Source organism: Streptomyces durmitorensis, assembly GCF_023498005.1.
GTDB lineage: Bacteria > Actinomycetota > Actinomycetes > Streptomycetales > Streptomycetaceae > Streptomyces > Streptomyces durmitorensis.
This window is the reverse complement of sequence record NZ_CP097289.1, coordinates 9,277,462-9,390,710: the sequence shown is the minus strand read 5'-3', so window position 1 is coordinate 9,390,710 and position 113,249 is coordinate 9,277,462. Positions and strand designations below refer to the sequence as shown.

The 113,249-nt window shown below is 70.2% G+C and carries 106 protein-coding genes and 3 pseudogenes (2 of these 109 only partly in view); 43 read left to right on the top strand and 66 right to left on the bottom strand.

The genetic code is table 11. From position 1 onward, the window contains the following. Positions 1–51, top strand: the final stretch of a protein-coding gene (gene gdhA / locus M4V62_RS41560) for an NADP-specific glutamate dehydrogenase (protein WP_249592376.1). Its footprint begins 1,308 nt before the window's first position; 51 of the gene's 1,359 nt are visible here — the last part of the coding sequence; its start codon lies off the left edge, out of view; the stop codon is at positions 49–51. A gap of 181 nt (positions 52–232) precedes the next feature. Here gdhA and M4V62_RS41555 read toward each other — a convergent pair whose 3' ends face one another. Beyond that, entirely contained in the window at positions 233–979 is a 747-nt protein-coding gene (locus M4V62_RS41555) for a dienelactone hydrolase family protein (protein ID WP_249592375.1), read from the bottom strand. Between the two features lie 370 nt (positions 980–1,349). On the opposite strand from M4V62_RS41555, the gene M4V62_RS41550 reads away from it, so the two are divergent. Further along, complete coding sequence (locus tag M4V62_RS41550; RefSeq protein ID WP_249592374.1) at positions 1,350–2,237, top strand: 4Fe-4S domain-containing protein; 888 nt, start codon at positions 1,350–1,352, stop codon at positions 2,235–2,237. Positions 2,238–2,786: 549 nt separating this feature from the next. Further along, entirely contained in the window at positions 2,787–3,152 is a 366-nt protein-coding gene (locus M4V62_RS41545) for a hypothetical protein (protein WP_249592373.1), read from the top strand. Positions 3,153–3,345: 193 nt separating this feature from the next. On the opposite strand, the gene M4V62_RS41540 is transcribed toward M4V62_RS41545, so the two are convergent. Next, positions 3,346–4,041, bottom strand: coding sequence for a L,D-transpeptidase (locus M4V62_RS41540; protein WP_249593219.1), 696 nt, complete (start codon positions 4,039–4,041; stop codon positions 3,346–3,348). A gap of 395 nt (positions 4,042–4,436) precedes the next feature. Next, complete coding sequence (locus M4V62_RS41535) at positions 4,437–5,141, bottom strand: haloacid dehalogenase type II (RefSeq protein ID WP_249592372.1); 705 nt, start codon at positions 5,139–5,141, stop codon at positions 4,437–4,439. Between the two features lie 86 nt (positions 5,142–5,227). On the opposite strand from M4V62_RS41535, the gene M4V62_RS41530 reads away from it, so the two are divergent. Further along, positions 5,228–5,767, top strand: a complete 540-nt coding sequence (locus M4V62_RS41530) for a CGNR zinc finger domain-containing protein (RefSeq protein ID WP_249592371.1) — start codon at positions 5,228–5,230, stop codon at positions 5,765–5,767. A gap of 39 nt (positions 5,768–5,806) precedes the next feature. On the opposite strand, the gene M4V62_RS41525 is transcribed toward M4V62_RS41530, so the two are convergent. The 3 genes from M4V62_RS41525 to M4V62_RS41515 are packed head-to-tail and all read right to left on the bottom strand — an operon-like array spanning position 5,807 to position 8,846. Further along, positions 5,807–6,646, bottom strand: a complete 840-nt coding sequence (locus tag M4V62_RS41525; RefSeq protein WP_249592370.1) for a carbohydrate ABC transporter permease — start codon at positions 6,644–6,646, stop codon at positions 5,807–5,809. Next, positions 6,643–7,596 (bottom strand): carbohydrate ABC transporter permease, encoded by a 954-nt coding sequence (locus M4V62_RS41520; protein ID WP_249592369.1) that lies wholly within the window; start codon positions 7,594–7,596, stop codon positions 6,643–6,645. The genes M4V62_RS41525 and M4V62_RS41520 overlap by 4 nt, the downstream gene beginning before the upstream one ends. After that, entirely contained in the window at positions 7,593–8,846 is a 1,254-nt protein-coding gene (locus tag M4V62_RS41515; protein WP_249592368.1) for an ABC transporter substrate-binding protein, read from the bottom strand. The genes M4V62_RS41520 and M4V62_RS41515 overlap by 4 nt, the downstream gene beginning before the upstream one ends. A 127-nt stretch (positions 8,847–8,973) precedes the next feature. On the opposite strand from M4V62_RS41515, the gene M4V62_RS41510 reads away from it, so the two are divergent. Both M4V62_RS41510 and M4V62_RS41505 read left to right on the top strand, forming a co-directional pair. Continuing rightward, on the top strand, positions 8,974–9,528 hold the full coding sequence (locus tag M4V62_RS41510; protein ID WP_249592367.1) for a GNAT family N-acetyltransferase: 555 nt from the start codon (positions 8,974–8,976) through the stop codon (positions 9,526–9,528). A 74-nt stretch (positions 9,529–9,602) separates the two neighbouring features. Beyond that, positions 9,603–10,178 (top strand): TetR/AcrR family transcriptional regulator, encoded by a 576-nt coding sequence (locus M4V62_RS41505; protein ID WP_249593218.1) that lies wholly within the window; start codon positions 9,603–9,605, stop codon positions 10,176–10,178. Positions 10,179–10,181: 3 nt separating this feature from the next. Here the strand turns inward: M4V62_RS41505 and M4V62_RS41500 are convergent, their stop codons facing one another. Both M4V62_RS41500 and M4V62_RS41495 read right to left on the bottom strand, forming a co-directional pair. Continuing rightward, positions 10,182–11,228: an SMP-30/gluconolactonase/LRE family protein gene (locus M4V62_RS41500; protein ID WP_249592366.1), complete on the bottom strand. Its 1,047-nt coding sequence runs from the start codon at positions 11,226–11,228 to the stop codon at positions 10,182–10,184. Positions 11,229–11,294: 66 nt separating this feature from the next. Continuing rightward, positions 11,295–12,371 carry an SDR family NAD(P)-dependent oxidoreductase gene (locus tag M4V62_RS41495; RefSeq protein ID WP_249592365.1) on the bottom strand — a complete coding sequence of 359 codons (1,077 nt, stop codon included), beginning with the start codon at positions 12,369–12,371 and terminating at the stop codon, positions 11,295–11,297. Between the two features lie 197 nt (positions 12,372–12,568). Here M4V62_RS41495 and M4V62_RS41490 point away from each other — a divergent pair, with 197 nt between their 5' ends. Then, positions 12,569–14,383 carry a flavin-containing monooxygenase gene (locus M4V62_RS41490; protein WP_249592364.1) on the top strand — a complete coding sequence of 605 codons (1,815 nt, stop codon included), beginning with the start codon at positions 12,569–12,571 and terminating at the stop codon, positions 14,381–14,383. Between the two features lie 189 nt (positions 14,384–14,572). Next, entirely contained in the window at positions 14,573–16,117 is a 1,545-nt protein-coding gene (gene proP, locus M4V62_RS41485) for a glycine betaine/L-proline transporter ProP (RefSeq protein WP_249592363.1), read from the top strand. A 36-nt stretch (positions 16,118–16,153) separates the two neighbouring features. On the opposite strand, the gene M4V62_RS41480 is transcribed toward proP, so the two are convergent. After that, on the bottom strand, positions 16,154–16,327 hold the full coding sequence (locus M4V62_RS41480; RefSeq protein ID WP_249592362.1) for a hypothetical protein: 174 nt from the start codon (positions 16,325–16,327) through the stop codon (positions 16,154–16,156). A gap of 89 nt (positions 16,328–16,416) precedes the next feature. Further along, on the bottom strand, positions 16,417–17,940 hold the full coding sequence (locus M4V62_RS41475) for an SGNH/GDSL hydrolase family protein (RefSeq protein WP_249592361.1): 1,524 nt from the start codon (positions 17,938–17,940) through the stop codon (positions 16,417–16,419). Between the two features lie 313 nt (positions 17,941–18,253). Here M4V62_RS41475 and M4V62_RS41470 point away from each other — a divergent pair, with 313 nt between their 5' ends. The 3 genes from M4V62_RS41470 (at position 18,254) to thpR (ending at position 20,258) form a co-directional block, all read left to right on the top strand. Beyond that, a complete protein-coding gene (locus M4V62_RS41470) occupies positions 18,254–19,156 on the top strand; it encodes an RNA polymerase sigma-70 factor (RefSeq protein ID WP_249592360.1) in 903 nt (300 codons plus the stop codon). Further along, positions 19,144–19,608 (top strand): SRPBCC family protein, encoded by a 465-nt coding sequence (locus M4V62_RS41465; RefSeq protein ID WP_249592359.1) that lies wholly within the window; start codon positions 19,144–19,146, stop codon positions 19,606–19,608. Before M4V62_RS41470 ends, M4V62_RS41465 begins: the two co-directional genes overlap by 13 nt. A gap of 71 nt (positions 19,609–19,679) precedes the next feature. Beyond that, positions 19,680–20,258 carry an RNA 2',3'-cyclic phosphodiesterase gene (thpR, locus tag M4V62_RS41460; RefSeq protein ID WP_249592358.1) on the top strand — a complete coding sequence of 193 codons (579 nt, stop codon included), beginning with the start codon at positions 19,680–19,682 and terminating at the stop codon, positions 20,256–20,258. On the opposite strand, the gene M4V62_RS41455 is transcribed toward thpR, so the two are convergent. Then, entirely contained in the window at positions 20,255–20,869 is a 615-nt protein-coding gene (locus M4V62_RS41455; RefSeq protein ID WP_249592357.1) for a CGNR zinc finger domain-containing protein, read from the bottom strand. The genes thpR and M4V62_RS41455 overlap by 4 nt on opposite strands. 164 nt (positions 20,870–21,033) lie before the next feature. On the opposite strand from M4V62_RS41455, the gene M4V62_RS41450 reads away from it, so the two are divergent. Continuing rightward, positions 21,034–21,777, top strand: a complete 744-nt coding sequence (locus tag M4V62_RS41450; RefSeq protein WP_249592356.1) for a metallophosphoesterase — start codon at positions 21,034–21,036, stop codon at positions 21,775–21,777. 47 nt (positions 21,778–21,824) lie between these two features. Here M4V62_RS41450 and M4V62_RS41445 read toward each other — a convergent pair whose 3' ends face one another. After that, positions 21,825–23,321 carry a glycoside hydrolase family 30 protein gene (locus M4V62_RS41445; protein WP_425575133.1) on the bottom strand — a complete coding sequence of 499 codons (1,497 nt, stop codon included), beginning with the start codon at positions 23,319–23,321 and terminating at the stop codon, positions 21,825–21,827. Positions 23,322–23,618: 297 nt separating this feature from the next. On the opposite strand from M4V62_RS41445, the gene M4V62_RS41440 reads away from it, so the two are divergent. Then, positions 23,619–24,176, top strand: a complete 558-nt coding sequence (locus tag M4V62_RS41440; protein ID WP_425575172.1) for a TetR family transcriptional regulator C-terminal domain-containing protein — start codon at positions 23,619–23,621, stop codon at positions 24,174–24,176. 47 nt (positions 24,177–24,223) lie between these two features. On the opposite strand, the gene M4V62_RS41435 is transcribed toward M4V62_RS41440, so the two are convergent. Continuing rightward, on the bottom strand, positions 24,224–24,412 hold the full coding sequence (locus M4V62_RS41435; RefSeq protein WP_249592355.1) for an antitoxin: 189 nt from the start codon (positions 24,410–24,412) through the stop codon (positions 24,224–24,226). 161 nt (positions 24,413–24,573) lie between these two features. On the opposite strand from M4V62_RS41435, the gene M4V62_RS41430 reads away from it, so the two are divergent. Then, entirely contained in the window at positions 24,574–26,172 is a 1,599-nt protein-coding gene (locus M4V62_RS41430) for an oleate hydratase (RefSeq protein ID WP_283779178.1), read from the top strand. Positions 26,173–26,189: 17 nt separating this feature from the next. Here M4V62_RS41430 and M4V62_RS41425 read toward each other — a convergent pair whose 3' ends face one another. From M4V62_RS41425 to M4V62_RS41400, 6 genes are all read right to left on the bottom strand, one after another. Further along, the gene (locus M4V62_RS41425; protein ID WP_249592353.1) at positions 26,190–27,230 is read right to left on the bottom strand and encodes a LacI family DNA-binding transcriptional regulator; all 1,041 of its coding nucleotides are present in this window, start codon (positions 27,228–27,230) and stop codon (positions 26,190–26,192) included. A gap of 63 nt (positions 27,231–27,293) precedes the next feature. After that, a complete protein-coding gene (locus M4V62_RS41420; protein ID WP_249592352.1) occupies positions 27,294–29,756 on the bottom strand; it encodes a glycoside hydrolase family 3 C-terminal domain-containing protein in 2,463 nt (820 codons plus the stop codon). Between the two features lie 90 nt (positions 29,757–29,846). Then, a complete protein-coding gene (locus tag M4V62_RS41415) occupies positions 29,847–31,601 on the bottom strand; it encodes a discoidin domain-containing protein (RefSeq protein ID WP_249592351.1) in 1,755 nt (584 codons plus the stop codon). A 112-nt stretch (positions 31,602–31,713) separates the two neighbouring features. Continuing rightward, positions 31,714–32,802, bottom strand: coding sequence for a DUF1996 domain-containing protein (locus M4V62_RS41410; RefSeq protein WP_249592350.1), 1,089 nt, complete (start codon positions 32,800–32,802; stop codon positions 31,714–31,716). A 545-nt stretch (positions 32,803–33,347) separates the two neighbouring features. Next, the gene (locus tag M4V62_RS41405; protein WP_249592349.1) at positions 33,348–33,656 is read right to left on the bottom strand and encodes a hypothetical protein; all 309 of its coding nucleotides are present in this window, start codon (positions 33,654–33,656) and stop codon (positions 33,348–33,350) included. Between the two features lie 100 nt (positions 33,657–33,756). Beyond that, positions 33,757–33,987, bottom strand: a complete 231-nt coding sequence (locus tag M4V62_RS41400; RefSeq protein WP_249592348.1) for a hypothetical protein — start codon at positions 33,985–33,987, stop codon at positions 33,757–33,759. Between the two features lie 121 nt (positions 33,988–34,108). On the opposite strand from M4V62_RS41400, the gene M4V62_RS41395 reads away from it, so the two are divergent. Then, positions 34,109–35,128 (top strand): YdcF family protein, encoded by a 1,020-nt coding sequence (locus M4V62_RS41395; protein ID WP_249592347.1) that lies wholly within the window; start codon positions 34,109–34,111, stop codon positions 35,126–35,128. 42 nt (positions 35,129–35,170) lie between these two features. Here M4V62_RS41395 and M4V62_RS41390 read toward each other — a convergent pair whose 3' ends face one another. Further along, on the bottom strand, positions 35,171–36,007 hold the full coding sequence (locus tag M4V62_RS41390; protein ID WP_249592346.1) for a LysR family substrate-binding domain-containing protein: 837 nt from the start codon (positions 36,005–36,007) through the stop codon (positions 35,171–35,173). A gap of 58 nt (positions 36,008–36,065) precedes the next feature. On the opposite strand from M4V62_RS41390, the gene M4V62_RS41385 reads away from it, so the two are divergent. Both M4V62_RS41385 and M4V62_RS41380 read left to right on the top strand, forming a co-directional pair. Continuing rightward, complete coding sequence (locus M4V62_RS41385) at positions 36,066–36,470, top strand: DUF5997 family protein (protein ID WP_249592345.1); 405 nt, start codon at positions 36,066–36,068, stop codon at positions 36,468–36,470. A 142-nt stretch (positions 36,471–36,612) separates the two neighbouring features. After that, positions 36,613–37,377: a YqjF family protein gene (locus tag M4V62_RS41380; RefSeq protein ID WP_249592344.1), complete on the top strand. Its 765-nt coding sequence runs from the start codon at positions 36,613–36,615 to the stop codon at positions 37,375–37,377. A 45-nt stretch (positions 37,378–37,422) separates the two neighbouring features. Here the strand turns inward: M4V62_RS41380 and M4V62_RS41375 are convergent, their stop codons facing one another. Together M4V62_RS41375 and M4V62_RS41370 are read right to left on the bottom strand one after the other, a co-directional pair. Next, positions 37,423–38,811 (bottom strand): SLC13 family permease, encoded by a 1,389-nt coding sequence (locus M4V62_RS41375; RefSeq protein ID WP_249592343.1) that lies wholly within the window; start codon positions 38,809–38,811, stop codon positions 37,423–37,425. A gap of 272 nt (positions 38,812–39,083) precedes the next feature. After that, complete coding sequence (locus M4V62_RS41370; RefSeq protein ID WP_249592342.1) at positions 39,084–39,863, bottom strand: IclR family transcriptional regulator; 780 nt, start codon at positions 39,861–39,863, stop codon at positions 39,084–39,086. A gap of 97 nt (positions 39,864–39,960) precedes the next feature. Between M4V62_RS41370 and M4V62_RS41365 the strand changes: the two genes are divergently transcribed. Further along, on the top strand, positions 39,961–41,127 hold the full coding sequence (locus tag M4V62_RS41365) for a pyridoxal-phosphate-dependent aminotransferase family protein (protein ID WP_249592341.1): 1,167 nt from the start codon (positions 39,961–39,963) through the stop codon (positions 41,125–41,127). A gap of 52 nt (positions 41,128–41,179) precedes the next feature. Beyond that, complete coding sequence (locus tag M4V62_RS41360) at positions 41,180–44,140, top strand: FAD-binding and (Fe-S)-binding domain-containing protein (RefSeq protein WP_249592340.1); 2,961 nt, start codon at positions 41,180–41,182, stop codon at positions 44,138–44,140. Between the two features lie 54 nt (positions 44,141–44,194). Here M4V62_RS41360 and M4V62_RS41355 read toward each other — a convergent pair whose 3' ends face one another. The 4 genes from M4V62_RS41355 to M4V62_RS41340 are packed head-to-tail and all read right to left on the bottom strand — an operon-like array spanning position 44,195 to position 49,017. Continuing rightward, a complete protein-coding gene (locus tag M4V62_RS41355) occupies positions 44,195–45,346 on the bottom strand; it encodes an XdhC family protein (RefSeq protein WP_249592339.1) in 1,152 nt (383 codons plus the stop codon). Continuing rightward, entirely contained in the window at positions 45,339–47,474 is a 2,136-nt protein-coding gene (locus M4V62_RS41350; protein ID WP_249592338.1) for a xanthine dehydrogenase family protein molybdopterin-binding subunit, read from the bottom strand. Before M4V62_RS41350 ends, M4V62_RS41355 begins: the two co-directional genes overlap by 8 nt. Continuing rightward, positions 47,471–48,463, bottom strand: a complete 993-nt coding sequence (locus M4V62_RS41345; protein ID WP_249592337.1) for an FAD binding domain-containing protein — start codon at positions 48,461–48,463, stop codon at positions 47,471–47,473. Before M4V62_RS41345 ends, M4V62_RS41350 begins: the two co-directional genes overlap by 4 nt. Then, positions 48,460–49,017: a 2Fe-2S iron-sulfur cluster-binding protein gene (locus tag M4V62_RS41340; RefSeq protein WP_249592336.1), complete on the bottom strand. Its 558-nt coding sequence runs from the start codon at positions 49,015–49,017 to the stop codon at positions 48,460–48,462. Before M4V62_RS41340 ends, M4V62_RS41345 begins: the two co-directional genes overlap by 4 nt. Positions 49,018–49,319: 302 nt before the next feature. Between M4V62_RS41340 and M4V62_RS41335 the strand changes: the two genes are divergently transcribed. Further along, a complete protein-coding gene (locus M4V62_RS41335; RefSeq protein ID WP_249592335.1) occupies positions 49,320–49,895 on the top strand; it encodes a TetR/AcrR family transcriptional regulator in 576 nt (191 codons plus the stop codon). On the opposite strand, the gene M4V62_RS41330 is transcribed toward M4V62_RS41335, so the two are convergent. After that, entirely contained in the window at positions 49,861–51,372 is a 1,512-nt protein-coding gene (locus M4V62_RS41330) for an MFS transporter (RefSeq protein WP_249592334.1), read from the bottom strand. The two genes, M4V62_RS41335 and M4V62_RS41330, sit on opposite strands and share 35 nt — an antisense overlap. Before the next feature lie 142 nt (positions 51,373–51,514). Here M4V62_RS41330 and M4V62_RS41325 point away from each other — a divergent pair, with 142 nt between their 5' ends. Beyond that, entirely contained in the window at positions 51,515–53,794 is a 2,280-nt protein-coding gene (locus M4V62_RS41325) for an FUSC family protein (RefSeq protein WP_425575135.1), read from the top strand. On the opposite strand, the gene M4V62_RS41320 is transcribed toward M4V62_RS41325, so the two are convergent. Beyond that, positions 53,795–54,271: a hypothetical protein gene (locus M4V62_RS41320; RefSeq protein WP_249592333.1), complete on the bottom strand. Its 477-nt coding sequence runs from the start codon at positions 54,269–54,271 to the stop codon at positions 53,795–53,797. A gap of 208 nt (positions 54,272–54,479) precedes the next feature. Further along, positions 54,480–55,151 (bottom strand): annotated as a pseudogene (locus tag M4V62_RS41315) (TetR/AcrR family transcriptional regulator); the annotation flags it as partial. Positions 55,152–55,248: 97 nt separating this feature from the next. On the opposite strand from M4V62_RS41315, the gene M4V62_RS41310 reads away from it, so the two are divergent. Then, positions 55,249–56,244, top strand: a complete 996-nt coding sequence (locus tag M4V62_RS41310; protein ID WP_249592332.1) for an NAD(P)-dependent alcohol dehydrogenase — start codon at positions 55,249–55,251, stop codon at positions 56,242–56,244. Here the strand turns inward: M4V62_RS41310 and M4V62_RS41305 are convergent. The 11 genes from M4V62_RS41305 to M4V62_RS41255 all read right to left on the bottom strand — a co-directional run bounded on the left by M4V62_RS41305 (position 56,213) and on the right by M4V62_RS41255 (position 65,443). Continuing rightward, positions 56,213–57,127, bottom strand: a complete 915-nt coding sequence (locus tag M4V62_RS41305) for an NsdA family TPR-like regulatory protein (RefSeq protein ID WP_249592331.1) — start codon at positions 57,125–57,127, stop codon at positions 56,213–56,215. The genes M4V62_RS41310 and M4V62_RS41305 overlap by 32 nt on opposite strands. Before the next feature lie 36 nt (positions 57,128–57,163). Then, positions 57,164–57,880 carry a response regulator transcription factor gene (locus tag M4V62_RS41300; RefSeq protein ID WP_249592330.1) on the bottom strand — a complete coding sequence of 239 codons (717 nt, stop codon included), beginning with the start codon at positions 57,878–57,880 and terminating at the stop codon, positions 57,164–57,166. A 12-nt stretch (positions 57,881–57,892) separates the two neighbouring features. Then, positions 57,893–58,822: a phosphate ABC transporter ATP-binding protein PstB gene (pstB, locus tag M4V62_RS41295; protein WP_249592329.1), complete on the bottom strand. Its 930-nt coding sequence runs from the start codon at positions 58,820–58,822 to the stop codon at positions 57,893–57,895. Between the two features lie 5 nt (positions 58,823–58,827). Next, the gene (gene pstA / locus M4V62_RS41290; RefSeq protein WP_249592328.1) at positions 58,828–59,733 is read right to left on the bottom strand and encodes a phosphate ABC transporter permease PstA; all 906 of its coding nucleotides are present in this window, start codon (positions 59,731–59,733) and stop codon (positions 58,828–58,830) included. Beyond that, positions 59,730–60,680 (bottom strand): phosphate ABC transporter permease subunit PstC, encoded by a 951-nt coding sequence (pstC, locus tag M4V62_RS41285; RefSeq protein WP_249592327.1) that lies wholly within the window; start codon positions 60,678–60,680, stop codon positions 59,730–59,732. The genes pstA and pstC overlap by 4 nt, the downstream gene beginning before the upstream one ends. Then, the gene (locus tag M4V62_RS41280; RefSeq protein WP_249592326.1) at positions 60,677–61,654 is read right to left on the bottom strand and encodes a PstS family phosphate ABC transporter substrate-binding protein; all 978 of its coding nucleotides are present in this window, start codon (positions 61,652–61,654) and stop codon (positions 60,677–60,679) included. The genes pstC and M4V62_RS41280 overlap by 4 nt, the downstream gene beginning before the upstream one ends. Before the next feature lie 254 nt (positions 61,655–61,908). Then, positions 61,909–62,205, bottom strand: a complete 297-nt coding sequence (locus tag M4V62_RS41275; protein ID WP_249592325.1) for an ArsR/SmtB family transcription factor — start codon at positions 62,203–62,205, stop codon at positions 61,909–61,911. Then, complete coding sequence (locus M4V62_RS41270; protein ID WP_249592324.1) at positions 62,205–62,954, bottom strand: hypothetical protein; 750 nt, start codon at positions 62,952–62,954, stop codon at positions 62,205–62,207. The genes M4V62_RS41275 and M4V62_RS41270 overlap by 1 nt, the downstream gene beginning before the upstream one ends. 136 nt (positions 62,955–63,090) lie before the next feature. Continuing rightward, positions 63,091–63,756, bottom strand: a complete 666-nt coding sequence (locus M4V62_RS41265) for a thioredoxin-like domain-containing protein (protein ID WP_249592323.1) — start codon at positions 63,754–63,756, stop codon at positions 63,091–63,093. A 130-nt stretch (positions 63,757–63,886) separates the two neighbouring features. Continuing rightward, the gene (locus tag M4V62_RS41260) at positions 63,887–64,312 is read right to left on the bottom strand and encodes a hypothetical protein (RefSeq protein ID WP_249592322.1); all 426 of its coding nucleotides are present in this window, start codon (positions 64,310–64,312) and stop codon (positions 63,887–63,889) included. A 30-nt stretch (positions 64,313–64,342) separates the two neighbouring features. Continuing rightward, the gene (locus M4V62_RS41255) at positions 64,343–65,443 is read right to left on the bottom strand and encodes a cation diffusion facilitator family transporter (RefSeq protein ID WP_249592321.1); all 1,101 of its coding nucleotides are present in this window, start codon (positions 65,441–65,443) and stop codon (positions 64,343–64,345) included. Between the two features lie 79 nt (positions 65,444–65,522). On the opposite strand from M4V62_RS41255, the gene M4V62_RS41250 reads away from it, so the two are divergent. Continuing rightward, complete coding sequence (locus M4V62_RS41250; protein WP_249592320.1) at positions 65,523–65,870, top strand: ArsR/SmtB family transcription factor; 348 nt, start codon at positions 65,523–65,525, stop codon at positions 65,868–65,870. A gap of 21 nt (positions 65,871–65,891) precedes the next feature. On the opposite strand, the gene M4V62_RS41245 is transcribed toward M4V62_RS41250, so the two are convergent. Beyond that, entirely contained in the window at positions 65,892–67,301 is a 1,410-nt protein-coding gene (locus M4V62_RS41245; protein ID WP_249592319.1) for a PepSY-associated TM helix domain-containing protein, read from the bottom strand. 321 nt (positions 67,302–67,622) lie between these two features. Between M4V62_RS41245 and M4V62_RS41240 the strand changes: the two genes are divergently transcribed. Further along, entirely contained in the window at positions 67,623–68,030 is a 408-nt protein-coding gene (locus tag M4V62_RS41240; protein WP_249592318.1) for a four-helix bundle copper-binding protein, read from the top strand. A 16-nt stretch (positions 68,031–68,046) separates the two neighbouring features. Here the strand turns inward: M4V62_RS41240 and M4V62_RS41235 are convergent, their stop codons facing one another. Then, positions 68,047–68,565, bottom strand: a complete 519-nt coding sequence (locus M4V62_RS41235) for a TetR/AcrR family transcriptional regulator (RefSeq protein WP_283779177.1) — start codon at positions 68,563–68,565, stop codon at positions 68,047–68,049. A 31-nt stretch (positions 68,566–68,596) separates the two neighbouring features. Then, on the bottom strand, positions 68,597–69,892 hold the full coding sequence (locus M4V62_RS41230) for an MFS transporter (RefSeq protein ID WP_249592317.1): 1,296 nt from the start codon (positions 69,890–69,892) through the stop codon (positions 68,597–68,599). Between the two features lie 199 nt (positions 69,893–70,091). Here M4V62_RS41230 and M4V62_RS41225 point away from each other — a divergent pair, with 199 nt between their 5' ends. Beyond that, complete coding sequence (locus M4V62_RS41225; protein ID WP_249592316.1) at positions 70,092–70,382, top strand: hypothetical protein; 291 nt, start codon at positions 70,092–70,094, stop codon at positions 70,380–70,382. Positions 70,383–70,624: 242 nt separating this feature from the next. Continuing rightward, positions 70,625–71,518, top strand: coding sequence for an SAM-dependent methyltransferase (locus M4V62_RS41220; protein WP_249592315.1), 894 nt, complete (start codon positions 70,625–70,627; stop codon positions 71,516–71,518). A 40-nt stretch (positions 71,519–71,558) separates the two neighbouring features. Here the strand turns inward: M4V62_RS41220 and M4V62_RS41215 are convergent, their stop codons facing one another. The 6 genes and pseudogenes from M4V62_RS41215 to M4V62_RS41190 form a co-directional block, all read right to left on the bottom strand. Then, positions 71,559–71,978: a hypothetical protein gene (locus tag M4V62_RS41215; protein WP_249592314.1), complete on the bottom strand. Its 420-nt coding sequence runs from the start codon at positions 71,976–71,978 to the stop codon at positions 71,559–71,561. A gap of 156 nt (positions 71,979–72,134) precedes the next feature. Beyond that, the gene (locus tag M4V62_RS41210; RefSeq protein WP_249593214.1) at positions 72,135–72,548 is read right to left on the bottom strand and encodes a DUF6010 family protein; all 414 of its coding nucleotides are present in this window, start codon (positions 72,546–72,548) and stop codon (positions 72,135–72,137) included. A gap of 154 nt (positions 72,549–72,702) precedes the next feature. After that, positions 72,703–73,791, bottom strand: coding sequence for an NAD(P)/FAD-dependent oxidoreductase (locus tag M4V62_RS41205; RefSeq protein WP_249592313.1), 1,089 nt, complete (start codon positions 73,789–73,791; stop codon positions 72,703–72,705). 74 nt (positions 73,792–73,865) lie between these two features. Then, the gene (locus M4V62_RS41200) at positions 73,866–75,092 is read right to left on the bottom strand and encodes an SGNH/GDSL hydrolase family protein (protein ID WP_249592312.1); all 1,227 of its coding nucleotides are present in this window, start codon (positions 75,090–75,092) and stop codon (positions 73,866–73,868) included. Next, the gene (locus M4V62_RS41195; RefSeq protein ID WP_249592311.1) at positions 75,089–77,509 is read right to left on the bottom strand and encodes a glycosyl hydrolase family 95 catalytic domain-containing protein; all 2,421 of its coding nucleotides are present in this window, start codon (positions 77,507–77,509) and stop codon (positions 75,089–75,091) included. The genes M4V62_RS41200 and M4V62_RS41195 overlap by 4 nt, the downstream gene beginning before the upstream one ends. Positions 77,510–77,580: 71 nt before the next feature. Then, positions 77,581–79,370 (bottom strand): annotated as a pseudogene (locus M4V62_RS41190) (alpha-galactosidase D). Between M4V62_RS41190 and M4V62_RS41185 the strand changes: the two are divergent. Continuing rightward, the gene (locus M4V62_RS41185) at positions 79,303–79,470 is read left to right on the top strand and encodes a hypothetical protein (RefSeq protein ID WP_249593240.1); all 168 of its coding nucleotides are present in this window, start codon (positions 79,303–79,305) and stop codon (positions 79,468–79,470) included. The pseudogene M4V62_RS41190 and the gene M4V62_RS41185 sit on opposite strands and share 68 nt — an antisense overlap. A 49-nt stretch (positions 79,471–79,519) precedes the next feature. Here the strand turns inward: M4V62_RS41185 and M4V62_RS41180 are convergent, their stop codons facing one another. Genes M4V62_RS41180 through M4V62_RS41165 form a run of 4 tightly spaced genes read right to left on the bottom strand, consistent with a single transcriptional unit; the run spans position 79,520 to position 83,938 of the window. Further along, positions 79,520–80,446: a carbohydrate ABC transporter permease gene (locus M4V62_RS41180; protein ID WP_249592310.1), complete on the bottom strand. Its 927-nt coding sequence runs from the start codon at positions 80,444–80,446 to the stop codon at positions 79,520–79,522. Further along, the gene (locus M4V62_RS41175; protein WP_249592309.1) at positions 80,443–81,387 is read right to left on the bottom strand and encodes a carbohydrate ABC transporter permease; all 945 of its coding nucleotides are present in this window, start codon (positions 81,385–81,387) and stop codon (positions 80,443–80,445) included. Before M4V62_RS41175 ends, M4V62_RS41180 begins: the two co-directional genes overlap by 4 nt. Before the next feature lie 41 nt (positions 81,388–81,428). After that, positions 81,429–82,751, bottom strand: a complete 1,323-nt coding sequence (locus tag M4V62_RS41170; protein ID WP_249592308.1) for an ABC transporter substrate-binding protein — start codon at positions 82,749–82,751, stop codon at positions 81,429–81,431. An 8-nt stretch (positions 82,752–82,759) separates the two neighbouring features. Further along, positions 82,760–83,938 (bottom strand): ROK family transcriptional regulator, encoded by a 1,179-nt coding sequence (locus M4V62_RS41165; RefSeq protein WP_249592307.1) that lies wholly within the window; start codon positions 83,936–83,938, stop codon positions 82,760–82,762. A 179-nt stretch (positions 83,939–84,117) separates the two neighbouring features. Between M4V62_RS41165 and M4V62_RS41160 the strand changes: the two genes are divergently transcribed. Further along, complete coding sequence (locus M4V62_RS41160; protein WP_249592306.1) at positions 84,118–86,241, top strand: alpha-galactosidase; 2,124 nt, start codon at positions 84,118–84,120, stop codon at positions 86,239–86,241. 7 nt (positions 86,242–86,248) lie between these two features. Here the strand turns inward: M4V62_RS41160 and M4V62_RS41155 are convergent, their stop codons facing one another. Both M4V62_RS41155 and M4V62_RS41150 read right to left on the bottom strand, forming a co-directional pair. Next, positions 86,249–87,388: an FAD-dependent oxidoreductase gene (locus tag M4V62_RS41155; protein WP_249592305.1), complete on the bottom strand. Its 1,140-nt coding sequence runs from the start codon at positions 87,386–87,388 to the stop codon at positions 86,249–86,251. A gap of 104 nt (positions 87,389–87,492) precedes the next feature. After that, on the bottom strand, positions 87,493–88,080 hold the full coding sequence (locus M4V62_RS41150; RefSeq protein ID WP_249592304.1) for a TetR/AcrR family transcriptional regulator: 588 nt from the start codon (positions 88,078–88,080) through the stop codon (positions 87,493–87,495). A 102-nt stretch (positions 88,081–88,182) separates the two neighbouring features. Here M4V62_RS41150 and M4V62_RS41145 point away from each other — a divergent pair, with 102 nt between their 5' ends. The 4 genes from M4V62_RS41145 (at position 88,183) to M4V62_RS41130 (ending at position 91,183) form a co-directional block, all read left to right on the top strand. Beyond that, complete coding sequence (locus tag M4V62_RS41145; protein ID WP_249592303.1) at positions 88,183–89,229, top strand: NAD(P)-dependent alcohol dehydrogenase; 1,047 nt, start codon at positions 88,183–88,185, stop codon at positions 89,227–89,229. A 132-nt stretch (positions 89,230–89,361) separates the two neighbouring features. Further along, the gene (locus tag M4V62_RS41140; protein WP_249592302.1) at positions 89,362–89,664 is read left to right on the top strand and encodes an ArsR/SmtB family transcription factor; all 303 of its coding nucleotides are present in this window, start codon (positions 89,362–89,364) and stop codon (positions 89,662–89,664) included. Then, positions 89,661–90,053 carry a VOC family protein gene (locus tag M4V62_RS41135; protein ID WP_249592301.1) on the top strand — a complete coding sequence of 131 codons (393 nt, stop codon included), beginning with the start codon at positions 89,661–89,663 and terminating at the stop codon, positions 90,051–90,053. Before M4V62_RS41140 ends, M4V62_RS41135 begins: the two co-directional genes overlap by 4 nt. A gap of 83 nt (positions 90,054–90,136) precedes the next feature. Then, a complete protein-coding gene (locus M4V62_RS41130) occupies positions 90,137–91,183 on the top strand; it encodes a lytic polysaccharide monooxygenase auxiliary activity family 9 protein (protein ID WP_486388577.1) in 1,047 nt (348 codons plus the stop codon). On the opposite strand, the gene M4V62_RS41125 is transcribed toward M4V62_RS41130, so the two are convergent. Next, positions 91,177–91,572, bottom strand: a complete 396-nt coding sequence (locus tag M4V62_RS41125) for a hypothetical protein (protein WP_249592300.1) — start codon at positions 91,570–91,572, stop codon at positions 91,177–91,179. The genes M4V62_RS41130 and M4V62_RS41125 overlap by 7 nt on opposite strands. Positions 91,573–91,672: 100 nt before the next feature. Between M4V62_RS41125 and sigJ the strand changes: the two genes are divergently transcribed. Further along, on the top strand, positions 91,673–92,614 hold the full coding sequence (sigJ, locus tag M4V62_RS41120) for an RNA polymerase sigma factor SigJ (RefSeq protein WP_249592299.1): 942 nt from the start codon (positions 91,673–91,675) through the stop codon (positions 92,612–92,614). A 301-nt stretch (positions 92,615–92,915) separates the two neighbouring features. Beyond that, a complete protein-coding gene (locus tag M4V62_RS41115) occupies positions 92,916–93,836 on the top strand; it encodes a calcium-binding protein (protein ID WP_249592298.1) in 921 nt (306 codons plus the stop codon). 99 nt (positions 93,837–93,935) lie between these two features. Here the strand turns inward: M4V62_RS41115 and M4V62_RS44020 are convergent. Beyond that, a pseudogene (locus M4V62_RS44020) lies at positions 93,936–94,010 on the bottom strand (dihydrofolate reductase family protein); the annotation flags it as partial. Positions 94,011–94,216: 206 nt separating this feature from the next. Between M4V62_RS44020 and M4V62_RS41110 the strand changes: the two are divergent. Further along, positions 94,217–95,035, top strand: a complete 819-nt coding sequence (locus tag M4V62_RS41110; protein WP_249592297.1) for a methyltransferase domain-containing protein — start codon at positions 94,217–94,219, stop codon at positions 95,033–95,035. Positions 95,036–95,106: 71 nt separating this feature from the next. Here the strand turns inward: M4V62_RS41110 and M4V62_RS41105 are convergent, their stop codons facing one another. After that, on the bottom strand, positions 95,107–95,631 hold the full coding sequence (locus M4V62_RS41105; RefSeq protein ID WP_249592296.1) for a hypothetical protein: 525 nt from the start codon (positions 95,629–95,631) through the stop codon (positions 95,107–95,109). 160 nt (positions 95,632–95,791) lie between these two features. Continuing rightward, positions 95,792–96,754, bottom strand: coding sequence for an SDR family NAD(P)-dependent oxidoreductase (locus M4V62_RS41100; RefSeq protein ID WP_249592295.1), 963 nt, complete (start codon positions 96,752–96,754; stop codon positions 95,792–95,794). Positions 96,755–97,175: 421 nt separating this feature from the next. Here M4V62_RS41100 and M4V62_RS41095 point away from each other — a divergent pair, with 421 nt between their 5' ends. After that, positions 97,176–98,360: an alanine--tRNA ligase-related protein gene (locus M4V62_RS41095; RefSeq protein WP_425575137.1), complete on the top strand. Its 1,185-nt coding sequence runs from the start codon at positions 97,176–97,178 to the stop codon at positions 98,358–98,360. 33 nt (positions 98,361–98,393) lie between these two features. Here M4V62_RS41095 and M4V62_RS41090 read toward each other — a convergent pair whose 3' ends face one another. The 5 genes from M4V62_RS41090 to M4V62_RS41070 form a co-directional block, all read right to left on the bottom strand. Next, positions 98,394–99,452: an FAD-binding oxidoreductase gene (locus M4V62_RS41090; RefSeq protein ID WP_249592294.1), complete on the bottom strand. Its 1,059-nt coding sequence runs from the start codon at positions 99,450–99,452 to the stop codon at positions 98,394–98,396. Continuing rightward, complete coding sequence (locus M4V62_RS41085; RefSeq protein WP_249592293.1) at positions 99,449–100,732, bottom strand: aromatic ring-hydroxylating oxygenase subunit alpha; 1,284 nt, start codon at positions 100,730–100,732, stop codon at positions 99,449–99,451. Before M4V62_RS41085 ends, M4V62_RS41090 begins: the two co-directional genes overlap by 4 nt. Before the next feature lie 20 nt (positions 100,733–100,752). Next, on the bottom strand, positions 100,753–102,819 hold the full coding sequence (locus tag M4V62_RS41080) for an NADH:flavin oxidoreductase (protein ID WP_249592292.1): 2,067 nt from the start codon (positions 102,817–102,819) through the stop codon (positions 100,753–100,755). Positions 102,820–102,983: 164 nt separating this feature from the next. After that, complete coding sequence (locus M4V62_RS41075; protein ID WP_249592291.1) at positions 102,984–103,766, bottom strand: IclR family transcriptional regulator; 783 nt, start codon at positions 103,764–103,766, stop codon at positions 102,984–102,986. 84 nt (positions 103,767–103,850) lie between these two features. After that, on the bottom strand, positions 103,851–104,765 hold the full coding sequence (locus M4V62_RS41070; RefSeq protein WP_249592290.1) for a LysR family transcriptional regulator: 915 nt from the start codon (positions 104,763–104,765) through the stop codon (positions 103,851–103,853). A 208-nt stretch (positions 104,766–104,973) separates the two neighbouring features. Here M4V62_RS41070 and M4V62_RS41065 point away from each other — a divergent pair, with 208 nt between their 5' ends. The 7 genes from M4V62_RS41065 to M4V62_RS41035 all read left to right on the top strand — a co-directional run bounded on the left by M4V62_RS41065 (position 104,974) and on the right by M4V62_RS41035 (position 112,371). Further along, a complete protein-coding gene (locus M4V62_RS41065) occupies positions 104,974–106,185 on the top strand; it encodes an NAD(P)/FAD-dependent oxidoreductase (protein WP_425575139.1) in 1,212 nt (403 codons plus the stop codon). Positions 106,186–106,285: 100 nt separating this feature from the next. Next, positions 106,286–107,683, top strand: a complete 1,398-nt coding sequence (hglS, locus tag M4V62_RS41060) for a 2-oxoadipate dioxygenase/decarboxylase (protein ID WP_249592289.1) — start codon at positions 106,286–106,288, stop codon at positions 107,681–107,683. Positions 107,684–107,723: 40 nt separating this feature from the next. Beyond that, positions 107,724–109,262: an L-piperidine-6-carboxylate dehydrogenase gene (gene amaB, locus M4V62_RS41055; protein ID WP_249592288.1), complete on the top strand. Its 1,539-nt coding sequence runs from the start codon at positions 107,724–107,726 to the stop codon at positions 109,260–109,262. A gap of 68 nt (positions 109,263–109,330) precedes the next feature. Beyond that, complete coding sequence (locus M4V62_RS41050) at positions 109,331–109,672, top strand: ArsR/SmtB family transcription factor (RefSeq protein WP_249592287.1); 342 nt, start codon at positions 109,331–109,333, stop codon at positions 109,670–109,672. A 3-nt stretch (positions 109,673–109,675) separates the two neighbouring features. Further along, positions 109,676–110,182, top strand: a complete 507-nt coding sequence (locus tag M4V62_RS41045) for an SRPBCC family protein (RefSeq protein ID WP_249592286.1) — start codon at positions 109,676–109,678, stop codon at positions 110,180–110,182. Then, positions 110,182–110,802, top strand: a complete 621-nt coding sequence (locus M4V62_RS41040; protein ID WP_249592285.1) for a dihydrofolate reductase family protein — start codon at positions 110,182–110,184, stop codon at positions 110,800–110,802. The genes M4V62_RS41045 and M4V62_RS41040 overlap by 1 nt, the downstream gene beginning before the upstream one ends. Positions 110,803–111,018: 216 nt before the next feature. Then, on the top strand, positions 111,019–112,371 hold the full coding sequence (locus M4V62_RS41035; protein WP_249592284.1) for an ABC transporter substrate-binding protein: 1,353 nt from the start codon (positions 111,019–111,021) through the stop codon (positions 112,369–112,371). A gap of 457 nt (positions 112,372–112,828) precedes the next feature. Here the strand turns inward: M4V62_RS41035 and M4V62_RS41030 are convergent, their stop codons facing one another. Both M4V62_RS41030 and M4V62_RS41025 read right to left on the bottom strand, forming a co-directional pair. Continuing rightward, complete coding sequence (locus M4V62_RS41030) at positions 112,829–113,128, bottom strand: hypothetical protein (RefSeq protein ID WP_249592283.1); 300 nt, start codon at positions 113,126–113,128, stop codon at positions 112,829–112,831. A 111-nt stretch (positions 113,129–113,239) separates the two neighbouring features. After that, positions 113,240–113,249 carry the final stretch of an endonuclease/exonuclease/phosphatase family protein gene (locus M4V62_RS41025; RefSeq protein WP_425575173.1) on the bottom strand. 950 nt of this gene lie beyond the right edge of the window, so only the last 10 of its 960 coding nucleotides appear in the window; the start codon falls outside the window, past its right edge; its stop codon occupies positions 113,240–113,242.

The window sequence follows — 113,249 nt, the reverse complement described above, 5'->3', positions numbered from 1 at the left end:
GCAGGCTTCGAACGGGTGGCGGACGCGATGCTGGCCCAGGGCGTCATCTGAACCCCAGGCGCCAGATGCCTGCCCGTGGGCCCCTGCCGAGAGTTCGGCAGGAGCCCACGGTGTGAAGAGCCGCCGAGGGCCGGGAGCCGGTACCTGCCCTCGATGAGCGGCATTCCGGCCGACGTCAGCTACCGGCTGCTGGCGGCCGGACGGCCCGGCCTCACTTCAGGTGTCGCCGGCCTCACTTCAGGTGTCGGGTGAAGAACTGGGCCGCAGCGTCCCCCGCGAACTGCGGGACGCCGGTGTGCCCGCCGAGATGGGCGTGCAGGGACTTCTCCTTGGAGCTGAAGGCGTCGAACAGGTCCAGGGCCGCCTGCCGGTCGTTGCCTTCGTCGTCCCATTGCAGCAGGACGTGCAGTGGAATGGTGACCTGCCGGGCCTCCTCGAACATGGCGCGCGGCACGAAACTTCCGGCGAACAGAACGCCGGCCGAGATACGCGGCTCGACCACCGCCAGCCGGATGCCGATGGAGATCACTCCCCCCGAGTACCCGACCGGGCCACCGATCTCGGGCAGCACAAGGAGGGCGTCCAGGGCGGCCTGCCATTCCGGGACGGCCTCTTCGACCAGCGGGAGGATGAGGGCGTCGACGATCCCGTCGCTGACCGGTTCACCGGCCTCCATCGCCCGCCGCAGGTCGGCCCGGGCCTGCTCGGCGGCGGGCAGGCGGGGCCGGTCGCCGCTTCCGGGGAGCTCGATGGTGGCCGTGGCGAAGCCATCCGCCGCAGCTTGCTGGGCTCGGGCCACCAGTCGGGGGTACATCTTGCGCAGCCCCAGGGGAGGATGGCCGAGCAGGATCAGAGGCGCCGGTGCGGAGGCGGGTGCTGACGCTGATGCCGTTGTCCACAGGATGCCGGGGATCTCACCGAGGGTGAATTCGCGTTCGAGGACGCCGTCGTCGAGGCGTTGCTCGGAAGTGAAACGCATGGTCGTGCCTTTCGGGAGTGCACTGGAACGGCGCTCCCGGACGACCTGTCTATCGCCCGACCGTGGCCCCGGAGGGGAGCACCCATGTCGATACTGCGTTCACGGGTACCACCTCCTCGATCTCTCGCACGGCCTCCGGAAACGTAGCAGTGGCCGCCCTCGTCCGCCTATCGGTTTTTGCGGAGTCTCCGTGGCCGGATGCTTCGTATAGAGAGGCTGGAAAATATGGATAAACGCACCTAAAACCACCCTCAGAACAGGGCGGAGGCGCAAGTACAAGATCCATGCCCCCTTCCTCTCCGCGCACGACGAGCGATACCCCTGAGAACGAGCGGCCGGTCAGCGGGCGCCGTGGACAAGGGAGTGGACCATGCGCGATGAACGGTTCGAGGGCGGCTGGCACGTGGACGAGCGCTGCATGAATTGCGACGTTGCCCGGCAGCTCGCCCCCGGCCTGATCGGGGAGGCCGACGGCCGCGCGGTCGTCTTGCGCCAGCCTCACGGCCAGGACGAGATCCGGCAGTTCCACGCCGCCGCGCACGCCTGTCCCACCCGCTCGGTTCGTCCCCCGACCGGGCGGCTGGACGCGGCGCTGGATCCCTTCCCACTGGCTCTGGACGACTCCGTGTACCTGTGCGGGCACAACTCCCCGCACAACGCAGGGGCCAACTCCTACCTGTTACGCCGCGCCGACGGCACCGTGATGATGGTGGACACGCCACGCTGGAGCACTTCGCTGGCCGCGCGCCACGAGGCGCTGGGGCCCGTCACCGACGTCCTGCTCACCCACCGCGACCACGCCGCGCACGGCCGTCGCTACGCCGATCGCTTCGGGGCCAAGCTGTGGATCCACGAGGGTGACCTCGATGCCGCCCCGGACGCCGACCGTGTGCTCCGTGGCACCGAACCGGCGGAGATCGCCGAAGGGGTCGTCGCCTTCCCCCTTCCTGGACACACGCAGGGCAGCGTGCTCTATCTCGCCGACCAGCGGTACTGCTTCAGCGGCGACAGCTTCTACTGGTCGCGCACGACAGCGGACATCGAGGTGGCCGACAGTGTCACCTGGTACTCCATCGAGGAGCTGGCCGCCTCCCTGGCCCGCACCGCCCACCAGTTGCGCTTCGAGTGGCTGCTACCGGGCCACGGCGACCGCCAACGCCTCCCCGGCGACGACATGACACAGCGGCTGCGGCAGCTGACGACGCGTACCCAAGAACTCCGGCCCCGCCCCGTCGACTTCACCGCGATGCGCTGGTAACAGCTCTGACCCTCGCGAGTGGGGGCTGGTACCCCCGTCGGCCGGGGGCGCTGGCGTACGACAAGGGCCACCTCGCCAGCAGGGCCGGGACCGCCGAACGCGGCACCGGCAAGCCGATGGTGGGGGCCGAGGGTCGGTTACGGATGGGCAGCGACACCACCACCCTGCCCGGCTGCCTCGACCGCCCCTGCGGCAATGCAGGACGTCGCGGAGGTAGCGCTCGACTGGCCCGGCATCCGCGTTGAAGCTGCCTCTCCTCGCACCCCAGCCATGCATGAGGACGGCACGAGACTTCGGCCCGTCCCGGTCGACAGTCTCGACGGCTATCCGCGCCCGTGACCTGCATCTGAGCCCCGGGCCTCTGGGTTCCTTGCCGCCTGTCGGCAAGGAGCAGTCAGACGCACCGAGTTTCACAGGGCGTTGACTGGCAACACGGACTGCATGGCTGACGAGAGAAGAACCTCTGATGACAGCGCCGGAAACGGCCGGCACAGCACGAAGGCAACAGCCGCCAAGGGGCGGTCGACTCCAAGCACAGGAGCGCACAAGGTGAACACCACTGCACAGAAGGCCAAGCAGGAATCGGCTCAGGCTGCCGAGAAGGCGAAGGATTCCGCTGGCGAGGCGACCGACGCCGCCGCTTCTGGTGCCCATTCGTTCGGTCTCGCGACGCAGCGCGCAAAGCAGGCGGCAGCCGCCGGTATCGAGAGCGGCGGCAAGACAGTGGTATCGGCCACCGGCAAGGTCGCTTCCACGGCAGTCACCGGCTGGACCCTGGTGAAGAACCGCAAGGCCATCGCCGCAGGGGCTGCCGCTGGTCTGGTCACCGTGGTCGGAGCTTCTTTCACCGCCGGGCGCCGGTCAGCGAAGATCCAGGGCGGACCGCTGACTCGGCTGACACATGGCCGTATCTGACTTCTGCCGTATAGACCGCATAGACCCACCACTTCAGGCGTCAGCGGTACGCCCGCCTTGTGCGCCGGGGTGCAGGTGACGGTGGTGCGGACCGAAGTGCCCCAACAGCGAGCCAGGGCAGCGCCCACGGCCTGGCGCGGGCGCTCGACCAGGAGGCGGGGGCCAGGCCGGTCGGATCCGTGAAAGCTACGGATCAGGTGCCCGGCTTGCGGCCGTAGACGAAGACGTCGTCGCCCTTGCGCAGCATGTTCCAGTACTGCACGGCGTCCTTCTTCGTCATGTTGACGCAGCCGTGGGAGCCCGGAGGGGACCAGACGCTGATGCCGACGGAGTGGAACGCCTGGCCGCCGTCGAAGAACTGGCTGTACGGCATCGGCACGTGGTAGATGCTCGACACGTGGTCGATGTTGCGCCAGTAGACCTTCTTCAGGCCCGTGCGGGTCTCGTGGCCGTTGCGGCCGGTGCGCACCGGTACCGGGCCGTACTTGAGGTTCCGGCCGTCCTGGATCCAGCTGAGCTGGAGCGTCAGGTCGACGCAGGCGATGCGCCCCTTGTTGGTCGGGCACTTACCCGCCTTGTTGGGGGTGTTGCCCACCGCTTTCTGCTTGTTCATGAGGTTCATGACGCCCCAGGTGACGCTCCCCGCGTACCCGGCGTTCGGGGTGATCTTGTGCTTGGTCTGGAAGGCCTTGATGACCTTGCAGTCGGCTGCCGACTGCTTGCCGTCCACCGGGCGGCCGAGGAACTTCTCGACCTGCTTCTGGTACGGCCCGGTCTGTGTCGAGCACGACGCGGCCTGAGCACTGCCCGTACCGAGCGCCACCGTGAGCGGGGCCACCAGCACGGTGATCCCCAGAGCCACGGCTCCTCGTCTGCGTATGTCCCCCACTGCTGACCACTCCTCGTTCGTCATTCGTCATTCGTCCACGGGTCGGATCCCACCTGCTAGACGACGCGGCCCCGGAGTTCGTTGTAGGGCAAATCGACACAGGTGTGTAACAGAGGATGATTTGTCGCCGGGTGGCGGCCCGGCCGCGGGGGCGCCTTGCGGCCCAGGACCGGCGCGTGCCGCCGTGACGTCGTGGGCGTGGCGCGAGGCGCCGGCCCCGTACGTTATGGTTGATCTTGAGCCCGCAGCCGGTGAAACCCCGGCAACGGGCCCGGCGTTGGTCGTCCAAGGAAAGACGCCCCGCTTCCTGCGGGGAAATGCAGGTGCAAGGCCTGCCCAGCGCTCATGGCGAAGCCCCGGACGCTTTTCGGCATCCGGGGCTTTCTGCTGTGCTGCTACGCCTCCGTCAGGGCGGCGACCAGCTCATCCAGGCTCTGCGCCCACCAGTCGAAGGAGTCGGTCGTCCTGGGTGGATCCCCAACCGGCCGCCGGACGTAGGCGGTTCGCATGCCCAGTGCCTGAGCTCCTCGTAGGTCCCAGGCGTGCGCGGCAACCATCAGCACACGCTCGGGCGGACATCCCGCCGCCTCAACCGCGAGCTTGTAGACCTCCGGAGCGGGCTTGTAGGCGCGGGCGTCGTCGGCCGACAACACCTGATGCCAGCGCAGCCCCGCATGCGCGTTCAGACGGAGCAGAGCGCCGGGAGTGGCATTCGAGAGTCCCAGCACCGGAAAGCGCCGCGAAAGGCGTGCGAGTCCGGCGACGGAGTCCTCCCAGGGGCCGAGCCGCTGCGATGCGGCAGCCAGCCGCCCGATGACCACGGGGTCGGTGAGCCCGGCGCGCTCAGCCACCCGCTCGGCCGCCTCGCCGTCGATGACCTCGCTGTTGGCGTACGAGCGGTCCCCCTCTCCGATGCGCCGCTGCTCACGCTCGACATGCTCGTGCCACACCGCGAGCAGGTGCTCTACCGATGCCTCTGATGAGGCATCGCCCGACTCGGCGACCGCCTCGCCGATGGCCGCACCGAGCCCACCGGCCTCGTCCACCATCGTTCCCAGGACGTCGAGGACGACGACCTCGATATCGCGTGCCTCGGGCATCCGTGATCCCAGCTCCCACCACTACGTCACCGGTTGAACAGGTGACAAGTGTTGCCCGACCGCACGTCACCGGTCAAGATGGTGACGTGCACTTCGCCTTCGTCAGCGGAAACCCCGCCCTGGACCTGGTCGCCACCGTGGAATCCCGCCGCGACCAGCCCCGCGACCTCCTTGCCACCCCCGCCGACCTCGAACAGTGGGTCATGGCCTGCGACGAACTCCCCGACCAGGTGCCTGCCGACCCCGCAGCCCTCACCTGCGCCCTTCAGCTCCGCGAGGCCATCCACCAACTCGCCCTCGACCTCATGCAGAGCCGCCCCTACACGCCGGGCAGCCTGGACATCCTCAACGACGCCGCCGCAGGGCCGCTCCCCGCCCTGCGCCTCAGCGACGCAGGCACCCACCTGTCGGGAGATCTCCGCTCCGCGCTCACCCACATCGCCCGCCGCGCGATCACCCTGCTCGCCGACCCCCACACCTGCCTGAAGGAATGCGGCCGCCCCACCTGCACCCGCCTCTACCTCGACCGCTCCCGCGGCACGCGCCGCACCTGGTGCGGCATGCAGGCCTGCGGCAACCGCGTCAAGGCCGCCGCCTACCGAGCCCGCAAGCACACCGCCCCATAGCCCCTCGGGAGGACAACGCCCGGCGTACACGCGGCGCCGTCAGTCGTCGATGCCCGAGCGCTCCACCCCCGCCACGATCCACCGCTGGAAGAACAGGAACACCACGAGCAGCGGCACGATCGACACGGCGGCCGCGATGAAGAGTTCGTGCAGCCTGATCACCTGTGACGTGGTGAACGACGACAGCGCCACCTGTACCGTCCACGCGTTTCTGTCCTGGCCGATGACCAGCGGCCACAGGAACGAGTTCCACGCACCGATGAAGACGATCGTGCCCACCGCCGCGAAGACCGGCCGGGAGTTGGGCACGACCACCCGCCAGTACGTGCGCCAGTATCCGAGCCCGTCGACGCGCGCCGCGTCCTCCAACTCCCTTGGAAATCCGAGGAAGTACTGCCGGAAGACGAAGCACGCGAAGGCGGAGAACAGGGTCGGGACGATCAGGCCGCGCAGCGTCGACACCCAGCCGAGCGACGAGACCAGGACGAAGGACGGTACGAAGGTGACGGAGGCCGGGACCATCAGCGTGCCGAGGATCGCGTAGAACACCTTGTTCGCGTGGCGGTAGGGGATGCGGGCCAGGCCGTATCCGGCGAGTGAGGCGAGCAGCAGCGTGCCGAGCGTCGTCGCGACCGCGATCAGGGAGGAGTTGAGCAGGGAGCGCGCGAACGGCACAGAGGTGTCGTCGAAGAGCTCCTTGACGTTCCCCCAGCGCAGCGAGGACGGGAAGAAGGTCCACTCGGGCGAGGTGATGTCGCTCTCGGCCGAGAGTCCGTTGCGCACGAGGAGGTAGAAGGGGATCAGGAACAGGAACGCGAGCGCGATGAGCAGGGAAAGCCGCAGCGCGCGGCCCGCCCTGACCCTTGAGTCGTCTCTCACTCCGCCTCCTTCTTGCCGAGCCCGAACCACTTCGCCTGTCCCACCGTCACCACCGCGATGATCAGGGCGAGCAGGACGGCGCCCGCGCTGCCGAGGCCGAGGTTCTGTCCCTGGCCGAGCGCCGTGTAGTAGAGGTAGACGAGTGGGGGTCTGGCGTAGGGCGGGTAGCCGCGGGAGTCCGAGAGCAGGTTGTAGAACTCGTCGAACGCCTGGAACGCGTTGATGACCAGGAGCAGCACCACCGCCACGGATGTGGCTTTCAGCTGGGGGAAGGTGATGTGCCGGAAGACCTGCCAGCCGGGCCGTGCCCCGTCCACGGCCGCCGCCTCGTAGAGGGTGGGGCTGATGCGCTGGAGTCCGGCGAGGAAGAGCACCATGTAAAAGCCCGCCTGGAGCCAGAGCCGGACGGTGACGATGACCGCCCAGTACCAGGGCGGGTCGGTCGTCGACAGCCAGGCGATCTGGTCGCCGCCGAACCAGCCGAGGACGGTGTTGGCGAGCCCGAACCGCACCCCGTTGAAGATGGACATCTTCCAGATCAGCGCGGCCACCACGTAGGAGCAGGCCGCGGGCAGGAAGAAGACCGAGCGGAAGAACGCCTGGGCGCGGCGTTGGCGGTGGACCATGAGGGCGAGCGCGAGGGAGAGCGCGTAGGTCGCTGGCACGATGAACAGCGAGAAGACGAGGAAGGTCCACAGGCTGTCGGTGAACGCCTCGTTCTGCAGCATCGCCGTGTAGTTGCCGAAGCCGACGAAGTCGCTCGGGGTGACGGTGTTGTGGGCGTCGAAGAAGCTGAGGTAGACGCTCCACCCGAGCGGGATGTACGTGAAGATGCCCAGGCCGAGCACGAAGGGCCCGACGAACACCCAGAACCAGAGGGTGCGGTTCTGGTGTCCCCACAACTTCCGTCGCCCGGTTGCCTGTCGGTCGTCACGGGCTGCTGTGGTCACGACGTCTTCTTCACCCGGCCGAGCTCGGCGGACACCTTGCGCACGACCTTCTTGAGCTCGTCGTCCGGGTTCGCGCCGTCCTTGATGATGCGGCTCAGGGCGTCCTGGTAGGCGCTCCTGCTGGCCGGGGTCCACAGGAGGGGTTCGGCATGTCCGTATTCCGTGGTGTAGCGGACGGCGTCGGCAGCCGCGCCCTTCCTGAGCTTCTCGGCCTTCTTCGCCAGGGAGATGCGGGCCGGGATGTGGAATCCGTACGCGAGGGCGAAGTCCTCCTGGCGTTCGGTGCTGTCGATCCACAGCCACTTGAGGAAGTCCTTGCCGGCCTGCTGATGCTTGCTGCGGGTGCTGACCGCGGCGGCGTACGCCCCGACCGGCACCGACGGCTTGCCCGCGGCTCCGTCCTTCGGGAACGGCAGGACACCGAAGTCGTCGCCCAGTTCCTTCTGCACGGTCGGCAGCGCCCACAGGCCCGACCACTGCATGGCGGTCAGCCCCTGGACGAACGCCGACGGGTCCGACCAGTCGGCGGGCGCCCCCAGGAGCAGCGACTTGTCGGCGTACAGCTGGTGGATCTTGCCGAGGGCGCGGGCGGCAGCCGGGTCGTCGAAGCCGACCTTTCCGTCGGCGGTGACGAGTTCGAGGCCGGCCGCGTGCAGGGGCGTGCCGCCCAGGACGCCGGCGCCGCCGTCGTTGCCCAGGAACAGGCCCTTCGTCTTCTTCGTGGTGAGTTTCTTCGCGGCGTCCACGAGCTCGTCCAGCGTCTTGGGCGGCTGGACACCGGCGTCGGCGAGCAGGCTCTTTCGGTAGTAGAGCATCTGCATGTCGATGACCTGCGGGATGCCCCAGATCCTGCCGTCGTACGTCTTCGGGGCGAGGACAGCAGGGTTGAAGTCGTCCTTGACGCCGTCGAACAGCTCGGTGAGGTCGGCCACCTGCTTGCCCTGGATCTGGTCGAGGGAGGGTCCGTTGGCCTCGAAGACATCGGGGCCGGAATCGGTGAGGAGCGCCGCCGCGGTCTGTTCGTCGTAGTTGCCGGGCCGCCACTGGACGGTGACGTTCGCCTTCTTGTAGGCGGCGGCATACTTCTTCACGGCCTGCTCGGTGCCCTGCTCGCCGTACTGGTGGTACCACTGCGACAGCTTCGGCCCGTCCCCTGAACCGCCGTCGTCCCGGCCCGTGTTGGAACCACACGCGCTCAGCAGCCCCAACGCCGCGCTCGCCCCGAGCAGTCCTCTGCGGCTGATGGTCATTGATCGTCCCCCTGTTCGGCGTACGGCTGATTCCGACGGCCCAACGATCAACCATGCAGGCGGATTACGACAGGGGGACTACGGCCGTGTGTCGGCTGATCCGGACACCCGGTTCTACCCTCGTCGGATGGCAGCCACCAGATACCTCCGGCAGGGCCCACGCGTGGCCATACGCCGCCTCCGCCGTCAGGACTACGAGGAGCTCTCCGCGCTGCGCCGGGAGAGCGCCGAGATGCTCCACCGCTGGCTGGGCGCCGGCGAGCTGACGGCGGAGGCCTTCGAACTGTCCCTTGAGCGGTTCGAGCAGCCCACCCACGAGGGCTTCGTGATCTGCCGCCACGACACCGGCGCGATCGTGGGAGGCGTCAACATCAACAACATCGTCGGGGGCAGCCTCCAGAGCGGATCCCTCGGCTACACCTCCTACGCCTCCACCACCGGCCGCGGCTACATGACGGAAGGTCTGGGGCTCGTGGTCGAGTTCGCCTTCGAACGGCTGGAACTCCACCGGTTGGAAGCGAACATCCAGCCGGACAACACCGCCTCACTCAACCTCGTCGAACGCCTGGGGTTCCACCGCGAGGGATTCTCCACCGCCTTCCAGTTCATCAACGGCGAGTGGAGGGACCACGAGCGCTGGGCGATCACCGCACAGAGCGGGCGTACTACCCTTCCAGCGTGAAAGAACCCACCGCGCCCCAGGGCCCGCCGCCGGACGCCCAGGACTCGGCCGCCGTGCGGGGCAGCCCCGGCAGCATGAAGGGCGCTGGCCGTCCGGCCAACCAGGGGCGGCGCGTTGCGGCCCGCAATCGTGCCGCGCTCATCGCGGCCGCCCGCGAGGTCTTCGCCGAGCAGGGTCTTGACGCGCCCCTTTCGGCCGTCGCCCGCCGCGCTGGGGTGGGACAGGGCAGTCTCTACCGGCACTTCGCCGACCGGATCGCGCTGGCCTCCGCCGTCCTGGACGAGAACGTCCAGCAGATCGAGCTGGCCGCCGACGAGCCCGAAGCCGACCTCGCGAGCGTCCTGGGCGTGGTCACCTGGCACCTGACCCGCTCGACGGCGTTCGTCGACCTGCTGCGCATACGGGGCGCGCGGGGCGACGGCGAGCAGGCCAGGGCGCTGGCCGGGCGCGTCCACGGCGTCCTGTCACGGTGCCTGCCCGCAGGCCACCGGCTGTCCGCCGACGACGTCATGCTCGCCGTAGCGATGGTCTCCGGAGCCGTCACGGGCCCCACCCCTGAGGAACGGGAACGTCGCGCTCTGGCGGCCTGGAGTCTGCTCGGCATCGAGGTGGGGCCGTTGCGGCCCGTCGAGACCGACGTCGACGTGTGACCGTCAGCCGCCGTTGGACTGGCGGATGCCCTCGGCGAGCGCGGTGAACCGGAAGACGTACCCGCCGTCGGGGCCGCTGACGGTCATGTACGCCTTCTTGCCGCCCGGGGTGATCGCGACATTGGTGGCCGATTCCAGCCCCTTGGCGGCGTTGGCCGGAATCTCGACGGTGGCGAGCCGCTCTCCGTTCGGGCTGTAGACCGCCATGGCCGGTCGGCCGTGCAGCGCCTGGTAGAGGTTGCCGTCGGCGTCCACGGCGATGGAGTCGGTCTGGGCCACCCCGGCGTCGACGTGGATGGCCTCGTGCTGGGAGGTCACGGCGGTCTTGTCGGCGTCGAGCAGGAGGTAGGAGACGGTGTTCTCGGCGAGTTCACTGATCCACAAGCCGTGCAGCTTCGGGTCGAACATCACGCCGTTGGGGTGGGCGAGCCCGTCGGCAAGGACGGTGGACTTCTCGCCGTCGCGGTCGATGCGCACGATGCGGCCCTTGGCCTCGCCGGGCTTCATGCCGTGCAGGTCACTGACGTACAGATTGCCCTCGTCGTCGAAGGCGATGTCGTCGAGGTTCGTGGCGGAGCCGTCCACCTCGCCGGAGAAGAACGTACGCGGGTCCGAGCCGTCCGGCTCGATGCTGACGATCGATCCGGTGTAGTCGGTGAGGTAGAGGCGGCCGTCGTACGGGCTGATCTGCGCGGAGGTGTAGGCGCCCGTCCTGTCGGTGTAGACGCCCTCGCTCTTCCCGGTGGCCAGGTCGACGGAGAGGACCTTGGGCTCACCTGCGGGTGCGGTGACGTCCACGACGTACAGGTCGCCGTCCTCGGCCAGGACCGGGCCCTCCAGCAGGGTCCTGCCGGTGGCCTCGTGAGGGTCGGTCACGTGCGCGATCTGGGTGGCGCGAATCGTGCGGCCTTCGCCGGACGGCTCGGGGCGCGAGGCCGATGCGGCGGTGGTGGCGGCGGCCTGGGTGCCGCATCCGGTCAGGGCCAGCAGGCCGCCGAGGGCCAGGATCGCCAGGGCGGGGCCGGGGTGGGGTGTGCGGTGGGCTGTCATGGGGTGGAGGTGCTCCTTCCGCGCGTCCGGGAGGGGCCGGACCTGCTGGTGTGCGGGAGACGGGTGTCAGGCGGCCGACCAGCCGCCGTCGGAGGGCAGGATCGCGCCGTTGATGTTCACCGCGTCCCTGCTGAGCAGGAACGTGATCGAGGCGGCCAGTTCATCGGCCATGGCCAGGCGCGGGATCGCCACGCGCATCTTCGCCGTGCGGGACGAGCCGTAGGGGGCGGCGGCGGGCATCGGGATGCCGGTGGCGACCGCGCCGGGGGCAACGGCGTTGATCTGCACGCCTGTTCCCGCGTACTGATAGGCCGACGACATCGTCAGGCCGACCAGGGCGTGCTTGGAGGTCGTGTAGGCGGCGCCGGCCGCCGAGCCGCGCAGGGCCGCCTCGGAGACGACATTGACGATCCGGCCGCCGCCCGCGGCGAGCATGCCGGGCACGACGGCGCGCATCAGCCGCATCGGGCCGTCGACGTTGATGCGCATGACGCGTTCCCAGGTCGTGTCGTCGACTTCGTGCACGGCGGCGTCGTCGTCCATCACGCCCGCGACGTTGGCCAGGGCGTCCACGCGCCCGCCCGCGGCGGCCAGGACGGCGTCGGCGGAAGCGGGAGCGGTGATGTCCGCTGTGACGGGCACGAGTTGCTCGCCCAGGTCGGCGGCCAGGGCCGCGAGGCCGTCGGCGGAGATGTCGACGGCGATGACGCGGCCGCCCTCGCGCACGATGCGGGAGGCGACGGCCTTGCCGATGCCGGAGGCGGCGCCGGTGACGACGACGCTCCGGCCACCGAAGCGGCCGGGCGTGACCTGCTCGGTCCACGGCTCGGGGGCGCCGATCTCGACGCCCAGGTCGGGCTCCACGGCAGGGACGGCGGCACCGGTCGGTGACGGGGCCGGTGCCGCCGTCGGCACGCCCTCGGGGATCTGCCCGGTCTCGGCCGCGGTGACCAGCACGTCCACGAGCTCCGGCGGGAACTTCCCCGCGGACATCTTCACGAGCTGCTCCAGCGGCAGGCCGAGGGCGGGGGCCAGGGCCTCCTCGCTCTGTCCCTGGGAGGCCAGCAGGCCGCGCAGCACCTGTCCGGCGGTGGGCTCCGCCAGCCAGTCGCGCAGTGGGGAGGCGGGGGTGACGTTCGGCATCGCAGGCCTTTCATGTCGTGGCGCTCGGGCGGGGCGCGAGGTGACCGACCCCAACCGGACAACACTGTCCGGTTCCTGGGTTACGGTACCTGTGGCCGCACGGGACGCTCCAACGAGGGCACTGATCACGCCTGTTCGGGACCCGGCGCACCTCCCCCACGAGCCCGACCCCCCTCCCCCACGAGAGGCCTCGCACCATGCACCTGCCGCAGTACGCCACCCAGCCGACCCCGCAGGAGATCGTCGCCCTGCGCGAGCGCTACCGCCTCGAGCGGGAACGCCGTGTGCGACCCGAAGGCGCGGGCCAGTACCGGTCCACCGAGGCGGAGTTCGGCTACTTCGCCGACGACCCGTACTCCGGCGGGACGGCGGAGCGCGAGCCGCTGCACGACGTGGTGGACGTCGCGATCGTCGGCGGCGGGTTCGGCGGGATCCTGGCGGGCGCACGTCTGCGCGGTCAGGGAGTGGCGAAGGTGCGTGTCATCGAGAAGGGCGGTGACTTCGGCGGCACGTGGTACTGGAACCGCTACCCCGGCATCCACTGCGACATCGAGTCGCACGTCTATCTGCCGCTGCTCGACGAGACCGGATACGTACCCGAGTGGAAGTATGCCCCGGGCGAGGAGATCCGCAGGCACGCGGTGCGTATCGCCGAGCAGTTCGGCCTGTACGAGCACGCCCTGTTCTCCACCGCCGTCACCTCCCTGACCTGGGACCAGAAGGCCGAGCAGTGGCTGGTCAGGACCGACCGGGGCGACGAGTTCCGGGCCACCTACGTCATCACCGCCACCGGCACGCTCTCCGAGCCCAAACTGCCCGGCATCCCCGGCATCGAGGACTACCGTGGCCACACCTTCCACACCTCGCGCTGGGACTACGGCTACACCGGCGGCAGCCCCGAGGGCGGCATGAAGGGCCTTACGGGCCAGCGGGTCGGCGTCGTCGGCACCGGCGCCACCGGTGTGCAGGTCATCCCGATGCTGGCCGAGGACGCCGGTCATCTGTACGTCTTCCAGCGCACGCCCTCGGCCGTGGACGTGCGGGGCCAGCAGCGCATGACGCCGCACCAGGTCGGGGCGGACCGGCCGGGGTGGGCCGCCGAGCGCCGCGAGAACTTCCTGCGGATCTGCTCCGGTGAGTACGCCGAGCAGGATCTGGTCGCGGATCGCTGGACTGAGTCGGCCGGTCTACTCGAGAAGCTCCTGCCCAGCTTCCGCCGACGGGGTGAGCCGGACTTCGAGGCCGCCTACGAGGTCGCCGACCACGCGACGATGAACACGATCCGCGCCCGCGTGGCCGCCGAGGTCACCGACCGGGCCACCGCCGCCGCCCTCAGGCCCTGGTACCGGTACGCGTGCAAGCGCCCCACGTTCTCCGACAAGTACCTGCCCGCGTTCAACCGCGACAACGTCACCCTGGTGGACACGGCCGACACCCACGGTATCGAGCGCATGACCGAGCGCGGCGTCGTCGTGGGCGGGGTGGAGTACGAGGTCGACTGCCTGGTGTTCGCCACCGGGTTCTCCGTGGGGCTCTCCGGCATCACCTCCGGGAAGCTGCCCGTGACCGGCCGCGACGGCATCCAGCTCCTTGACACGCTGAGGCAACGGGGCCCGCGCACCCTGCACGGCTTCACCAGCAACGGATTCCCGAATCTGATCCGGATGGGCTCACTGCAGAACGCCAGCAGCGTGAACTTCACGCACATCCTGGACGAGCAGGCCGTGCACGCCGCCGCCCTGGTGGCCGCCGCGCAGGAGAAGGGCGCCGTCGTGGAGCCCACCCCGGAGGCCGAGGACGCCTGGGTCGACGTCTGCGGGCAGGGCGCCCCCGACCACGCGTGGTTCCACGCCGAATGCACCCCCGGCTACTACAACGGCGAGGGCCGCGGCCGCCCGAACGGTCCGACGGCCTATCCGCACGGCGCCGTCGCCTTCCACGAACTCCTGCGCCGCTGGCGCGAGGAGAACATGGGCGAGGCTCTCCAGGCCAAGGCCGCCGCCTCGGCCTGATTCCCGCCGAACCGGCAGGCGGACAATTTGCCGGTCTCTCTTGATCAGCCTAATTTTGCGGCGACACGGCTTTTTCTCGGTCAAGAGGAGAAAAGCTTCATGGTGAAAGGCCTTCCGCACAGGAAGCCCCCGCGATCCCGGGGGCCCGAGACGGAATGGACGCGCACATCACGGTCGGCGACCGACCGCATGGCGCGTACGCTGCTGCGTCGCCGGAAGAAGGCGCTCAGTGCCGAGGACGTCATGGTCTCGGATCGCCCGAAAGTGCGGCGCGCGGTGACGGCTGCCGCACTCGGCAACACCATGGAGTGGTTCGACTTCGGCGTCTACGCCTATTTGGCGGGCACGATCGGCAAAGTCTTCTTTCCGTCGAGTTCGCCCGGGGCCCAGGTCGTCGCCACCTTCGCCACGTTCGCCGCGGCCTTTCTCGTTCGCCCTTTGGGCGGTCTCGTATTCGGGCCGCTGGGTGACCGCATCGGCCGGCAGAAGGTGCTCGCAGCCACGATGATCATGATGGCCGCGAGCACGTTCGCCGTCGGCCTGCTGCCCTCCTACGCCTCGATCGGCTTCGCGGCCCCGCTGCTGCTGCTCCTGTGCCGACTGGTCCAGGGCTTCTCCACGGGCGGCGAGTACGCCGGTGCCACCACCTACATCGCCGAGTACGCCCCCGACCAGCGGCGCGGCTTCCTGGGCAGCTGGCTCGACTTCGGGACCTTCGTGGGCTACTCCCTGGGCTCGGGCCTGGTGACGGTCCTTACGCTCACTCTCGGATCGGACGGCCTGGAGAGCTGGGGCTGGCGCATCCCCTTCTTCATCGCGGGGCCGCTCGGGCTCATCGGCCTGTACATGCGGCTGAAGCTGGAGGAGACGCCCGCCTTCCAGCAGGAAGCCGCCACCGCCGCCGCGGAGCGAGAGGCGGGTCCCGAGGGCGGCGAGGACGACCCCGTCGAGCAGGCTCGCCAGTCCGGCAAGGGGCGCCTCAAGGAGATCTTCACCCGCCACTGGCAGGCGGTGCTGATCTGCATGGGGCTTGTGCTGCTCTACAACGTCACGAACTACATGGTGACGTCGTATCTGCCCACCTTCATGACCGTGACCCTGGGCGAGAGCGACACGACCGCCCAGTTGCTGGTGCTCGGCACCATGCTGCTCGTCGCTCTCGCCATCACCACCGTGGGCCGCAGCTCCGACCGGTGGGGCAGACGCCCGATGTTCATGGGCGGCAGCATCGCGCTGATCGCACTCGCCATCCCGGCGTTCCTGCTGATCCGGGAGGGCGGCATCCTCCTGCCCGCGTTCGGCTGCGCCATCCTCGGTCTGCTGCTCGTCTGCTTCGCCGGCACGGCCGCGGCGACCCTTCCGGCCCTGTTCCCCACCCGTCTGCGCTACGGCGCGCTGTCGATCGCGTACAACATCTCCGTCTCCCTCTTCGGCGGTACCACCCCGCTGCTCGCTTCCTTCCTGGTCGACAAGACCGGCAACACCCTGGTGCCCGCCTTCTACTTGATGGTGGCCGGGGTGATCGGGCTGGTCTCGACGTTCTTCCTGCACGAGACCGCGGGCCGACCGCTGCGTGGCTCAGGCCCCATGGTCGAGACGCACGACGAGGCCCGCGAGATGGTGGCGCGCAGCCGCACGGAGGCGGGGCGTCACGCACGCGACGTGTGGCTGCGGTTGTGGCATCCCCGTGGGAGCCGCAACGATTCCACGCGGGGCCGCAAGCGCGGGGACTGACGTGTCGCGCGCGGTGCGACGGCCGGCGCGGCGTGCTCACGATCCGGACTGCCGTCCGACTCCCCCGGGCTCCTCCTCCACCGCCACCTCGAAGGTGTTGAGGAAGTCGCAGATGCGTTGGTAGAAGCGTGCGGCGTCATCGAGGGTGTGCCGGTCGAGCAGTTGGTCCGTGGCGGCCAGGACGGCGGCTTCGGTGCCGGAGAGCTTCACGGCCGAACCGGTCTCGGCCGCGGCGATCGCCTCATCGCCCAGCCGCGTCTCCGAGCCTGAGTACGGCCCGGTGCGAGGAGCGATCGCCGTCAGAGAAGGGAGAAGACCCGCCGGAACAGGTCCAAGGCCTCATCGGCCCAGCCAAGGGCCTTCAGGGACGAACCCAGGTTCCCCGGCGGGCGGATGACCAGTGTGTCGTGGCGGATGAGCCGGTCGAAGTCGACGAGCACCGGGTCCTGGCGGAGCGTGTCGCCGTCCGGGCGGAAGAACCGGACTCCCGCCAGCCGCATCACATTGATCACCTCCTGGGCGAGAATCCCGTACCCGACGGTCGTCGGGTGGACACCGTCGAGGGAGAACAGGCCGCCGTCGGTGCGCCGTTCACCGTCGCCCGCGAGGAAGTGGGAGTTCGGCGGCGGCGAGAGCGCCTGCAGCGCCGAAGGCAGCGGATACGGCTGCCACCAGGCCGGACGCGCCTGCGGGTCCTCGGCGTAGCGGCGCGATGCCAGGCGGTCCATCAGGCCGCAGGTCTCCAGCAGGTACCAGTCCTTCCCGTTCTTCCGGGCAGCGCGGACCGTCGCGGTGATCGCGTCGTTGTACTCGTCGATCGCCTCGTCCACCTGCCGCGCCTCGTCCGCGGTGATCTTCGGGTCCCGGCCGGCGTCGAAGTCCCTGTCCTTGATCCACGGACGGGTGTAGTAGGGGTAGTACCGCGAGCCGGGCTTGACCTTGCCCGCCACCCCGCGTGCTATCGGCGCGATCGTCACGTGCGGGACCGTGCACCAGATGACGTGGCGCGCCTTGATGGCGGCGACTTCCGCGGCCACTTTGCGCAGTTCGGACGTGAAGTGCTTCGGCTGCCAGACCGTGAAGCGCCCCTTGTCGTCCAGGCTGTCGAAGCCTGAGTCCTCACTCCACACCACGCTCAGTTCGGTCACCGCCCGCAGCGCGTTGTTCGCGCCCAGGAATACGATGAGCGTCTCGATGCCGTGCTTCGCCCCTGTGCCCTCGGTGTCCTTGCCCAGCTCGGCCGCCGCGCTCAACTGCGTCAGGGCCCCCGCCGCCTGAGGCCGGGTGGGCAGCACCCGCAGCGCCGCGCGCTCGCCGGCGTTCTGCACCACCTGATTCACCAAGTTGTCCTTGGGCACGTCGATCCGCTTGCGGCACTCGTCCGCCGACTTCGACAGCGCATCGCGCAGGTCCCAACCGAACACGGCGAGGTTGTGCATGATCGCCGTGGTCGAGGGCACCGTTCGGCCCGGCCCGCGCTCCCAGTAGTCCTCCACGCGGTCCATCACACTGCGGGCCCGGAACAAGGCCAGCGGCGCCTCCCACCAGTCCACGGTCCGCCCGTAGCGGGACTCCAGGTCACGCAGGAACAGCTCGAGGTTGAAGGGCATCCCGCCGAAGCCTCCGTAGAGGGGATAGCGGAAGTCCGGCAGGCATCCCAGCTCGTGGGCGACGATCGCCGGGTACGACAGAGGGGTGTTGAAGATCGCCGCGCTCTGGAAACCCTGCGTCAGGGAATCTCCCACCGCGACCAGCCGGTGCCGCGGATTGCCCGCCCGGTTCGTACTGACGTCGACCCCCACCTTGGGATCGGCCTCGGGCACCCGTGGACCTTGACGACGTACGGAACCGGCCATGATTCCCCCCTGGCACACCGCGGGGCACCGGCTGCGCCCTCGCGCGGGGCCTGTTCCTGCGTAGCAGAGCCTGCCCGCGGGCGGCACGTCGCGGACGAGAGATACGCAGAATTCGGTGCCGCCGGGCTTCTCGCACCATCGGGCGGCGGTGTGGGGTGGATCACAGTGGTGAACTGTCACGCTTCGCCGTCGCGGGGTGTCTCGATGGGCGTGCGACGAGAGGAGCAGGGTGTGCTGACGGAGTACCGGTCCACAATGACCGGGCGGGACGGGGTCGCTCATGACTGAGGACGACGCCTTCACCGAGCACCGGCCGCTGCTGTTCACCATCGCCTACGAGATGCTGGGCAGCGTCGCCGATGCCGAGGACGTGCTGCAGGAGAGCTACCTGCGATGGAGCGCCGTCGACCGGGCGGCCATCGAGCATCCGCGGGCCTACCTGGTCCGCGTGGTGACCCGCCAGTCCCTCAACCACCTGCGCGCGGTCAAGGCACGGCGCGAGGACTACGTCGGTCCGTGGCTGCCCGAACCGATCCGCACCGCGCCCGAGGTGACCGAGGACGCGATCCTGGCCGAGTCGGTGTCGATGGCCATGATGCTCGTCCTCGAAACGCTCAACCCGACCGAGCGCGCGGTGTTCGTGCTGCACGACGTGTTCGGCTACACCCACGGCGAGATCGCCACCTCGGTCGGCAAGACCGAAGTGACCGTGCGTCAGATCGCCCACCGCGCACGCGGGCACGTCCACGCACGGCGCCGCCGCTTCGAACCCGACTCCGATGCCACCCGGGCCATCGTCCGGCGATTCCTGCTCGCGGCCACGACCGGTGAGATCCAGGCGCTGATGGACCTCCTCGCGCCCGACGTCGTGGAGATCTCCGACGGCGGCGGGAAGGCGACCGCCGCCCGCCGGCCGATCACCGGCCGCGACGACGTCGCCCGCTTCGCCCTCGGCGTGGCCCGCACCGGCATCACCGCCACGACCCGCATCGAGCACGCCGTTCACAACGGCATGCCCGCGGCTCTCTGCCTCACCGACGGCCGACTCGACTGGCTGCTCGCCTTCGAGATCCACCACGGCCGGATCACCGGCCTCTACGCCGTGCGCAACCCGGACAAGCTGCACCGCGCCCGAACGGTGCGCCCACTCGACCGAGGAGATCTCCAGCCATGGAAACCATGACCGCCCGGCGCACCATCGACGCCCCGATCGACGACGTGTTCGCCTGGCTCACCACGACCACCAACTACACGCGCTCGCCCCTGGTGCTGCGCTGCCGTCTGACCCGCCACGGCGACGGCGCCCCCTACGGCGTGGGCGCGGTCCGCAGCCACCTCTGGATGATCGGCTGGCTCAGCGAACGCATCACCCGCTACGACCCGCCCCACGCCACCGAGTACGTCGTCGACCGCAGCGTGCCACCGTCCCGGCACGAACTCGGCCGCATGACGTTCACCGAGACCGACGGCGGCACCCTGGTCGAGTGGACCACCCGCGCCGAAATGCGCGCCCCGCTCGTCGGCGCCTTCCTCACCCGGCACCTCGTACGCCCGATGATCACCCGCAGCTTCCACAGCATCCTCGACGCCGCCGCCACCGCACTGACCCGACACCCCAGCCCCAACCGGGGTTGACGACGCACGCCGTCCCGGGCGGGACAGGGGTGGCGGCTGTTCCACCACTCGCATGCGGTACGAAGTGTTCTGTGAACGAACAGATTCAGCCCGCGACCGTTCGTGTCTTCATCGCTCTCGCCCCGCCCGACGACGCGAAGCAGGAACTGGCCCGGGTACTCGAACCCGCCTACCGCACGCATCCAAGGATGCGGTGGAACCGCATCGAGGACTGGCACATCACCCTGGCGTTCCTCGGTGAGGTCCCCGCATCGGCGGTTCCCCTCCTGCGTACGCCGCTCGCGCGCATCGCGGCCGCCCGCAGCCCCCTCACCCTGGCGCTGCGCGGTGGCGGGCACTTCGACGAGCGTGTGCTGTGGAGCGGGATCGACGGCGACCTCGACGCGTTGCATCTGCTCGCCACCGAGGTGCGTGCCGTGGTCGACGACTGTGGCATCGCTCGCGCGAACCGGCCGTTCCGGCCGCATCTGACGCTGGCCCGCGCCCGCCGGGACACTCCGTCGTGCGCGGTGGAAGCCGCCGCCGGGCTCGCCGAGTTCAGCGGCCGCACCTGGCAGGCCGCGCGGCTGCACCTGGTCGCCAGCAACATCGGCCGCGGACCTGGACCCATCCACTACCGCGATGTCGGCGCCTGGGACTTCGAGGCCTAGTCGGCTCCTGGAAGCCCGGGTGTCACGCGATGGCGCTTGTAGTGGCGAGCCGCGCGGGCCCGGTTGCCGCAGGAGGCCTTGCACCACTCCTGCCTGCCGTGGCTCTTGACGAAATAACGCACGCATCGAGGCGCCGTACAGGCGCGCAGCTGCTCGCGCTGCGGGCCGCTCAGAAAGTCGACCGCTGCGCGGGCCAGGGTCGCCAGGACGCCGATGTGCGGGTCGCTCTGCGCCGTCAGAAACCGTGCGGCGGGGGTCCCGTCCCGGGGCCAGTCCAGCTGCGGGGCGACCAGTTCCCGGGCGGCGGCCGCGTTGAGGTGGGCCAGCGCCTTGTCCGCGGGCATCAGGTGACGGGCGTCCGCCGGGCTGGGCGGCGCCGGGCTCACCGCCCGCGCGAACAACGCCCGTACCGCTCCCCGCAGTTCGATGATCCCCTGTCTGAGGGTGTCGTCCGCCGTGAGTTCCCCCGCCCGGATGTGGGCGGGCAGCAGGTCGTCCTGCGCGCGGATCCAGCGGGTGACGTCCTCGGCCGTGGCCAGGTCATCGGCAACACCGCCGTCCCCGTCATGCCGGATCGTGCTCGCCAACTCCAGTGCCGGCCAACGCTCCACGATCCGTCCCCTTCTCCCGCAGCCCGTGCCGGGCCCTGCTCTCAACCACTTGATCACATCCCCCGCACACTCTACTGTCCCTAACGGTAAACCCGTGGACTTCCGTTAGGGACCCGAGGCGGGGATCCCGCCACCCGACCCCGCCACCTTGAGGAGACCGAGCGATGACAGCGTTGCTTGCCCACATCAGCGACCTGCACCTGGACGGCAGCGAAAGGGCGACCCGGCGCGCCACGCACGTCATGGACTACCTGCGCGCCCTGCCCCGCCCGGTCGACGCCCTCCTGGTCACCGGGGACATCGCCGACCACGGCGACGAGGCCGAGTACGAGGAGGCGGCCCGGATCCTGACCGCCCCCTTCCCCGTCCTCACCTGCCCCGGCAACCACGACGCGCGCCCCGCCTATCGCAAGGCCCTGCTCGGCCAGACCCCCGACGACAGCCCCATCAACCAGGTGCACCACATCGCCGGCACCGCCGTCCTGATGTGCGACTCCACCATTCCCGGCCGCGACGAGGGGCGCCTGGACGCGGCGACACTCGCCTGGATCGACTCCACCCTTGCCGCGCTGCCCCACGGCACCCCCGCGCTGATCGCCTTCCACCAGCCGCCCGTCGCGCTCCACCACCCGCTGCCCGACGCCCACGGCCTCCAGCACCCCGAACAGCTCGCCGCGCTCCTCGCGGCACACCCGCGCATCGCCGCCGTCCTCACCGGCCACGCGCACACCGCGGCCGCCACGACCTTCGCCGCACGCCCGCTGATCGTCGGACCCGCCATCACCTGGACGCTTCGCCTGCCCTGGGAAGGCGACCAGCCCGCCGACCGCGAGCAGCCGCCCGGCCTCGCCTTTCACATCCTGGACGACGACCACCGCCTGACCACCCATTACCGCGTCCTCCCGTAAGCCTGGAGGGGAGAGGCCACCTCACGACCTCTCCCCCAACAGCTCGCTCAGGGACGCCAGGTGAAGGTGGCCACCGCCCCTGCGGGCAGCGTGTAGGTGAAGGTGCGGCCCGCGTCCGTGACCGAGAACGCCTTCGCCGCGGAGCCGGTGTTCACCGCGTACACGGCCCGCGATCCGTCCGGGTTCTGGAACGCCACGTTCTGGATGGTCGAGTCGGCGGTCGAGCCGATCCGGGCCGCTCCCTCGTCCACGAACTTGGTCAGATGGCCGAGCATGTAGAACTCGGCGTTCCTGGTGACCGTGCCGTCGCTCCTGGTCTCGACGACGCCGTTGCAGCGGGTGCCGCACAGTCCCTGGTGCGGGCCGCCGTTCTCGTCGAGGGCGAGGTTCCAGCTGACGACGGTCTCGCCGCCGCTGCGCATGTTCCGTACGACCAGGTTCTCGGCGTGCCACTTCAACGTGTCGCCGAACGTCTTCGAGGCGTCCGAGGAGTCGGTGCCCGAGCACTCCGTGAAGAACACGCGCTTGCCCGCGTCACGCACCTGCTGCTCGGCCTCCGGGCTGCCGCCGTAGCAGTGGAACGCGGCGCCGATGAGCCGGTTCATCCCCGACGTCTTGCCGAACACGTCGAGCGGGTAGTTCGGATGGTCCCAATTGTGGTCGTAGGCAAGGACGTTGGTGCTCAGACCGGCATCGGTCAGGGTCTTGTCGAGGACCTTGAGGAAGGATGCCTGCTCACTTGAGGTCATCGACATCGACGGGTACGTGGAGTTGGCGAACTCCGGTTCGTTCTGGACGGTGAGGTCGGTGAGCTTCACACCCTCTGCCTGGTACGCCTTGATGGCCTTGACCAGGTAGTCGGCGTAGTCCTGGTAGTGCGCGGCGTTGAGGCTGCCGCCCTTGAGGGAGCCGCCGGTCTTCATCCAGGCAGGCGCCGACCAAGGGGATCCCATGAAGCGGATCCGCGGGTTGACGGCGAGTGCCTCCTGGAGGACGGGGAGGGTGTCCTTCTTGTCGCGGTCGATGGTGAAGGTGCCCTTGGTGTCTTCGTACGTGGTGAAGTTCGCGTCCGTGTTGAAGTCGCTGCTGCCCAGGGGCTGGCGCAGGTAGTTCAGGCCGATGCCCTCACCCTCGCGTGAGAACAGGGACGTGAGGAGCTCCTTGCGTCGGTCGGCGGGCAGTTGCCGGATGAGGCGGGCGGACGCCTCCGTCACCGAGGCCCCCGCTCCGGTGAAGCGCTGCCCCGTGGCTCCGGGGTCGATGCGGATGTCCGTGCTCTGGGGCTGACCGGTGAAGGGCGCCTCGCCCGCGTGCGTGAGCCTCTTGCTCCCGTCCGGCGTGGTGATCCATACCTGCGCCGCCGGATCGGCTGCCGCGCGCTCGGAGTTGGCGTGGGCCGTCGCGGGGGCCGGGCGGGCCTGTGCCTCGCCGAGGGGGCCATAGGCGATGGCCGCACCGGCGAGCGCCAGGGCGGCTGCCGCTCCGGCGGTCTTCAGGCTTGTGCGGGGGTGTCTTCCCGTGCGCGTTCCGGCTCGTGTTCTCATGTGCGGCTCCTGGTCTGCGGTGGGACGCGAACAGGGATCCGTCGCAGGCCCTGCCGTACGGCGACGGCAGGGCCTGCGGCGGCGTGAACGGGCAACATGGAAGCACACTTACTAAGTACTCAGTAAGTGGTCGGGGAGCGGTTCTTTCCGGGCGATCAACTCGCGCCTAGACTCCGCACGGTGAGCACGCAAAAGGCGGCGAAGACCGCAGGCGCGAAGACTTCGACCGACCGCCGACGCCAGGGGGAGCCCACCCGCCGCGGCCGCAGCCAGGCGGCCCAGGAACGTCACGACGAGATCCTTCAGATCGCCATGGAAACCTTCGCGGCCCGCGGCTACGGCAAGGCCTCGCTCGCCGAGATCGCCGATCGCGCGGGCCTGACCCAAGCGGGCGTCCTGCACTACTTCCGCACCAAGGAGAACCTCCTCACCGAGGTCCTCGAACTGCGCGACAACGCCGAGATCGCGCCGCTCGGCCCGCAACGGCCCCGCGGACTCGCCTTCCTGCGCCACCTCGTGGACACCGTCCGCCACAACACCGAACGCGAGGGCATCGTCCGGCTCTACACGGTCCTCTGCGCCGAGAGCGTCACCGACGACCACCCGGCCCAACCCTATTTCCGGCAGCGCTACGCAGGCTTGCGCACCTTTATCACCGAGGCTCTCGCCGAAGCCTGCGAACTCGACGAGGCGCGGCCCGACCTGGACATCGAGAACACCGCCAACGTGATCATCGCCGTCATGGACGGCCTCCAGGTGCAGTGGCTCCTCGACCCGGCCGCGGTGGACATGGCGGCCGCCACGGAGCAGGCGCTCGACGCCCTTCTCGCGCACATCCGCGCCCAGCATTCCTGACAGCCGAGTGCCCCGCCCCCTGCATCACGGGGGCGGGGAGGCCGGAGCTACGACTGCGGGGGCTGGTCCTGGTCCCTGCCGAACTGGTCCTTGAGCTTGTCCTGGGCGGTGTCGACCTGGCTGGAGTACTTGCCCTGTGTCTTGTCGTCCACGAAGTCGCCCGCCTTGTCGACTCCCTTGCCGGCCTGGTCCTCGTGGCCCTTGAGCATCTGCTTGAGCTTGTCCATGACTGACATGGGCAACCGCCTCTCTGTGTCGCCCCCACCACCAGGCTCACATTGCGGGGCGCGATGCGCATCCGGTGACCCGCCCCGGCACCTCTGCCTGCGCTAACCCGTTCGGGCGCCCCCTGCTGCACCGGGTGGGGCATCCCCTGAAGCTGAGGGCGCGAAGGGCACTGCGTACGAATCCAACTCGGAAGAAGGCGTTCATGGCGAAGGCGTATCTGGTGGGCAGCGGAATCGCGTCCCTGTCGGCAGCCGCGTTCCTGATCCGCGAGGGCGGATTCTCGGGATCCGACATCGTCGTACTGGAGGAGCAGGACCGTGAGGGCGGGAGTCTGGACGCCTCCGGGTCGCCCGAGACCGGCTACACGATGCGCGGCGGCCGGATGTTCGAGATCCACTTCGAATGCACCTACGACCTGCTCGGTTCGATCCCCTCTCTCGATGATCCGTCGAAGTCGGTGACCGACGACACCTTCGCCTTCCACGAGGACTTCGCCTGGGACGACCACGCCCGGCTCGTCGACGCCGACGGCAAGGTGGTCGACTCGCACTCGATGGGCTTCTCCGAGCGTGACCGGCTCGAACTGGTCAAGTGCGTGGGCACCCCCGAGAAACTGCTCGACGGCAAGCGCATCACCGACTGCTTCAGCCCGGAGTTCTTCCGTACGAACTTCTGGTGGATGTGGTGCACCACCTTCGCCTTCGAGCCGTGGCACAGCGCGATCGAGTTCCGCCGCTACCTCAACCGCTTCATCCACCTCTTCAAGACCTTCGACTCCATGTCGGGGATCTACCGGACCCGCTTCAACCAGTTCGACTCGATCGTGCGCCCGCTCCTGAAGTGGCTCACCGAGCAGGGCGTGACCGTGCAGCTCGGCACCAAGGTCACCGAATTGAGCCTGGCCGACGGTGACGCCCTCACGGTCAAGGCTCTGAGCTGCGCACGGGGCGACCGGACCGAGGAGATCACCCTCGGCCCCGACGACCTCGTCATGGTCACCAATGGCTCGATGACAGCCGGTTCGACTCTCGGGTCCACCGACACGGTGCCCGCCCTGGACACCTCGGGACGCGACGGCGCCTGGCGCCTGTGGGAGACCCTCGCGGCCAAGCGGCCGGGGCTCGGCAAGCCGGAGGTCTTCAACTCCTCGATCCCTGAGTCGACTTGGGAGTCCTTCACGGTCACGACCAAGGACCCCACCTTCTTCAAGCTGATGGAGAAGTTCAGCGGCAGCGAGGCCGGCAAGGGCGGACTGATCACCTTCAAGGACTCCAAGTGGCTCCTGACCATCGTCCTCAACCACCAGCCGCACTTCCACGGCCAGCCCGAGGACACCTTCGTCTGGTGGGGCTACGCCCTGTTCCCGGACGAGGAGGGCGACTACGTCCGCAAGCCGATGCGTGAGTGCACCGGCCGCGAGATCCTCGACGAGGTCCTGCACCACCTGCGCTTCGAGGAGGGCCCGGAGATCCTCGACCACTCGATCGTGCTCCCGGCCCTGATGCCGTACATCACCAGCCAGTTCCTGGTGCGCAGCGCGGGTGACCGGGCTCCGGTCGTGCCCGAGGGCTCCACCAACCTCGCCTTCATCGGGCAGTACGCCGAGGTCCCCGACGACGTGGTGTTCACGGTCGAGTACTCGGTGCGCACCGCCTGGACGGCCGTCGCGCAGCTGCTCGGCCTCGAGAAGCAGCCCCCGCCCGTCTACAAGGGCGGGCACGACCCGAAGGTGCTGGTCGAGGCGTTGCAGACCATGCACAGGCGCTGACGGCCGCCGCCGTCGCGCTAGGCGGACTCACGCACCACAAGCTCCGGCTCGAAGATCACTGAGGTGGGGTCGGTCCGTACGCCCTCTATCTGTTCCTGCAGCAGCCGGGCCATCTCCGCGCCCATCTCCTCGACCGGCTGCCGCACCGTCGTCAGCGGGGGCACGCAGGTGACCGCCACGCTCGAGTCGTCGAATCCGACCACCGCCACGTCCTGCGGCGCCCGCTTGCCCTGTTCCCTCAGGACCTGGCAGACGCCTTGTGCCATCAGGTCGTTGGCCGCGAACACCCCGTCGACGTCGGGATGCTCGGCCAGCAGGCGGCGCATCGCCTTCGCTCCGCTCTCCAGGGTGAACCCGCCCTCGGCGACGGGGATGTAGGGCTGGCCGCCCCGCTCCATGCCGTCCTGGAAACCGGCGAGGCGTTCCCGGCCCGCGGGGATGTCCAAAGGGCCCGAGATGGTCGCCACCCGTCTGCAGCCGCGGGCCAGCAGGTGGTCGGCGGCCAGCCTCGCCCCGTCCCGGTGTGCGAAGTCGACGAACGTGGCGTGGGCCCGCAGTGCCGGGCGCGCGAAGAACACCGCGGGCAGCCGCGCTTCGGCGAGCAGGGCCGGCAGCGGGTCCTTGGCGTGCGTCGAGACGACCAGGGCCCCGTCCGCGTTGCCCTGGCGCAGGTAGGTCACGACCTGTTGCCGGGCCTCCTCGGTCTCCGCGAACATCAGCACCGGGTGCATGGCGCGCGGGCGCAGGAATCCCACCACCCCGCTGACCGCCCTGCCGAAGAACGGGTCGGCGAACACCCGGGCGGCGAACGCGTTCTGCGCGGTGTCGGAGTTGTCCCCGGCGCCCGACACGACCAGGGCGATGGTGCCCGCGCGCTGGGTCACCAGGGAGCGCGCCGCCCGGTTGGGCGCGTAGCCCGTACGCTCGATGGCCGCCCGGACCACGTCCTGGATGGCGGGGGCGACATTGCGCACGCCGTTGACCACCCGGGAGACGGTGGCGCGCGAAACCCCCGCTTCGCGCGCCACGTCCTCCAGCGTCGGCATCTGTCTGTCCATTCGGGAACCCTAACGCCCCGCCCCCGCGAGGCCATAGAGCGCTCTCCCGCACTGACTGGCCGGCTACCGGCGGTCGTTTGACCTGCGTACCGTCGCTGTCAGCGGCAGATCCCCCGCGCTGCGCCCCGCGAGGACCCGCCAGACGCCCGCTTCACTTCGCCAGCGGCCCGCCCGCGTGTCCCAGTGCCGCAGCATCCTGGCCGGTATCCGCACCGATGCCGTCACCGTCTCCCCCGGCTCCGCCCGGACCGCCGTGAAGCCCACGAGCCAGCGGACCGGTCGCTCCACGGCGGATTCGGGCCGCGCGAGATAGACCTGCACCACCTCACGCCCCGGACGCGCGCCCGTGTTGCGCAACTGGACCTCGACGACCAGCGCCTCTCCTCCGTCGACCCCATCACCCCCATCGCCCACGTCGACCTCGCTCGCCGCTCGTAGGCGGTCGTAGCTCCACGTCGTGTAACCCAGGCCATGGCCGAACCAGTAGGCGGGTTCGAGGCCCGCCCTCAGCCACGCCCGGTAGCCGATGTGCAGGCCCTCCGCGTACTCGAGCACACCGTCACGCGGTGTTGTGTCCCTGACTGGCACGTCCGCCAGGGCGGCTGCCCAGGTGGTGGGCAGCCTGCCGCCAGGTTCGGCCTGCCCGAACAGGACGTCGGCGAGCCCCGATCCCGCCTCCTGCCCGGGGAACCACGACAGCAGCACCGCCCCCGCCTGCTCCCGCCAGGGCAGTTCCACCGGCCCGCCCGAGTTGACGACGACCACGGTGCGCGGGTTCACGGCGGCCACCGCCGCGACCAGTTCGTCCTGGCGGCCGGGGAGTGTGAGCGAGGTGCGGTCGTGCCCCTCGGACTCACTGCCGTCGGTGGTGCCGACCACGACGACGGCCACGTCCGCGTCCCGCGCGGCCTCGACCGCTTCGGCCAGGGCCTGCTCGGGCTCCGGCTCGGGCGCCGCGGCCGTCACGACGACGGCGCGGCCGGTGTCGGGGGCCAACTCCCGGCGTGCCACGACGTGCGCGGCTTGGCCGCCTGCCAGCCAGACCGAGGCGTGGCGGCGTGGAGGGTCGAGGTGAATGACGGCCGGATCCTCGGTGTCGCGCGCGAACTCCCCTTCCACCAGCAGTTGTCCGTCCACCGCGAGACTCATCCGGCCGTAGCCGCCCACACCGAACGTCCACTTTCCGTCGCTGGGCGGACGCACCAGGGCGCTGATCTCGACGGTGTGCGCCCGCGGCGCGAGAGGAGGCTCCAACTGCCGCCCTGACAGGCGGTGTTCGGCGGACATCTCGCGCCCGGCCGCGTCCAGGATCCGCATCAGTACGCCGGGCTCCCCGGTCAGGGGGTTCGCGCACCGTGCGGGATCCAGCGGCAGTGGTTGCCCGCCCAGGTCCGGGCCCGGGGCGTACCGCACCTGGGCCCGCCCGTGCAGCCGGGCCCTGATGCCGTCCAGGGGCGTGACGACGTCCGCCGGGTAGACCCCGGCGCTGCCTTCTCCCTGGAGCCGGGGCGCGCAGGCGTGCCGTCCGATGACCGCCACGCTGTGCAGCGCGGAGACGTCCAGGGGCAGGACGTCCTCGTTCCGAAGCAGGACGGTGCCGGCCGCCACGGCCCGCCGCAGCAGACGGCGGGCCGTGCCACCGGGCCACGCGTGCGGCGGGAGCCTGCGTCCGCTCCCGAGGGCGCCGACCCGGTCGGCCAGGGTGAGCAGACGCACCACCTTGTCGTCGACCGCCTCCTCGGGAACGCCGCTCCGGACCGCGGCCACCAGGGCCTCGCCCCACGGGCCGTCCGGGCCGGGCATCGCGAGGTCCTGGGCGGCCGCGGCGCTCTCGGCCGTCAGCCGCACGGCACCCCAGTCGGAGACGACGGCCCCGTCGAATCCCCACTCTCCTTTCAGCGGTTGGGCCAACAGCTCGTTGGCGGTCATCGTCGTGCCGTTGACGCCGTTGTACGCGCTCATGACGAGCCACACGCCCGCTCTGACGGCGGCCTCGAACGGGGCCAGATACACCTCGCGCAGGGTCCGCTCGTCCACCCGTACGTCCATGGTGAGCCGCTCGGTCTCCGAGTCGTTCGCCACGTAGTGCTTGGCGGTCGCGGCGACGCCGTGGGCCTGGATGCCGCGGATCAGGGCGGCTCCGGTGCGGGCGGCCAGTTCCGGGTCTTCGGCCAGGCACTCGAAGTGGCGCCCTCCCAGCGGGGTGCGATGGAGATTCAAGGTGGGCGCCAGGACCACGTGCACGCCCTTGCGCAGGGCCTCGTGGGCGAGCAGCTCGCCGAGCTGACCGGCGAGTCGCTCGTCCCACAGGGAGCCAAGGGCGGAGGCGGAGGGCAGGAGCAGCGAGGGGCTGCGTTCGTCCCACGCCTCCCCCCGCACTCCGGCGGGACCGTCCGAGAAGACCATCTCCCGTAGCCCCACGGCTGGTTCGGCCCGGGTGCGCCACACCGTGGCTCCGGTCAGCAGACCCACCTTCTGCGTCAGGTCCAGCGTGCCCACCAGCGTGAGCAGTTCGTCCCGCGTCATTCGTTGCTCCTCCTGCCCCCGACGAGGATGCGGCGCCGAAGCCGGATCAGTCGCAGATCGGTCCCAGATCAGTTGACGGTCAGTCAAAGATCACTTGTAGACGCCGAACTCGTAGAGCGAGTAGCCGTATCCGGTGCCTCGCTCTGTGCCGTTGACCCGGACGTAGCGGCCGGAGCCGCTCACATCGAAGTCGTCGACGCCGCCGTTGCCGCCGCGCACCTCGTGCACGGTCTTCCAGTTCTGTCCGTCGTCGGAGGTCTGGATCGTGTACGTCTTCGCGTACGAGGTCTCCCAGTTGAGCTGGACGTGCTTGAAGGAAGTGGTGGAGCCGAGGTCGACCTGGACCCACTGCGGGTCGCTCCAGTCGCTGGCCCAGCGCGTGTTGCCCTTGCCGTCGACGGCGTTGGCGGCGGGGCACGGGCAGTCCCCGCTGCCGGGCTGGAAGGAGGAGGCGGTCGCGGGCTTGCCCAGGGCGACGTTCGTGCCGTCGACCGGCGGCACCACCACGCGCACGGACCGTGTCTCGATGCCGACATTCCCCTTGCCGTCGGTGACCTTGACGTAGATCTTCCAGACGCCGGGCTTGTCCGGGGCCGTGACCTTCAGACGACCCGACCCCTGGTCCGTGGCGGTCAGCGGGGTGAGGTCCTTGTTCTTGTCGATGTACATGCTGTTGGCCAGCACTTCGTACGTGAGCGCGTCGCCGTCGGGGTCGCTGACCTTGGTGGTGAGCGTGAGCGGGCCGCCCGCGGGGACCTTGCCCGCGTCGCCGTCCACGGCCAGTTCGGAGATCACCGGCGGGGTGTTGTCACCGGCGGTGCTGCCCTTGTAGGCCTTCTTCGCGGCGTAGTACGCGAGTCTTTTCTGGCCCGCGGGAAGCAGGTTGAACCAGACGCCGCCGAAGTCGTACTCCGTGCCGTAGTGGAACATGGTGGCGCCGAGCGCGACGCCGCGGTGACCGGTGACGCAGTCCCAGGCCTTGGTGTAACCGGCCGCCTTGGCCTGGTCGGTGGGCTCCTCGGGAACCCCGTTGGCGTCGTCCGGAACCTCCCACTCCCCCGCGGGACCGGTCTCGGTGACGATGTAGGGCTTGGTGTAGCCGCCCTTGTCCCAGTCGGCCTTGATCTCGCAAGCGGCGTTGTAGGCGTTGACGGCATAGAGGTCGAGGTCCGGGGCGTTCTTCTTGTAGTACGGCCAGGCACCGGTCCAGGCGTCGGTCGAGGTGACCGGGTGGTTGGGGTCCACCGCGTGGATCTTCTTGGCGACGTCGTTCACGAAGGTGGTGTACGCGTCGCGCTGCTTCTCCAGCTCGTCACCGGCGTAGCAGTTCTGCAGGCCGAGCACCGACTCGTTGCCCACGTTCCACATCAGGACACCGGGGTTGTCCTTGTAGGTGCCCACCCACTTGGGGAACTCGTCGAGCATCTTGTTCTTGTACTCGGTGTCCGTCAGGTAGTTGACACAGCCGCCGCTTCCCGGGCCGCCGCCGGGCTGGAGCCAGAAGCCCGCGACGACCTTGATGCCGTGGGCGGCGGCGGAGTCGAACAGCGGCTTGCTGGAGGCGTCGGTGCCCCAGGTCCGGATGGTGTTGACGCCCATGGACTTCAGATCGGGCATGTGCTTGTCGGCGTCGGCGACCGAGGGACCCCAGGTCAGGCCCTTGACCTGGTAGGGCGAGCCGTCGACGGTGAGCTGCCAGTTGCCTTGCGAACCGGTCACCTTCACGACGCTGCCGGCCGCGTGCGCCTGCTGTGCGGGCAGCGCGAGCGCGCCGACCACCAGCAGGCCAGCTATCGCGGGGGCCACGATGCTGCGTGGGGAGAGAGCGGTACCAGGTCTGCGCATGGGGGTCTCCTGGGCGAGGGGGAAGAGGTGTTGGGGCGAGGGGGGGGAGGTGCGGGGTGGGGGCAGGCGCCTGTGAAGGGCGGAAGGGAGCCCCGCCCTTCACAGGCCTCGGTCACGGCAGCTCGTAGTTCTCGTCGAGCGCCGCGCCCGCTTCGGGGTGCGTCTGGTCATAACCGCGCGGGTCGCACTGCAGGCCGCCGACGATGCAGTGGTCCACCAGCGCCTTCAGCGTCGCGTCGTCCCACGCGTTGAAGAAGTCGTAGTGGAAGGAGTGGCTCGCGCCGCTCGCCAGTCGAGCCTTCGACAGATCTCCGTTGACGGGGAACGCCATCTTGAACTCGACCATCGGCAGGGCGACGGGGTGACTGGTCGGGCAGATGTTGTCGTTGGTTCCGTCCTTGACCACCGGGTAGGACATGTGGCTCTGGTGGTTCGGGGAGTCCAGCGACTTGCCGTCCCAGCAACTGGGCGCCTGGAAACGGATGTTGAGCTGGGTGTCCGCCGTGGTGGGGCAGTCCTTGGGGAACTCGACGTTGAAGTAGCTGGTCCCGCACTCCCACCCTTCGACGAAGCCCGGGTGGTTGCGGAACTCCTGTGCGGTCTGCATCGGGCTGCCGACGACGAACCTGAGCCCCTTGGGGAACGGCCGCACGCTCGTGTAGTCGGTGACCCCGGCCTTGTAGTAGATCGTCTGATCCCCTACGGGACGGATCTCCTTGTCGCCGTTGTACAGCGTCGGCATCCAGTACGCCGACCTGTCGCCGGGAGCAAGGCACTTGGTGGAGCCGGAGTCCAGCGACCCCGTGGTGCTGTGGGCGTTCGTCGTGGTGTTGCCCATGAACGTGTGGTCGTGCGACTTGCCGGGCTGGCCGGGATAGACGACGGGGTCGTCGGGGGCGGTGTGCGACACCGAACAGTGCGCCTGGAACTCATGGAAGTAGCGGTGCGGTGGCGCCTTCGCCGACGGCTTGACGCCGGTGACGCGCGACTTGGCGGGGATGTACCCGTCCGCGTCGGCGTCCTCAGCCGACGCGCGGGTGGATGCGGCCATGGCGTGTCCCGCGTGGGATGCCATGGCCTTCGGCGACCGGGACTGCGACGCGTTGTCGGCGCTGACCGCGATGCCGCCGATGCCGAGTGAGCTCAGTATCAGGGCGCCCGCGATGAGCGCTCCTGAGATCGTTCTCGATCTCCGTGCCATGGAGACCTCCTGCCACGTGGAGAGGGATGGGGGGACCGGCCTGCCGGGAGCCGTGGCCGTGCGCTCCCGGACACCGGGTGGGGACATGCGTGGCCGAGGGCACGCCGATCGGCCGCCCCAGGACACCTGTTGCAGAGCACCCGTACGGCAACGGAACTGGGAGAGCGCTCTCCCGGAGTGTTCCCACCGTGACACGAACGTGTCAAGAGACGGTGAACGAATGGCTGTCGATGACGGCGGCCCGCGGCCCCGCACATGACGTACGCGACCGGCCGCTCCCCCGGTCGCGCGATCTCCTCTGCGCAACTTCCCGGTGGTCAGGGGGCGTTGGGAGCCTGGCACCCGTGAATCCGGGCGCAGCCGCGCGGGTCGGCGCCGCCCTGCGGCAACATGGAGAGGTGGTTCACGAGCGTTGACGTCTCGGCGCGGCGCGGCGCGACGCCTGAAGGATGCACGAGGAATGCAGCGCAGGAGAGCGCTCTCCATGAGCGCTCTCCTGGATTCCGCAGGCCCATCAGGGGCATCAGAGGTATGCCGTTGAGCGGTCAGCCGCCGTCGCAGGTGAGGTCGGCGGGCCGCATGAAGCCGAGCTTCTGGCCGTTGTCCGTGCGCGAGACCTGCCACAGGGCGTCCACGCCCTGGCGGGTGCCGTTCACCGGGGTGCCCGGATCGAGGTAGCCGACGATCTCGGTCCACGGGTTGTCACCGGCGTAGATCGGGGCATCGGCGTGGGTGGCGAAGCACGTGCCACCGGCTGCGGCGGTGCCGCCGAGCATCGGGAGCGTCAGCAAGCTCAAGGTCAGCGCGGCCGCGAGTCGGGTCGCGCTCTTGCGCGCCGGTCGGGTACGGGACAAGTGGGTCCTCCAGGTGTGGGCGAGTGCTCCACGTGTTCTGCGGGGCCGGGTGAGCGACGCGGGGCCGGGACGCGTACGTCCCGGCCCCGCGTCCGTCGCCTCAGAGGTGCTGAGTGCTGGAGATGTCAGGGGCGACCACACCGACACCGGCGCCGGGCGTCGGCGCGGCGCTGTCCGTCCACGGTGCGGCGTCGCCGATCTCCTCCAGCGTCCCCGCGGCGTGGGCGGGCTCCTTCGTGTCGGCCGTGTCCGCTCCCGGGGGCGGGCTGATCGCGGCAATGACGGCCCCGGCGGCGAGAGAGGCAACGGCCAGTACGCTTCGCTTCTTCATACCGGGGTCAACTCCCCGTCGCCCTCAAAGGGCACGGCCTGATCCCGGAGATCACTGCAGCGGACGGTTCTGGTTCTGGTCCCGGTCCGAGGCGTGGGCCCACGGCGCCTACGCTGTGCGGATGTTGGTCTACGCCCCGGCGGCGCTCCTGTTCCTCGTCTTCTGCGTGCGCGTGGCGCGCGAGCGCAGGAAGTTCAGCAATGCCGTGATCCTTGGTCTCGCCGTGCTCTGCGCTCTTGCGGCCTGGGTGTTCCAACTGGTCAGGTCCGGTTCGGCATCGGGTCAGGCCGTCGCGTGGGCGCTGCTGGGCCTGGGGGCGCTGGGCATCCTCGTACTGACCTGTCTTCTGTTCCTCAACGGCATGCAGATGGTGCGCAAGGAAGGCAGGAGCCCCACCAACCTGCTCTCGCTGCTGGCCGCGTTGTGCATCCTGGGGGTCGTGGCGCTGCTGGTCACGGCCGTGGTCGTGCGGACACCGCTGTGGGTCGGGGTGGGCGTGGCGGCCGGCGGGCTCGCCGCCTACCTCTCGTTCCTGTTCCTGAGCTTCGTCTTCTACGCGTTCCTCTACGGGCGGCTGCGGGTGCGCCGCAAGGCCGACTACGTGGTCGTACTCGGTTCGGGCCTCGTCGGGGGCTCCACCGTGCCTCCCCTGCTGGCCAGTCGCCTCACGCGAGCGCATGCGGTGCACGCGGGCCTGGCCAAGCGGGGCGGCTCGCCGGTGCTCATCACCTCGGGAGGCCAGGGCCCTGACGAGGACGTGCCGGAGAGCCATGCGATGGCCGACCATCTGATCGCCCGTGGGTTTCCCGCCGACCTGATCGAGCGGGAGGACCGCTCGACGACGACCGACGAGAATCTGCGGTTCAGCAAGGCGATCATGGAGCAGACGAAGCCGGACTACCGGTGCGTCATCGTCACGAACAACTACCACGCGTTCCGGGCCGCCCTCACGGCTCGGCGGACGGGGATCAGGGGCCAGGTGGTGGGCTCGCCCACCGCCGCGTACTTCTGGCCCACCGCGACGATCCGCGAGTTCACCGCGGTCCTCGTCGCGTACAAGCGGACCAATGCGGCCATCTGCCTGCTGATCGTCCTTGGCGGGGTCCTCGCCTGGTGGGCTCGGCACAACGGCGCCGGGTGAGGCTGCCGCCGTGTCCCCCTGAGGGAGACGACGAAGCCGGGGCTACGGCCGGCGGCGGGGCTTGCCCTTCTTGCCGCCCTTGGCGGGGCCGCCGGAACTGCTCCGTGCGCTCTTGCCCGGCGTCCCGCTCTTGCCGCTCTTCCCGGTCTTTCCGGTGGGCTTTCCGGTTCCGGTGGGCTTTCCGGCCGTCGGCTTTCGCCTGGCGCCGCCCTTGTCGGGGCTCTTGCGCTTCGACTGGTCCGCGGCCGAACCGGCGGCGGGAGTCTGGGTGCGGCCGCGTGAGCTGTTGACCGTGCGTCCCCGGACGATGCCGATGAAGTCCTCCACCAGGTCCGTGGTCGCCTCCTCGGGCCACGAGAGGGCGACCCTTGATTCGGGGGCTTCCGACAGCGGCCGGTAGGTGAGGTCCTTGCGGTGGTGCAGGCGGGCGAGCGACTGGGGGACGGCGAGGACGCCCACGCCCGCCGCCACCAGTTCGATGGCGTCCGCCGTGGTGGCGGGGCGCTCGTTCGCGGGCTGCCCCGGCAGGCTCTCCCACGGGAGGGTGTCGTCGAGGGGGTGCAGCACGATCTCGTCGGCCAGGTCCTCGGTCGTCACTTCGTCGACCGCCGCGATGACGTGATCCTTGGGGATCACCACGACCGTCGTCTCGGTGTAGAGGGGGATCGCGCTGAGGTCCGTACGGTCGACCGGCAGCCGGACGAATCCCGCGTCGGCGCCACCGCCCCGCAGGAGCTCGAACGCCTCGCCGGGGTCCACCGCCACGAGGGTCAGCGGCACGTCGGTCCGCCGCTCGTTCCAGATCCGCACCCACTTGGTGGGCGTCACCCCCGGGACATACGCGAGCCTGAAGGAAGGGGTTACTTGCGAGTCTGTCACCCCGCCAGGTTACCGGTCGTGGTCGGCGGTAGCTCACATGCTCGATACCCTGGGGACCATGACGTCGCACCAGACCACCCAGACCATGAAGCCCGCGACCGCGGCGAAGAAGCTGGGTGTGTACCTCGAGGCCACCCCCGCCGAGTTCCAGGAGGGTGTCGTCTCGCGCACCGAGCTCAACGCCCTGCAGACCGAGCCGCCCGAGTGGCTGCAGGAGCTGCGGCGCAACGGCCCGCATCCCCGGCCTGTCGTCGCGGCGAAGCTCGGCGTGTCCATCGCCGGTCTCGCACGCGGCGGGGTCACGGAGGCCCTGACCACGGAGCAGATCGACGCGCTCAAGACGGACAACCCCGAGTGGCTCCAGAAGGAGCGCGCCACCCAGGCCGAGGTCCGCAAGGAGACGGTACGCATCAAGGAGAAGAACGCGGAGCGGGCCGAGCAGGACCGCCGTCCGCGTTCCTGACCCGGACAGGACCGAGCCCCCGGACCCTGGCACCGTCAGCCGGGGGCTCAGTCATGCGCGGCCGCGCTTGGTCAGCGGCCGTACCGGGCCGGATGTCCGCCCCCGTTCCGGGCACGGCCGGAGCCCCTGCGATGCTGATGCCGTGGTCCTCACCCCCGCCGTGCCGGAACCGATAACCGCCGATCCGCCCACCTCCGCCGAGAATCCGCTGCTCACGCAGTCGTGGCTCGACCTTGCCTTCGTGCACTGGGCCGTGGACCCCGCGGACGTCGCTCCGCTCCTTCCGGCCGGGACGGTTCCCGATCTGCACGACGGGGTGACCTATGTGGGCCTCGTCGCGTTCCGCATGCACCGGGTCGGCTGGTTCCGGCTGCCCGGCATCCCCTATCTGGGTACGTTTCCCGAGACCAACGTGCGCCTCTACTCGGTGGACGCCCATGGCCGCCGCGGCGTCGTCTTCCGCTCCCTGGACGCCTCGCGCCTGATCCCGGTGGCGGTCGCGCGGGGTGCCTTCCGGCTGCCGTACCAGTGGTCGCGGATGAGCATCCGCCGCAGTGGCGACACCGTCACGTACACGAGTGCCAGGCGCTGGCCGGGCCCGCGCGGTGCGTACAGCCGGATCGCCGTCCGGGTGGGTGAGCGGGTCGAGGAGCCCACCGACTTCGAGCACTTCCTGACGGCCCGGTGGGGCATGCACAACACGTTCTTCGGGCGGCAGATGTTCCTGCCGAACGTCCATCCGCGCTGGCCGCTGCACCGGGCCGACCTGATCGAGTGCGACGAGGACCTGGTCGCGGCCGCGGGGCTGCCGCGGCCGGTCGGGGATCCGGTGAGCGTGCTGTACTCGCCGGGCGTTCCGGTCCGTTTCGGGCGGCCTGCGCGGCCGGGCGGCATCCCGACTCCCTGACGGGTCGCACGACGGCGTACGACACCGTGCCGTCCCCGTACGCCCTCACAGCGAGGTGGGTACGACGAACAGGGCCCAGGTGACGAGGGGGCCGATCACGGCGATGCCGAGCCCCCAGGCCATGAGGCGGCGGAAGACGAAGTCCCGTTGGTCCTCGGGGGTGTTGGCGGTCACCAGTGCTCCGCTGGTGGAGAACGGCGAGGCGTCCACCACCGACGCGGAGATGGCCAGCGCGGTGATGAGTCCGACCGCTCCGACCTCACCGGCGAGCAGGAAGGGCACGGCCAGCGGGATCAGCGCGCCGAGCATGCCGGTCGTTGAGGCGAAGGCGGAGACCAGGGCGCCGATGAGGCAGATCAGGAGGGCGCCGAGGAGGGGTGCCTCGATGGAGGCGACCTGTTTGCCGAGGTAGTCGATGGTGCCCATGCGCTCCATCTGGCTCACGTAGGTGACGATGCCGCAGACCAGCAGCACGGTCGACCACGCGCACCGGTCCACAGCGCCGGTGACCGACTTCGGGGAGACCAGGGAGAGGACGACGGTGATGGTGAGCGCCATCAGGCCGACGTCGAGGTCGAAGAAGAGCGCTCCGGCGACAAGGCTCAGCAGCCCGAGCAGGGTGAGCGCGCGCGGTCCGTCGAGCTTGAGGGGTTCGTCCTGCGCCGGGGGCCTGGTGGTCGTGGCGACGGCGAGGGCGCGCCGGGGTACCGCGCCCGCCCCGACCAGTTGGCCACCGGTTCCGCCGGTTCCGCCGGGCGGCGGTGCGTCGTCGTGGCGCTCGCTGTCGGCGTTCGTGTCACCGCCGCCTTTGTACGTTCCTGCGCGTTGCCCGAGCAATCGCCGCCCGCCGAAGACGAAGAAGACGATGACGCACAGCACCACGTTGAACAGGAACGAGGCGGCGAACAGGAGCGCGGGGTTGCCCGGCAGGTCGTTGCGCTCGACCACGTTGTTGGTGATGCTGCCGAACACGCCGATCGGGGAGAAACCTCCCGCGCTTGCTCCGTTGGCGATGAGCAACCCCATGAGCACGGGATTGATGCCGTAGGCGACGGCGAAGCCGAGGCCGATGGGGGCGACGATGCCGACGGCCGCGGGGGTGACCGCGCCGACGGCGGTGAGCATGGCGGTGACGAGGAACATGACCCAGGGAATGAGGGCGATCCGGCCCCGCACCGCTTTCACGGCAGCGTTCACGAGCCAGTCGACTGTGCCGTTGTTCTTCGCTATGGCGAACAGAAGTGTGACGCCGACGAGGACGACGAACAGGTCGCCGGGAAACCCGGAGAAGAGATCGTCCGTCGACTCGTCCGCCACGGTGGAGCCGATGATGAACGCGGCCACGAGGGCGAGCGCACCCAGGTGGACTGCGGAGAAGGTCGCGATGGCGAAGACAAGGACCAGGGCGATGATGGAGATGACTTGATCTGACACGAGGGCTCCCTTGCCGTCGGCCGATGGTCATGTCGCGGCGCGCCGGGGCGCGTGACGAGGGGTGCGCGCGGCACCGAAGAGTGCGCGGTGAACGACGGCGCGCACGGACGTCCACCCCTGGGCCTCATGAGCCCAGGGGGGATGATGAATTCCGCCTGGCGGAATTGAGCTTTCGCAATGGGGAGTATTGGAGTGCGCTTCCCGGGGCGTCAAGGGGAACGCCCGAATGCGTTGCGCGGGGTGGAGACGGGGCGGCGACGGGGTGGAGTTCGCTAGCGCCCGGCCTCGGAACCGCCCCCCGCACCCTGCCGCGAATGCCCCAACGCGGCGCTGACCTGCCGCGCGGTCTCGCTCACCAGCGCCCCGTACGTGGCACTCGCCTCCTGCGTCATCCGGCTCGTCGGCATGTTCACGCTGATGCTCGCGACCGGCGTCCCCGACTCGTCCCACACGGCGGCCGCGACCGCCGACACGTCGTCGCGCCACTCCCCGCCATTGGTCGAGTACCCCCGCTCCCTGATCCGCGCGAGCTCGGCGAGCAGCCGCTCCCTGTCCGTGATGGTCGAGCCCGTGAACTCCTCAAGACGGAGGGCTACTTGACGGTCAATCACTTCCCGGGGGCTCACCGCGAGGACCGCCTTGCCGTTCGCGGAGGCGTGAAAGGGCAGCTGGGTGCCGAGGGCCAGGATGATCCGCACCGGCTTGGAGGTCTCCAGGCGCTCGATGAGCACCACCTTGTCGCCGTCCGGGACGGTCAGATGAACCGTCTCGTCGATGCGCCGCCGCAGCTCTTCCATCAGCGGCAGAGCCACGTCACGCAGGCTCAACTCCCCCGTGGCGCGCCGCCCGACCTGCAAGGCCTTGGTGGTCACGACCCAGCGCGTGACCTCTCCGCCGGCCGGGCGGATCCAGCCCGCCTCGTGCAGGGTGCGCAGGGCGCGCTGCGCGGAGCTCTTGGGCAGCTCCAGGCCGCGGGCCAGCTCCGCGACGCCGATCGGCTGCCGCGCGGCGACCTCTTCCAGCACCCGAAGTGCGTTGAGAACGCTCTGCATCCGTTGACTCCCCACCGGGTCGGCCCTACGCTCCTCCGTGCCACCTTACGACACACCGTGCCACAATACGGCACGCATAGCAAGGGAGTTGGCCACTGTGACCTCTCGACCCGGGCGGCACTTCCTGCAGATACCAGGCCCCACGAACGTCCCCGACCAGGTGCTCCGCGCCATGTCGGCGCCGACGATCGACCACCGGGGTCCCGAATTCGCGGCGCTGACCACGGAGTTGCTCGCCTCGCTGAAGCCGGTCTTCGGCACCACGGGGCCCGTCGTGGTCTTCCCCGGCTCCGGCACCGGCGCCTGGGAGGCAGCCCTGGTCAACACGCTCAGCACCGGGGACAGGGTGCTGCACGTGGAGACCGGCCACTTCGCCACGCTCTGGCAGCAGATGGCCGCGGGCCTCGGCCTCTACGTCGACTTCGTGCCCGGCGACTGGCGCCACGGCGCATCGCCCGAGGCGGTCGCCGAACGGCTCGCTGCGGACAGCGCCCGTACGATCAAGGCCGTCTGCGTGGTGCACAACGAGACCTCGACCGGCGTGACCAGCCGGGTGGCCGACATCAGGCAGGCGATGGACGCGACGGGACACCCGGCGCTGCTGCTCGTCGACACCATCTCCTCGCTGGGCTCGATCGACTACCGGCACGACGAATGGGGCGTCGACGTCACCGTCGCCGGGTCCCAGAAGGGTCTTATGCTCCCGCCGGGACTCGGCTTCAACGCGGTGAGCGAGAAGGCCCTGGCCGCCTCCCGCACCGCGCGGCTGCGCAGGTCCTACTGGGACTGGCAGCCGATCATCGAGGCGAACCGGCGCGGCTTCTTCCCGTACACCCCCGCCACCAACCTCCTCTACGGCCTCGCCGAAGCACTGCGGATGCTCCAGGCGGAGGGGCTTCCCGAGGTCTTCGCGCGGCACGACAGGCACGCGGAGGCCACCCGAAACGCCGTGCGCGGCTGGGGACTTGAGGTGCTGTGCGCCGACGACCGCGAGTACTCGTCCTCGCTGACCGCGGTGCTCATGCCCGAGGACCAGGACGCCGACAAGGTGCGGAAGATCATCCTTGAGCGGTTCGACATGTCCCTGGGCGCGGGCCTCGGCAAGCTCGCCGGACGGATTTTCCGCATCGGCCACCTCGGCCACTTCAACGATCTGACGCTCGCGGGCACGCTCGCCGGGGTGCAGATGGGCCTTCAGCTGGCCGGTGTGCGCATCGATCCCGGCGGGCTCACCGACGCCCTGGACGTCCTTCGCGCCGAGTGACGGCTGCCGTGCGCCCGCCCGACTCCCCAACCGGCCGAGGAGGTTGCCGAGCATGACCGTCACCGAGGGCGAGAGCCCCACGCACGACAGCGCCGAAGGCGCCGAGAGCCAGGAACAGGCCCGTGGGCTCCACGAGGACCTGGTCAGGGATCTCGACGGAGAGGTCCAATTCGACGACTACACACGGCACTTGTTCGCCAGGGACGCGAGCATGTACGCCATCACACCGCTGGGCGTGGTCTTCCCCCGGCACGCCGACGACGTGGCCGCGGCGGTCGCGGCCGCCGCGGCCCACCGGGTGCCGGTCGTGCCCCGCGGGGCCGGGACGAGCCTGGCGGGCCAGACCGTCGGGCCCGGCCTCGTCCTGGACCTGTCCCGGCACATGAACCGCATCGTGGAGCTCGACCCGAGCAGTGGCACGGCTCTGGTCGAGGCCGGTGTCGTACAGGACCAGCTCAATCGCGCAGCGAGCCCGTGGGGGCTGATGTTCGGCCCGGACACCTCGACCAGCAACCGCGCCACCATCGGCGGGATGATCGGCAACAACTCGGCCGGCAGCGGCTCGGTGCGCTACGGCATGACCATCGACCACGTTCGCGAACTCGACGTGGTGCTCTCGGACGGGAGCCGGGTGCCCCTGGGCCGGGTCGACGAGGCCGAACGCGCGCACCGCGCCGGGCAGTCGACGCTCGAGGGCTCCCTGTACCGGGAGCTGCCCGAGATCGTCCGGGCCAATGCGGCAGCCATCGCCGAGGGGTTCCCCGAGCACTGGCGCCGCGCCTGCGGCTACCGCCTGGACCGGCTCGCCCGCGAGGACGCGGCCTTCGACCTCGCCAAGTTCGTCGTCGGCTCGGAGGGGACCCTCGCCGTCGCGACGAGCGCCCTCGTCGATCTCGTGCCCAAGCCGCGCCGCACGGTGATCGCCGTCGGCCACTTCACCTCCGTGGCCGGAGCCATCGCGGGCACTCAGGACGCGCTGGCCTGCGACCCGGCCGCCGTGGAGCTGATGGACCGTACGATCCTGGATCTGTCCCGGCGCAAGATCGAGTACGCGGCGCTCGGCGACCTCCTCGAAGGCGAACCCGAAGCCCTGCTCTTCGTCTCCTTCACGGGCGACGACGAGGCCGAACTCCTCGACCGGATGCGGCAGCTCACGAAGCTGTGGTCCCGGCACGGGCACAGCTACCACACCCTCCAGGCCGTCACCCCGGCCCAGCAGTCGTCCCTCCTGAAGGTCCGCAAGGCGGGGCTCGGCCTGCTGATGGCCGCCAGCGAGGGCACCCGGCGCCCGCTCGCCTTCGTCGAGGACACCGCGGTCGACCCCGTGCATCTCGCGGACTACACCCGCAGGTTCAAGGACGTCCTCGACCGGCACGGCATGACGGCCGGGTTCTACGGCCACTGCTCGGTCGGCTGTCTGCACATCCGGCCCTACCTCGACCTCGCCGACCCGGCGGACGTGAGCCGGATGCGTGCCGTCGCGGAGGAGGTGAAGGATCTGGTCGCCGAGTACGGCGGCGTGAACTCCAGCGAGCACGGCGACGGTCTCGCGCGCAGCGAGTTCAACCGGGAGATCTTCGGCGAGAAGCTGTACGAGGCGATGCGCCAGGTCAAGCGGCTCTTCGACCCCGACGGAGTGCTCAACCCCGGCAAGATCGTGGACGCGGCGCCGATGACGGAGAACCTGCGCGACGCGGCGCTGACGCCCGCCGAGCCCTTGCGCACCCGGCTGTCCTTCGAGGTCGTGGGCGGTGGCGGCATGCGGGCGGCGGCGGACCGGTGCATGAACATCGGCCTGTGCCGCAAGTCCGGCACCGGCGCCATGTGCCCCTCGTACATGGCAACCCGCAAGGAGGAGGACTCCACCCGCGGCCGGGCGGGAGCCCTGGTCAAGGCCCTTTCCGAGCCCGACCCGAAGGCCGCGCTCGGGGACGAGCGGCTGCACGAGATCCTCGACCTGTGCCTGATGTGCAAGGCGTGCAAGAGCGAATGCCCCCTCGGCGTCGACATGGCGACCCTCAAGAGCGAGACCCTCTCGCACTACCACGACACCCACGGAGTGCCGCTGCGCTCCCGCCTGTTCGGTGCGATCCGGGTCCTGAACCGCCTGGGGTCCGCGACCGCCCCGCTGTCCAATCTGCCGGGCCGCATCACACCGGTGCGCCGGCTCATGGACCGCCTGGTCGGCATCGCCCCGCAGCGGCCGCTGCCGGTGTTCGCGCGCCGCAATCTGCTGCGCTGGTTCCGGCGCCGTACGCCCGCCGCGCATCCGGTCACCCAGGGCACCGTCACCTATCTCGCCGACTCCTTCACCACGTTCACCGAGCCGGGCATCGGCCGCGCGGCCATCGAGCTCCTCGAACGGGCGGGGTGGCAGGTGCGGTTGGAGAGCGGGGGCTGCTGCGGCAGGTCGAGCCTCTCCAAGGGCTTGGTCGACGACGCCAAGAACAAGGCTCGCCAACTCGCCCACACTTTGCGGGAGTCAAGCGAGCCCGGCTCGCCGATCGTGGGGTGCGAGCCCTCGTGTCTGATGACGCTGCGCGACGAACACCGGGCCCTGCTGCCGGACGACGCCGCCGTCAAGGACATCGCGGGGAGGGTGCGCCAGGTCGAGGAACTCCTTGTGGAGGCCATCGACGACGGACGCCTTCGGCTGCGCGAGGACTCCTGGCTCGCCGGACGCAAGCTGCTGTACCACGGTCACTGCCACCAGAAGGCGGAGGTCGGCACGGCGGCGACCGTCGCGCTCCTGAAGCGGATCCCTGGAGCGACGGTGAACGAACTGGACGCCGGCTGCTGCGGTATGGCGGGTTCCTTCGGCTTCGAGTCCGAGCACTACGAGGTGTCGATGACGGTCGGCGAGGACCGGCTTTTCCCCGCGATCGAGGCCGAGGACGCCGACACGGTCGTGGTCGCCACGGGTGTGTCCTGCCGTCAGCAGATCTTCCACGGGACCGAGCGCGACGCCTGGCATCCGGTGCAGTTGCTGTGGGAGGCGGTGGAGCAGGCGTGAGCGCGGAGGCGGCCGCGGTGACCGAGCACCGCGACCGCCCCGCGCCCGGCCATGTCACGCGGCCGCGTGGGAGCCGCTCACCCCCGCGGTGCCCGCCTCGTGGTGGATCGGAATCCCGGCACCGGTCAGCGGAACGCCCGACCCACCCCGTCGCGCCGCGACGATCTCGGCCGCGATGGACAGGGCGGTCTCCTCCGGCGTACGGGCCCCGAGATCGAGCCCTATCGGGGAGTGCAGACGGGTCAACTCCTCATCGGTGACCCCGACTTCACGCAGACGTGCGTTGCGGTCCACGTGGGTGCGGCGCGAGCCCATCGCACCGACGAACGCGACGGGAAGCCGCAGGGCCACCTCCAGCAACGGGATGTCGAACTTGGCGTCATGCGTGAGGACGCACAAAACCGTGCGGCCGTCGGTCGCGGTGTCCCGGAGGTAGCGGTGCGGCCAGTCGACCACGATGTCGTCCGCCTCGGGGAAGCGGGTCCGCGTGGCGAAGACCGGGCGGGCGTCGCACACGGTCACGTGATAGCCGAGGAACTTGCCCGTACGCACCAGGGCCGCGGCGAAGTCGATCGCACCGAACACGATCATGCGGGGCGGCGGCACGCTCGACTCGACGAACAGGGTCAGGGGCACCCCGCAGCGCGATCCGCTCTCCGACACGACGAACTCGCCGGTGCGGCCCGCGTCCAGCATCGCGCGGGTCTCCCCCACCACCGTCCGGTCGAGGTCCGGATGACCGCCCAGACCTCCTTCGTACGAGCCGTCGGGGTGGACGAGCACGACCCTGCCGAGGAGTTCGGCCGGGCCCTCGGCCACCCGGGCGATGGCCGCCGCATCGCCCCGGGCGGCGGCCGAGAGCGCCGCCGCGAACACCTGCCGGGCGGGTGCGTCCGCGCCGAGCGGCGTGACAAGGACCTCGATGACGCCGCCGCAGGTCAGACCGACCGCGAAGGCGTCCTCGTCGCTGTAGCCGAACCGCTCGCGCACGGCCGTGCCGTCCTGGAGCGCCTGGACGCACAGGTCGTACACCGCTCCTTCCACGCAGCCGCCGGAGACCGAACCGATGGCCGTGCCCTCGCTGTCGACGGCGAGGGCCGCGCCGGGGTCGCGCGGCGCGCTGCCGCCCACCGTCACGACGGTGGCGACGGCGAAGTCCCGGCCCTCCTCGGCCCAGCGGTTCAGCTCTTCGGCGATGTCAAGCACCCGGGGCTCCTCCTCCGTTCAGGATGCGGTCGGGCCGGATCGGCAGGTTCCGGTGGCGTACGCCGGTGGCGTGCCAGACCGCGTTGGCGATCGCGGCGGCGGCCCCCACGATGCCGATCTCGCCGATGCCCTTGATGTCGATCGGGTCGTCCGCGTCCGTGTCCTGAACCCAGTCCGCCTCGATGAGCGGCACATCGGCGTTGGCGGCGAAGTGGTAGCCCGCGAAGTCGGCGCCCACGTGGCCGCCCGTCGCCTGGTCCCGATGGGCCTCTTCGTGCAGGGCCATGGAAAGGCCCCAGGTCATCCCGCCGACGAACTGGCTGCGTGCGGTCAGCGGGTTGATGATCCGGCCCGCGGCGAACATGCCGAGCATGCGCCGCACGCGCACCTCACCGGTGGTGACGTCGACGGCGACCTCGGCGAACTGCGCGCCGTAGGAGTGCCGTTCCTTCTTCGAGAGGCCTCCGACGGCCGCAGCGGTGTCGGAGCGCACGGTGATTCCCTGCGGCGGAATGTCGCCACCCAGAGCCAGTTGCTCCCGCAGCTCGGCCACCGCCGCCGTGACCGCCCAGCCCCAGGAGCGAGTGCCCATCGAGCCGCCGGAGATCGCCGCCTGGCCGAAGTCGCTGTCCCCGATGCGCACATGGACGCGCTCCTGGGGCACCTCCAGGGCCTCCGCGGCGATCAGGGTCAGCGCGGTCCGCGCGCCGGTCCCCACGTCCGCAGCGGTGATCCGCACCGTGAAGGTGCCGTCGGCCTCCGCCGTCACGGCCGCCGTCGACGGCGCGACGATCACCGGGAAGGTGGCCGCCGCCGTGCCGGTGCCGAGCAGCCAGCGCCCCTCGCGGCGCAGCCCGGGACGCGGGTCCCGGTCGGCCCAGCCGAACCTGCGGGCACCCTCCTGGAAGGCGGACAGGAGATTGCGGCTGGCGAAGGGAAGCCCGGAGACGGGGCCCACGTCCGGTTCGTTGCGGGCGCGCAGCGCGATCGGGTCGACGCCGCACCGCTCGGCGAGTTCGTCGAGCGCGGATTCCAGGGCGAACGAACCGGGGGCCTCGCCGGGCGCACGCATGTAGGTCGGCGTCGGCACGTCGAGGCGCACCACGCGGTTGACGCTGCGATGGGCGTCGGAGGCGTACATGGGACGTCCGAACCCGGCGCTCGACTCGACGAACTCGTGCACCGTCGAGGTGAGGCTGTGCGACTGGTGGTCGACGGCGCGCAGCCGTCCGTCGGCGTCGGCGCCGAGCCGCACGCGCTGGGCGGTGGGGCTGCGGTAGCCGGTGAGCGAGAACAGCTGGCGACGGCTGAGGACGACCCGGACCGGGCGGTCGAGGAGCGTCGCCGCCATCACGGCGAGGATCTGGTGCACGCGTACGCCCTTGGATCCGAAGGCTCCGCCGACGTGCTCGGACCGCACCCGTACCGAGGCAGGGTCGAGCGAGAACAGCTTCGCCAGCTCGTCGGCGACCCAGGTGCTGCCCTGGTTGGAGTCGACGACTTCGAGGCGTCCGCTGTCCCAGCGCGCCATCGCCGCGTGCGGTTCCATGGAGCTGTGGTGCTCTTCGGGGGTGGTGTACTCCGCGTCCACGACATGAGCGGACGCGGCGAGTTCGGCCTCCAGGTCGCCCTTCTCCACCAGCATGCCGTCGCCGTCCGGCGTGTACGTGCCGGGGTGGCCAGCGGAGAAGGCGACGTCGTGCGACTTCTCCTCGTACCGCACCACCAGCGCCTCGGCGGCCTCTCTCGCCTGCTCGGAGGTCTCGGCGACGACGAGCGCCACCGGCCAGCCGACGAACGGCACCCGGTCGTGCTGGAAGACCTCGACGATCGGGTCGGGCGGGCCGAGCATGCTGATGTAGTCGCTGTCGACGCGCGGCGCGTTCCCGTGGTGCAGGACGGCCAGGACACCGGGCATCGTGCGGACGGCGTCCGACTCGACCGACAGGATCCGGCCGCGGGCGATCGTGGAGAGCACCAGCCAGCCGTGGGCGAGTTCGGCGAAGGGGATCTCCCCCGCGTACCGCGCCGCGCCGGTGACCTTCTCCCGGCCCTCCACGCGGGTGAACGAAGCGCCGGCGGCGCTCGCAGAACCGGTGGACGTGGTCGTCGTGGTCCGCGCCGTCATCGGGTCGCCTCCTCGGTGAGCTCGGTCAGCAGGGCGACCACGAGGTTGCGCATCAGCGTCACCTTGTAGCCGTTGTCGGGCAGCGTCTGCGCGGCGGCCAGTTCGGCGTCCGCGGCGGCCGCGAAGGCTTCGGCGGTCGCCGGGCCCGAGGTCAGGGCCCGCTCGGCCTCCCGTGCGCGCCACGGCCGGGACGCCACCGCGCCGAAGGCCAGGCGCACTTCGCGTACGACGCCGTCCTGGACGTCGAGCGCGGCGGCGATCGAGCCGATCGCGAAGGCGTACGACGCGCGCTCGCGCACCTTGCGGTAGCGGGAGTGGGCGGCGACCGGGGCGGGCGGCAGAGTGATGCCGGTGATGAGCGCGCCGGACGGCAGCGCGGTCTCCAGGTGCGGGGTGCTGCCCACGGACAGATAGAAGTCCGCGAGCGGCAACTCACCGGTGCCCGCGGCTGTTTCGTACGAGATCACGGCATCGAAGGCGGCGAGCGCCACCCCCATGTCGGAGGGGTGGACGGCCACGCAGTGCTCGGTGGCGCCGAGGATGGCGTGGTTGTGGTGTTCACCCCCGACAGCGGGGCAGCCGCTGCCGGGGTCGCGTTTGTTGCACGGTTTGGACAGGTCGGCGAAGTAGCCGCAGCGGGTGCGCTGGAGCAGGTTGCCGCCGACGGTGGCCATGTTGCGCAGCTGGCCCGAGGCGCCGGCCAGGACGGCCTCCGCCAACGCGGGGTAGCGGCGGCGCACTTCGGGGTCGGCCGCGAGGTCGCTGTTGGTGACGGTGGCGCCGATCCGCAGCCCGCCGTCGTCCGTGACCTCGATCCGGTCGAGGGGCAACTCGCGTACGTCGATGAGCAGTCCGGGCCGCTCCACACCGGTCTTCATCAGGTCGACGAGGTTCGTGCCGCCGCCCAGGACGCGCGCGTCGGGGTCGCTGCCGAGCAGTGCGACCGCGCCGGGGACGTCGAGCGCCCGCTGATATCCGAATTCCCTCATGCCACGGCCTCCGTACCCTCGGTCTCGGCTGCTGCCGCCTGCGCGACCGCCTGGACGATCGACACATACGCGCCGCAGCGGCACAGGTTGCCGCTCATGCGCTCCCGGATCTCGTCGGCGCTCAGCTCGGGAACACCCGCCTCGGGCCGTACGTCGGTGGTCGCGGCGCTGGGCCAGCCCGCCGCGTGCTCCTCGATGACAGCGATGGCCGAACAGATCTGTCCGGGCGTGCAGTAGCCGCACTGGTAGCCGTCGAGGTCGAGGAATGCCTGCTGCACCGGGTGCAGCCCCTCTCCCTCCGCCGCCACGCCTTCGATGGTGGTGATCTCACGCCCCTCGGAGGCGACGGCGAGTTGCAGGCAGGAGACCGCACGGCGTCCGTCGATCAGCACCGTGCAGGCGCCGCACTGTCCTTGGTCGCAGCCCTTCTTGGTGCCGGTCAGATCGAGGCGCTCGCGCAGGGCGTCGAGCAGGGTGGTGCGGTGGTCGACGGGCAGCGAGTGCTTTTCGCCGTTGATGTTCAGCGTGATGGCGCTGGACGTCGATAGGGCCACGATCAGCCTTCTTTCGCTTCTGTCAGCTTTTTTCACGTAGGAGCGGGAGTGTCGTGCGGGACGGTCCCGCCGGAGGCCCCGGTAGGGGGATGGCACTGTGCGTGAGGGAGGTCGACTCGGGGCATCCATGGCCCATGAGGCGGGGCGGGCGGTCCACGGCGATCGCGACCGATCATCCCCACCGGCTGGCTCTGCCGGTATGGTGACCCTAAGCGGACAGCTGTCCGTTAGCTTCAAAACTTAACGGACAGTTGTCCGCTTAGCAAGAGTGGTCCCGGCCGCGATTCTCGGGAGGAGGACGAGTGCACCAGAAGAAGGACCCGCAGCTGCGCTCGGACGCGCAACGGAATCGCGAGCGCATCCTGGAAGTCGCCCTGGACGAGCTGACGCACTCGGCGGACGCCCCGCTCAGCGCGATCGCGAAGAAGGCGTGCGTCGGGCAAGGGACGTTCTACCGCAACTTCCCCAACCGCGAGGCTCTCGTCCTCGAGGTCTACCGCTACGAAGTCCAGCAGGTCGCCGACACCGCCTGCCAGCTCCTGCAGACCCGCCCGCCCGACCAGGCCCTGCGGGAGTGGATGGACCGCCTCGCGCAGTACGCCATGGCCAAGGCGGGCCTGGCCGACGCGATGCGCAAGGCCACCAGTAAGCAGGGGACGCTGGCCGGAGTGGGTCACGGGCCGGTGAGTTCGGCCGTCACGCTCCTCCTGAAGGCGAACGAGGAGGCAGGCACCATCCGTCCCGGCGTCACCCCCGACGACTTCCTGCTCGCCATCGCGGGCCTCTGGCAGCTCGATCCGCACGGCGACTGGCAGTCGCGCGCCGGACGGCTCCTTGACCTGGTCATGGACGGTCTGCGCGCAGGAGCGCCGCGGTGACGCAGGCCGCGGCCAGCAGGATGACGAAGGCGACCGTCAGAGCCGTGGTGTAGCCGTGCACGGATGCCGCCGTGGGGGTGGCCTGCGCGGTGGACGCCAGGTACGACGCGGTGGCGCTGGCCGCGACCGTGTTGAGCAGGGCCGTGCCGAGCGCCGCTCCCAGCTGCTGGGACGCGTTGTACGCCGCCGCCGCGGCTCCGATGTCGTGCGGCGGCACGTCCGCGGTGGCCAGGCTCGCGGTGGGCGGCAGGACGCAGCCGAGGCCGAGGCCGGTCAGGATCAGCGCCGGCACGAGGTACAGCGGGAAGACGTCCGTGCTCTGCGCCGTCAGGCGGGTCAGCAGGAACATCCCCGCGGCCGCGGCGAGCAGCCCCGGCACGATCAGCGCGGCGGGGGCGACACGCCCGTGGAGCTTCCCAGCGATCAGTGTCGCGCCGGCCAGGGCGGCCACGGCGTTGATGATCAGCGTCAGGCCCGCCTCGACTGGCGAGTAGCCGAGGACCGTCTGCGTGTAGTAGCTCATGAACAGGTAGAAGCCGAACATCGCGACGAACAGCAGGGTGATCGAGGCGAACGCACCGGCACGGGCGCGATGCGTGAGCACCCGCAGCGGAAGCAGCGGCCTCGGTGCCCGGACCTCGACGGCGGCGAACACGGCGAGCAGCAGGACACCGCCCGCGAGCAGGGCGATGACCTTCGGTGAGCCCCACCCGAGCGGTTCGGCCTCGTTGAAGGCGTACACGATCGCGGCGAAGCCCGTGGCGCTGAGCAGGGCGCCCGCGACATCGAGCCTCCCCTCGCCCCGCACCGGCCGGTCCCGGGGCACGAACGTCGCGCCGAGCACGGCGAGCAGGGCCACGGGGACGTTGACGTAGAGGCACCAGCGCCAGCTCGCGTACTCGGTCAGCAGCCCCCCTGCGACCAGGCCGACCGCCGATCCCGCGGCGCCGACCGCGGCGAACACGCCGAAGGCCCGGCCGCGTTCGCCCGGTTCCGTGAAGGTGATCGTCAGCAGCGAAAGACCCGCGGGTGCGAGGACCGCGGCGAACGCCCCCTGCAGCGCCCGCGCCCCGAAGAGCGTCTCGGGGTTCACGGCGGCCCCGCCGAGCGCGGACGCGGCGGCGAAGCCGATCAGGCCGATCAGGAACGTGCGCCGGTGGCCGAGCGCGCCGCTGATCCGGCCGCCGATCAGCAGCAGCCCGCCGAAGGCGAGCGCGTACGCGGTGACGGCCCACTGCCGGCTCGCGTCGGACATGCCGAGCGCGCTCTGCGCGGAGGGCAGCGCGATGTTCACGATGGTCCCGTCAAGGACCACGAGGAGCTGGGCGGCGCTCACCGCGAGGAGCGTCCACCAGCGCCGCCGGGCGGAGTCGGCGGCGGGGCTCGGCGCCGTGTCGTCGCTCGGCGTCGCGTCGTGGGGTGCCGGGGCTTCGGCACGCAGCTGTGCCCCGAACCGTTCGTCGTCTGCTGGATTCATGACTTCAAGTGTTTCGTTGAAGTGGCCCCGGAGACTTCTGCTCACTTCCGGTCGGCGCCCCGGGCGTATCACGCTGTGAACCCTCAAGCCCCGGTTGCACCCAGCCGTGACAGAATCCGCCCTGAACAGCGGCGATGAGGGTGTGAGCGCAGTGACACGGCGGACCAGGACCGGCACATGGGACCGCTTTGTGGCGTCGGATCCCGGACTCCTGCGGCTGATGGCGGGGCTGCGGACGGTCGGCGCGATCGCGCTCACTCTCGTCGTCCTCGCGCTCATCGGCACGGATGTCACGCACATGGTCGCGGGCGCGATGACCGCGATGGTCTCCACCTTCGCCATCAAGGAGAAGGAGGTGCGCGGCCAGGCCCTCACGCTCGCGCTCGGCCTGCCGGTCGCCGTCACGGCGATCTCCCTGGGGGCGCTGCTGCACGACCAGGTCATCGCGGGTGACATCTTCTTCGTGGCGCTGATCTTCGGTGCCGTCTACAGCCGCCGGTTCGGCGACCGGGGCACGGCGCTGGGTCTGATCGGCTTTCAGGTCTACTTCGTCTCGCTGTTCGTGGGTGCCACCACGTCCGCCCTGCCCAGCCTGTATCTGGCGCTTGCCGTCGCCTTCGTGTGCAGTGCCGTCGTACGGTTCGCCGTCGTGCCGGAGACGCCGGGCCGTGATCTGGGGCGGCTGCGCGTCGCCTTCAGGGCACGGCTCGCGCAGCTGGTGGCCACGCAGATAGAGCTTCTCGACGCCGCGCCCGAGCAGTTGGAGAAGGTCCTCGACGAACTGCGCCGTGGCACCGCGCGGCTGCACGAGACCGCCCTGATGATCCAGGGCCGCCTCGCGGAGGGCACCCCCGACGCGGCCACGGCGACCCTGGTCCAACGCCGCGTGGCGGACGCGGAGATCGCCGCCGAACGTCTGGGCGTACTCCTCCTGAACGCGCGCAGCGCCGAACGCGCGGACACCCTCACCCTGCACCTGCCGCACGCGCCCGTCCCGGCGACGGGGACACGCATCCGCGCCGAGGACGACGCGACCGTCACCCTGCGCCGCGATCTGAAGGCACTGCACCTGCTGGTCGGCCGCCCCGTCGCCGACGACCGGGGCACGGGCCTGGCCCACGTGCGCAACAGGCTGCTCGGCTACCGCGACGAGGACAACCTGCCGCGGGCCTCGATGGCCGTCCAGGACGTCTTCCGCGGCATCGGTGAGGCCGCTCGCGCCGTCCTCGGTCTGCGGCTCGCGCTCGACGGTCCCCAGGACGAGTCCGACGACTCACCGGCGACGACCCGTTCCCGCGAGGAGTTCGACGCCGAGGACATCGCGATCGCCGGTGCCGAGGAGGCCGCCGAACCCGACGAGGACGACCGCACCGGGCTGCGGCGCCCCACCACGAGGGCCGCCTTCCAGGTCTCCGTGGGCTCGACCCTGGCCATCATCGGCGGCGAGTTCCTCTCCACCCAGCGCTGGTACTGGGCGGTGCTCACCTGCTGGGTGGTGTTCCTCAACACCGCGTCCACGGGCGAGATCCTGGTCAAGGGCTACCGGCGGCTGCTCGGCACGGTGCTCGGAGTGGTCGCGGGTGTGGCGCTCGCGGGTCTGGTCGGCAACCACACCTGGGTCGCGTTCGCGCTCGTCCTGGTCTTCATCTTCGCGATGTTCTTCACCGCTCCCCTGTCGTACGCGCTCATGTCCTTCTTCGTCACGGCGATGCTGGGCCTGCTCTACACGCTTCTGAACACCTACAGCCTCGCGGTGCTCTGGCTGCGCATCGAGGAGACGGCGCTCGGGGCCGCCTGCGGCATCATCGCGGCGGTCCTCGTCCTTCCGGTGCGCACCGACCATCGCACCGACGAGCTCCTGAACACGGTCCTGACCCGCCTCGCCGACGTCATCTCCGCGTCGGTCGAGCAGCTCAGCGGCGGTCCGGCGGCCGATCTCCTGGACAAGGCGCGCGACTTGGACACCGCGCTCGACGATCTGCGCGCCTCCATCCAGCCGTTGACCCACCCGATCACCCCGCTGCGCGGCCGCCGCAGGACCGCCCGCTATCTGGTGGCGCTCCTGGAGACCTGCGCCTACCACGCCCGTTCCCTTGCGGCGACGGCCGAGCTCGTGCCCTACAGCAAGAACGTCGCCGCCGATCCGCGCCTGGAGCGGGCCGGCCTGCGCATCGCCCACAACATCGAGGTCATCGCCGCGTACGTGGACGACGACAAGGCCACGGGTGAGGTCGAGTCGGGGGCCAGCATCGCCTCGATGCTGGAGGCCGAGGGGTCCGGCGCACCGCGCTCGGGCACGGTGACCTACCGCGTCCTGCGCCATCTGCAGCGCCTCGACGAAGGCGTGGTGGGCCTCGCCCGGCCCCTCGACGTACCGGTCGCGGGCCGCGGCCGGGCGGCGAGCAGGGCTCCGCGGGTCTGATCACCTCGCGACGGCCCTCTTGGGGGCCTGTGCCGCCGCGAGCCGGGGCTGCGCCGCGCGCAGTGCGGTGCGCCGGCCGGAGAGCGCGGGGTTGGTCAGGGCCAGGAACCAGGCGTCCAGGGCCGCGTGCAGGCCGCGGGCCGCGGCGGCGTGACGGCACGCGCGCAGCCCGTCGACGCCGACGATCCAGCGGGGCCGGGCCACGACGGTGACGGAGCGCACCCAGCGGTCGACCTCGGTCAGGTCGTCGGTCTGCACGGCGACCAGTCTGCGCGGGGAGATGACGGCCGTCAGGGCGCGGGCGATGTCGCTGTCGTCGGGCAGCAGGGCCACCGGCTCGCCGTCGAGGTCGATCAGGCCGACCAGTTCGATGTGCGGACAACCGCGGTGGACGAAGGACAGACGGGCGGCCGGCGTACGGGCCAGCAACTCGCGGCACTCCTGCTCGGTCAGCGCACTTCGTTCGCTTCGGTCCATGTCCCGGCTCCCCAGCGGGATGCCTGCCCGCTCGGCGGACAGGGTTACATCACGGGCGAGATCCAACGCCGGGGTCCTGGGCGGCGGTGCCTCCCCGGGCGAGGCCTCGACTCGCTTCCGTGGAGGACACTTTGACTGTCGTACTGCCGGGGCGCGGACGCAATACGCCGGGGGGCGGCTCCGGCGGAGGGCTGAATGTCGCCCCTTGGAGCCCCATGTGGTGGAACCCCAGGGGAACCGGCGCGGGCAAGGGCTCTGCGGGGGCGGCGCGATCGGCGCGGAAGGAGTCGAGGAGGTAGGCGACGAACCGGCGGGAAGCGGCCGGCGCCTCATCGGTGGAACACGCGGTGATGCCGCTGTTGGCCATGAGGAGGAGCGGGAGGTCCGACACGTCGAAGTCGGGACGCAGCCGGCCTGCGTCCTTCGCGCGGCGCACCAACTGCGCGAAACCCCGCTCGGCGCGCATGCGTTCGCGCTCGAAGTCGATCGCGTCCGGGAAGGCCGTCAGGAACGCCGCGGTGAATCCGCGGTCGACCACGTGCATGGCGCACACCTTCTCGATGGCTGTACAGAACCCGCGCCATGGATCGGGGTCCGCGAGGGCGTCGTCGACGACCGCCACACACTCCCCGAGCTGATCCTCGAAGACTTCCGTGACCAGGGAGTCCCGCGTGGGGAAACGGCGGTAGAGCGTGGCCATACCGACGCCGGCCCGGCGCGCGATGGCGGCCATCGGCACGTCGAGGCCACGCGCGGCGAACAGGTCGCGGGCCGCTTCGAGGACGCGCCGGCGATTGTGGAGCGCGTCCGCGCGCAGCGCCGTGCGCGCGGCGGGTGCAGGGGCTGTCGTCGGCCGCATCCGAGAGGAATCAGCAGGCATGTTTCTCACATTAGCTCAAGTGGACGCCCCTCTCCGTTTAGCGCGTTAGCGTCGCTGACAGTGATATTTGACGGCCACAGATGGGGATACGGAAACGATGAGTGACATGCGCGCGGCTCTGTACGACGGGTACGGCTCTCCGGAGGTCCTGTACGAAGGCACGTTGCCGCGACCGGTCGCCGGCCCCGGCGAGGTGCTGGTGCGCGTCCACGCCGCCAGCGTGAACGGCGGCGAGCTGATGGGCCGGGCGGGGAAGGTGCGTCTGGTGACGGGCTTGGCCGGGCGGGGCTGGCCCAAGCGCACGGGGGTCGACTTCGCCGGTGAGGTGGCGGCCCTTGGCTCGCCCATGCCCGGACTCTCGACGGGCGACCGGGTGTGGGGCGCCATGGCGCGCTCCCAGGGATTCGGCAGCGCCGCGGAGTTCGTGGTCGTGCGCCCTCGGCAGCTGGCCCTGGCACCGGCCGGTCTTGATCTGGTCGAGGCCGCGGCCCTGCCCGGTGTCGGCACGACGGTGATCACGGCGCTGCGGGACAAGGCCGGGCTCGCGGCGGGTGAGCGGCTGCTCGTGCGCGGTGCGAGCGGCGGCGTCGGGAGCGTGGCGGTGCAGCTCGGCCGTGCGTACGGCGCGCATGTCACGGCGCTCGCGGGGGCCAGGAACCTCGACTTCGTGCGCGGCCTCGGAGCCGATGAGGCATTCGACTACGCGACGACCGGCGCGGCCGACATCGGCCCCTTCGACGTCGTACTCGACACGGTCGGCACGGAGTTGGGCGCGTATCGCCGGCTGCTGGCACCGGGAGGCCGGATGGTGTCCGTCACGTTCGACGCCCGGCGCATGGCCGCGTCGATCTCCTACATCCTCGGGTCCGCGGTGTTCGGCCCGCGGCGCGTGCGGTTCTTCAGCGGCAATCCCGGCCATCAACTCTTCGCGGAACTGGCCCGGTTGACCGAGAGCGGGGCGGTCCGACCCGTCGTGGACACGGTGTACCCGCTGGCCGACATCGCCGGGGCGCACCGCGCGCTCGAGGCGGGCGGAGTCCGTGGAAAGCTCGTGGTCGACGTCAGGGCGTCACAAGCCGCGGACTTGAGCTGACGGCTTCCGTCGCGGTCAGGGACTCCAGCAGGAACGCTGCCGCCTCCCGCAGCGGTGCCGGGGCACCGGGCCTCGTGAGCAGACCGGTGGCCGTCCGCCGGAGTGTCCGGGTCGTGCGTACGGATCCGATGCGGGCGGCGCGGGGGGCCACCTCGGCGATGAGGTCCTCCGCCTCCCTCCAGGCTCCGGCTCGGGCCAGGGCCGAGAGGAGCTGTGCGGTGAACAGGTTCCGGTAGGACGGGCCCGGCGCGGTGGCCGCCTCGTACAGGAGCGGGACGGCCCGGTCCCATTGGCGCAGCCGGGCGAGGACCCAGCCCTGGTGGCCGAGCAGCTCGGTGCGGTCGATCCACCAGGCCCAGGGCGGGTCGTGGCGCGAGATGCCGTCCAGGAACCGGCTCTGGGCACGGGCCATCAGGTCTCGGGGCTCCCGGTCGCCGCCCAGCATGGCGATCGCGTGCGCCCGGCGGATCAGGACGAGACTGCTGACCCTGGCGGGGAGCGGTCGCGTCCCGTTCACGCGGGCCGCGGTCTCCAGGGCGGCGCGCGGCGCCCCCGTATGGGCCTTGAGCATGCTGTCGTTCAGCAGGACGAAGCGGGCCGTCCAGCGGTCGCCGCACAGCTCCGCAAGGGTCAGCGCCCGTGCGTTCATCCGGTGAGCCGCGCGGTAGAAACCCGCGTCGAAGAGGATCCACCCGATGACCTCGCACAGCTCGGCGAGCGCCGCGAGCCGGTCGCTCCCCTGGGCACCGAGGGTCCGGGGATCAGCCGACAGTTCCGGGATGCGTCTCATGGCCTCGCGCACGACGGGCATCGCGGAGGTCGCGCCGGACGTGGCGTCGAGGGCCACGAGGCGCTCGATGGTGTGGACGGCCAGGGGGATCACGTTGCCATGATCCGCCACCCGTCGGCGTTCCGTCGATCAGCGGGCCGACTCCAGGCGGTATCCGAGCCCCCGGACCGTGTCGATGGTGCAGCAACTGCCGGGCTCCGAACCGATCTTCTCGCGCAGTCGCTTGATGTGGACGGTGAGCGTGTTGGTGTCGGTGAGTTCGTCGCCCCACAGTTCGCGCAGGATCTGCTGGCGGCCCACGACCTGATGCGCGTGCTGCATGAGATAGCCGAGGACCTGGAACTCCCGCAGCGGCAGGTGCAGCGGCCGGCCGCGTATGCGGACGTGCATGCCGGCCGGGTCGAGTTCGATGTCGCCCACGGTCAGCCGCTCCCCCGGTCCCGCGCCCGACGCGGGTGCCCGCCACAGCAGCGGAAGGATCTCGGCGAGGCGGTAGGGGCGCGCGACGACCGCGACCGCTCCGGCGTTCAGCGCCGCCACCGCTTCCTCGGCGTCCTGCGGGCCGACCCCCACCACGACCGTCAACGGGCAGAGGCGGCCGAGGAGTTCGGTGACCGCCGCCGCGTCGACGACGGGCAGCGGGGCACCGAGCAGCACCATCGACGGCCGCTCAAGGCCTGCGCGCAACAGGACTTCGGCGCCGTCACGGCATTCGGTGACCTTGATGCCTTCCGCGGTGAGACCGGCGGCCACCTCCGCGGCGACCGCCTCGTCGGCCTCGGCGAGCAGCAGCGCGGGTGCGGTGGGCAGGCGGCTCGGCGGCCGTCGCGCTCCGGGCTGCGGCATCGGGCCACCCCCTTATCCGAAGCGGCCGGTGATGTAGTCCTCGGTGCGCGGGTCGGCCGGGTTCTCGAAGATCTTCTCGGTGGTGTCGTACTCGACGAGGCGCCCGTGACGTACGCCCTTGTCGTCGACGTCGGCGGTGAAGAAGGCGGTGTAGTCGGAGATCCGCCCCGCCTGCTGCATGTTGTGCGTGACGATGACGATGGTGAACTCGGACGCGAGCTCCGCCATCAGGTCCTCGATGCGCGCCGTGGCGATCGGGTCGAGTGCCGAGCAGGGTTCGTCCATCAGGATCACCTCGGGCCGCACGGCGATCGCCCGCGCGATGCACAGCCGCTGCTGCTGCCCGCCGGACAGTGCCAGGGCGCTGGCCTTGAGCTTGTCCTTGACCTCCTCCCAGAGGGCGGCGCCGGTCAGGGCCTCTTCCACGAGGTCGTCGAGGTTGCCCTGCATGCCGTTCACGCGCGGGCCGTACGCGATGTTGTCGTAGATCGACTTGGGGAACGGGTTGGGCTTCTGGAAGACCATCCCGATGCGGCGGCGGACCTCGATGGGGTCGACGTCCGCGTCGTACAGATTCTCCCCCTGGTAGACGACCTTGCCGGTCACGCGGGCGCCGGGGATGAGGTCGTTCATCCGGTTCAGGCAGCGGATGACCGTGGACTTGCCGCAGCCGGACGGTCCGATCATCGCGGTGATCTGACGGCGGCCGATGGTCAGCGTCACATCCCGGACCGCCTGGTGGTCCGCGTACCAGATGTCCAGGTCGGAGATGTGGAAGACCGGGTCGCCGAGGGAGGGCGTCGGCCTGCCGCGGCGGCGGTCGCCGATCGCGAGTGCCAGGGAGCGGCCCTCGGGCGCACCGTGCTTGGCGAGTTCGGGCACCGGCTCTTGCCGGTGCGTGGCGGTGGAAGGGGTGGAGGCAGGGGCGGGGTCTTGGTTCATGAGGGTCACCAGCGCTTGCTGAAGCGGTTGCGCAGCCAGATCGCGGCCGCGTTCATGAGGAGGAGGATGGCGAGCAGGATGACGATCGCGGCGGCTGCCAGGTGGTGGAACTCCTCGCGGGACTGGCTGATCCAGCCGAAGATCTGGATGGGCAGGACGGTGTACGCGCTCTCCAGGCCCTCCGGGTTGAAGGCCACGTACGTCACCGCGCCGAGCAGCAGCAGCGGTGCGGCCTCTCCGATGGCCCGGGACAGGGCGAGGATCGACCCCGTCGCGATGCCGGGCACGGCCGCGGGGAGAACCTGGCGGCGGATGGTCTGCCACTGGGTCGCGCCCAGGGCCAGGGACGCCTGCCGGATCGACTGGGGCACGGCCCGGATCGCCTCCCGTGACGCGATGATGACGACCGGCAGGACGAGCAGGGACAGCGTGAGTGCGGCCGTCAACACCGTGGTGCCGAGGGAGAGTTGGCGAGCCAGCAGGCCGAGGCCGAGGATGCCGTAGATGATCGAGGGCACGGCGGCCAGGTTCTGGATGTTCAGCTCGATGAGCCGGTTGTACCAGCGGTTGGGATCGGCGTACTCCTCCAGGTAGATGGCGGCCATGACGCCGGTCGGCAGGCAGAAGAGCGCGGTGAAGGAGACCACCCAGATGGTGCCGAAGATCGCGGACTGCGCGCCCGCGGCCTCGGGACGGCGGATGGAGGGGAAGTTGTTCCACAGCCGGGAGTCCAGGCGCGGCCAGGCCTCGACGAGGACGTACGTGAGCAGCACGCCGAGGAAGATGATCCCCACGCCCAGGCAGCACAGAAGCAGGACGCGGAAGACGCTTTCGCCGGGCCGGAAGCGTGGTCCCGCGAGTTTCCGGGGTGCCGCCCGCGCGGGTGGTTCGGTGACGCGGATGTCGGTCATTCGTACACCTCCCGGTACTTGCGCACCAGGCGGATGCTGATCATGTTCATCACGAAGGTGATGACGAACAGCAGGGCGCCGACGGCGAAGATGGTCTTGTACTCGAAGGACTGGACGGGGATGTCCCCGGAGCCGGCCTGGGCGATGAACCCGGTCATGGTCTGCATCGCGTCCAGCGGGTTGAAGCTGAGCGTGGCCCTGTTGCCGGACGCGATCGCCACGATCATCGTCTCGCCGATCGCGCGGGAGATGCCGAGCACGCAGGCGGCGACGATGCCCGACAGCGCCGCGGGCACGACGACGCGTACGGACACGATGCGCTTGCCGGAGCCGAGCGCGTAGGCGCCGTCGCGCAGGGCGTCCGGCACGGCGGCCATGGCGTCCTCCGAGAGCGAGGCGATGGTCGGGATGATCATGACGCCCATGACGAGTCCCGCGGACAGGGCGTTGTTGAAGTCAGGCCCTTCGCCGAACGGCCAGTGGTCCTGAAGCAGCGGGGTGACGAAGCTGAGCGCGAAGAAGCCGTAGACGACGGTCGGCACTCCGGCGAGCACTTCGAGGGCGGGCTTGAGTACCTTGCGCACGCGTGGACTCGCGTACTCGCTGAGGTAGATGGCGGCGCCGAGTCCGACCGGAATCGCGACCAGGAGCGCGATCACCGTGATCAGGAGGGTGGCGCCGAGCAGCGGCAGCACGCCGTATCGAGGCTTGGTGAACAGTGCCGTCCACTCGGTTCCTGCCAGGAACTCGCCGACGTCCACCCGGCCGAAGAACTCGGCGGTGGGCGGGATCAGCGAGATCACGATCCCGGCGGTCGTGGCGACGGACACCAGGGCGGCGAGCAACAGGAGTGCCTGGATGACCCGTTCGCCGTAGCGCGGGCGGGTCCTGCGCAGGGTCTGCCGCCCAGGGGGCCCCACGGAGGGCGGACGAGGCGGCGAACTCACTTCGCCGACGCCTTCAGCTTGTCGAGATCGCCCTTCAGCTGCTCCTCCTGCTTCTGGTTGAGCGGGATGAACATAGCGTCCTCGGCAATGGATTCGTTGTTCTCGACGTAGTACTCGACGAAGGCAAGCACTTCTTCCCGCTTGAGGGACTTGGCGTTGGGATAGATGGAAAGCGGCCGGGACAGCGGCGCGTACTCGCCGTTCTGCGCGGTCTCGACGCCGGGTGCCACACAGCCCTTGCCGCCGTCGACCTTCAGAGCCTTGAGTTTGTCGGTGTTCTCCTCGAAGTAGGAGTAACCGAAGTAGCCGAGTCCGCCCTTGGAGCCCGCGACGCCCTGCACGGTGACGTTGTCGTCCTCGGTCGGCGAGTAGTCGGTGCGCGAGGCGCCCTCCTCGCCGTTGACCGCCTCGGTGAAGTAGTCGAAGGTGCCGGAGTCGGTGCCCGCGCCGAACAGCTTCAGTGGCTGGTCGGGGAATTCCGGGTCGATCTGGTTCCAGTTGTTCACCTTGGACTTGGGTTCCCAGATCTTCTTCAACTGCTCGACGGTCAGGCAGTCCACCCAGTCGGCGTCCTTGTTCACCACCACCGTCAGCGCGTCGTTGGCCACCTGGAAGTCCTCGTACGTGATGCTCTTCTTCTCGCAGGCCGCCTTCTCCTCGTCCTTGATGGGACGGGAGGCGTCGGAGATGTCGGTCTCGCCGTTGCAGAACTTCTCGAAGCCGCCGCCGGTGCCCGAAGTGCCCACGGTGACACGGACCTTGGGCTGCTCCTCGGCGAAGATCTCGGCCGCGGCCGTGGTCAGCGGGGCGACGGTGCTAGAGCCGTCCACCTTGACCGTGCCCGAGAGCTGCTTGCCGTCACCGGACCCGGAGCCACCAGCGTCACCGCCCCCGCAGGCGCTCAGCGTGAGAGCCGCGGCGCAGGTCAGCGCCGCTCCCCCGACGAACCTTCGTGAACCACTGGTCGCGTTCATGTCTCACGATCCCTGGTGTCGGGCCGGTGACTCAAACCGGCCGCCGAGGAGGTCCGCGTGGAGCGGAGCTCCCTTCAGACACCTTGGATCGAACGGCGGTCACATGAACTCAGGATGTACGGGAGGTGTCGCCGCGCCGAAGCATAGCTGAGCGTCTATATAGACGATCATCACTACATGAATGCCGCTCGCACGCATCGAACTCCCGCGACAGCAGGGGCAGTTGAGGGAGTCGAGGGGTATTTGACGAGGCGTCAGGATGCTGTGCGAGCAGGCGCACGCAGAATCTCCCGCACCGCCTCCATGCCGTCCGGATCCACCGAGTACCAGACCCACGTCCCGCGCCGCTCGCGCGCGAGCAGACCCGCCGCGGTCATCGTCTTCAGGTGATGGCTGACCGTCGGCTGCCGCAGCCCGAGCCGCTCGGTCAGGTCTCCCACGCACGCCTCACCGTCGGGGGCGGACTGAATCAGGTGGAGCAGTTGCAGGCGGGTGGGGTCGGCGATCGCCTTGAGCACGCCTGCGATGCGCTCCGCGCGGGCGCGCTCCATCACCGGTACACCTCGGCGGAATGCGAGCGGCCGACATCGCGGACCACCTCCAGACCGAGCACGCGGTCGAGGTGGGCGAACGTCTCGAACTTGGCGCCGCCCGGAACATCGGCTGCCGCTTCCAGGTCGCCCAGGAGCCGCAGCACGGCCGGGGTGTCGAGGCCGTTCTCCAGGGCGGCCCGTGCCCTGTCCACGAAGTCGGCGGGCATCGCCTTGGACGGTTCATCGGCCCAAGCTGCCACGGCCTTGCGCCAGTTGGCCAGCCGCACGCCTGCGGCGTCGACGGCTTCCGCGGTGACGTCGACGGGTTCGTGGTGCGGGTGGCCGAGCAGAAAGAGCCGCAGGGCGAGCGCGTCCCGGCCCGCGTCTTGGTCCGCGTCCCGGTCCGCGTCCTGGCCCGCGCCTCCCCCAGCAGCGGCTTCACCGATGTGCAGGGACAGACCGCCCGCTCCTTCGTACGTGCGGCTGGTGAGGTGCACGGCCGGCGGGCCGCCGAGCGCTTCGGTGATCTCGTCGGGGGTGCCGTGGGCGTCGGCCGGGCGGATTCCGGCGGCGTCGGCCGACGCCGCCGGTGGGCAGGTCCATCCGATGAGCACGGTCCGGCCGCGCAGCTCGGCGACGCGGGCCAGGACGTCCGTGACCAGCAGCACGCGCAGACCGGTCAGGTCATCGGGGTCGTCGGCCGACGGCGCGTGGGCGCACATCCGCAGCGGTCCGAACCCGGCCAGATCATCCACGATGCTCAGCACACCACGAACACTAGGCGTACCGCGCCTCTATGGCACGCGGCGGGAGCAAGCCGGCGGGCATGGAGGCGTAGCCCCGTGCCCGCCCCGCCCGCCGCCCGCTCCCGCTCACGTGCTCGCTCAGGTACTCGCCCTCAGCTCACGCCGGTCCGACCCCGCCCGTGCAGGCCGCGCCGGGCTCCGGGGTCTGCTCGCCCTGGACGTACTTGCCCAGGAACTGTCCGACCCGGGGGTCGGACGCCTTGTCCACGGTGAGCTGGCGGCCCCACGCGGTGAGCGTGAGCGCGCCCTTCTGCTCCTCGACCGGGCTCATCAGCGTGTAGGGCGTGGCCTTGACCTTCTGGCCCAGCGTCTTTATGTCCCCGTCCGAGGCCTTGTCGTTGTACGTGATCCAGACGGCGCCGTGCTCCAGCGAGTGGACGGCGTTCTCCTCGCCCAGCGGCTTGTCATACACGTCTCCTTGGCAGTTGGCCCACGCCTGGCTGTGGTCGCCGCCCGCTGCCGGGGTCATCGGGTAGTCGACCTCCTTCGTGACGTGGTTGCGCCCGAGCTTCTTCGCGTCCCACGTCTTCTCGCCCTTGACGGGGGCCTGCGCGACGGCCTTTTCCTTGTCCTTCTTCTCCGACGCGTCGAGCAGGACGTACGAGCCGAATCCGGCGAGCCCGGCCAGCACGGCCACGCCCGCTGTGATGGCGATGACGCGGTTGCGCCGGTCCCGCGCCTGCTCGGCGCGGCGCAGCTCCTGGATGCGGGCCTTGCGTGCGGCGGTGGTCGCGGCCTTCTTGCCTGTCTTGGAGGTACCCATGTCCGGGGATGTCCTTGTCCCCGCCGTGCCCGGGGCGCGGCGGTGGTGATGATGCGTGAGGTGGGCGGCGCGAGCGCGCGAGCGTGACCACGTCCGTGGACGGACGGGTTCGGTCGCGCGAAGGCCCGGCCTAGGTCCTCTGCACCTGAAGGACGTGGAGATCCGGGGCATGGCGGTGAACAGGCCCCCGCGGCACGGGATGCGAGGTGGCCGGGGCCGCGGGCAGTCCCGCCTCCACCAGCGTCGTCGGCACCGAGGGTTCGGGAGCAGGGAGCGCGGTCGCCGCGGCGTGCGTGGCGGAGGCGCACCGGTCGCCGGGCGGACAGCTGTGGCCGAGTGCGGCTTCCTCGGCGGGTGACGCGCCGCCCTCTCCGCCCGTGGGCGGGGCGGAGACGGAAGCCATCACGTCACGGACGCGTGTGTCGTCGTGATGGGCAGCGGAGCCGAAGCACACGCACAGGACGGCCAGCAGGGTGGCCAGGCTGATGCCGAACGCGGCGCAGCGCGCGGCCGTGCGCCGCTCCTCGCACCCCGTGTCCCGCAGACCTGACGCCATGGCCGCAGATAGTAGCCGCTGTCTTCCCGCTCATGTCCCGTGGTGCGCGAGGGCCTTGTGCGGGTCCGGGGCTCCGGGCACGACCGCCGGGTCGGCGTGCACCAGTGCGGCGGTCAGCTTCGGCACCGCGTGCAGCAGGGCGTGCTCCGCGTCGACCGCGACCTCGTGCGCCTCCCGTACGGACAGCTCTCCGTCCACGACGACCGCCACTTCGGCACGCAGCCGGTGGCCAATCCAGCGAAGGCGCAGCTCGCCGACGCCGCGTACGCCGGGAACCGTCAGGAGCGCCTCCTCCGCCGTGTCGACCAGGGCCGGGTCGACGGCGTCCATCACCCGGCGGAACACCTCGCGCGCCGCGTCCCTCAGCACCAGGAGGATGGCCGCGGTGATCAGCAGGCCCACGATCGGGTCGGCGAGCCGCCAGCCCAGGGCGGCGCCGCCCGCGCTCAACAGGACGGCCAGCGAGGTGAATCCGTCCGTGCGGGCATGCAGACCGTCGGCCACCAGGGCGGCCGAGCCGATCTCACGGCCGACGCGGATGCGGTAGCGGGCGACCCATTCGTTGCCGATGAAACCGATGACGGCAGCGGCGGCCACCACCCAGAGGTGTTCCAGCGTGCGGGGGTTGAGCAGCCGGTCGACGGCCGCCCAGGCCGCGAAGGCCGCGGATGCGGCGATCGTCAGGAGGATGACCATGCCCGCGAGATCCTCTGCGCGGCCGTAGCCATAGGTGAAGCGGCGCGTGGCGGCCCGTCGGCCCAGGACGAAGGCGATACCGAGGGGGATCGCGGTCAGCGCGTCCGCCGCGTTGTGCACGGTGTCACCGAGAAGCGCGACCGAACCGGTGAGCACCACGATCACCGCTTGGGCCCCGGCGGTCACGCCGAGGACGGCCAGCGAGATCCACAGCGCGCGCATGCCGCGGGCGGACGACTCCAGCGCCGTATCGACCTTGTCCGCGGCCTCGTGCGAGTGGGGTGTCAGCAGGTGCCCGGCCTTGTGCCGCCACCGGGCCAAGCGCCTCGCGCCACCGGGCTCATGGCCGTGGCCGTGGCCGTGGCCATGGTCATGGTGGTGGTGCTCGCGCGAAGGGTTCGGGTGCGGGTGCGGGTGTCCGTGCTGCTCACTCACGAGTACGGCCTTCCGACGCGGGACGGGAGAGTGGACACCGCTGGGCGCCCGCACTCATTATGTGCGTATGAGCGCACGCATGCACCTATCACCTGCGCACGATGCGCACCCGCAAGATCCGGGCACCGAGCACTTCGCCCATGCCGCCGAGGTCCTCGGCCTCCTCGCCGACCGCACCCGGCTCGCCCTGCTGCACACCCTCGGCGCGGGCGAAGCGGATGTCACGACCCTGACCGCAGCGTGCGGCGCGGCTCGCCCGGCGGTCAGCCAACACCTGGCCAAACTGCGCCTCGCCGGGCTCGTCTCCGTACGCAAGGAGGGGCGACGGATGATCTACGGCCCGCCCGACGGGCATCTGCGCCGTGTGGTCGACGAGGTCCTGAACCTCGCCGACCACCACCTCAGCGGGGCCGCCACCCACGACTGAGCAAAGGCGCCCGAGCGGGCCTCAGGCGTAGGTGCGCCTGCCGCGCCGGTAGGCGATCTCCCCCAGGACGATGTCCACGGCGAGAAAGGCCGCCAACGGGATGCCGAGCAGCGGCACGAAGTAGCCGAGCGCGGCGATCGCCGCCATCAACGGGACCAGGACATGCGCCGGTACGTGTTGCCACGCACCGCGCGGCAGCGGGCGCCCGAAGGAGCTGCCGCGCCCGCGCTGCCACCACATGCGGTATCCCCACACGATCATCAGGATCAGGCCGAGGGCGAGAACGGCGAGGGCGATCTGGTTGACAAGACCGAACAGCGTGCCGGTGTGCGCGTCGATGCCCCAGCGGGTCAGCTTGGCGAGCACGGGGTAATCGGCGAACCGCAGCACTTCGGTGACCTCGCCGGTCGCCGGGTCGACGGCTACGGAGTCCTGCTTCTCGGGCCAGCTGCGCTGGATCTGCCTCACGACGTACGCGGACGACGCGTCGGCGGGCGGCACGACCTCGACCGGGTTGGAGAGCCCCTCGGCACGGGCCGCCTCCAGGACGGCGTCGAGCCCGGCAGCGTCACCGCCCGTCGCGCCGGACGAGCCCGATCCGCCGTGCCCCGCGTGCTCCCCGCCGCCGGCGCTCGCGGTCAGCGCCGGCGTGGTCTGCCCGATGGCCTCGCGCAGATCACCGACGCTCTGTCCGGCATACGTCGACCAGGTAAGACCCGTCGCCGACAGGAAGATCAGCCCGACGGCGGCCCACACACCCACCGAGCCGTGCAGCGAGAGCGTGCGCCGACGGCCGGTCGTCCCGCGCAGCTTGCGCTGGGACCGCCGCCGCGCGAACCACAGCACGAGACCGCCGCCCGCGATCACCCACAGCCAGCTGGCGGCGAGTTCGCTGTAGAGCCGGCCGCTCTCGCCCAGGTGCAGATCGCGGTGGAGCTCGTCGATCCAGGTGCGCAGCGGCAGCGCGCCGGTGGAGCCGTACTGCTCCAGGGCGCCGCGCACTTCGCCGTTGTACGGGTTCACGAATACGGCGAGCGTGCGGTCGGCGTCCACGCCCGGCGCTCCGGACAGGAGCACGCGGGTGGTCGCGCCCTCCTCCGGCGAGGGCCGTACCGCGCTGACCGTGCCCTCGGGGTGCGCCTTGCGGGCGGCGGCCACCTGTTTCGAGAGCGGCAGCTCGGTCTTGTTCTCGCCCACGGGGACGCGCAGTTCGTGGGAGTACACGATCTTCTCGGCCTGGTACGAGCAGGCGTACAGGAGTCCCGTGGTGGCGGCGACGAGCAGGAAGGGTGCGATGAGCACCCCGGCGTAGAAGTGCAGTCGCAGCACGAGCGGACGCAGCGACGCCCATCCGGACCGTCCTGCGGAGGGCTGTGCCTCCTGGGTCTCCTGCCCGTCGTCCGGGGCGAGGAGTGTGGGTTCGGCGGACATGAGCTGCTCTCCTGGATGAAGGGGTGGTGCGGAGCGGCCGCAGCGGGCGGGCCGGTGCAGGAGTCGGCCGGAGAGGCACATGAGTTCCCGGCAACGGCCATGAATCGTGTGATGCGCGCCACACCGATCGGTGTGCGTCACACCGACTGGTGTGGGCGACCCGGGTCGACGGGGAGGATCCGGCGGACGGTCACGCGCCGCGATCGGCGCGCCCCGCACCCTTCACCGGCGGCGAGGGCAGGACTAGCGTCGAGAGCCCGGGAGTCCTCAGGTCCGGGAACCCCCGGAACCGGGGCCCCTCAAGACTCCGTTGGAGACGCGATGCTCCAGACGCGCGAGTTGTTCGACAGCCTTGCCTCCCGTGCCGACCACCTCGACAACCAGACCCTGGCCACCGCCGCCGACGCCCTCTCCGCGTGCGAACTTGCCGTGACCGCCTGCGCGGTCGGCATGCTCGCCGAGAAGGAGGCCGATGAGCTGCGGGCCGCCATCAACCGCGACCTCAACTGCGCCGACGTGGCCTGCGCCACGCGGCGGGTCCTGACGCGCGGCACGGACGCCGATCACGCGCTGCTCGCCGCGCAGTTGGAGGCGTGCGTGATGGCCTGCGAGCACAGTCATGAGCTGTGCGCCCAGCACGCGCCGCAGCACGAGCACTGCCGCCTGTGCTCCGAGGCCACCGACCGCGCGGCCACTGCCTGCCGCGAGGTACTGCGGAGCCTGGGCTAGCGCGCGGGGTCCGGGCTCAGGCCGCCGCCCCGGCGTCCCCGGGGAGCAGTTCGCGCAGCATGGCCTCGAACTCGTCGGCCGTGACGGGCGCGTCCGCGAGGAGCGCTTGCAGAAGCATGCCGTCGTAGGCGTTGGCGAAGAGCCTGACGCGCAACGGGTCGTCGGTGAAGAGCCGGGCGAAGGCGCTCAGGGTGTCCGCCCAGTGCCGTGTCGGCCCGCGCAGATCGGGCCTGCGCGAGGCGAGCAGGCACAGCTCGAACTCCGCGAGCAGCCGCCCGGGGGCCGTGAGCAGGTCGGCCATCAGGCGGGCGAGTGCGCCGCGCTTGTCGGTGCCGTCGCCGGGTGCCTCGATCAGCCACCGCAGGCGCTCGGCGTCCTCGTACATGCAGGACGTGAGCGCCGCGGTCAGCAAGGCGTCGATGCTCTCGAAGTAGTACGTGCTCGCGGTCGTCGGCAGGTCCGCCTCGCGGGCCACCTTGCGGTGCGTCACCCCGGAGGCGCCGTCCCGCGCGATCACGCGCAAGGTGGCCTCGATCAGTTCGCGCCGACGGCGTTCGCCCTTGGCCCTACGGCCGTCGGTGATCGGCTCGTTCAGTGTGCGACTCCTGTCCGGTGACGGTCTCCGCGACGATACCTGGCCGGTCGGGCCCCCTCGTGACCTCCTCCCTGCCGACCGCCCGCGCCGTCTCCGCACTCACGTGCCGGTAGCTGAGCAGGGTCGTCAGGAGCGCGAGGGCGCCCATGGCCAAGGACACGGTGAAGCCGGCGCGGGTACCGAAGGAGTCCACGACCTGCCCCGAGGCGGCGGCGCCGAGCGCCACGCCGATCTGCAGGCCCGCGATCATCCAGGTCATTCCTTCGGTGAGCCGGGCCGCGGGGGTGAGCCTCTCGACGATGCCCATGATGGTGACCATGGTCGGCGCGAAGAACACGCCGGCGAGGAAGACCGCGGCGGACAGGGTCGCGATGCTGTTCACGACGAGGAACGGCAGCGTCGTCAGGGCCGTGCCCGCCACCCCGATCACGAGGAGTCTCGGGAGCGGCACGCTCAACTTCAGTGCCCCGAAGGTCAGTCCCGAGACGGCGGACCCGACGGCGTACACGGCGAAGACGATCCCCGCTGCCTCCTTCTGCCCCTGCTCCTGGGCGAAGGCGAGCCCCATCGTGTCGACGGTCCCTGCGATGGCGCCGCCGAACAGCAGGGTGAGCGCCATCGCGAGGAGCGAGCCCGACCGGATCGCCGACCGCCCCGCACCGTCGGCCTGCGGCTGCACGGGAGGTTCGGTGCGCTTCTGCGGGACGAAGAGCAGTACGCCCACGACGAGCAGCACCGCGGCGACCATCGGCCCCGCTTCGGGGAAGAGGGCCGTGCCGAGGACGACGGCGATGGCGGGCCCGATGATGTAGGTGAGCTCGTCGACCACGGATTCCAGGGAGTACGCGGCGTTGAGCCGCGGCGAGCCGCGGTACAGGTGGGTCCAGCGGGCTCTGACCATCGCACCCATGCTCGGCATGAACCCGGCCAGGAACGCGAAGACGAAGAGGGTCCACACGGGCGCGCCGTAGTACGCGCACAGGAGCAGCCCGCCCAGCGCGGCGACGCTGACACCGGTGGCCGGGAGCAGGACGCGCCCCTGCCCCAACCAGTCGACCACACGGGATATCTGAGGACCTATCAGGGCCATGGACAGCGTGAACGTCCCGGCGACGGCGCCCGCAAGCGCGTACTCGCCGCGCAGCTCGGACAGCATCGTGAGGATGCCCATGTGGGTCATCGGCAGCGGCAGGCGTGCGAGCAGCCCGGCCGCGGAGAAGCCCTTCGCCCCCGGTGCGGAGAACAGTGCGCGGTACGGGTTAGCCATCGAGGGCTCCTCGGTCGTTTCCGGGCAGCAGGAAGTGGCGCATTCGGGCCTCCGCAGCACATCACGAAAAACTTGAACGAACGTCCCACTTTCTATCACGGGTGGCCTCCGGGAGGGGTGGGCCCGGATCACGAGAAGGGCGAGGCCCGGATCGCGGCCGCGTTTCGCACCGCGGTGCCCTATCCGGCAAACTGCCCGGATGGACTATGAGTTCTGGAACGACATCCACCACCGCGGCGGCATCGCCGCCGTCAAGAACGCACTGGAGGAGCTGGCGGAGCGCGGTTCCGCCGAGGACGTCGACGCCGCGATGGATATGGCCTGCCGGGTCATCGCCGACGACACCGCACGTCTCCAGGCCCGCGCGGATCAGGCCGAGGCCAGACTGCGGATGCTGACCGACGAGGCGCGTGAGGTGGGGCGCCAGGTCGACGCGCACGCCGAGGCCGAGGGCTCCGCCGCACCTCAGGAGCGCGCCGAGCGCGACTGACCGTCACCGGGCGCCCGGCAGCTGAGCCGCAGAGCTGCTTGGCGCTTTCGGGGCTCCACCGTGACGGCTCCCGGTGCTAGCGTCCCAGCGTCCGGCGCGTACCGCGCACGCTTCTGCACCGCCTTCTTGAGCACGCCTTCTTGAGCACGCCTTCTCGATCGAGCACGCCCTGTCGAACTTCTCGAACTCATCGAGCGCGATTCCTTGACGACCGACCGCACGTCGCTGAAAGGGATGCACCCATGACCGTGGAAGACACCGGCGCACGCGGCACGACGGCGCCCACCCCCGAAGAAGTCGGCGCGATGTACGACCAGTTCGGCGACATGCTCGCCCTGACGCTCGGCTCCACCGCCGTGCACATCGGCATGTACGCGCCGCACGGCGAGCACCCGCCCGTCACCACGCTGACCGCGCTGGCCGACCTCGCCCAGGACCGGCAGACCGAATTCCTCGTCGACACCATCGACTTGGCGCCCCACGAGCACCTTCTCGACATCGGCTGCGGCACCGGCGGCCCGGCCGTCCGCCTGGCGGAGCGCACCGGCGCCCGCGTCACCGGGATCAACGTCAGCAAGAGCCAGCTCGCCCGGTGCCAGGAGCACCTCAAGGCCCGGGGCCGGTCGGCCCCGGGCCTCGCCGAGCGGGTGGACTTCGCCTACGGCAACGCCATGCGACTGGACTACGCGGACGCGGCCTTCGACGCCGCGTGGTCCATCGACTGCGTCCCCCACTTCTCGGACCGGCCCGCAGGGCTCCGTGAGGCCCTGCGGGTGCTGCGTCCCGGCGGGCGTTTCCTGTTCACGGAGTTCGCCCTGCGCGGCAGCCCCACCGCCGAGGAAGTGGCGGCCTATACGCGGATGTGGACCTGTCCCCCGCTCACCCCCTTCGCCACGCTCGTCGGCGAACTCCAACAGGCGGGCTTCCATGTGGAGTCCGTGCGCGACATGACCGCGAACGCGGCCCTGTGCGGCGAGCTCATGTGCGTGCTCTACGAGGACCGGCGCGGCGAGATCGAGGAGCGGTTCGGCAAGGAGGCCCTGGCCCACACCGATCCGCTCATGGCTCCCTACCGCTCCTTCTGCCGCGACCACATGGACTACTACCTGCTCGTCGTGCGCGCACCCGAGGCCTGACGCGGCACGGCCCCGGGCGCGAGCCAAGGCCCGACGCGGGTCAGCTCACGGTCACCTTGACGACCGGCGAGACCGTCGCGCCGCTGGCGACGCGCAGTTCGTTCTTGCCCTTGAGGCCGAGCTTGGCGCGCAGGCCGTAGCTCCCGGACTTGTTGGTGACCGTGCTGGCGGGCAGGGCCTTCCACGCCCCGTGCTGCTTCTGCTGCAGGGTCACCTTGCTGCCGGCCTTGAGCCCGGTCGCCTTGCCCGTGATGCGCAGCTCCTGCCAGGCACGGACGTGGGAGACGGACGCCTTCGCCGTGAGCGTGGCCGGGGCGGGCTTGGCGGCCGCCTGCGCGGGGACGGGCTCCGGGCCCGACCCGGCGGCGAGCGCGGCGGTGGCGGGAATCAGCAGGACCGATCCGGCGATGGCGGAGACGGCGGCGGTGCGCAGAAGGCTGTGGCGGCGGATGTTTCGCATAACGGCAGTGATCCCCTTGGTCGTCGGTCAGTACGCGGCCCTCGTCGTGCGACGAGCCGCACAATGAGGAACATAAACGTATGCACCCGACATTGCGATCACCCGGAGAGCGCGTAACGGAATCCGATAAAACCGGTCACAGCGTCGCAACTGCCCTCACAGCTCGGCCGCGTGGTCTTCGACCCGGCGGCCGCGGACGAGTCCCATCAGCGAGGGGCCGCCGCGCAGGCACCAGAGCGCGATGACGGGATCGCAGATGGCGCAGCCGAGGGACGAGTCGTGGGCGAAGGGGATGATCGGGTTGCCCTTGATGTGGTGGAGCAGGTCCCAACCGGTGTGGAGCAGCCAGCCGATGCCGATGAACGTCCAGGATTCCAGGCCCCGGTAGGCGCAGTACGTGACGGCGGCGGTGAAGAGGAACTCCCAGCCTCCGAATCCGCCGCCGCTCAGGTAGGCCGCTCCCGCACCGGCCACCATGATCGCGTTGAATCGGCGCCGGTTCGGTTCGCGGATCAGGGACATGACGAGGGCGTACAGGACGCCGATCAGTACCGGTGCGACATAGGTCATGACCTGCATGGAGTTCCTTCAGCGGTGGCGCGCGCCCGGTCAGTGCCGGGATCACCGCCGAAGTTATCCGGGCCTGCGGCCACCTCCCAGTGGCATTAATGACAGCCTTTAACGGGATAGCGCCACCTGCGGTGCGGACCCTCCATCCGGCCCCTCACCGCCCCTTGGCCTCGCGACGGCCCACCTCGTCACCGGCCAGGACTGACTCGATCCCGTGCCGCCGCTCCCCCAGTACCTGCTGGCAGTTGGCGGCTTCCGCGGCCGGGCTGAAGGGCCCTGCGCCGCGCCGCGCCGCCACGGCCGCCCTCGTGTCGTCGGCCACGAGATCGGCGTTGATCGCTGTCGCGGCCGCCATGCCGGAGGCTGCGGACACCATGACTCCGGCCACAAGGTCGGTGACGTTTCCCGCGACCCACACCCCCGGGGCGTCCGTGCGGCCGGTCGTGTCCGACTCCACGTAACTACCCACGCCCATCGGGTGGTTCACACCGGTCAGGCCGAGCCCCGCGAGCACCGCGCCGCGCGCCTCGAACCGCGGTGCCACGGCCAGAGCCCGCACCGGGATGCTCCTGCCCGAGGCAAGCCGTACGCCGGAGAGCTGGTCAGCCTCGACGTCGAGACCGGCCACCTCGCCGTCGACCACGGCGATGCCGCGGGCGGCCAGTTGCTCCCACTGCTCCCCGGTCAGCTCGCCCGCGGTGTGCAGGAACAGGGTCACGTCCGGCGACCACTGGCGGAACAGGAGCGCCTGGTGCACCGCCATCGGACCGGTCGCCAGGACGCCGATCGGCTCGTCGCGCACCTCCCAGCCGTGGCAGTACGGGCAGTGCAGGACGTCACGGCCCCACCGCTCGCGCAGGCCGGGCACATCGGGCAGCTCATCGACGAGCCCCGTCGTCACCAGCAGGCGTCGCGCGCCGTGGCTGCGGCCGCCCGCGGTCTCCACCACGAAGCGCTCGCCGACCCTGCGGACGGCCGTCACCAGGTCCGACACGATCCGCCCGCCGTACCCGGTGACCTCCTCCCTGCCGATCCGCAGCAGTTCGCCCGGCGCGAGGCCCTCACGGGAGAGGAACCCGTGCACCCCGTCGGCGGGAGCGTTGCGGGGCTCCCCGGAGTCGACCACCAGGACCGAGCGCCTCGCACGGGCCAGGGTCAACGCGGCCGAAAGACCCGCCGCGCCGCCCCCGACCACCAGCACGTCAACGTCCTGCTCATTCGTCTCGATCTCAGTCTCAGTCATGCGGACACCGTGCGCCCGACCTCAGCAGATCGGCAAGCTTCCTTGCTGTTTCAGCAATAAGCGCTCGCGCCGGTTCACCGCCCGCACTCCAGCTCCGCCAGGTTGACGGCGTCGGCCATCACCCGCATGCCCTTGTCGCTGGGATGGAGGTGGTCCCCTCCGTCGAAGACCGGGAGCAGGCGTTCTGGGTCGTACGGGCTGCGAAGCGCCTTGTCGAAGTCGGTGACGGCATCGAGATCGGCGCTGTTCCTGATGAAGTCGTTGACCTCCTGGCGCACCGCCTCACCCGCGGCGTCGAACTCCGACCAGTCCTTGAAGGGCAGTACCGTCGCGCCCACGACGCACTTGCCCGCCGCGTGCGACCGCTCGATGATCTGCCGGTATCCGGCGATGAGTTGGCCCGCCGTGACGCCGGTGTGCGCCTTGATGTCGTTGATGCCCTCGAACAAGAACACCGTGCGCACGCCCGGTTGGGAGAGGACGTCGCGTTCCAGCCGGGCCAGGGCGCTCTGCCCGGCGCCGTCGGCAAGCACCTTGTTGCCGGAGATGCCCTCGTTGGCGACACCCTTGATGCCGGTCCCGGACGCACTCTGCAGCCGCCGCGACAGATAGTCGGGCCAGCGGCGGTTCGTGTCGCCGGTGGACTGCCAGCCGTCCGTGATGGAGTCGCCGAGCGCGACCAGGGCGCCCGTGTCCGCCCCGCTCTCCACACTCACCGCGTCGAGATGGAACCACGAGCTGATCCGCTCGCCCCAACTGCCCTCTCCCTCCTCCCGGGCATGGTCGCCACTCGCCGCGTACGACGTCTGCATGGCCATGCCGTGCCCCGTCGCCTGGCCCGCGGCCTCGGCCACGTACAGGCTGACGACCAGATCGCTCTGGGCCGCGAGCCGTCCGGACAACGGATCGCTGGTCACGCTCTCGCCCGGCGCCACCGTGACGGTCCGCCCGCCCCCGAAGGTGATCCTTCGGTTGCTGCCGGGGACGAGCCGCGCGCCCTCCGCGCGCGCTCCGGCGTAGGCGCTGCCGAAGGTCACCGGCCGGTCGCCGAAGGCGTTGGACAGCCTGATCCGCGGATGGGCGCCGCCGACGCTCGTCCGGACGACGAGGCGGTAGCTGCGGTCGGCCACCGCCTCGCCGAGCCGGTCGGCGCTCGCTCCCCACGTGACGACCTGATGCCGCGACGACTCCCCTGCGGCCGTCGCGGCCGAAGCCGTCGCCGGTAAGCACAGCGCGAGCACGAGCCCGCAGACGGCAGCGACGGCCCGCCCACGGCGCACGCGCCACATGCCGGTCCTCAACTGCCCGCTCCCCGCAGCGTGATGGAGCCGCCCGGCTCAAGGGCGACCTTCCTCCTCACTCCTCCGTACGACACCGTGGTGCTGCGTCCGCCGACACTGCGCAGCCGGGCCTCGGTGACCTTCCCCGCCCGCCAGCGCAGGTCGACCACGAAGCCGCCGCGCACGCCGACGCCGGTGACCGAGCCGGAGCGTGCCCAGGCATCGGGCAGGGCGGGCAGCAGCTCGACGTGTCCCGGCCGGGAGTAGACCAGCATCTCCAACATCGCTGCCGCCGTACCGAAGTTGGAGTCGCTCTGGAAGATGCCGCGGCCCTGCTCGACCTCGTAGATGTCGAAGAGGTTCATCGCGGTGCCGTTGCTCCCGCCGATCGACGGCCGCAGATTGTTCACGACCAGCTGGTACGCCTTGTCCGCGTCCTTCAGGCGGGCCCAGCACAGGCTCCGCCAGGCGTTCGCCCAGCCGAAGCTCTCCATGCCGCGCGCGGCGAGCAGCGCCGTTGCCCCTTCGACCAGGGCCTTCGGGGTCGATTCGTCGGGGCGGATCCTGTCACCGGGGAAGAGCTGGACCAGCGGGGAGAGGTGCCGGTGGGTGGTCTCGCCGAGGTTCTCGGGTGACATCCACTCCTCCAACCAGCCGGTCTTCTGGCTGACTTGGGGGAGGTGGAGCCGGTCCTGGAGCTTGCCGATCGCCTTGCCGTGGGCGGTGTCCCTGCCGAGGACGGAGCAGGCGGTGCGGTAGTTCTCGAAGAGCGCCCACACCAGTTCCTGGGCGTACGTGATGCCCTTGGCGTCGAGCGGACCGTGTTCGGGAGACCAGTCGCTGTCGGCGATCAGGACCTCGCGGCTCTTGCCGGTCGCCTCGTCGGTGACGGTCGTCGTGAGCAGCCGGGCCTCCCAGAACTCGCAGGCCCCCTTGAGCAGCGGGTGGATCCTGGCGAGGTAGGCCCTGCCCTGGGTGAATTCGTAGTGCTCGAAGAGGGAGTTGGACAGCCAGGCGTTTCCGGCGGGATGCCACCACCAGCCGTTCCCGCCGTGGATGTTGGTGGAGATGGCCACGGTCCAGCCCGCGATCTTCCCGCTGGAGTTGCGGTAGCGGTTGCGCGGGTCGTTGAACAGGGTCCGGGTGAGTTCGGTCCAGGAGGGAAGCTGCGCCAGGCAGTAGTCGGCGTACGCGTCGAAGCAGGGGGAGAGAGCCGCACGGTCGGCCAGCCAGTAGTTCATCTGGATGTTGATGTCGGTGTGGTAATCCGCCATCCAGTCCGGGTCGTTGCCGTCCAGCCACAGGCCCTGGAGGTTGAGCGGCAGGCTGTCGCGGGATCCGGCGATCATGAGATAGCGGCCGAACTGGAGGTAGGACGCCTCTAGTTCGGGGTCGGGCTCGCCGTCCTGGGCGCGTGCCTGCACACGCTCCCAGGTGTCGAGGCCGCGTTGTGCCCGGGACGACGTGCCGAGCGAGACGTCCATCCGCTCGAACAGGCGCCGGTGGTCGGCGACATGGGAGTGCAGGAGCGTGGTCGGCGAATGGCGGGCCGCCGCGAGGGCCTTGGTCCTGGCGAGCCGCTGCGGGTCGAGATCGGGGTCGCGGTAGCCGGCGGCCGCGTCGGGCGCGTAGTTGGTGCCGCCGCTGACCACGACGGTGAGCTCCTTGCATCCGGCGAAGGAGATCCGCGAGCCGTCGACGGCCACCGTGCCAGTGGTGCTGTACGCCGTCACCGCGGCGCCGTAGCGAAGACCGCCGTCCGGGAAGGCGGCGCCGAACGAGGCGGACCGGGGGCCGTGCGCGGTGGTGGTCTCGTCATGCGTGCCCGCGAGGGTGACCGTTCCCGTGTGGCGGCCACCGCCCTGCTGCGAGAAATGCAGGACGATGGCGTCGTCGGGATGGCTCGCGAAGATCCGGCGCAGATACCTCACCCCCGAGCGGACATACGAGGTGGTGACGAGCCCCTGGCTGATGTCGAGGTCGCGGCGGTAGTCGGAGACCGCCGAGAGGTCGTGGTCGGGTATGTCCACGGTCAGTCGACCAAGGAGAGTGAAGGAGCCGAAGTCGCCCCGGCCATAAGGGAATTGGCCGTCCGCGTCGAGGGTGGCGTTGAGGCCGCCGGTCCACAGGGTCGCGTCGGTGATGAGGAGCAGTTCGCGGGCGGGGTCGTTGCCGGTGAGCGCGCCGAGCCGCCCGTTGCCCACGGGCAGGCCCTGTTCGATCATCGCCCGGTCGGATGCGGGCGCCTGGTACCAGAAGCGGGTCGTCTCCGCTGCGGCGAGCAGGGGTGAGTCCGTCTCCCGGGTCGCGGGGGCGGTGGCCGCGAAGGCGGGCAGGCCGCCGAGTGCGGTGAAGGCGCCCGCGGCGGCGGCCACGGAGAGGATGTCGCGGCGGCTCGGTCTGCGCCGGGCCGAGCCGGTGTGCTGGTCGTCGTCCACGAGGCACTCCATTCCGGAGGGATGGTGCGTTTGGGGGGGGGTGCATGCGGGATGTGCGGGGGCCTTGCCTGTCAGGAACGCTTCGGTACGCCGATCCGGTCGATGTCAGGGGCGTAGCCGTCGCCGCTGTCGAAGGTGACCGTGTTGCTGCCGGCCTTGAAGGTCACCGGCACGCCGATCGTCTCGGCGGTTCCCCAGTCCCCGGTGGAGGGGAACTTCAGGGCGGTGGGGCCTTGGCCGTTGGCGGAGACCTGGACCGTGCGCGGATCACCGCTGACGTACGCGACGTCGATCACGTAACGCCCTGCCTTGCCCACCACGACGTCGTTGAACCGGAGCTTTCCGCCCTGGTAGAGATTGCCGACCTTGCTGCCCCCCGAGCACGCGGCGCAGTCGCCGACCGCCGCGTGGCCGCTGAGGGTGTTGGCGGCGGACTCGGCCTCGTACCCCGTCATCTGCTGCTCGGGGCCTCGCGGTGCGACCGTGAACAGGCGCGAGCCGTGCGCGGGCAGCGTCTGGGTCACCTTGTCCTTGTAGGTGCCGAGGTCCTCGTGGTTCCACAGGTCACGGACCTTGCCCCGGCCCGAGAAGCCGAGGGTGGAGAAGTCGGCGGTGACGGCGGCGGGCGAGTCGCCGAGGTTGAACAGGGCGACGGTGTGGCTGCCGTCGGCGTTCTTCGCGCTCCAGACCTGCCGGTTGCCGGATGCGGTGACGGGCCTCGCGGGTGGCGTGCTGCCCTGGTTGAGGGCGATGACCTCGCGGTTGGTCAGGAGCGATACGCCGTAGTCGTCCAGGCGGGTGAGGTCGTCGCCGGTGTAGAGGGGCGACTTGGCGATGGCCCACAGCGTCGCGTAGCTCTGCCGTTCGGCCTTGGTCAGGCCGTCCATCTCGCCGTTGCCCACGTTCAGGGAGTCGAGGTCGTTCCAGCCACCAGGACCGGCGTGCCGGGTCCAGCCGGGAGCGTCGTCCCAGCGGTCGTCGACGGAGTTCTCCCACGACACCAGGGTGTTGCAGTAGCACTCGACGTCCGTGTCGATGCGCCAGCCGTTGGAGTACTGCTTCCAGTCGGCGACGTGGTTGATGTCCAGGGCCCAGGAGATCTCCAGGTGGATCGGGCGCCCGGCCTTGGCGATCGCCTTCTTCCAGGCGGCGACGTCGGCGACGTTGTTGTAGTTGTCTCCGCTCTTGGAGGAGCCGGGGCCCACTCCGTCCAGCTTGAGGAAGTCGTAGCCCCAGTCGGCGAAGAGCTGGGCCTGCGAGTCGATGTACTTCTGCGCGCAGGGCCGGGAGAAGTCGAGTTTGTAGGCGCTGTCCCAGCCGTTGGTGGTGCGCAGGTCGTCGTGGACGATGTCGGCGGTCGTGCAGCCCTCCGCGTTCCAGATGGGCACCTTGCCCTCGCCGTACGCCTCCTTCTCCAGGCCCACCGGCAGGTAGATGCCCGCCTTGAGGCCCTTGGCGTGGATTTCCAGATGGGCACCTTGCCCTCGCCGTACGCCTCCTTCTCCAGGCCCACCGGCAGGTAGATGCCCGCCTTGAGGCCCTTGGCGTGGATGTCGTCGGCGACCGGTTTCATGCCGCGCGGGAAGCGGCCCGCGTTCGGTGCCTGGCGGGCGTAGGCGTCGAACTCCGGCTTCCACGCCATGTCACGCCACCAGCCGGCGTCGATGTTGACGTACTCGTAGCCGTACTTCTTGAGCTTGGACGCCATGGCATCGGTCTGCTGGAGGACGTTCTTCTCGGTCAGGTAACTGTAGTCGCCGTCGGGGTTGAGCCCGGGGTACTTCGAGGACTGCATGCTCCAGCTGGTCCAGCCCATGAAGGGCTTCTGGGCCAGATCCGCGGCGGGCCTCGCCTCGGCCACAGGAGCAGCGGCGGCGGGCACGGCCGTCGTCGGACCGGCGGCGAGGGCGAGGGCGAGCAGGGAGGAGTACAGGGACGACCGCATGGGCCGGACCTCCTGAAGTCGGGGGCAGCGTGTCGGGGTGCGGGACGTACGCGCGGCTGTGCGGGTCAGCCCTTGCCGGAACCGATGGTCAGCCCGCTGATGAACTGGCGCTGGAGCGCGAAGTACACGAGGAGCGTGGGGATCGCGGTCAGCAGCGCACCGGCCGCGATGAGGTTGGGGTTGGTGAAGTACTGGCCCTGGAGATTGGCGAGGGCGGAGGTGATCGGTCGCTTGTCGCCGGTGTCGATCAGGGCGAGCGACCAGAAGAAGTCGTTGTAGATCCAGATCGATTCGAGGGTGGCGAGCGCCGCGAAGGCCGGGCGGCACAGGGGCAGGACGATCTGGAAGAACTGCCGCCACACGGGAGCGCCGTCCACCAGGGATGCTTCGGTGATCTCCTTGGGGATCGTCCTCATGTAGTTGCTGAGGACGAAGGTGCAAAACCCGCACTGGTAGGCGATGTGGATCGCGATGATGCCCCAGACGGAGTCGTAGAGCAGGAACGAGTCGCTCATCCAGCCGGGCAGCGGGACCTGGAGATAGAGCCGGTACAGCGGGGTGATGAGCACCTGCGCGGGCAGCAGGTTGCCCGCGGTGAAGAACATGAGCAGGGCGATGTTCCACCGGAAGTCGAAGCGCGAGACGAAGAAGGCCACGGCGGCCGAGAACAGCAGGGTGCCGAGCACCGCCGGGATCGTGATGAGGACGGAGTTCCAGAAGAAGTGCGGCATCCCGGACTGGCTCCAGGCGTTGGAGAAGTTCTCCAGGCTGATGCCGTGCGGCCAGGACAGATAGCCGTGCTTCGCGGTGTCCTCGTAGGGCCGCAGTGAGGTGTACACCGCCCACAGCAGCGGGACGAGCCACAGGAGGGCGATCCCGCCGAGGAGGAGGTGCCTGCCGGTCTGCCGCCCGGGGCGCGGTGGGCCGTCGCCCGTCGGGGTTGCGCGGCGGGTGCGTGAGCCGGCGGCCGGCGGGGTGACGGTCGCGGTCACTTGTCCTCCTTGCGGAAGGTCTGTACGAGGAAGGCGCAGATGGCCAGCAGGGAGACGACGAGCAGGACGACCGCGAGCGCGGAGCCGTAACCGATGTGGCTGGACTCGCCGATGATGTTGTCGGTGATCAGGAGCGAGAGGAGCTCCATGCCGGGTTTGCTGCCGGTGCCGCCGCCCAGGACGTACACGATGTCGAACGCCCGCAGCGACTCCATGACGGTCACGACGAGGATGATGATGTTGACCGGCTTGAGCGCCGGAAAGACCACCCGCAGGAACGTCTGGCGGCCGTTGGCGCCGTCGAGGGCGGCGGCCTCCTTCAGCGCGGGGTCGAAGCCCTTCAGGCCCGCCAGGTAGAGGATCATGATGTAGCCGGTGTGCCGCCAGGCCGACGCGACGAGCACGGCCCAGAGGTTGAGGTCGGGGTCGCCGAGCCAGTCGATGGGCTGACCGGAACCCGCCCCGCTCAGGATGCCGTTGAGCAGCCCGTTGTCGGGGTTGTAGATGATCTCCCAGATGAAGCCGACGACGGCGAGCGAGAGCACCATCGGCAGGAAGATCGCGGTCTGGTAGATCCGTGTGAAGCGGATCTTCCGGTCGAGCTGGTAGGCGAGGAAGATGCCGAACGGGGTGGGCAGCAGCGCCGTGAACAGCAGCCAGACGACGTTGTGCTGGACGGCCGGCCAGAACGGCGGGTAATTGGTGAAGATCTCCCGGTAGTTGTCGAGACCGGTCCAGCGGATGTCGGACAGCGCGATGCCGTCCCAGTTCGTGAAGGACAGGCCCACGGAGGCGAGCGCGGGAAGCCAGACGAAGACCAGCAGGGCGAGCAGCGGAATGCCGACGATGACGGTGAGGAAGACGCGGTCACCGGGGCCGAGCCGCCGGGGTCGGGCACGCTTGGACGGGGGCGCTGGGCGCACTGTGCGCACGGGGGACATGGTGAACCTTCCCGGTCCTGATCAGGCCGTGTCAGGAGGTGTCAGGCCGTGAAGAAGCGCGAACGCTGGGACTCGATCTTCTTCAGGAGGGCCGCGCCGTCGTCCGGGTGACCGAGCCACTGGGTGAATCCGGGCAGTACGACGGTGGAGATGAAGCCCGGGTCGCTGTCGCGGTCGCCGAACTGGGTGATGTGCTTGGCCGACGCGATGAGGTCGGCGGACTTCTTCTGCAGGGCGTTGTACTTGCCGGTGTCCGCACGGGAGTTGACGGCGACGTTGCTCGGGTCGACGCCCATGTAGAGGTTCTCGGCCTCGGCGCCGCCGAGGTAGGCGAGCAGCTTCGTGGCGCCCTTGAGGTTCTTCGGCTTGCGGCTGAGCATGAAGCCGTCGGTGGGGGCCTCGACGGCCTCCTGGCCGTGGGTCGGGTCGACCTCCGGGAAGGGGAAGAAGTCGATGTCCGCGCGGAGCTTCTCGTCGGTGATCTGCTGGCCGAGGAAGAGCCCGATGACCGCCATGCCCGACTCCTTGTCGAGCAGCGACTGGGCGGCGTCCTGCCAGGAGCGGCCGCCCGCGCCCTGCTGGTAGAAGCCGCTCAACTCACGCCACAGATCGAGGGTCTTGGTGGTGCGGCGGTCGGTCCAGGCGACCTCGCCCCGCATCAGGTCCATGTGGAAGTCGTAGCCGTTGGCGCGGAGATTCAGATAGTCGAAGGCGCCGAGGATGGACCAGCTGTCGCCGCCGCCGTAGCCGGACGCGATCGGCGAGAGCCCGTCCTTCTTCATCTTCTTGGCGAGAGCGGTGAACTCGCTCCAGGTACGGGGGACTTCATAGCCCCGCTGCTTGAACACGCTCTTGCGGTAGAAGACGGCCCATGGGTAGTTGTACAGCGGGACGAAGTAGTACTTCCCGTCCTCGCCCTTGGACAGCTGCTTGGCGGCATCGCTGAATCCGGAGCCTATTTTCTCCCATACGTCGTCGATGGGATGGGCCAGCTTCTTCTTGGCGAAGTACTGCATGCGGTAGCCCGCGAACCAGGTGAAGACGTCGTCCGGGGTGCCCTGGAGGTAGGTGGAGATGCTCTTCTGGAACGTGTCGTGGTCGACGGTGTTCGTCTTGACCTTGAGGCCGCTGTCCTCGGTGAACGCGCCGGTGACGGCGGCGTAGGCCTTCTCGGGGGTGGCATCGGCCCCGTTCGACCCGAAGGTCACCGTCTTCGGATCGGCGGCAGGACCGCCGCCGCAGGCGGAAAGGAGCGGGGCGCCCAGCGCGGCGGCCCCGACCCCGAGGGATCCGCGGACCACGGTGCGGCGGCTCGGCTCGCGTGCCTCGCGGGTGGGGAAGGGTCTGCGGCTCTGCTGCGTCATCGCAACTCCTAGTACGTGTCTATGCCGATGAAGGACTGGATCGCGGTGGCCGCGGCCCCGCGCGCCCACTCCTCGAAGGGCAGGGGACGTGTCATCACGTCGCACTGCGCGGCGGTGCCGAAGGCGGACGCGGTGAACGCGTCGCGGATCTGCTCGGCGAACAGGTCGTACGCCGCGAGGCCCTCGCCGGAGATGATCACTCGCTGCGGTCCGAGGACGTTGACGACGGCCCCGATGGCGCGGCCGATCGCCTCCCCGGCTCGCGTGTAGGCCTCGCGCGCGCCGGGGTCGCCCTGGTGCGCGAGCTCCAGGGCTCCGGCGGAGTCGGTGACCGGGGCGCCGGTCGCCTCGCGGACGCGGCGGATGATGGCGGCGTCCCCGGCGATCGCCTCCACGCAGCCGGTGTTGCCGCAGTGGCACGGCGGGCCCAGCGGGTCGATCGGCAGATGGCCGATCTCACCGGCCACGCCGTGCGCGCCGGAGACCACCTTGCCGTGCACGACGAGACCGCAGCCGATGCCCGCACCGACGGTCACCAGGGCGAAGTCGGAGATGCCCGCCCCTGCGCCGAACCACTGCTCGGCGACGGTCAGCGCGCGGACGTCGTTGTCGACGGTGACGGGCAACCCGGTGACGGTGGAGGCCAGTTCGACGAGCGGCACGTCCCGCCAGTCCAGGAAGGGCGAGTAGCGCACGACACCCGCGGCGCGGTCCACGTCACCGGAGACGGCGAGCCCGAGCCCGCGCACCTCGACGCCGAACCCCTCGGCCTCCGTGAGGAGTTCCTGGACGAGTCCGGAGATCGAGGCGAGCACGGCGCCGGGGTCGCGGTCGGTGACCGGGAGGTGGCGGGCGACGCGGATGCGGCAGCACAGGTCGGCCAGGACCGCGATGATCTCGTCGCCGGTCACCTTGACGCCGATGAACAGGGCCCGCCCGCCGTCGACCCGCACGAGGGTGGCGGGCCGCCCGAGGGAGGGCCGTGCTTCCTCGTCCGCGTCCTCGACGAGGTAGCCGGCGGCCATCAACGGCCGTACCGCTTTGGTGACCGCCGCCGAGGACAGCGCGGTCCGCCGGGAGATCTCGATCCGCGTGAGCGGGCCGTGGGTCAGGACAGTGGTGAAGACCAGGGAAGCGGCCGGTGTGGGTGCCGGAACCACGTCGATACGAGGCGTCGTCGAGCGCATGGCCGAAACGTAGGGGGTGTTCTTTTCCTCTGTCAATGAAAGAAACAAGAGCCTTTCAAGAAGCCTCTACAGAGGACCCGGGCCATTCAAATATGCGACAGAGGCCGGGTGTTGACAGTTGATCGAAGGGAGTGTTGGCTGCCGCATGTTCTCGAGGCGCTATCTGAACGTGAGGATCCATGCCTGTGATCTCCTTCGCCCCTGAGACCGGGGTCTGGCTGCTCTGCACTCCCCGCACGTCGTACGCGCTCCGGATCGATGAGACCGGAGCGCCCTGTCATCTCGCGTGGGGACCACGGCTGACCCTGGAGGAGGCAGAGGAGTTCGCCACTCCCCCGGCCCCGCACCCCAGCAGTTTCGAGGGGCGGCCGCCCGTCGGCGATGAGCTCCCCGTGGACGGCGGGGCGCGCTACGGAACCCCCTCGCTTCAGGTGCGCTTCGCCGACGGCACCCGCGCCTTCGAATGGCAGGCGACAGGCCACCGCGTCCACGAGCCCGCGCCGGGATCGACGGAGCTGGCCCTGGAGTTCCGTGACCGGCACTACGCCCTGGAGATCACTCTCCACTACCGCGTCCACGACGACAGCGACGCCGTCGAGCGCTGGTCCGTGCTGCGCAACACCGGCGAGGAAGCCGTGACGCTGCTGCGCGCCGACTCCGCCGCATGGACCCTTCCGGCGAGGGACGACTACCGGCTCAGCCATGTCACGGGCCAGTGGTCCGCCGAGACCCAACTGCACCGGGACCGCGTGCCGTTCGGCGAGACGGTGCTCACCAGCCGCAGGGGCATCACCAGCCATCACGCCAACCCCTGGGTGATGCTCGACGCGGGCGGCGCGACCGAAGAGCACGGCCAGGTGTGGTGCGCGGCCCTGGCCTGGAGCGGCGGCTGGCGCGTCACCGTGCAGCGCACCCCTGACGGCCGGGCGGGCCTCACCGGCGGCGCAGGCCACGACGGCATGACCCAACCCCTCGCACCAGGCGAGGAGTTCACCACTCCCCAGTACGTCGGCCTCTACACGGACGGCGGTTTCGGCGAGGCGAGCCGCGCCTGGCACGCGTACGTCCTCGGCCACGTGCTCCCCCACCCCGAGGAGACACGACCGGTCCTCTACAACTCCTGGGAGGCCACCGGATTCGACGTCGACGAGGGAAACCAACTGCGCCTGGCCGCCCGGGCGGCGGCGCTCGGCGCGGAGCTCTACGTCATGGACGACGGATGGTACGGCGCACGCCGCGGCGAAGGCGCCGGGCTCGGCGACTGGACACCGTCACCGGACCGCTTCCCCGAGGGGCTCGCTCCCCTGGTGCGCGAGGTGCACCGGCTCGGGATGGGCTTCGGTCTGTGGGTGGAGCCCGAGATGGTCAACCCGGACAGCGATCTCTACCGTCAACACCCTGACTGGGTCCTGCACTTCCCGCACCGCACCCGCACGGAGCTGCGCAGCCAACTGGTGCTGAACTTCGCACGGCGTGACGTCGCGGACTGGGCGTACGGCTGGCTGACCCGCCTGGTGGGCGACCACGGCATCGACTTCCTCAAGTGGGACATGAACCGCGCGCTCAGCGAGGCGGGCTGGCCGGACCGGGCGGACGGCACGGAGCGCGTGCGGACGGCGTACGTGCACCGCCTCTACGACGTCATCGACCGGCTCCGCGCCGACCATCCCGGCCTGCGGATCGAGGCGTGCAGCGGCGGTGGCGGGCGGGTCGACCTGGGCATGCTGTCCCGCACGGACCAGGCATGGGCCTCGGACAACACCGACGCGGCGGACCGCGTCCTCATCCAGCACGGCTACGGCCAGATCTACCCGGCCCGGACCATGGCCGCGTGGGTGACCGACGTGCCCAACCCGCTCACCGCCCGGTCGGTTCCGCTGCGCTTCCGATTCCATGTCGCGATGGCCGGTGTGCTCGGCCTCGGCGGCGACCTGACCCGCTGGACCGACGAGGAACTGGCGGAAGGCGCGGCGCTGGTGGCCGAGTACAAGCGCGTGCGCCACCTCGTCCAGCACGGGACCCTGCACCGCCCGCGCGGCCCGGTCGACGACGGCCCGGCCGCGGTGCAGTACACCGCGGCGGACGGCAGCGAGGCTCTGCTCCTTGCCTGGCAGAGGGCCCCGCGCCACGGCGCCGCGCACCCGCCGCTGCGCCTCGCCGGCCTCGATCCCTCCGCTCGCTACCGTGACGCCCGCACGGGTGCGGTCCATTCCGCGACCGTACTGAGCGACTACGGACTCCGGCCCGAGCTGCCGCGTGGCGACTGGGCCAGCCTGGCGGTGCACTTGGTCCGGGTCCCTTGACGGTGGATCAAGTCGTCTGTTGCCCCAGCTCGGCGAGCATCTTGAGCATGGCCTTGGCGGAGGGCTCCTCGGAGTCGATCCCCTGGATCTCGGCGCCTTCGAACAGGGCGGGCTCGGCGCTGCGGGGGAACATGGCCTGTTCGTACTCGGTGAGTGCGGCCTCGATGTCGTCGGGGTGCGCGGCGAGGGACTTGCCGAGCTCGGCGCCGTCGAGCATGGCCAGGTTGGCACCCTCGCCGTTGGGGGCGGTGAGGTGGGCGGCGTCCCCCAGCAGGGTCACCCCCGGGACCCGGTCCCACCGGTGGCCGGTCGGCAGGGCGAAGAGGGGGCGCAGGGCCGGCGGGGTATCGGTGTCGGTGATCAGCGCGGTGAACTCCGGCGCCCAGCCGTCGAATTCCTGGGCGATGCGCGCGGTGGCCACGGCGGCATCGCCGAAATCGATGGACTCGAACCAGTCCTGCGACCTGGACAGTCCCACGTACGCGTGCAGGGTGCCGCCCTTCTCCCGGTGAGCGAAGATCTCCCGGTCCGGTGCGGGCACGATCATCGACCCACCGCCGACCGCCTTCGCGACGGCGGGGTGCCGGGTGCAGGCGTCGAACAGGTAGGTGTCGACGACCGACTTGCCGACGTACTCGGGTGTGGCGGTGGAGAGCAGCGGCCGGACCCGTGACCACGCGCCGTCCGCGCCGACCAGCAGGCTCGCCATGACGGTGCCGCCGTCGGCGAACGTCACCTCGTGGCGGCCATCGCCGAGAGCACGCGTGCCGCTGACCTTGTGATCCCACCGGACGGTGCCGGCGGGGAGCGCGTCGAGCAGGATCTGTCGCAGCTCGCCGCGCTGCACCTCGGGGCGGCCCCCCGTGCCGTCGTCGGTCGTCTCGTGCAGGAGGTTCCCGTCCGGGTCCAGGACGCGCATGGCCTGGCGGCCCTCCAGGATGATGCCGCGGAACTCGTCCATCAAGTCAGCCGCTTCGAGGGCGAGTTGTCCGTTGTAGTCGTGGATGTCGAGCATCCCGCCCTGCGTGCGTGCCGTCGGGGAGGACTCCGCCTCGTACACCGTGGCCGGGATTCCGCGGACGTGCAGGACGCGGGCCAGGGTGAGGCCGCCGAGTCCGGCGCCGATGATCGTGACGGGGGTGCGCATGGCGACTCCTCCAGGTCGGGGCCGCCCGTGATCTCCGGCGGCCGTTCCTGGAAAGGTGTCAGGACACCCCGACAAGCCACCGACAGCTGTCCGACAGTCCCCGCCTAGCCGCTCGCCATGGCGCGGCGGACGCTCTCGTGGAGCAGGGCGCGGCGCTGCTCGTGCAGTTCCGGCGGCTCCTGGGCGGTCGCGGCGTAGACATTGCTGACCGGTGACCACGCCATCGACATGGCGATGACCATGGCCATCACGTCGAACGGATCCCCTTCGCGCACCAGCCCGGCGGCCTGCGCCTCGGCGATGGCGCGCAGCTTGCGGTCGTCGAGGCGGTCGGGGTCGTCGACCAGGTGACCTGTCGGGCGTCGCTCCAGGCGGGCCCAGGTGGCGAGCCGGATGAGGTCGGGGCGCAGGAGGTACTCGTCATAGAGACGCACCGCCCAGTCCGCGAGGTCCGCGGCGTCGATCGGCACGACGTTCACGATCCGCTCCAGCGAACCGAAGAAGATGGCGTCGAACAGCCCTTCCTTGTTCCCGAAGTAGGCATAGAGCTGAGCCTTGTTGGTGCGCGCGGCGGCCACGATCCGCTCGATGCGCGCCCCGGCGATCCCGTGCTCGGCGAATTCCTGGGTCGCCACGTCGAGGATGCGCTGGTAGGTCGCGGCTCCGCGTGTGGTCAAGGGCTGGTCGGCCATGCCCGCAGGCTACCAAACAGAACAGTTGGTTTGTCTGGCGGTCCGCAGGCGCCTACTCTCCAAATAGACCGAACAGTCTGTCTGAGGATCCGAGGAGGGCCCATGAGGACCACTGTGAGCTGGCAGGCCGAAGGACCGGCGACGACGCTGCGGCGGACCCCGCTGAAGCGGCGCGACCTGCGCCCTGACGACCTCGCGATCCGGGTGGACTACTGCGGGGTCTGCCACACGGATCTGCACGCCGTCCGGTCCCGCGAGGACGGCCGGCCCCTGGTGCCGGGGCACGAGTTCACGGGCGTGGTGACCGAGACGGGGTCCGAGGTCTCCGGCGTCACGGGCTTCGCCGTCGGTGACGCGGTGGCGGTGGGCAACATCGTCGATTCGTGCGGCACGTGCGCCATGTGCCGGGCCGGCCAGGAGAACTTCTGCCATGCGTTCCCGACCCTCACCTACGGCGGAGTCGACCGCCACGACGGGTCGACCACCCAGGGCGGCTACTCCCGTGAGTACGTCGTCCGGTCCCGCTTCGCATACCCCCTCCCCTCCGTCCTCGACCCGGCCGCCGCCGCTCCCCTGCTCTGCGCCGGGGTCACCGTCTGGGAACCGCTGCACGCCCTCGCCGTGGGGCCGGGCGTCCGCGTCGCCGTGGCGGGCCTCGGCGGTCTGGGGCATCTCGCCGTCAAGATCGCCGTGGCGCTCGGTGCCGAGACCTCGGTCATCAGCCGCTCGCCGGACAAGGCCGACGACGCGCGCCGCCTCGGCGCGCACGACGTGATCGTCTCCACCGACCCGGAAGACATGGCCGCCGCTCGCGACCGGTTCGACGTCGTCATCGACACCATCGCCATCCCGCACGACCTCGGCCCCTACCTGCGCCTGGTCGCGCTGGACGGGACGCTCAGCCACCTGGGCCACCTCGGACCCGTCACCCTGGAGACCACCGACCTGCTCATCGGACGCAAGCGACTGAGCTCCGCGGGGAGCGGCGGGAGGCCCGCGACCGCCGCCATGCTGACCTTCTGCGCCGAGCACGGCATCACCGCCGACATCGAACTGCTCCCGTCGGCCCGCGTGAACGAGGCACTCGACCGGCTCGGGCGCAACGACGTCCGCTACCGCTTCGTGCTCGACTTGTCCGACCTGGACTGAGACACGAATCCTGCCCCCTGCCCTCTGCCCCCTATCCCTTGCCCCTTGCCCCCCCTGAGCTCGGCGAGAGGAGGCCCCCGGCCGCAGCAGCTCGACTTGATAGGCAAGTGAGCGTTTGCCTATCATGTGGTCGTGGCCGACGAACTCTTCAAAGCCTTGGCCGACCCCACCCGTCGCATCATCCTCGACGAGCTCACGGAGAAATCCGGACAGACCCTGTTCGAGATCTGTTCGCGACTGAGCATGAGGCACCAGCTCGGCATCTCCCGTCAGGGGGTCTCCCAGCACCTTGGCGTACTGGAGGCCGCCGGGCTCGTCGAGACCAGGCGGGAGGGCCGCTACAAGTACCACGACCTCAACACGGCCCCACTGCGGCACATCGTCGAGCGATGGCCCGTGCCCGACACATCCCGACCGGAGGAGAGCACTCCATGAAGATCCATCTGACCAGCGTCTTCGTCGACGACCAGGCCAAGGCCGAGGCCTTCTACACCGAGATCCTCGGCTTCGTGAAGAAGCACGACGTCCCGGTGGGCGAGAAGGACCGGTGGCTGACCGTCGTCTCACGCGACGAGCCCGGCGGCACCGAGCTCCTCCTGGAGCCCGCCGGCCACCCTGCCGTCAAGCCCTACCGCGACATGATCGTCAAGGACGGCATCCCTCTCGCCCAGTTCGCCGTCGACGACGTACAGGCGGAGTACGAGCGCCTGCGCGACCTCGGCGTCCACTTCACCCAGGAGCCCTTGGACATGGGCCCCATCACGACCGCCGTCTTCGACGACACGTGCGGCAACCTGATCCAGATCGCGACCGAACCGCAGTAGGGCGGATCGCGGCAACCATCGCGCGCCCGGCGGCGACTACGAGGCGAGCCGCTCATCGGAAACTCCCCGAAGGAGACGTTCCCATGATCATTCCTCGCTCCCCCGCGCTCGTCAGAGTCCGATCCCGCGTACGGAAATCGATGCGGGCCAGGCGCCTGGCATCGCTCGCCGGCGCCACCGGCATCGCCGCCGCGGCCGTCCTTGCCGTCCCGGGCACGGCGGCCGCGCACGGCGTGGCCATGATGCCCGGGTCGCGCACCTACCTCTGCTACAAGGACCTGCTCGCCAACTCCTCCACCCAGATGCCCACCAACCCCGCCTGCAAGGCGGCAGTTCAGGAGGCCGGCACCACCCCGCTGTACAACTGGTTCGCCGTGCTCGACTCCAACGCGGGCGGTCGCGGCGAGGGTTACGTCGAGGACGGCACCCTGTGCAGCGCGGGCGACCGCAGCCCCTACGACTTCTCCCCCTACAACGCCGCCCGCACCGACTGGCCCGTCACTCACCTCACCGCCGGTGACACCATCGAGGTGAACTACAGCAACTGGGCCCACCACCCTGGCCAGTTCAAGGTGTACGTCACCAAGGAGGGCTTCGACCCACAGCAGCCGCTGGGGTGGTCGGACCTGGAGAACGTACAGACCGTTCAGAACCCTCCGCAGGAGGGCGGCCCCGGCAGCGAGGCGGGTCACTACTACTGGGACCTGCAACTGCCGGAACGGACCGGTCAGCACATTCTGTTCGTCCAGTGGATCCGCTCCGACAGCCAGGAGAACTTCTTCTCCTGCTCCGACGTGGTCTTCGACGGTGGCAACGGCGAGGTCACCGGATTGACCGGCGGCGAACGGTCGAGCACGGCCGTGACCGCGCTCGGCGCGGGCAAGCAGAACACCGAGGCGGAAGCGGTGCACGAGGGCCACGAGAACCATGAAAGCCATGACGGCGGCTCGTCGGCCGACGCCCGCCCCGCGCCCGACACCACCCCGGACATCGCGAACGCCGCCTCCGACTCCCCCATGGACTCCTCTGGCGCCGGTCTGGTGGGCGCCCTCGCGGGTGCCGGTGCCGTGATCCTCGCCGGCGGTACCGTCCTGCACCTGCGCCACCGCAGGCCGGACGCGGATCAGTAGGTGCGCCCCTGCCGCCGGGCCAGCGCCAGCACGCTCAATCCGAACATCAAGACCCCCAGGGGGAGATGGACCGACGGGACGTGCGCGATGCCCAGCACCACCTGAACCGAAGCGAGTGCGAGGAAGCCGGACGCATGCCAGACAGGCCGCGGCGAGCCGCCGCCCGGCTTCCACGCCAGCACGGCGGCGAGCACGTACAGCATCGACGCCCCGTACATCACGCGGGCTCCGGCGCTGTGCAGCGTCTCTCCATAGGACGAGGTCAGCAGGAGTCCTGAGGAGACCGCCTGGAGGAAAATCGTCAGGGTCTGCAGGGCGATCGCGATCTGCAGGAACGAAACGCCGCGCCGTGCGTTCGCGTTCGCGTTCGCCGTCACCTGGGTGGCCATGTCGCAGTCCCCTTTTCCGCCCGCGGGCAGTGGATCGATAAGGTCTCACCTGCCCGACGACGCGGGCCTGCGAAAGGTAAGGCGAGGGGCGGCCGGAAGCATGGGGACTGTCGGGACCAGCACCGATGAGATAGCCGGCGAGCGACACCAACTGATCAATGTCGCCTACCGGTTGCTCGGCTCGGTGACCGAGGCCGAGGACGCCGTACAGGACGCCTACGCACGCTGGTACGGGCTGTCGCGAAGCCGCCGGGAGGAGATCCTGTCCCCCGGCGCCTGGCTGACGACGGTGACCGGCCGCATCTGCCTGGATCTGCTCGGCTCGGCGCGGGCCCGCCGTGAACGCTATGTCGGCGCGTGGCTGCCCGAGCCACTGCCCGATCGCACCCAATGGGACCACGCGGGCGGCGCCGACCTCGCCGGCCGCGCGGACCCCGCCGACCAGATCGTCCTGGACGAGTCGGTGACCATGGCCTTCCTCGTCGTCCTGGAGTCGATGACGCCTGCCGAGCGGGTGGCGTTCGTCCTGCACGACGTCTTCCGCTACCCCTTCGCCGAGATCGCCGCCGTCCTCGGCCGGACGCCCGCCGCCTGCAAGCAGCTGGCGGCCTCGGCCCGGCGGCGGGTGAGCGTCGCGCGCGCTCCGGTGACGGAGACGGCGACGGCGACGGCGACGGCGACCGGCCGGGCAGACTTGGTGCGGCACGTCAAAGAGGCTTGGGAGACCAAGGACATCGCGGCCCTCGTCGGTCTCCTCGATCCGGCCGCGGTGATGACCGCCGACGGCGGCGGCATGGTCGGCACCGTCCTGCATCCGGTCGAGGGCGGCGCACGCATCGCCCAGTACATGGTCGCCATCGCCGACAAGGCTCCCGGGCTCGAACTCCTGGAGTGCTCGGTCAACGGAATGCCGGGCCTGGTGGCCCGGCGTGGCGGCATCGTCATGACCGTAGCCGCGTTCGACGTCTCCGACGGGCGCGTCACGCGGATCTGGGCGGTCCGCAACCCCGAGAAGCTGCGCCCGTGGACGCGGGAGGGCTAGCTCACGGATCACCCTTTCCTCGCGAAGGAAGACCGTGAATTCCCCGGGAAAGAACTTCTTCTTCTGTCGACGTCGGCCGGGATCTCGCCGCCTCTCCCTCATGAATTTCAGCCCAACCGCGTCTTACGACGAATGATCGCGCCGCGGATGAGCCGTCAAACACCCCTGGCCAACAGGTACTTGTGCCGCCCGCGCCAGTAATCCGCGTACGCATCGCCCGCACATCGCATTACAACCCACCCCAAACCCCGGCAGTCACACGTAATTGCAAGGACCACGTATGCCTCACGGAGGTTATGTAATGCCCTCTCAGCCCTCTCACCGCATCAACCACCGGATTATCCGTACCGCGTCGGCGGTGACGCTCGCTCTCGGTACGGGACTGGCCGCTCCGTTCCTCCTGGCGGGCACCGCCACTGCCGCGGCGCCGGAAGCGACTGCCGCGTTCAGCGAGAGCGACCACGGGATCCTTTACACGGCGGCCTCCGGCCAGACGAATCAGGTGACCGTCACCGCCTCGAAATCCGCAGGAACCGAAGAGATCACCTATGTGATCGACGATGCCGTTCCGGTCAGTGCGGGAGACGGCTGCTCTTACCCCGACAGCACGGACCGCACCAAGGTCTCCTGCACCGTCGCCACTCTGGAGAGCCAGGACCCGTACGCCACTTTGAAGTTGGCGCTCGGCGACGGTGACGACACCGTCTCCTACGACAACTCCACCGACCAGACGTACTACTTCGCGCGGGCCGAGCTCGGCGACGGCAAGGACACCTGGAACCACACCGGCGGCGTCGACGGCAACTCCGTCCTCGGCGAGGCGGGCAACGACGACCTCTCGGTGGGCGAGGCCGGCGTGGTGAGCGGCGGTGACGGCAACGACACGCTCCATGCCGCCGACGGCAGCATCGCGCAGGGCGGCAACGACAACGACACGATCTACTCGGACGGCGAGGAGAGCGCGGTCGACGGCGGCGCGGGCGACGACGTGATCCAGGGCGGCGCCGAGAGGCAGAACCTGTCCGGCGGCGACGGCAACGACAGGATCCGCGGCGGGGCCGGCGACGACTTCCTCTACGGCGGCAAGGGCAACGACATCCTGTACGGCAACAGCGGCAACGACACGATCTACGGAAACAGCGGGAATGACGAGCTGTACGGCGGCGCGGGCCAGGACACCCTCTCCGGCGGTCCCGGCACCAACATCGTTCACCAGGACTGACCTTCACATAGCCGGGGGTGCCGCGCGGTCATCCGTACGGCACCCCCGTCTCACCCCCGACGCACGCGTGCTTGGCGGCTCGCGCGACGGAAGAACGGCTCAACGGACCCGGTCGTAGACGAGGGCCAACGTCCCGTGCTCGCCCGCGCTCTGGCTGACGAGCGACCACTTCCCCGTGGTCTGCGGCTGGCGCGCTTCGGCGAGCTGGGCGAGGACCCGACCGAGCGGGGCCGCTCGGCCAGCAGGCTCACGAGCCGCCAGCGGGCCGGGTCCGCCCGTGCGGAGGGGAGTGCGTGCCGCCCATAGGCTGGCTGCTTGGTTGACACGGCAAGAGGCAGGCAGGGGCAAGAGGGCGGGAGCGGGAGCGGGACAATCGCTTCATGACGCGCTCTGCACCGGACACCCACAACAACGACGGCAGCTATCTCCTCGACAACGCACAGTCCGAGGCGGGCACCCGTTTCGACGCGCTCGGCGAGCTCTTCGACCCGACCACGTTCCGGCACATCGAGGCCCTGGGGATCACCTCGGGGTGGCGGTGCTGGGAGGTCGGGGCCGGCGGTCTCTCGGTGGTGACGTGGCTGGCCGACCGGGTCGGGCCGACCGGCCGGGTCCTGGCGACCGACATCGACACTTCCTGGGCCTCGCGAGCAGCAGGCGGCGTCATCGAGGTGCTGCGCCACGACGTGGGCCGGGACGAACCGCCGGCGGGCGGCTTCGACTTCGTCCACGCCCGGTTGGTGTTGGTGCACGTGGCCGACAGGGAGCGGGCGCTGCGCGCGATGGCCGGTGCGCTGCGGCCGGGCGGGTGGCTGCTGGTGGAGGACGCCGACCCGGCGTCGCAGCCGCTGATCTGCCTGGACGAGTACGGCCCCGAGCAGGCGCTGGCCAACAGACTGCGGGCCGGATTCCGCTCGCTGCTCGCGGCTCGCGGCGCCGACCTGGCCTACGGGCGCAAGGTCCCCCGGCTGCTGCGGGAGGCGGGACTGACCGATGTCACCGCGGACGCCTACTTTCCGATCACGTCACCGGCCTGCGATGTCCTGGAGGCGGCGACGGTCCGACAGGTGCGCGAGAAGCTGGTCGCTGCGGGGCTCGCGACCGACGAGGAGATCGACCGGCACCTCGCGAGCGTCACGTCCGGCCGCCTCGACCTCACCACCTCCCCGATGATTTCCGCGTGGGGACGCCGGCCATAGGGGCACGGCACGGGGGCCCGGCCCGCCGTCCGCGGGGCGGCTCAGGGACCTGCCTGGCGGATCGTGCCCTCTCAGGGCTCCACGCCGCAGCGTCGCGCGATCACCTCAAGGCGTTCGAGTTCGCGCCGCGCCGCGGTCGGGTGGGCGAGGTCGAGGGCCATCTCGGCGCGGGCAGTGACGTAGAGGATGTCCTGGCGTGTGGCCGCGTCGATGTCTGGGGCGGCCTGGAGGCGGCGGCCCGTGACGGACAGGGAGACCGCGACGTGGTCGAGACGGTCCTGCAGCCCCAAGGGCAGCACCTGCCGCAGTACGTCCTTGGCGTAGTCGCGCGCCTGCCGGTCCGCCTCGCAGGGGCGAGGCGGCGAGGGAGCCCAGCGAAGGGCTGCCTCCCTGGCGTCGTCGTACATGTCCGCCACCAGTGCGCGTGCGGTGCTGAAATCGCCTTCAGACGCGGACTCGCGGGCCGACTCCAACAGGGACCGCAGTCGGGCGCGGACCTGGGGGTCCTCACCCGTGCGGGCGTCCAGATAGCCGGACCACACGTCGAACGCCTTGCTCAACTCGGCGTCCGCCATGGCCTCGTACGCGTCCGGCACTCCGCCGCCTCTCCCGTCGGGCCGTCCCGGTGCGGACGGCAGCGGTTCACGATAGGGCGGGTGTCGGGGGCGATGCCTGCGAATTTCCGGCCGCCGGGAAGAGGGTCCGACGCGGCCTCGGGGCCCAGTCGGCCCGCACGGGTGCCCCCGATGTCCGGGGCTAGGTTGCCGCCGCGAAAGCGTCGACGCCCGTGAGGTCGGCCGACAGTGCCCACAGGCGCGCGGCCTGCTCGGGGTCGGTCGCGTGTGCGTGCACGCCGCCTTCCGATCCTTCGCCCGCCGGATCGGCGATGTCGCAGTCCTCGCAGTACACGCCACCCATGCCCGTGAGCTGGGGAGAGGTCGCCGCCCATACCTGCGTCGCCGCGCCCTGCCCGGGCGTCTTGAAGGTGGGATCGGTCGGGGTGCCGTTCTCGTCGATCCAGCCCGCGTCGACCATCTCCTCCTTCGCGAGGTGGCGCTGCAGGGGGGTGAGGATGCTGCCCGGATGCAGTGCGAACGCTCTGACTCCGGCGTCGCGGCCGAGCGCATCGAGGTGCACGGCGAACAGCACGTTCGCCGTCTTCGCCTGCCCGTACGCCTGCCATCTGTCGTAGCCGCGCTCGAACTGCACGTCGTCCCAGCGCATGCCGGTGATGCCGTGGGCACCGGAGGACACCGCGATCACTCGCGCGCCGCCGCGGGCGATCGCAGGCCAGAGGTGGTTGATCAGCGCGTAGTGACCGAGGTGGTTGGTGGCGAACTGCGCCTCCCATCCCGGCCCGACCCGCGTCTCGGGGCAGGCCATGACCCCGGCGTTGTTGATCACGATGTCGACCGTGCGCTCCGAGGCCAGGAACCGGTTGGCGAAACCGCGGACGCTGTCGAGGTCGGAAAGGTCGAGGTCGTCGGTCTCAACACCGTCGATGCCCTCGACCGCCTCCCGAGCGGCTGCCCGTCGCCGGGCGGGGACCACGACACGGGCTCCGGCACCGGCCAGAGCCCGGGTTGCCTCCAGACCAAGACCCGAGTAGCCACCAGTGACGATCGCGGTGCTGCCGGACAGGTCGATCCCGCTCAGGACGTCGCTCGCGGTGCTCCGGGCACCGAAGCCCGATCCGATCTTGTGCTGAGGTGTCGTCATGGCGGAGACGCTAGATGCTGGACCGCGCTCTAGGTCAAGGGCTGTTGGCGGCGAGGCTGCTGTGGTCGTGATCGCTCCCAGCCTCCGTGGCCGTACGACGGAGCTCATTGAGGATGCCCACGAGATCAGTGATCACTCGTCAGGCCGGAGTCGGCAGGGGACTTGCGAGTCCCTGGCGGAAAACCGCGTGCGCCCAAGATCTGCCCGCGTTATCGTCGGCCGTATGAACGTCACCGGCCCACACACCACCGCGACCGCGCGAGCGACCAGCTCGCCGGTTGCCGCCGCCTGACGTACTTCCCCCTTTCCACCGGCGACCGGACACGGTCCGCCGGTGGTTTTCCGTGGCTCTGCCGCTTCGGTTCCGGTGTGCGGACGCGTAGTCCGGTGCCTCCCCGCTGTGTATGCGAAGGAGCCACCCATGAACACCGAATCGATCACCACCGAAGACGTCGTGCGCACATTCGTCGAGTACTACGAGGAGCGAGGACACCGCCGGATCACCGGCTCGACGCTGCTGCCGCCGCCCGGTGACCCGGTGCTGTTCACCAGCTCGGGCATGCATCCGCTCACCCCGTACCTGGAGGGGCGGCCTCATCCGCTGGGCAGGCGTCTGGTCAATGTGCAGCGCTGTCTGCGCACCACGGACCTGGAGGAGGTCGGCGACTCCACCCATCTGACCGTGTTCGAGATGCTCGGCACCTGGTCGCTCGGCGACTACGAGGGCCCGCGGAGCCTCGACTGGGGCTACGGGCTGCTCACCGACGGGTTCGGCATCGATCCACGTCTGCTGCACGCCACCGTTTTCGGTGGCGACGACCAGCTCGGGCCCGACACCGCATCGCTGGAGCTGTGGCAGCAGCGCGGGGTGCCGGTGGAGCTCACCGTCGAGGACAACTGGTGGTCCAACGGGCCCACCGGCCCGTGCGGCCCCGACTCGGAGATCTTCCTGTGGACCGGCGACACCCCGCCGGAATCGACGCCGACCGGTGACGACCGCTGGGTGGAGGTGTGGAACCACGTCATGATGCGCCACCGTCGGCTCGCCGACGGGTCACTCGTACCGCTCCCCCAGCGCAACATCGACACCGGGCTCGGCCTGGAGCGGCTGGCCTCGCTGCTTCAGGGGCGTACGTCGGTCTTCGAGAGCGACCTCTTCGACCCCTGGCGTCGGCTCGTGCCGGGCCTGTGGCACATGGACGAGCCGTCGCTACGGCTCGTCTGCGACCATCTGCGCTCGGCCATGGTGGTGATCGGCGACGGGGTACGCCCGGCCAACACCGGCCGCGGTTACGTGCTGCGCCGACTCGTGCGGCGGGTGCTCACCGTACTGTGGCGGGACGACGACTCCTCACGCGAACTCGTGGACCTGCCGGGCGAGTTGATGCGGCACACCCTGGATCACTTCCGCCAGGACGTGGATCCTGGCGAAGTGCGCCGGGTACTGATCGAGGAGGAACAGCGGTTCAGGAAGCTCCTGGAGCGGGGCCGCCAGGTACTGGCCCGGCCCCGGTTCCAGGGTTCGCTGGACGAGGAGGACTTCCACTACCTCCACGACACCCACGGTCTGCCACGCGACCTGATTCTGGCCTTGCGTCAGGGGTGAGGGGTGACGGGTGAGGGGGACGGGTGAGGGGTGTCACGCGTCGACCACCAAGTGGCCCAGCGGTCGGGAGCAGCAGAGCAGGATCTTGTTGTCGGCGATCTCGCGGGGGCGGATGCCGCCGTTGTGCTGCATGTCGACCGAACCCGCGAGCAACGTGGTCTTGCAGGTGCCGCACATGCCGCGCGCGCAGGAAGCCGGCAGCGTGATGCCCGCACGGGACGCGGCGGCCAGGACGGACGAGCCCGCGTCACAGTCGATCGTGCGCCCGCTGCGGGTGAACTCGACCGTGAAGCTCTGCCCGGTGCCGGGCTCGACGGCCGGCCCCTGGAAGGTGAAGCTCTCCTCGTGGTAGCGGGCCATCTCGAAGCCCTCCGTCGAGAGCATGTTCCGCACGGCTTCCATGTAGCCGACGGGGCCACAGGTGAAGACCTCGCGTTCGAGGAGGTCGGGGGTGATCTCCCGGACCATCGCCGTGTTCAGTTGCTCGCCGCGGTCGTCGAGGAGGTGGATCACACGGAAGTGGGGAGCGGTGGCGGCGATGAACTCGAGTTCACGGCGGAAGATGATGTCGTCGAAGGTGCGGGCACTGTGGACGAACACCACGTCCACGGGGTGCGCCAGGTCGTAGAGGGTCCGGGTCATCGACATCACGGGCGTCACGCCGCTGCCGGCCGAGAGGAAGAGGTACTTCGGCGCCGGATGCCGGGTGATGGAGAAGTCGCCGAGTGGCCCCCGCGCTCGCACAGTGGCGCCCGGCAGCAGGCGCTCGTGGAGCCATGGGGAGACCAGGCCGCCCGGCATCCGTTTCACCGTGATCGTCAGGAGGTCGGGGCGGGTCGGCGGTGACGAGATGGTGTAGCAGCGTTCGACTGGGTGGCCGTCGATGTCAAGGACGAGGGTGAGGAACTGGCCGGGGTCGTGCCGGAACATCCGGGGTTCGGCGGATTCGAGGACGAAGGTCCGGACGTCGGATGTGACGTCGATGACCTGTTTGCACACGAGCAGCCCGTCGCCCCAGGCCGGCGGCAGGCCCCCGGTCGTCGTGGTCGTTGTCCTCGCCACCGCCGTCGTCATCATCGCCGTCGCCCTCATCGCTGTCGTCCTCGTCGCTGTCGTCCTCGTCGCTCCAGGTGTGCCCTCAGCCGGGTGATGTACCAGTTGACGAAGTCCTCGACCTGCGACTCGCTCGGGCTGTAGGGGCCGGGCACGTAGGCGGGGCTGCTGATGCCCTGGTGGGCGCGGGCGACGAAGGTCGCGTCCTGTTCGTTCGTGACCGCCCATACGCGCGTCAGGGCGTCGAGGTCGTAGTCGACTCCTTCCTCCGCATCCGCGTGCACCAGCCAGGTGGTACGTACGAGGGTCCGGTCCGACGCGAGCGGGATGACGGAGAACGTGACCGCGTGGTCGGCCGCGAAGTGGAACCAGGCGTTGGGCTGCAGGTGAAGACCGAGGTGCCCGAGGCGCGCCGTGGGGAAGTCCGCCAGCAGGGGCTTGACCGCGGCTGTGCCGTCCTCCGTGAAGGACTCGCCCGCGAGGTCGAGTGGTTCGCGTTGGATGCGGAAGCCGGTGGGGCGGTCGTCGAGCTCCTCGATCGGGGCGTAGGGAAGCCCGAGGGCCTCGTACGAGGCGCGTGCGTCCGCGTCGGCCTTGAGGAAGCGCTCGTAGGTGGGGAGCAGGGCCGGCGGGACGTTGGCCGCGGTGAAGTTGTAGAGGGGGAAGTAGCAGCGCTGGAGCTCGGGGTGGCCTGCGCAGTGGTAGCACTCCCGGTTGTTCTCCATGGTGAGCTTCCAGTTGCCGCGCTCGACGAGGTCGATCTGCTTCGCCACCTTGGCGTGGGGCAGGTTGTGCGGCGCGATGTAGGGCTCGACGCGGCGTGCGACCTCGTCGAAGTCGGCAGGGGGCCGCTCGGCGAGGCAGATGAAGACGAGGCCGGTGACCGTGCGCGCGTGGACGGATCGGAGGCCGAAGCACGAGCGATCGAAGTCGGGCGCCTGCGACTCGGCGTACCGCAGCCGGCCGTCCACGCCGTAGGTCCAATGGTGGTAGCCGCACACGATGTTGCCCACAGAACCGCGTTCCTCATTGAGGATGCGGGCGCCCCGGTGGCGGCAGACGTTGTGGAAGGCCCTCACCTCCTCGTCATCGTCGCGGACGAGGATGACGGAGTACGGTCCGACGGTGACCGTGACGTAGTCACCGGGTTCGGGGAGTTCGGCCTCCGTCGCGACGAAGAGCCAGCTGCGGGCGAAGACGGCCTCGATGTCGAGGTCGAAGAACTCGTCGCTCACGTAGAACGGGGCTTCGAGACTCTGGCCGACGGAACGTCGGGCGACGAGTTCGGCGGTATGCGTGACGGGGGTCGGTGCGTTCATCGCGTCTCTCCGATGGCTCGTCAGACCGGCAGGCACAGCCGCAGGGCGTCGTAGATCGCAGCGTGGATGTTGCGGCTGGTGACCGCGTCGCCGATGCGGAACAGCTGGTACCGGCCCGCGTCGTTGCGGACGACGTTCTGTACGTCGTGCGCCAGCAGGGCGCGGTGGTCCACCTCGCCGAGATTGCGGGAGCCGGCCAGCAGGTCGTTGTACAACTCGTCGTTGGGCAGGGTGCCGTGCTCGACCACGACGTGGTCCACGACCAGTTCGGTCTCGGTCTCCGGCTCGGTGTACTCGCTGTAGAGGGTCGCGGCCAGACGCCCGTCCCCGGTGCGGCGCACGGAACGCAGTCGCTGGGCGAGGACGGTGGTGACGCCGTCGGCTGCGAAGACCCGTAGATACGCAGGTGAGTTCATGCTGCCGACGTCGGGCGCGAGCATGCGCTCCGGCGTCACGTAGTGCAACCGGGCGCCGCTCGGGGCGAGGAGTTCCACGGCGTCCATCGCCGGATAGCCGCCGTGGTCGTCGTAGACCAGTACGGCGTCGGTGCTCCGAGGGCGCAGGGAGCCGGACATGACGTCCCAGGTGTCGGACACCAGGCGCTCGCCTTCGCCGAGGAAGGACCGGTTGGGGACACCCCCGGTGGCGACGACGACGAGGTCGGGGTGCTCGGCGAGCACGTCCTGGGCCTCGGCGTAGGTCCCCAGGCGGAGGTCGACGCCGAGGTGTTTGCACTCACCGACCCGCCAGTCGACGATGCCGAGCAGATCGCGGCGCCGGGGGTTCTGCGCGGCGAGCTGGATCTGGCCGCCGGGCTGGTCGCTTGCCTCGAACAGCACGACGTCATGGCCGCGTTCACCGAGGACGCGTGCGGCTTCGAGCCCGGCGGGACCGGCTCCGACGACGACGGCCTTCCGTCGGCGGCCGACGGCCGGGGGGACGATGTGCGGTACGTGGAGTTCGCGTCCGGTGGCCGGGTTGTGGATGCACTTGGTGTCCCCGGAGTCGTAGATCGCGTCCAGGCAGTAACTCGCGCCGACACAGGGCCGGATGCGGTCCTCCTGTCCGGTGGCCACCTTGGTCACCAGATGGGGATCGGCTATCTGGGCCCGGGTCATCCCGACCAGATCAAGGAGCCCGGCTCGCAGGGCGTGCCGCGCGGTGGCGGGGTCGGCGATGCGGGCCGCGTGCATCACGGGGATGTCGAGGCGGCGGCGTATCTCGCCGTTGAACTCCAGGAAGGGCGCCAGCGGGGTGCCGATCGAGGGGATCGTCCGGGCCAGGGAGGCGTCACTCTCGATGGAGCCCCGAATGGTGCTGATGAAGTCGATGCCGTCGGCGCTGAACTGCTCGGCCGCCGCCATCCCCTCGTCGAACGTCAGGCCGCCTGGGCGGTCCTCGGCGAGTGCCATCCGCAGGCCCACGACGAAGTCGGGGCCGACGGCATCGCGCACCGCACGGAGCACACGGCGCGGAACGGCAAGACGGTTCGTGAGGCTGCCGCCGAGCTCGTCGTCCCGGTGGTTCGTCGACGGGGACAGAAAGCTGTCGAAGAAGTGGCCGTACGACTGGAGCTCGATGCCGTCGAGGCCGCCCGCCCGGCAGCGCAACGCCGCGGCGACGTAGTCGGCGACGATGCGGTCGATGTCCCATGGCTCGGCGGCCTTGGGGAACGCGCGGTGCGCGGGCTCGCGCAGCGGCGACGCGGACACCACCGGCAGCCAGTCACCCGAGTAGTTGCTGGTGCGGCGGCCCAGGTGGGTGACCTGGCACATGACGGCCGCGCCGGCGTCGTGCACGTCGTCGGCAAGCCTGCGCAGCCACGGCACGATCTCGTCCCGGTACAGGAGCAGGTTGCCGAACGACGGCGGGCTGTCGGGGGACACGACCGCGGAGCCGCCGATCATCGTCAGGCCGACGCCGCCGCGCGCCTTCTCCAGGTGGTAGGCGCGGTAGCGGTCCTTGGGCAGGCCGTCCTCGCCGAAGGCCGGTTCATGGGACGTACTGACCACCCGATTGCGCAGGGTGAGGTGCTTCAGCCGGAAGGGCCGCAGCAGGGGATCCACGTTCGAGGTCTGTGCGCGCACATCCGCTCCTCGAGAAGCTCTGTGGGCGGAGAGACAGCGGCCACGGGCTGGGCCGCGCTCAGAAGGTCAGCCATGCATTGCGTTTCGCAATGCGAAACAGATACGCCATGCGAGACAAATGTGGAGCCTGGGCGTCTCCGTCGTCAACCCCTGGAGCGCTGCGCTCAACCGCGCCTGATGTAGCCCTTGCGCCACGAGATCTTGTCGCCGGCGGCGATGAGCTGCTCGACGAGCCCGGACATCGTGTGGTCGTTGATCCGGAACGTCGGACCGGAGATGGTCACGGCGGCGATGACCTGCCCGCTCAGGGACCTGATGGGGGCGGAGAGAGCGGCGAGTCCGATCTCGTGCTCCTCGCTCGTGACGCCGTAGCCGAGTTCACGAACGGTCTGCAGCTCCTCCTTCAGGAGCGCCGGGTCCGTGATGGTGTGCGGGGTGAACCTCTCCAGCGGCTGGTCAAGGATCTCGGCGGCCTCTTCCTGCCGCATGTGTGCCAGGAGGACCTTGCCCGCCGACGTGGCATGCAGAGGCGTGCGCTTGCCGACCCAGTCGATGCTGGTGATGGCCGCACTGCTGATCACCTGGTCGACGCTGACGACCGCCTGGCCGTCATGGACCGCGAGGTTGACCGTCTCGCCGACGGCGGCGGCGAGCTCCTGACAGATCGGGCGGCTCAGCAGCGACAGGTCACTTCCCTTGGTCGCCCCGCCGGCGAGCTCGACCACGGTGTATCCGATGCGGTAGCGACCCCGTTCCGCGTCCTGTTCGACAAGGCCCCTGGCCTCCAGGGTGGCGAGCAGGCGGAACACGGTCGACTTGTGGATCCGCAGGGCTTCGGCGATGTCCGTGACGCCTGACGGTCCCTGCGCGGCGAGTACTTGGAGGATCGAGACCGCTCGGTCCACCGACTGCACCGATGTGTCGCGCGCCCGACCGTTGCTGCTCATGCCGGGAAGCCTATCGGGACGCGGTCGCCGCTCTCCTTGTGCGTCAGGGGACGGCCTCCCCGGAGGCGCCACCCTCACCGGGACCTACGCGTGTGGGTCACTGCGCTGGTCGGCCACCGTCCGCAACACCTCGACCAGGGCCGCCACCGCCGGCCTGCGTTCGGCCGAGGCGCGGCACACCACGACGACGTGCCGCTCGATCCGCTCGCGCAGCCGCACCACGTCGAAGCGTGAGGCGCGAAGGCCGAGCATCAGCTCGGTCACCGTGCTCACGCCGATGCCCGCCTCCACCAGGGCCAGGGTCGCCGCGGTGTCGGTGACCTCGTGGCGCACGTCCGGTTCGAGGCCCGCGCGGCGGCAGGCGGTGCGGACGGCACGGCCGTAGTAGCTGCCGGGCGACGGCAGGATCCACGCCAGGTCCCGGGTCTCGGCCAGGGCGGCGCGGGAGCGGCCCGCCATCCAGCCGGTCGGTACGGCCAGGGCGAAGCGCTCGCGGCAGAGCCGGGTCACCCGCAGAGCGGCGTCGCGCGGGATGGGCACATCCGGGTAGTCCAGGCCGAGCGCGAGGTCCACGCCTCCCGAGGCGACGGCGTCGTACACCTCGTCCACGTCCATGTCGCGGCTGTGCACGGCCAGTTCGGGGTGGGCCGCGTGCATCCGGCGCAGGGCGGGCGGCAGGATCTCGGCGGCGGCCGTGGTGAACAGGCCGACCAGCAGCGTGCCGGAGACCACGCCGCTGCCGCGTTCCAGCTCCTCGACGGCCTCGGCCTCCGTGGCCAGGATCCGCTCGGCGTGCCGGGCCAGCGTGATCCCGGCGTCGGTGAGCTCCACCCGGCGGCCCGCACGGCGCAGCAACGGTGTGCCCGCGGCCCTCTCCAGCGCGGCGATCTGCTGGGACACGCCGCCCGGGGTGTATCCCAGGGCCTGCGCGACGGCGGTGATGGTGCCGCGCCGGGTCAGCTCGACCAGGGACCGCAGCTGGGAGCTCGTCCAATCCATGAAGCGACCGTATAGAGATCGTCAAAGATCAGGAGCAGAAACTGTTCATGGACGTCAACGGTCGGGGTGCGTCACGATGACGAGCAGCCAGCTGATCAGCGTCCCTCGAGTTACTGAGCACGTTCCTGACGGCCCATGCCGCACCCGTGAACTGACGCCTCTTCAGGCCCGTCGGTGCGGGCGCCGGCCTCTGGAAGGGATCGGCCTCTTGTCCTCCTCTCCGCGTCCGTCCTCCTCTTCCCGCCCGGCCCCCGCCCCCGCCTTCCGCGCCCTGCCGCCGACCGCCGATGTCGTGATCGTCGGCGGGGGCGTGATGGGCGCCTCCATCGCCTTCCACCTCGCCGAGGCGGGGGTGAGCGACATCGTCGTCGTCGAACGCGGCGAGCTCGCTTGCGGCAGTTCCGGGAAACCGATCGGCGGCGTGCGCGCCCACTTCTCCGACCCCCTCAACATCGAGCTGGGCCAACGGAGTCTGTGTGCCTACCGGGACTTCCCGCACCGGCCCGGCGCGGACATCCGCCTGGACACCGTGGGCTATCTCTTCCTGCTCACCGACGAGCGGCAGGCCGCGGACTTCGCCGAGAGCGTGCGGCTCCAGAACAGCCTGGGCGTGCCCAGCCGCATGATCGACGCCGACGAGGCACGGCGCCTCTGTCCGTATCTGAGCACCGAAGGCCTCGTGGCCGCCGTGCACTCCCCCACCGACGGGCACGCCCGCCCCCGCCTCGTCGTGCACGGGTACGCCGACGCCGCGGACCGGGCAGGCGTCCGCTTCGCCACGCACACCCGCGTCACCGGCATGGACACCACCGGCGACCGTGTCAGCGCCGTGCACACCGACCGCGGCACCGTCGCCTGCTCCACCGTGATCTGCACGGCAGGCGCCTGGTCCGGCCGGATCGGCGCCATGGCCGGCGTCGACCTCCCCGTCCGGCCGGTGCGTCGCCAACTGGCCTTCACCGAACGGCTTTCGCCTTCGGCGCCGCGGATCCCCTTCACCATCGACTTCACCTCGTCCGCGTACTTCCACAACAGCGACGACGGGCTGCTGTTCGGCCTCGCCGACTCCCGCCAGGCCGACGGCTTCGACACCACATGGACACCGGAGTGGCTCGACCTGTTCCGGGACGTCGTACGCCACCGCGCCCCCGCCCTCGCCACGATGCCGATCGCCGACGGGTGGGCGGGCCTGTACGAAGTCACGCCGGACCACAACGCACTGATCGGCCGCTGCGGCGAGCGGCCCAACTTCCTTTACGCCACCGGGTTCTCGGGGCACGGCTTCCTCCAGGCCCCGGCCGTCGGCGAAGTCGTGCGCGACCTGTACCTGAAGCGCGAGCCGTGCGTCGACATCGCGCCGCTGAGCGCCGACCGTTTCCGGACCGGGGCCGCGAACCGCCCCGAGGCCCACGTCGTATGACCCTCTCCTGTGCCCTCTCCCGTGCCCTGTCCCGAATCCGATCCCGTACCCGATCCCATGTCCCGACTCCGTATCCGAACATTCGAGAGGCAGACCTTCGATGATCAGCCAGTGGCAGCTGCGGGCCGCCTTCGCCGCACGGCTCTCGGAGATGTACGGGCGGGAGGTCCCCGCCTACAACACGCTCGTCGACGTCTCACGCGAGGTCAACGAGGACACCCTGCGCGCGCAGGGCGCCGACGCCGAACGGCTCGGCTCCATCAGCCGGGTCACCGCGGAACGGCACGGCGCCATCCGGGTGGGCACCCCCACCGAACTGCGCCACGTCGCCCGGATCTTCGGCGCGCTCGGCATGCGCCCGGTCGGCTTCTACGACCTGCGGGAGGCGGCCGCGAGCGCGGTGCCGGTCGTGTCGACGGCGTTCCGCCCCGTGGACGCCGACGAGTTGGCGCGCAACCCCTTCCGGGTCTTCACCTCGCTGCTCACGCCCGCTGACCCGCGCTTCTTCGACGCCGAGCTGCGCTCCCGCCTGGAGACGTTCCTGGCCGGGCGCGAGCTGTTCCCGCCGGAGCTGCTCGCCCTGGCCGACCGGGCCGAGACCGAGCGTGAACTGCCCGAGGAGTACGCCGAGCGTTTCCTCCATCTCGCCGTCCAGGCCCTCGAGTTGTCGGCGGAGCCGATCGACCGGGCCTGGTACGAGGAGTTGGAGAGAGTCTCCGCGGTCGCCGCGGACATCGGCGGCGTCCGCTCCACCCACATCAACCACCTCACCCCGCGGGTCCTGGACATCGACGAGCTGTACCGGCGGATGACCGAACGCGGCATCGAGATGATCGACACCATCCAGGGCCCGCCGGGCTGGAAGGGCCCCGACCTGCTACTGCGCCAGACGTCGTTCCGCGCCCTGGCCGAACCGCGCGCCCTGCGCCTGGCCGACGGCAGCGTGATGCGCGGCGCGCTGCGGGTGCGGTTCGGCGAGGTCGAGGCCCGCGGCATCGCCCTCACCCCCGCGGGCCGCGCGCTCTACGACCGCCTGCTCACCCTCGCCGACCACGAGGCCGCCCGGCACCCCGCAGCCGACCGCACCGAACTGGCCCGCACACTGTGGGCCGCGCACGTCCCCGCCACCGAGCGCGAGCTCGCCGCGCGGGAACTCGCCTACTTCACCTACCACGCCGCACCCGACCGCCCGCGCAACGGCACCCAACCGCCCACCACCCTCGCCGAGTTGGAGCGCCGGGGCTGGGTGCGGGCTGAGCCCGTCGTCTACGAGGACTTCCTGCCGCGCTCCGCCGCCGGGATCTTCCAGTCCAACCTCAGCGGCGCGGGCTCCCGGAACACCGAGCAGGAAGGCGCCGCGTACGACAGCGAATGGCTCTCCGGCGCCATCGACCGCGAGGTACTCGACCCGTACGCCCTCTACGAGCAGCAGCAGAGCCTCTCGATCACCGAGGTCGGCCGCGAACTGGGCCTGGACCTGAACAGCACGCGCCGCTGATCCTCCGCAACACGCCGTCCCACCTCACCCAGGGAGCATCATGACCGGCACCACCACCCTGCCCGGCACCGACGACCTGCGCAGCCGTGCCCTCGCGAGCCTGCGGCGCATCGGCGTGACGGTCCCGGAGGGCAGCGACTTCCCGGCGCGTACGCCCATCACCGGCGAGAACCTGTTCGGCCTGACCGCGGCGACCGCCGCCGACACCGAGGACGCCGTCGCCGCCGCCCGCGAGGCATTCCTCACCTGGCGCACCACCCCGGCGCCACGCCGGGGTGAACTCGTGCGCCGCCTGGGCGAGTTGCTGCGCGACCACAAGGGCGACCTGGCCGACCTGATCACCATCGAGGCGGGCAAGATCCGCTCGGAGGCGCTGGGCGAGGTCCAGGAGATGATCGACATCTGCGACTTCGCGGTCGGCCTCTCGCGCCAGCTCTACGGCCGCACCATCGCCTCCGAGCGCCCCGGTCACCGCCTCGCCGAGACCTGGCATCCGCTGGGCGTCGTCGGAGTGATCTCCGCGTTCAACTTCCCTGCCGCGGTGTGGTCGTGGAACACCGCGGTGGCTCTGGCCTGCGGCGACACCGTGGTCTGGAAGCCGTCCGAGCTGACCCCGCTGATCTCCCTGGCCTGCGACCGGCTGCTGGCCAAGGCCGCGGAGGAGGTGGGCGCCCCGCGCGACGTACACCGTCTTCTGCTCGGCGACCGCGCGGTGGGCGAGCGGCTGGTCGACGATCCGCGCGTCGCGCTCGTCAGCGCCACCGGCTCCACCCGCATGGGCCGCGAGGTCGGGCCGCGCGTGGCGGCCCGGTTCGGGCGCAGCCTGCTCGAACTCGGCGGCAACAACGCCGCGGTCGTGGCGCCCTCGGCCGACCTCGACCTCGCGGTGCAGGGCATCGTCTTCGCCGCCGCGGGCACGGCAGGCCAGCGCTGCACCACGCTGCGCCGTCTGATCGTGCACCGCGACATCGCCGACACGCTCGTCGCGCGCCTGACGGCCGCCTACACCAGGCTTCCCATCGGGGACCCGTTCGACGAGGACACCCTCGTCGGGCCGCTCATCTCGACCGCCGCCCTCGACCGCATGCAGGACGCGCTCGCCCGCGTACAGGCACAGGGCGGCAAGATCCTCGCCGGCGGCAACCGACGCCTGGCGGACACGGCGCCGCGGGCCGCGTACGCCGAACCGGTCATCGTCCGCGTCGACGAACAGACCGACGTCGTACGTCAGGAGACCTTCGCGCCCATCCTGTACGTCCTCCCCTACGACACCCTGGAGGAGGCCATCGCGCTGCACAACGGCGTCCCGCAGGGGCTCTCCTCCAGCATCTTCACCCGCGATCAGCAGGAGGCCGAGCTCTTCCTGTCCTCCGAGGGCTCCGACTGCGGCATCGCCAACGTCAACATCGGCACGTCCGGCGCGGAGATCGGAGGCGCGTTCGGCGGCGAGAAGGAGACGGGCGGCGGGCGCGAGTCCGGCTCCGACGCCTGGCGCGCGTACATGCGGCCCGCCACCAACACCATCAACTACTCCGGCCGCCTCGCCCTGGCGCAGAACGTCAGCTTCCTCCAGGCGTGACGTCCGGGGAGGCCGCTTCCACCGGGACGGCTTGAAACGCATGCCGATATGGGTATACGTTTGCTGTCATGGCACGAGCAACGACGACGTCAGACGTCTTCAACGCCATCGCCGAGCCGCAGCGCCGGGACATCCTGACGCTGCTGCGGGCAGGCGAACGGCCGGTGACGGAGGTCGCCGATGAGCTGGGAATGACGCAGCCCGGGGCGTCCAAGCACCTGCGGGTGCTCCGCGAAGTCGGCTTGGTGCGGGACCGCAAGGCGGGCAAGCAGCGCCTGTACGACCTGGACGCACGTGGGCTGCGAACGGTTCATGAGTGGACCGGCGGGTTCGAGCAATTCTGGAACGAGAGCTTCGACCGGCTGGACGCCTACGTGCAAGAACTCAAGCGGGAAGGGCAACAGGAGTAGCTGATGAATTCGACTGGGCGAGAAGCACCGGCGCGGTCCGCGACGGCCGACCGCGAGATCGCGATTTCCCGGGGCATCGACGCCCCACCAGAGCTGGTGTTCAAGGCCTTCACCGAGGTGCGGCACCTGTCGCGCTGGTGGGGGCCGGAGGGGTTCACCACCACTACGCGGGCCTTCGAGTTCCGCGTCGGCGGGGTGTGGGATTTCGTTCTGCACGGGCCGGACGGCACCGATTACAGCGAATGGATCACCTGGACCGAGATCGTCCCGCCGGAGCGGATCGCGATGCTCCACGGCGAGTACCGCGGCGACCCGAATGCGTTCGAGTCGGTCCTCACGTTCGCGCCCGACGGGGAGACGACCCGGATCGAGATGCTCACGGTGTTCCCCACCAAGGAGCTGCGCGACGAGGCGATCAAGAAGCACGGCGCGATCGAGGCCGGCCGGCAGACCCTCGGCAACCTGGCTGCCTACGTCGCGGAGATCGTTCGTAAGGGAGTTGAGGGCTGATGGCCGGCAAGGTGTTCTTCAGCGTGTCGATGTCGCTCGACGGGTTCATCGCGCCCGCGTCCCCCGAAGAACTGATGGGGCGGCAGTGGATGGAACTGCAGCAGTGGGTATTTCCACAGCGGTTCTTCCGGGAGAACCTGAAGCTCGGGGAGGGCGGCGAGGAAGGGCGCGACAACGACATCGTGCGGGAGACCTTCGAGCGCACCGGCGCAAGCGTGATGGGCAAGCGGATGTTCGACGCCGGCGAGCATGCGTGGCCCGAGGATCCGCCGTTCCACACACCGGTGTTCGTCGTGACGCACGAGAAGCGTGACCCCTGGGTGCGGCAGGGCGGGACCACCTTCCACTTCGTCAACGACGGCATCGAGTCCGCGCTCGATCAGGCCCGCGAGGCCGCCGACGGCCGAGACATCCGCATCGCGGGCGGCGGCGCGACGATCCTGGAGTATCTGAACGCCGGTCTCATCGACGAGTTCACGATCGCACTCTCGCCCGTCCTGTTCGGCTCCGGAGTCCGCCTCTTCGAGGGCATCGACGCGAGCCGCGTGGCTCTTGGCCTGGTCGGTGCGGAGCCTTCGCCGAGGACGACGCATCTCCGTTACACCGTGCGTTCGCGGTAAGCGCGGAAGGCGGCCATGAGGAATCCGGGGCTTCCTCGGGCTCGCGGCGGCGAGTTTTGTCAGATCCGTTGACGAACCAACTACCTGCTCCTAGCTTCGAGTCGCCGCGCTTCGTATGTCATATACGAGACGCGGTATGCCATACGCGGTGTACGCATGCCCTGAGTTGAGTTGGCGTACCCGGGCACAGTTGAGCGCCAAGGAGGAGAGCCCGTCTTGAGTTCCCGCATCCGTAAGAGCCCACGCCGATCCGCCCCAGCAGCCATAGCCCTGTCGCTCCTCCTCGGCATCACCGCCACCGCCTGCGGGGACGACGGCTCCGGCATCGCGGGCGAGGAGGGCAGCGAGGGCTCCGGCAAGGGGACGATCACCTTCTGGGACAACAACACCGCTGTGCGCCGCGGCATCTGGATGGAGATCATCAAGGACTTCGAGAAGAAGTACCCCGACATCAAGGTCGATTACGTCGGCATCCCCGCCGAGAACGCCCAGTCGAAGTACGACAACTCCATCCAGGGCGGCGGCCTGCCGGACGTCGGCGGCGTCGGCGCCGCCATGCTCGCCGCCATCGCGGCCCAAGGCGCGCTGGAACCGCTGGAGGACCGGCTGGCCGCAAGCCCCTTGGACGGCGAGCTCAGCAAGAGCATGCTCGCGTCGACGACTTCGGCGGGCGGGACATCGCAGTTGCTGATGGTCCCGACCTCCGCGAACAACGGCGTGCTGTACTACCGCACCGACCTCTTCAAGGCCGCAGGTCTGGACGCACCGACCACGTGGAGCAAGTTCTACGAAGCGGCGGGCCATCTGACCGCCAAGGACAAGAACCAGTTCGGCTACACCATCCGCGGCGGTGTCGGCTCCATCGCCCAAGCCCTGGACGCGATGTACGGGCAGAGCGGCATCAAGTCCTTCTGGAACGCGGACGAGACGAAGACCACGGTCAACGACCCGAAGAACGTCGCCGCCCTGGAGAGGTACACGGCCCTCTACAAGAAGACGACCCCGGCCGCCGACCTCAACAACAACTTCACGCAGATGGTCGCCCAGTGGGACGGCGGCCGGATCGGCATGCTCAGTCACAACCTCGGCTCCTACCAGGACCACGTGAAGGCCCTGGGCCCCGGCAAGTTCCGCGGCCTGCCGAACCCGAAGGCGGCGGGCGGCAAGCGCGTCCAGGTGTCCAACCCGATCGACGGGCTCTCGATCTTCAAGACCAGCACCAAGAAGAAGGCCGCCTGGAAGTTCGTCGAGTTCGCCTCCTCGCACCGGGCCAGCTCCAAGTTCAACGAGTCCGCGGGCCTGATCCCCGCCAACAACAAAGCGGTCAAGGACGCCTGGGTCGAGAAGTCCGAGCCGACGCGCCTGGCCGCCGACGCGCTCAACTCCCCGGCCACCACGATCGTCCAGCTGCCGTACTACCTGCCGGACTGGAACACGATCTCCAAGGCCGAGAACGAACCCGCCTTCCAGAAGGTCATGCTCGGCAAGACGAGCGCCAAGGGCTTCCTCGACGACCTCGCAGACCAGCTCAACACCGCGCAGGCCGACTGGAAGCGGCAGAACTCCTGAGGTGTCGATGGGGCAGACTTCGTACCAAGCCGGCGGAGACGCAACCGCGCCCGCCTCGACCAACTGGAGCCCGAGCAGACCGAACGGTGGTGCTCCGGGCGGCGGTGGTTGAACTGGTCTCGCGGTCGGGCCAGCTCAAACGGCCCGCGCCCAGACGGCGTTGGGCACGACGAGCTGACCGCCCTCCGCCGCGTGGACGAGGGCACCTGCCCCACCTCATGCCGCTAAGGTCCCGGCATGAGGTGGGGCAGGAGAGGCAGCAGGGTGCGGCCGTGCGCCTGGTGCGGGGAGCAAGTCGAGCAGACCAGCCGTTGGCGTAGGCGCCGATACTGCTGCCGCAGCCACCATCTGAAGGCCAGCGCACTCGCCCGCCTGCTCGACGCCCTCGACTCGCTGACTGGCTAGCAGGCGGCCGCGAGGCCACCGCCAGGCGCACCGTGGCCGCCGCCCATCGGCGTCACGTGCCAGTCGCTCTCGGCAGGCGCCAGGCCACCGCCGGGCGCGCCATCGTTTTCGTCCAGGGGGCCGCCTTGTCGGCGCCTTCCCAATCCAGGGCGCTCCACGGGGCCTTGCCCTGGTAGCACGCGGTCGCCGGGCTGGTGAGGCCCTGGCGGTAGTCGTCGGCCATCGGCGCCAGGCCACCGCCGGGCGCCCCGCTGCTGTCGCCTGCCGGCGCGACGCCTGTGCCCACGGCAAGGCCCCCTGCGGCCAGGAGCGCCACCGCCGTCGCGCGCGTCACCCTCTTCTTGATCGTCATGTGTCCCCCATCGCACCGCGAACAGATCCGCCCGAGCTTCTCCCTCCTGCCGCGGCTGACTCCACTCCTTTCGGCCCTGCCCGAAACACCCCAGCCTGCGATCCGCTCGGGTCAGGGGGCG

Coding starts and splice junctions, on each gene's coding strand:
- M4V62_RS41555 (WP_249592375.1), bottom strand. CDS start 979: ATGCGTTTCACTTCCGAGCAACGCCTCGACGACGGCGTCCTCGAACGC.
- M4V62_RS41550 (WP_249592374.1), top strand. CDS start 1,350: ATGCGCGATGAACGGTTCGAGGGCGGCTGGCACGTGGACGAGCGCTGC.
- M4V62_RS41535 (WP_249592372.1), bottom strand. CDS start 5,141: ATGCCCGAGGCACGCGATATCGAGGTCGTCGTCCTCGACGTCCTGGGA.
- M4V62_RS41515 (WP_249592368.1), bottom strand. CDS start 8,846: ATGACCATCAGCCGCAGAGGACTGCTCGGGGCGAGCGCGGCGTTGGGG.
- M4V62_RS41510 (WP_249592367.1), top strand. CDS start 8,974: ATGGCAGCCACCAGATACCTCCGGCAGGGCCCACGCGTGGCCATACGC.
- M4V62_RS41505 (WP_249593218.1), top strand. CDS start 9,603: ATGAAGGGCGCTGGCCGTCCGGCCAACCAGGGGCGGCGCGTTGCGGCC.
- M4V62_RS41500 (WP_249592366.1), bottom strand. CDS start 11,228: ATGACAGCCCACCGCACACCCCACCCCGGCCCCGCCCTGGCGATCCTG.
- M4V62_RS41495 (WP_249592365.1), bottom strand. CDS start 12,371: ATGCCGAACGTCACCCCCGCCTCCCCACTGCGCGACTGGCTGGCGGAG.
- M4V62_RS41490 (WP_249592364.1), top strand. CDS start 12,569: ATGCACCTGCCGCAGTACGCCACCCAGCCGACCCCGCAGGAGATCGTC.
- proP (WP_249592363.1), top strand. CDS start 14,573: ATGGCGCGTACGCTGCTGCGTCGCCGGAAGAAGGCGCTCAGTGCCGAG.
- M4V62_RS41470 (WP_249592360.1), top strand. CDS start 18,254: ATGACTGAGGACGACGCCTTCACCGAGCACCGGCCGCTGCTGTTCACC.
- M4V62_RS41465 (WP_249592359.1), top strand. CDS start 19,144: ATGGAAACCATGACCGCCCGGCGCACCATCGACGCCCCGATCGACGAC.
- M4V62_RS41450 (WP_249592356.1), top strand. CDS start 21,034: ATGACAGCGTTGCTTGCCCACATCAGCGACCTGCACCTGGACGGCAGC.
- M4V62_RS41445 (WP_425575133.1), bottom strand. CDS start 23,321: ATGAGAACACGAGCCGGAACGCGCACGGGAAGACACCCCCGCACAAGC.
- M4V62_RS41435 (WP_249592355.1), bottom strand. CDS start 24,412: ATGTCAGTCATGGACAAGCTCAAGCAGATGCTCAAGGGCCACGAGGAC.
- M4V62_RS41425 (WP_249592353.1), bottom strand. CDS start 27,230: ATGGACAGACAGATGCCGACGCTGGAGGACGTGGCGCGCGAAGCGGGG.
- M4V62_RS41420 (WP_249592352.1), bottom strand. CDS start 29,756: ATGACGCGGGACGAACTGCTCACGCTGGTGGGCACGCTGGACCTGACG.
- M4V62_RS41415 (WP_249592351.1), bottom strand. CDS start 31,601: ATGCGCAGACCTGGTACCGCTCTCTCCCCACGCAGCATCGTGGCCCCC.
- M4V62_RS41410 (WP_249592350.1), bottom strand. CDS start 32,802: ATGGCACGGAGATCGAGAACGATCTCAGGAGCGCTCATCGCGGGCGCC.
- M4V62_RS41400 (WP_249592348.1), bottom strand. CDS start 33,987: ATGAAGAAGCGAAGCGTACTGGCCGTTGCCTCTCTCGCCGCCGGGGCC.
- M4V62_RS41395 (WP_249592347.1), top strand. CDS start 34,109: ATGTTGGTCTACGCCCCGGCGGCGCTCCTGTTCCTCGTCTTCTGCGTG.
- M4V62_RS41385 (WP_249592345.1), top strand. CDS start 36,066: ATGACGTCGCACCAGACCACCCAGACCATGAAGCCCGCGACCGCGGCG.
- M4V62_RS41370 (WP_249592342.1), bottom strand. CDS start 39,863: ATGCAGAGCGTTCTCAACGCACTTCGGGTGCTGGAAGAGGTCGCCGCG.
- M4V62_RS41360 (WP_249592340.1), top strand. CDS start 41,180: ATGACCGTCACCGAGGGCGAGAGCCCCACGCACGACAGCGCCGAAGGC.
- M4V62_RS41350 (WP_249592338.1), bottom strand. CDS start 47,474: ATGACGGCGCGGACCACGACGACCACGTCCACCGGTTCTGCGAGCGCC.
- M4V62_RS41345 (WP_249592337.1), bottom strand. CDS start 48,463: ATGAGGGAATTCGGATATCAGCGGGCGCTCGACGTCCCCGGCGCGGTC.
- M4V62_RS41330 (WP_249592334.1), bottom strand. CDS start 51,372: ATGAATCCAGCAGACGACGAACGGTTCGGGGCACAGCTGCGTGCCGAA.
- M4V62_RS41320 (WP_249592333.1), bottom strand. CDS start 54,271: ATGGACCGAAGCGAACGAAGTGCGCTGACCGAGCAGGAGTGCCGCGAG.
- M4V62_RS41310 (WP_249592332.1), top strand. CDS start 55,249: ATGAGTGACATGCGCGCGGCTCTGTACGACGGGTACGGCTCTCCGGAG.
- M4V62_RS41300 (WP_249592330.1), bottom strand. CDS start 57,880: ATGCCGCAGCCCGGAGCGCGACGGCCGCCGAGCCGCCTGCCCACCGCA.
- pstB (WP_249592329.1), bottom strand. CDS start 58,822: ATGAACCAAGACCCCGCCCCTGCCTCCACCCCTTCCACCGCCACGCAC.
- pstA (WP_249592328.1), bottom strand. CDS start 59,733: ATGACCGACATCCGCGTCACCGAACCACCCGCGCGGGCGGCACCCCGG.
- M4V62_RS41280 (WP_249592326.1), bottom strand. CDS start 61,654: ATGAACGCGACCAGTGGTTCACGAAGGTTCGTCGGGGGAGCGGCGCTG.
- M4V62_RS41275 (WP_249592325.1), bottom strand. CDS start 62,205: ATGGAGCGCGCCCGCGCGGAGCGCATCGCAGGCGTGCTCAAGGCGATC.
- M4V62_RS41265 (WP_249592323.1), bottom strand. CDS start 63,756: ATGGGTACCTCCAAGACAGGCAAGAAGGCCGCGACCACCGCCGCACGC.
- M4V62_RS41260 (WP_249592322.1), bottom strand. CDS start 64,312: ATGGCGTCAGGTCTGCGGGACACGGGGTGCGAGGAGCGGCGCACGGCC.
- M4V62_RS41250 (WP_249592320.1), top strand. CDS start 65,523: ATGCACCTATCACCTGCGCACGATGCGCACCCGCAAGATCCGGGCACC.
- M4V62_RS41245 (WP_249592319.1), bottom strand. CDS start 67,301: ATGTCCGCCGAACCCACACTCCTCGCCCCGGACGACGGGCAGGAGACC.
- M4V62_RS41240 (WP_249592318.1), top strand. CDS start 67,623: ATGCTCCAGACGCGCGAGTTGTTCGACAGCCTTGCCTCCCGTGCCGAC.
- M4V62_RS41230 (WP_249592317.1), bottom strand. CDS start 69,892: ATGGCTAACCCGTACCGCGCACTGTTCTCCGCACCGGGGGCGAAGGGC.
- M4V62_RS41225 (WP_249592316.1), top strand. CDS start 70,092: ATGGACTATGAGTTCTGGAACGACATCCACCACCGCGGCGGCATCGCC.
- M4V62_RS41220 (WP_249592315.1), top strand. CDS start 70,625: ATGACCGTGGAAGACACCGGCGCACGCGGCACGACGGCGCCCACCCCC.
- M4V62_RS41215 (WP_249592314.1), bottom strand. CDS start 71,978: ATGCGAAACATCCGCCGCCACAGCCTTCTGCGCACCGCCGCCGTCTCC.
- M4V62_RS41210 (WP_249593214.1), bottom strand. CDS start 72,548: ATGACCTATGTCGCACCGGTACTGATCGGCGTCCTGTACGCCCTCGTC.
- M4V62_RS41205 (WP_249592313.1), bottom strand. CDS start 73,791: ATGACTGAGACTGAGATCGAGACGAATGAGCAGGACGTTGACGTGCTG.
- M4V62_RS41185 (WP_249593240.1), top strand. CDS start 79,303: ATGCTCCAGCTGGTCCAGCCCATGAAGGGCTTCTGGGCCAGATCCGCG.
- M4V62_RS41175 (WP_249592309.1), bottom strand. CDS start 81,387: ATGTCCCCCGTGCGCACAGTGCGCCCAGCGCCCCCGTCCAAGCGTGCC.
- M4V62_RS41170 (WP_249592308.1), bottom strand. CDS start 82,751: ATGACGCAGCAGAGCCGCAGACCCTTCCCCACCCGCGAGGCACGCGAG.
- M4V62_RS41165 (WP_249592307.1), bottom strand. CDS start 83,938: ATGCGCTCGACGACGCCTCGTATCGACGTGGTTCCGGCACCCACACCG.
- M4V62_RS41160 (WP_249592306.1), top strand. CDS start 84,118: ATGCCTGTGATCTCCTTCGCCCCTGAGACCGGGGTCTGGCTGCTCTGC.
- M4V62_RS41155 (WP_249592305.1), bottom strand. CDS start 87,388: ATGCGCACCCCCGTCACGATCATCGGCGCCGGACTCGGCGGCCTCACC.
- M4V62_RS41150 (WP_249592304.1), bottom strand. CDS start 88,080: ATGGCCGACCAGCCCTTGACCACACGCGGAGCCGCGACCTACCAGCGC.
- M4V62_RS41145 (WP_249592303.1), top strand. CDS start 88,183: ATGAGGACCACTGTGAGCTGGCAGGCCGAAGGACCGGCGACGACGCTG.
- M4V62_RS41135 (WP_249592301.1), top strand. CDS start 89,661: ATGAAGATCCATCTGACCAGCGTCTTCGTCGACGACCAGGCCAAGGCC.
- M4V62_RS41130 (WP_486388577.1), top strand. CDS start 90,137: ATGATCATTCCTCGCTCCCCCGCGCTCGTCAGAGTCCGATCCCGCGTA.
- M4V62_RS41125 (WP_249592300.1), bottom strand. CDS start 91,572: ATGGCCACCCAGGTGACGGCGAACGCGAACGCGAACGCACGGCGCGGC.
- sigJ (WP_249592299.1), top strand. CDS start 91,673: ATGGGGACTGTCGGGACCAGCACCGATGAGATAGCCGGCGAGCGACAC.
- M4V62_RS41115 (WP_249592298.1), top strand. CDS start 92,916: ATGCCCTCTCAGCCCTCTCACCGCATCAACCACCGGATTATCCGTACC.
- M4V62_RS41110 (WP_249592297.1), top strand. CDS start 94,217: ATGACGCGCTCTGCACCGGACACCCACAACAACGACGGCAGCTATCTC.
- M4V62_RS41100 (WP_249592295.1), bottom strand. CDS start 96,754: ATGACGACACCTCAGCACAAGATCGGATCGGGCTTCGGTGCCCGGAGC.
- M4V62_RS41095 (WP_425575137.1), top strand. CDS start 97,176: ATGAACACCGAATCGATCACCACCGAAGACGTCGTGCGCACATTCGTC.
- M4V62_RS41090 (WP_249592294.1), bottom strand. CDS start 99,452: ATGAGGGCGACGGCGATGATGACGACGGCGGTGGCGAGGACAACGACC.
- M4V62_RS41085 (WP_249592293.1), bottom strand. CDS start 100,732: ATGAACGCACCGACCCCCGTCACGCATACCGCCGAACTCGTCGCCCGA.
- M4V62_RS41075 (WP_249592291.1), bottom strand. CDS start 103,766: ATGAGCAGCAACGGTCGGGCGCGCGACACATCGGTGCAGTCGGTGGAC.
- M4V62_RS41070 (WP_249592290.1), bottom strand. CDS start 104,765: ATGGATTGGACGAGCTCCCAGCTGCGGTCCCTGGTCGAGCTGACCCGG.
- hglS (WP_249592289.1), top strand. CDS start 106,286: ATGATCAGCCAGTGGCAGCTGCGGGCCGCCTTCGCCGCACGGCTCTCG.
- amaB (WP_249592288.1), top strand. CDS start 107,724: ATGACCGGCACCACCACCCTGCCCGGCACCGACGACCTGCGCAGCCGT.
- M4V62_RS41050 (WP_249592287.1), top strand. CDS start 109,331: ATGGCACGAGCAACGACGACGTCAGACGTCTTCAACGCCATCGCCGAG.
- M4V62_RS41045 (WP_249592286.1), top strand. CDS start 109,676: ATGAATTCGACTGGGCGAGAAGCACCGGCGCGGTCCGCGACGGCCGAC.
- M4V62_RS41040 (WP_249592285.1), top strand. CDS start 110,182: ATGGCCGGCAAGGTGTTCTTCAGCGTGTCGATGTCGCTCGACGGGTTC.
- M4V62_RS41030 (WP_249592283.1), bottom strand. CDS start 113,128: ATGACGATCAAGAAGAGGGTGACGCGCGCGACGGCGGTGGCGCTCCTG.